Source organism: Reticulibacter mediterranei (assembly GCF_016587455.1).
Map to the genome: position 1 here is coordinate 171,046 of NZ_BNJK01000001.1, position 115,343 is coordinate 286,388.

Annotated in this window: 88 protein-coding genes and 17 pseudogenes (2 of these 105 only partly in view); 54 read left to right on the forward strand and 51 right to left on the reverse strand. The window is 53.0% G+C overall.

The annotated features are described in order from the left end of the window. Nucleotides 1–857: the 3' portion of an outer membrane protein assembly factor BamB family protein gene (locus tag K3T83_RS00900; protein ID WP_220201126.1), read on the forward strand. 529 nt of this gene lie to the left of the window's left edge; 857 of the gene's 1,386 nt are visible here — the last part of the coding sequence; its start codon lies beyond the left edge, outside the window; the stop codon is at nt 855–857. Nucleotides 858–1,337: 480 nt separating this feature from the next. Here K3T83_RS00900 and K3T83_RS00905 read toward each other — a convergent pair whose 3' ends face one another. After that, nucleotides 1,338–1,517, reverse strand: a complete 180-nt coding sequence (locus K3T83_RS00905; RefSeq protein ID WP_220201127.1) for a hypothetical protein — start codon at nt 1,515–1,517, stop codon at nt 1,338–1,340. A gap of 429 nt (nt 1,518–1,946) precedes the next feature. Here K3T83_RS00905 and K3T83_RS00910 point away from each other — a divergent pair, with 429 nt between their 5' ends. From K3T83_RS00910 to K3T83_RS58775, 4 genes and pseudogenes are all read left to right on the forward strand, one after another. Continuing rightward, on the forward strand, nt 1,947–4,544 hold the full coding sequence (locus K3T83_RS00910; RefSeq protein ID WP_220201128.1) for a leucine-rich repeat domain-containing protein: 2,598 nt from the start codon (nt 1,947–1,949) through the stop codon (nt 4,542–4,544). Nucleotides 4,545–4,778: 234 nt separating this feature from the next. Then, entirely contained in the window at nt 4,779–5,144 is a 366-nt protein-coding gene (locus tag K3T83_RS56045) for a transposase family protein (protein ID WP_236064770.1), read from the forward strand. 309 nt (nt 5,145–5,453) lie between these two features. Further along, a pseudogene (locus K3T83_RS00930) lies at nt 5,454–6,622 on the forward strand (IS3 family transposase). Nucleotides 6,623–6,864: 242 nt separating this feature from the next. Beyond that, nucleotides 6,865–7,533 (forward strand): pentapeptide repeat-containing protein, encoded by a 669-nt coding sequence (locus K3T83_RS58775; protein ID WP_220208138.1) that lies wholly within the window; start codon nt 6,865–6,867, stop codon nt 7,531–7,533. 223 nt (nt 7,534–7,756) lie between these two features. On the opposite strand, the pseudogene K3T83_RS00940 reads toward K3T83_RS58775, so the two are convergent. Further along, nucleotides 7,757–8,572, reverse strand: a pseudogene (locus tag K3T83_RS00940) (IS6 family transposase). A 377-nt stretch (nt 8,573–8,949) separates the two neighbouring features. Between K3T83_RS00940 and K3T83_RS00945 the strand changes: the two are divergent. The 6 genes from K3T83_RS00945 to K3T83_RS00970 all read left to right on the forward strand — a co-directional run bounded on the left by K3T83_RS00945 (nt 8,950) and on the right by K3T83_RS00970 (nt 15,873). Continuing rightward, nucleotides 8,950–10,116 carry a TIR domain-containing protein gene (locus tag K3T83_RS00945; RefSeq protein ID WP_220201130.1) on the forward strand — a complete coding sequence of 389 codons (1,167 nt, stop codon included), beginning with the start codon at nt 8,950–8,952 and terminating at the stop codon, nt 10,114–10,116. Between the two features lie 224 nt (nt 10,117–10,340). After that, complete coding sequence (locus K3T83_RS00950) at nt 10,341–11,438, forward strand: P-loop NTPase family protein (protein WP_220201131.1); 1,098 nt, start codon at nt 10,341–10,343, stop codon at nt 11,436–11,438. Continuing rightward, nucleotides 11,435–12,688 carry a M36 family metallopeptidase gene (locus K3T83_RS00955; protein WP_220201132.1) on the forward strand — a complete coding sequence of 418 codons (1,254 nt, stop codon included), beginning with the start codon at nt 11,435–11,437 and terminating at the stop codon, nt 12,686–12,688. The genes K3T83_RS00950 and K3T83_RS00955 overlap by 4 nt, the downstream gene beginning before the upstream one ends. 70 nt (nt 12,689–12,758) lie before the next feature. Then, nucleotides 12,759–13,853 carry a CapA family protein gene (locus tag K3T83_RS00960; protein WP_220201133.1) on the forward strand — a complete coding sequence of 365 codons (1,095 nt, stop codon included), beginning with the start codon at nt 12,759–12,761 and terminating at the stop codon, nt 13,851–13,853. Then, nucleotides 13,853–15,613: an ABC transporter ATP-binding protein gene (locus K3T83_RS00965; RefSeq protein WP_220201134.1), complete on the forward strand. Its 1,761-nt coding sequence runs from the start codon at nt 13,853–13,855 to the stop codon at nt 15,611–15,613. The genes K3T83_RS00960 and K3T83_RS00965 overlap by 1 nt, the downstream gene beginning before the upstream one ends. After that, the gene (locus tag K3T83_RS00970) at nt 15,613–15,873 is read left to right on the forward strand and encodes a hypothetical protein (protein ID WP_220201135.1); all 261 of its coding nucleotides are present in this window, start codon (nt 15,613–15,615) and stop codon (nt 15,871–15,873) included. The genes K3T83_RS00965 and K3T83_RS00970 overlap by 1 nt, the downstream gene beginning before the upstream one ends. Before the next feature lie 325 nt (nt 15,874–16,198). On the opposite strand, the gene K3T83_RS00975 is transcribed toward K3T83_RS00970, so the two are convergent. Further along, entirely contained in the window at nt 16,199–16,339 is a 141-nt protein-coding gene (locus K3T83_RS00975; protein ID WP_220201136.1) for a hypothetical protein, read from the reverse strand. 25 nt (nt 16,340–16,364) lie between these two features. Here K3T83_RS00975 and K3T83_RS00980 point away from each other — a divergent pair, with 25 nt between their 5' ends. The 3 genes from K3T83_RS00980 to K3T83_RS00990 are packed head-to-tail and all read left to right on the forward strand — an operon-like array spanning nt 16,365 to nt 17,491. Further along, nucleotides 16,365–16,613, forward strand: a complete 249-nt coding sequence (locus tag K3T83_RS00980) for a helix-turn-helix domain-containing protein (RefSeq protein ID WP_220201137.1) — start codon at nt 16,365–16,367, stop codon at nt 16,611–16,613. A gap of 19 nt (nt 16,614–16,632) precedes the next feature. Further along, a complete protein-coding gene (locus K3T83_RS00985) occupies nt 16,633–17,304 on the forward strand; it encodes an IS630 family transposase (protein ID WP_236064772.1) in 672 nt (223 codons plus the stop codon). Continuing rightward, nucleotides 17,297–17,491 (forward strand): hypothetical protein, encoded by a 195-nt coding sequence (locus tag K3T83_RS00990; protein WP_220201138.1) that lies wholly within the window; start codon nt 17,297–17,299, stop codon nt 17,489–17,491. Before K3T83_RS00985 ends, K3T83_RS00990 begins: the two co-directional genes overlap by 8 nt. A gap of 382 nt (nt 17,492–17,873) precedes the next feature. Here the strand turns inward: K3T83_RS00990 and K3T83_RS00995 are convergent. Continuing rightward, nucleotides 17,874–18,510: pseudogene (locus tag K3T83_RS00995) on the reverse strand (IS6 family transposase). A 294-nt stretch (nt 18,511–18,804) separates the two neighbouring features. Next, nucleotides 18,805–19,407 carry a fascin domain-containing protein gene (locus K3T83_RS01000; protein ID WP_220201139.1) on the reverse strand — a complete coding sequence of 201 codons (603 nt, stop codon included), beginning with the start codon at nt 19,405–19,407 and terminating at the stop codon, nt 18,805–18,807. Between the two features lie 437 nt (nt 19,408–19,844). Between K3T83_RS01000 and fxsT (K3T83_RS01005) the strand changes: the two genes are divergently transcribed. Beyond that, nucleotides 19,845–22,547 carry an FxSxx-COOH system tetratricopeptide repeat protein gene (fxsT, locus tag K3T83_RS01005; protein WP_220201140.1) on the forward strand — a complete coding sequence of 901 codons (2,703 nt, stop codon included), beginning with the start codon at nt 19,845–19,847 and terminating at the stop codon, nt 22,545–22,547. A 250-nt stretch (nt 22,548–22,797) separates the two neighbouring features. After that, nucleotides 22,798–22,968: pseudogene (locus tag K3T83_RS01010) on the forward strand (transposase); the annotation flags it as partial. A gap of 118 nt (nt 22,969–23,086) precedes the next feature. Here K3T83_RS01010 and K3T83_RS01015 read toward each other — a convergent pair. After that, nucleotides 23,087–23,722, reverse strand: a pseudogene (locus tag K3T83_RS01015) (IS6 family transposase); the annotation flags it as partial. A 206-nt stretch (nt 23,723–23,928) separates the two neighbouring features. After that, entirely contained in the window at nt 23,929–24,399 is a 471-nt protein-coding gene (locus tag K3T83_RS01020; RefSeq protein ID WP_220201141.1) for a hypothetical protein, read from the reverse strand. 526 nt (nt 24,400–24,925) lie between these two features. On the opposite strand from K3T83_RS01020, the gene K3T83_RS01025 reads away from it, so the two are divergent. Then, complete coding sequence (locus tag K3T83_RS01025; protein ID WP_220201142.1) at nt 24,926–25,396, forward strand: transposase family protein; 471 nt, start codon at nt 24,926–24,928, stop codon at nt 25,394–25,396. A gap of 7 nt (nt 25,397–25,403) precedes the next feature. Then, nucleotides 25,404–26,621: an ISL3 family transposase gene (locus tag K3T83_RS01030; RefSeq protein ID WP_220201143.1), complete on the forward strand. Its 1,218-nt coding sequence runs from the start codon at nt 25,404–25,406 to the stop codon at nt 26,619–26,621. On the opposite strand, the gene K3T83_RS57700 is transcribed toward K3T83_RS01030, so the two are convergent. Then, nucleotides 26,610–27,020, reverse strand: a complete 411-nt coding sequence (locus tag K3T83_RS57700) for a transposase family protein (protein WP_220201144.1) — start codon at nt 27,018–27,020, stop codon at nt 26,610–26,612. The two genes, K3T83_RS01030 and K3T83_RS57700, sit on opposite strands and share 12 nt — an antisense overlap. 365 nt (nt 27,021–27,385) lie before the next feature. Between K3T83_RS57700 and K3T83_RS01040 the strand changes: the two genes are divergently transcribed. Both K3T83_RS01040 and K3T83_RS01045 read left to right on the forward strand, forming a co-directional pair. Then, nucleotides 27,386–28,036 (forward strand): GerMN domain-containing protein, encoded by a 651-nt coding sequence (locus K3T83_RS01040; protein WP_220201145.1) that lies wholly within the window; start codon nt 27,386–27,388, stop codon nt 28,034–28,036. A 202-nt stretch (nt 28,037–28,238) separates the two neighbouring features. Then, nucleotides 28,239–28,424, forward strand: a pseudogene (locus K3T83_RS01045) (ABC transporter ATP-binding protein); the annotation flags it as partial. A gap of 322 nt (nt 28,425–28,746) precedes the next feature. Here the strand turns inward: K3T83_RS01045 and K3T83_RS01050 are convergent. Further along, complete coding sequence (locus K3T83_RS01050; RefSeq protein ID WP_220201147.1) at nt 28,747–30,207, reverse strand: right-handed parallel beta-helix repeat-containing protein; 1,461 nt, start codon at nt 30,205–30,207, stop codon at nt 28,747–28,749. 756 nt (nt 30,208–30,963) lie between these two features. On the opposite strand from K3T83_RS01050, the gene K3T83_RS01055 reads away from it, so the two are divergent. Together K3T83_RS01055 and K3T83_RS58570 are read left to right on the forward strand one after the other, a co-directional pair. Beyond that, on the forward strand, nt 30,964–31,383 hold the full coding sequence (locus K3T83_RS01055) for a helix-turn-helix transcriptional regulator (RefSeq protein WP_220201148.1): 420 nt from the start codon (nt 30,964–30,966) through the stop codon (nt 31,381–31,383). A gap of 130 nt (nt 31,384–31,513) precedes the next feature. Continuing rightward, nucleotides 31,514–31,670: pseudogene (locus K3T83_RS58570) on the forward strand (IS6 family transposase); the annotation flags it as partial. A gap of 88 nt (nt 31,671–31,758) precedes the next feature. Here K3T83_RS58570 and K3T83_RS01060 read toward each other — a convergent pair. Then, nucleotides 31,759–35,436: a WD40 domain-containing protein gene (locus K3T83_RS01060; protein ID WP_220201149.1), complete on the reverse strand. Its 3,678-nt coding sequence runs from the start codon at nt 35,434–35,436 to the stop codon at nt 31,759–31,761. 1,150 nt (nt 35,437–36,586) lie between these two features. Between K3T83_RS01060 and K3T83_RS01065 the strand changes: the two genes are divergently transcribed. Next, nucleotides 36,587–40,279: a WD40 domain-containing protein gene (locus tag K3T83_RS01065; RefSeq protein WP_220201150.1), complete on the forward strand. Its 3,693-nt coding sequence runs from the start codon at nt 36,587–36,589 to the stop codon at nt 40,277–40,279. A gap of 72 nt (nt 40,280–40,351) precedes the next feature. On the opposite strand, the gene K3T83_RS01070 is transcribed toward K3T83_RS01065, so the two are convergent. Beyond that, nucleotides 40,352–44,065 carry a WD40 domain-containing protein gene (locus tag K3T83_RS01070; RefSeq protein ID WP_220201151.1) on the reverse strand — a complete coding sequence of 1,238 codons (3,714 nt, stop codon included), beginning with the start codon at nt 44,063–44,065 and terminating at the stop codon, nt 40,352–40,354. Nucleotides 44,066–44,483: 418 nt separating this feature from the next. Between K3T83_RS01070 and K3T83_RS01075 the strand changes: the two genes are divergently transcribed. Continuing rightward, nucleotides 44,484–45,269 carry an IS6 family transposase gene (locus K3T83_RS01075; protein WP_220201152.1) on the forward strand — a complete coding sequence of 262 codons (786 nt, stop codon included), beginning with the start codon at nt 44,484–44,486 and terminating at the stop codon, nt 45,267–45,269. A 128-nt stretch (nt 45,270–45,397) separates the two neighbouring features. Here the strand turns inward: K3T83_RS01075 and K3T83_RS01080 are convergent, their stop codons facing one another. Both K3T83_RS01080 and K3T83_RS01085 read right to left on the reverse strand, forming a co-directional pair. Then, nucleotides 45,398–46,234 carry a carboxymuconolactone decarboxylase family protein gene (locus tag K3T83_RS01080; protein ID WP_220201153.1) on the reverse strand — a complete coding sequence of 279 codons (837 nt, stop codon included), beginning with the start codon at nt 46,232–46,234 and terminating at the stop codon, nt 45,398–45,400. 330 nt (nt 46,235–46,564) lie between these two features. Beyond that, entirely contained in the window at nt 46,565–48,256 is a 1,692-nt protein-coding gene (locus K3T83_RS01085; RefSeq protein WP_220201154.1) for a tetratricopeptide repeat protein, read from the reverse strand. Between K3T83_RS01085 and K3T83_RS01090 the strand changes: the two genes are divergently transcribed. Next, the gene (locus K3T83_RS01090) at nt 48,210–49,742 is read left to right on the forward strand and encodes an FAD-dependent monooxygenase (protein ID WP_220201155.1); all 1,533 of its coding nucleotides are present in this window, start codon (nt 48,210–48,212) and stop codon (nt 49,740–49,742) included. The genes K3T83_RS01085 and K3T83_RS01090 overlap by 47 nt on opposite strands. A 278-nt stretch (nt 49,743–50,020) precedes the next feature. Here the strand turns inward: K3T83_RS01090 and K3T83_RS58575 are convergent, their stop codons facing one another. From K3T83_RS58575 to K3T83_RS58580, 4 genes and pseudogenes are all read right to left on the reverse strand, one after another. Next, nucleotides 50,021–50,323 (reverse strand): hypothetical protein, encoded by a 303-nt coding sequence (locus K3T83_RS58575; RefSeq protein ID WP_220208374.1) that lies wholly within the window; start codon nt 50,321–50,323, stop codon nt 50,021–50,023. Then, nucleotides 50,205–50,800 (reverse strand): annotated as a pseudogene (locus K3T83_RS01100) (IS6 family transposase); the annotation flags it as partial. The pseudogene K3T83_RS01100 and the gene K3T83_RS58575, both read right to left, overlap by 119 nt. A gap of 82 nt (nt 50,801–50,882) precedes the next feature. Further along, nucleotides 50,883–51,011: pseudogene (locus K3T83_RS01105) on the reverse strand (IS6 family transposase); the annotation flags it as partial. Between the two features lie 65 nt (nt 51,012–51,076). Further along, nucleotides 51,077–51,259: pseudogene (locus K3T83_RS58580) on the reverse strand (IS982 family transposase); the annotation flags it as partial. Between the two features lie 156 nt (nt 51,260–51,415). Here K3T83_RS58580 and K3T83_RS01110 point away from each other — a divergent pair. After that, nucleotides 51,416–55,303, forward strand: coding sequence for an nSTAND1 domain-containing NTPase (locus tag K3T83_RS01110; protein ID WP_220201156.1), 3,888 nt, complete (start codon nt 51,416–51,418; stop codon nt 55,301–55,303). A 141-nt stretch (nt 55,304–55,444) separates the two neighbouring features. Here K3T83_RS01110 and K3T83_RS01115 read toward each other — a convergent pair whose 3' ends face one another. From K3T83_RS01115 to K3T83_RS01125, 3 genes are read right to left on the reverse strand one after another with little or no spacing between them, the layout of a single operon-like run. Beyond that, on the reverse strand, nt 55,445–55,981 hold the full coding sequence (locus K3T83_RS01115; protein ID WP_220201157.1) for an ester cyclase: 537 nt from the start codon (nt 55,979–55,981) through the stop codon (nt 55,445–55,447). Between the two features lie 60 nt (nt 55,982–56,041). Beyond that, the gene (locus tag K3T83_RS01120) at nt 56,042–56,566 is read right to left on the reverse strand and encodes a hypothetical protein (protein WP_220201158.1); all 525 of its coding nucleotides are present in this window, start codon (nt 56,564–56,566) and stop codon (nt 56,042–56,044) included. Between the two features lie 23 nt (nt 56,567–56,589). Next, on the reverse strand, nt 56,590–57,582 hold the full coding sequence (locus K3T83_RS01125) for a hypothetical protein (RefSeq protein WP_220201159.1): 993 nt from the start codon (nt 57,580–57,582) through the stop codon (nt 56,590–56,592). A gap of 570 nt (nt 57,583–58,152) precedes the next feature. Here K3T83_RS01125 and K3T83_RS01130 point away from each other — a divergent pair. After that, the gene (locus K3T83_RS01130; protein WP_220201160.1) at nt 58,153–58,428 is read left to right on the forward strand and encodes a hypothetical protein; all 276 of its coding nucleotides are present in this window, start codon (nt 58,153–58,155) and stop codon (nt 58,426–58,428) included. A gap of 780 nt (nt 58,429–59,208) precedes the next feature. On the opposite strand, the gene K3T83_RS01135 is transcribed toward K3T83_RS01130, so the two are convergent. Together K3T83_RS01135 and K3T83_RS01140 are read right to left on the reverse strand one after the other, a co-directional pair. Then, a complete protein-coding gene (locus K3T83_RS01135; RefSeq protein ID WP_220201161.1) occupies nt 59,209–59,883 on the reverse strand; it encodes a WD40 repeat domain-containing protein in 675 nt (224 codons plus the stop codon). Continuing rightward, entirely contained in the window at nt 59,834–60,997 is a 1,164-nt protein-coding gene (locus K3T83_RS01140) for a serine/threonine-protein kinase (protein WP_220201162.1), read from the reverse strand. Before K3T83_RS01140 ends, K3T83_RS01135 begins: the two co-directional genes overlap by 50 nt. Nucleotides 60,998–61,216: 219 nt before the next feature. On the opposite strand from K3T83_RS01140, the pseudogene K3T83_RS01145 reads away from it, so the two are divergent. Then, nucleotides 61,217–61,724: pseudogene (locus tag K3T83_RS01145) on the forward strand (IS6 family transposase); the annotation flags it as partial. 318 nt (nt 61,725–62,042) lie between these two features. On the opposite strand, the gene K3T83_RS01150 reads toward K3T83_RS01145, so the two are convergent. Then, complete coding sequence (locus K3T83_RS01150; RefSeq protein ID WP_220201163.1) at nt 62,043–63,398, reverse strand: MFS transporter; 1,356 nt, start codon at nt 63,396–63,398, stop codon at nt 62,043–62,045. 805 nt (nt 63,399–64,203) lie between these two features. On the opposite strand from K3T83_RS01150, the gene K3T83_RS01155 reads away from it, so the two are divergent. After that, a complete protein-coding gene (locus tag K3T83_RS01155) occupies nt 64,204–65,046 on the forward strand; it encodes a metallophosphoesterase family protein (protein ID WP_220201164.1) in 843 nt (280 codons plus the stop codon). A 405-nt stretch (nt 65,047–65,451) separates the two neighbouring features. Here the strand turns inward: K3T83_RS01155 and K3T83_RS01160 are convergent, their stop codons facing one another. Then, a complete protein-coding gene (locus K3T83_RS01160) occupies nt 65,452–66,057 on the reverse strand; it encodes a TetR/AcrR family transcriptional regulator (RefSeq protein WP_220201165.1) in 606 nt (201 codons plus the stop codon). A 149-nt stretch (nt 66,058–66,206) separates the two neighbouring features. On the opposite strand from K3T83_RS01160, the gene K3T83_RS01165 reads away from it, so the two are divergent. The 6 genes from K3T83_RS01165 to K3T83_RS01190 all read left to right on the forward strand — a co-directional run bounded on the left by K3T83_RS01165 (nt 66,207) and on the right by K3T83_RS01190 (nt 71,166). After that, nucleotides 66,207–66,947, forward strand: a complete 741-nt coding sequence (locus K3T83_RS01165) for an SDR family NAD(P)-dependent oxidoreductase (RefSeq protein WP_220201166.1) — start codon at nt 66,207–66,209, stop codon at nt 66,945–66,947. Between the two features lie 108 nt (nt 66,948–67,055). Next, nucleotides 67,056–67,373, forward strand: coding sequence for a GNAT family N-acetyltransferase (locus tag K3T83_RS57705; RefSeq protein WP_373324385.1), 318 nt, complete (start codon nt 67,056–67,058; stop codon nt 67,371–67,373). Nucleotides 67,374–67,961: 588 nt separating this feature from the next. Then, nucleotides 67,962–68,654 (forward strand): alpha/beta hydrolase, encoded by a 693-nt coding sequence (locus K3T83_RS01175; RefSeq protein WP_220201167.1) that lies wholly within the window; start codon nt 67,962–67,964, stop codon nt 68,652–68,654. A gap of 163 nt (nt 68,655–68,817) precedes the next feature. After that, nucleotides 68,818–69,828, forward strand: a complete 1,011-nt coding sequence (locus K3T83_RS01180; RefSeq protein WP_220201168.1) for an aldo/keto reductase — start codon at nt 68,818–68,820, stop codon at nt 69,826–69,828. Nucleotides 69,829–69,984: 156 nt separating this feature from the next. Then, complete coding sequence (locus K3T83_RS01185; protein WP_220201169.1) at nt 69,985–70,527, forward strand: dihydrofolate reductase family protein; 543 nt, start codon at nt 69,985–69,987, stop codon at nt 70,525–70,527. A gap of 123 nt (nt 70,528–70,650) precedes the next feature. Beyond that, complete coding sequence (locus K3T83_RS01190) at nt 70,651–71,166, forward strand: DinB family protein (RefSeq protein WP_220201170.1); 516 nt, start codon at nt 70,651–70,653, stop codon at nt 71,164–71,166. 156 nt (nt 71,167–71,322) lie between these two features. On the opposite strand, the gene K3T83_RS01195 is transcribed toward K3T83_RS01190, so the two are convergent. The 5 genes and pseudogenes from K3T83_RS01195 to K3T83_RS01215 all read right to left on the reverse strand — a co-directional run bounded on the left by K3T83_RS01195 (nt 71,323) and on the right by K3T83_RS01215 (nt 75,845). Continuing rightward, entirely contained in the window at nt 71,323–72,333 is a 1,011-nt protein-coding gene (locus tag K3T83_RS01195) for an RNA polymerase subunit sigma-70 (protein WP_220201171.1), read from the reverse strand. A gap of 527 nt (nt 72,334–72,860) precedes the next feature. After that, a complete protein-coding gene (locus tag K3T83_RS01200) occupies nt 72,861–73,325 on the reverse strand; it encodes an integrase core domain-containing protein (protein ID WP_373324386.1) in 465 nt (154 codons plus the stop codon). Beyond that, a pseudogene (locus K3T83_RS01205) lies at nt 73,249–73,845 on the reverse strand (IS5 family transposase); the annotation flags it as partial. The pseudogene K3T83_RS01205 and the gene K3T83_RS01200, both read right to left, overlap by 77 nt. A gap of 167 nt (nt 73,846–74,012) precedes the next feature. Beyond that, nucleotides 74,013–74,936, reverse strand: coding sequence for an AEC family transporter (locus K3T83_RS01210; RefSeq protein WP_220201173.1), 924 nt, complete (start codon nt 74,934–74,936; stop codon nt 74,013–74,015). A 102-nt stretch (nt 74,937–75,038) separates the two neighbouring features. Further along, nucleotides 75,039–75,845: a cyclase family protein gene (locus K3T83_RS01215; RefSeq protein ID WP_220201174.1), complete on the reverse strand. Its 807-nt coding sequence runs from the start codon at nt 75,843–75,845 to the stop codon at nt 75,039–75,041. Nucleotides 75,846–75,961: 116 nt separating this feature from the next. Between K3T83_RS01215 and K3T83_RS01220 the strand changes: the two genes are divergently transcribed. Further along, a complete protein-coding gene (locus K3T83_RS01220) occupies nt 75,962–76,882 on the forward strand; it encodes a LysR family transcriptional regulator (protein ID WP_220201175.1) in 921 nt (306 codons plus the stop codon). Between the two features lie 84 nt (nt 76,883–76,966). On the opposite strand, the gene K3T83_RS57080 is transcribed toward K3T83_RS01220, so the two are convergent. The 6 genes and pseudogenes from K3T83_RS57080 to K3T83_RS01240 all read right to left on the reverse strand — a co-directional run bounded on the left by K3T83_RS57080 (nt 76,967) and on the right by K3T83_RS01240 (nt 83,574). Beyond that, on the reverse strand, nt 76,967–77,098 hold the full coding sequence (locus K3T83_RS57080; RefSeq protein ID WP_268963421.1) for a hypothetical protein: 132 nt from the start codon (nt 77,096–77,098) through the stop codon (nt 76,967–76,969). Nucleotides 77,099–77,115: 17 nt separating this feature from the next. Then, a complete protein-coding gene (locus K3T83_RS01225) occupies nt 77,116–77,952 on the reverse strand; it encodes an AAA family ATPase (protein ID WP_236064774.1) in 837 nt (278 codons plus the stop codon). Nucleotides 77,953–78,342: 390 nt separating this feature from the next. Beyond that, nucleotides 78,343–80,592, reverse strand: a complete 2,250-nt coding sequence (locus K3T83_RS01230) for an ATP-binding cassette domain-containing protein (protein WP_236064775.1) — start codon at nt 80,590–80,592, stop codon at nt 78,343–78,345. 245 nt (nt 80,593–80,837) lie between these two features. Then, nucleotides 80,838–80,969, reverse strand: a complete 132-nt coding sequence (locus tag K3T83_RS57085; RefSeq protein WP_268963422.1) for a hypothetical protein — start codon at nt 80,967–80,969, stop codon at nt 80,838–80,840. 715 nt (nt 80,970–81,684) lie between these two features. Then, nucleotides 81,685–82,482: an SDR family NAD(P)-dependent oxidoreductase gene (locus K3T83_RS01235; protein WP_220201177.1), complete on the reverse strand. Its 798-nt coding sequence runs from the start codon at nt 82,480–82,482 to the stop codon at nt 81,685–81,687. 302 nt (nt 82,483–82,784) lie between these two features. Beyond that, a pseudogene (locus K3T83_RS01240) lies at nt 82,785–83,574 on the reverse strand (IS6 family transposase). A 303-nt stretch (nt 83,575–83,877) separates the two neighbouring features. Between K3T83_RS01240 and K3T83_RS01245 the strand changes: the two are divergent. The 3 genes from K3T83_RS01245 (at nt 83,878) to K3T83_RS01255 (ending at nt 86,992) form a co-directional block, all read left to right on the forward strand. Next, a complete protein-coding gene (locus K3T83_RS01245) occupies nt 83,878–84,627 on the forward strand; it encodes a helix-turn-helix transcriptional regulator (RefSeq protein ID WP_220201178.1) in 750 nt (249 codons plus the stop codon). Nucleotides 84,628–84,712: 85 nt separating this feature from the next. Next, entirely contained in the window at nt 84,713–85,492 is a 780-nt protein-coding gene (locus K3T83_RS01250; RefSeq protein WP_220201179.1) for an alpha/beta fold hydrolase, read from the forward strand. An 18-nt stretch (nt 85,493–85,510) separates the two neighbouring features. Then, nucleotides 85,511–86,992, forward strand: a complete 1,482-nt coding sequence (locus tag K3T83_RS01255; RefSeq protein WP_220201180.1) for an MFS transporter — start codon at nt 85,511–85,513, stop codon at nt 86,990–86,992. 286 nt (nt 86,993–87,278) lie between these two features. Here K3T83_RS01255 and K3T83_RS01260 read toward each other — a convergent pair whose 3' ends face one another. Beyond that, entirely contained in the window at nt 87,279–87,560 is a 282-nt protein-coding gene (locus tag K3T83_RS01260) for a hypothetical protein (protein WP_220201181.1), read from the reverse strand. A 65-nt stretch (nt 87,561–87,625) separates the two neighbouring features. Here K3T83_RS01260 and K3T83_RS01265 point away from each other — a divergent pair. Next, a pseudogene (locus K3T83_RS01265) lies at nt 87,626–88,188 on the forward strand (IS6 family transposase); the annotation flags it as partial. On the opposite strand, the gene K3T83_RS56065 reads toward K3T83_RS01265, so the two are convergent. Both K3T83_RS56065 and K3T83_RS56070 read right to left on the reverse strand, forming a co-directional pair. Continuing rightward, complete coding sequence (locus K3T83_RS56065) at nt 88,129–88,428, reverse strand: transposase (RefSeq protein ID WP_236064776.1); 300 nt, start codon at nt 88,426–88,428, stop codon at nt 88,129–88,131. The pseudogene K3T83_RS01265 and the gene K3T83_RS56065 sit on opposite strands and share 60 nt — an antisense overlap. After that, nucleotides 88,425–88,805 (reverse strand): transposase, encoded by a 381-nt coding sequence (locus tag K3T83_RS56070; RefSeq protein WP_236064777.1) that lies wholly within the window; start codon nt 88,803–88,805, stop codon nt 88,425–88,427. The genes K3T83_RS56065 and K3T83_RS56070 overlap by 4 nt, the downstream gene beginning before the upstream one ends. A gap of 279 nt (nt 88,806–89,084) precedes the next feature. On the opposite strand from K3T83_RS56070, the gene K3T83_RS01275 reads away from it, so the two are divergent. Both K3T83_RS01275 and K3T83_RS01280 read left to right on the forward strand, forming a co-directional pair. Then, nucleotides 89,085–90,020, forward strand: a complete 936-nt coding sequence (locus tag K3T83_RS01275; RefSeq protein ID WP_220201182.1) for an NADP-dependent oxidoreductase — start codon at nt 89,085–89,087, stop codon at nt 90,018–90,020. A gap of 309 nt (nt 90,021–90,329) precedes the next feature. Then, nucleotides 90,330–90,738: pseudogene (locus tag K3T83_RS01280) on the forward strand (IS6 family transposase); the annotation flags it as partial. 59 nt (nt 90,739–90,797) lie between these two features. On the opposite strand, the gene K3T83_RS01285 reads toward K3T83_RS01280, so the two are convergent. After that, entirely contained in the window at nt 90,798–91,985 is a 1,188-nt protein-coding gene (locus K3T83_RS01285) for a serine hydrolase domain-containing protein (RefSeq protein ID WP_236064778.1), read from the reverse strand. A gap of 472 nt (nt 91,986–92,457) precedes the next feature. On the opposite strand from K3T83_RS01285, the gene K3T83_RS57710 reads away from it, so the two are divergent. Both K3T83_RS57710 and K3T83_RS01295 read left to right on the forward strand, forming a co-directional pair. After that, nucleotides 92,458–92,745 carry a transposase gene (locus tag K3T83_RS57710; RefSeq protein WP_220201184.1) on the forward strand — a complete coding sequence of 96 codons (288 nt, stop codon included), beginning with the start codon at nt 92,458–92,460 and terminating at the stop codon, nt 92,743–92,745. A gap of 271 nt (nt 92,746–93,016) precedes the next feature. Then, nucleotides 93,017–93,409: a hypothetical protein gene (locus K3T83_RS01295; RefSeq protein WP_220201185.1), complete on the forward strand. Its 393-nt coding sequence runs from the start codon at nt 93,017–93,019 to the stop codon at nt 93,407–93,409. A gap of 230 nt (nt 93,410–93,639) precedes the next feature. On the opposite strand, the gene K3T83_RS01300 is transcribed toward K3T83_RS01295, so the two are convergent. Together K3T83_RS01300 and K3T83_RS01305 are read right to left on the reverse strand one after the other, a co-directional pair. After that, nucleotides 93,640–94,284: a hypothetical protein gene (locus K3T83_RS01300; protein WP_220201186.1), complete on the reverse strand. Its 645-nt coding sequence runs from the start codon at nt 94,282–94,284 to the stop codon at nt 93,640–93,642. A 392-nt stretch (nt 94,285–94,676) separates the two neighbouring features. Then, nucleotides 94,677–95,360, reverse strand: coding sequence for a tetratricopeptide repeat protein (locus tag K3T83_RS01305; protein ID WP_220201187.1), 684 nt, complete (start codon nt 95,358–95,360; stop codon nt 94,677–94,679). Between the two features lie 195 nt (nt 95,361–95,555). Between K3T83_RS01305 and K3T83_RS01310 the strand changes: the two genes are divergently transcribed. Together K3T83_RS01310 and K3T83_RS58585 are read left to right on the forward strand one after the other, a co-directional pair. After that, nucleotides 95,556–96,479, forward strand: a complete 924-nt coding sequence (locus K3T83_RS01310) for a carboxymuconolactone decarboxylase family protein (RefSeq protein ID WP_220201188.1) — start codon at nt 95,556–95,558, stop codon at nt 96,477–96,479. A gap of 877 nt (nt 96,480–97,356) precedes the next feature. Beyond that, entirely contained in the window at nt 97,357–97,737 is a 381-nt protein-coding gene (locus K3T83_RS58585) for a GNAT family N-acetyltransferase (protein WP_444544564.1), read from the forward strand. Here K3T83_RS58585 and K3T83_RS58590 read toward each other — a convergent pair. Continuing rightward, nucleotides 97,735–97,942, reverse strand: a pseudogene (locus tag K3T83_RS58590) (IS3 family transposase); the annotation flags it as partial. The gene K3T83_RS58585 and the pseudogene K3T83_RS58590 sit on opposite strands and share 3 nt — an antisense overlap. Nucleotides 97,943–98,084: 142 nt before the next feature. On the opposite strand from K3T83_RS58590, the gene K3T83_RS01320 reads away from it, so the two are divergent. The 3 genes from K3T83_RS01320 to K3T83_RS01330 all read left to right on the forward strand — a co-directional run bounded on the left by K3T83_RS01320 (nt 98,085) and on the right by K3T83_RS01330 (nt 100,995). After that, nucleotides 98,085–98,780 (forward strand): response regulator transcription factor, encoded by a 696-nt coding sequence (locus tag K3T83_RS01320; protein WP_220201190.1) that lies wholly within the window; start codon nt 98,085–98,087, stop codon nt 98,778–98,780. Between the two features lie 532 nt (nt 98,781–99,312). Continuing rightward, nucleotides 99,313–100,245: a sensor histidine kinase gene (locus K3T83_RS58595; RefSeq protein ID WP_444544565.1), complete on the forward strand. Its 933-nt coding sequence runs from the start codon at nt 99,313–99,315 to the stop codon at nt 100,243–100,245. Between the two features lie 279 nt (nt 100,246–100,524). After that, nucleotides 100,525–100,995 (forward strand): hypothetical protein, encoded by a 471-nt coding sequence (locus tag K3T83_RS01330; protein ID WP_220201192.1) that lies wholly within the window; start codon nt 100,525–100,527, stop codon nt 100,993–100,995. Between the two features lie 185 nt (nt 100,996–101,180). On the opposite strand, the pseudogene K3T83_RS56075 reads toward K3T83_RS01330, so the two are convergent. Further along, nucleotides 101,181–101,390, reverse strand: a pseudogene (locus tag K3T83_RS56075) (transposase); the annotation flags it as partial. Nucleotides 101,391–101,456: 66 nt separating this feature from the next. Here K3T83_RS56075 and K3T83_RS57715 point away from each other — a divergent pair. Together K3T83_RS57715 and K3T83_RS01345 are read left to right on the forward strand one after the other, a co-directional pair. Continuing rightward, nucleotides 101,457–101,717 carry a transposase family protein gene (locus K3T83_RS57715; protein WP_373324569.1) on the forward strand — a complete coding sequence of 87 codons (261 nt, stop codon included), beginning with the start codon at nt 101,457–101,459 and terminating at the stop codon, nt 101,715–101,717. After that, nucleotides 101,602–102,033 carry a hypothetical protein gene (locus tag K3T83_RS01345; protein ID WP_220201193.1) on the forward strand — a complete coding sequence of 144 codons (432 nt, stop codon included), beginning with the start codon at nt 101,602–101,604 and terminating at the stop codon, nt 102,031–102,033. The genes K3T83_RS57715 and K3T83_RS01345 overlap by 116 nt, the downstream gene beginning before the upstream one ends. A gap of 168 nt (nt 102,034–102,201) precedes the next feature. On the opposite strand, the gene K3T83_RS01350 is transcribed toward K3T83_RS01345, so the two are convergent. After that, a complete protein-coding gene (locus tag K3T83_RS01350) occupies nt 102,202–103,818 on the reverse strand; it encodes a S41 family peptidase (protein WP_220201194.1) in 1,617 nt (538 codons plus the stop codon). A 79-nt stretch (nt 103,819–103,897) separates the two neighbouring features. Between K3T83_RS01350 and K3T83_RS01355 the strand changes: the two genes are divergently transcribed. After that, a complete protein-coding gene (locus tag K3T83_RS01355) occupies nt 103,898–104,338 on the forward strand; it encodes a hypothetical protein (protein WP_220201195.1) in 441 nt (146 codons plus the stop codon). Between the two features lie 748 nt (nt 104,339–105,086). Here the strand turns inward: K3T83_RS01355 and K3T83_RS01360 are convergent. From K3T83_RS01360 to K3T83_RS01375, 4 genes are all read right to left on the reverse strand, one after another. Beyond that, nucleotides 105,087–105,920, reverse strand: coding sequence for an inositol monophosphatase family protein (locus tag K3T83_RS01360; protein WP_220201196.1), 834 nt, complete (start codon nt 105,918–105,920; stop codon nt 105,087–105,089). Between the two features lie 178 nt (nt 105,921–106,098). Further along, complete coding sequence (locus K3T83_RS01365) at nt 106,099–107,031, reverse strand: NADP-dependent oxidoreductase (RefSeq protein ID WP_220201197.1); 933 nt, start codon at nt 107,029–107,031, stop codon at nt 106,099–106,101. A gap of 177 nt (nt 107,032–107,208) precedes the next feature. Continuing rightward, nucleotides 107,209–107,874, reverse strand: coding sequence for an RNA polymerase sigma factor (locus K3T83_RS01370; RefSeq protein WP_220201198.1), 666 nt, complete (start codon nt 107,872–107,874; stop codon nt 107,209–107,211). A 99-nt stretch (nt 107,875–107,973) separates the two neighbouring features. Beyond that, nucleotides 107,974–108,333, reverse strand: a complete 360-nt coding sequence (locus K3T83_RS01375) for a helix-turn-helix domain-containing protein (protein ID WP_220201199.1) — start codon at nt 108,331–108,333, stop codon at nt 107,974–107,976. A 231-nt stretch (nt 108,334–108,564) separates the two neighbouring features. On the opposite strand from K3T83_RS01375, the gene fxsT (K3T83_RS01380) reads away from it, so the two are divergent. Next, nucleotides 108,565–111,102: an FxSxx-COOH system tetratricopeptide repeat protein gene (gene fxsT / locus K3T83_RS01380; RefSeq protein ID WP_220201200.1), complete on the forward strand. Its 2,538-nt coding sequence runs from the start codon at nt 108,565–108,567 to the stop codon at nt 111,100–111,102. Here fxsT (K3T83_RS01380) and K3T83_RS01385 read toward each other — a convergent pair. The 3 genes from K3T83_RS01385 to K3T83_RS01395 form a co-directional block, all read right to left on the reverse strand. Continuing rightward, nucleotides 111,035–111,925 (reverse strand): LLM class flavin-dependent oxidoreductase, encoded by an 891-nt coding sequence (locus K3T83_RS01385; RefSeq protein WP_220201201.1) that lies wholly within the window; start codon nt 111,923–111,925, stop codon nt 111,035–111,037. The two genes, fxsT (K3T83_RS01380) and K3T83_RS01385, sit on opposite strands and share 68 nt — an antisense overlap. 262 nt (nt 111,926–112,187) lie before the next feature. Beyond that, on the reverse strand, nt 112,188–113,384 hold the full coding sequence (locus K3T83_RS01390) for a cytochrome P450 (RefSeq protein WP_220201202.1): 1,197 nt from the start codon (nt 113,382–113,384) through the stop codon (nt 112,188–112,190). Between the two features lie 327 nt (nt 113,385–113,711). After that, nucleotides 113,712–115,007, reverse strand: coding sequence for a TolB-like translocation protein (locus K3T83_RS01395; RefSeq protein WP_220201203.1), 1,296 nt, complete (start codon nt 115,005–115,007; stop codon nt 113,712–113,714). 259 nt (nt 115,008–115,266) lie between these two features. Here K3T83_RS01395 and K3T83_RS01400 point away from each other — a divergent pair, with 259 nt between their 5' ends. Then, nucleotides 115,267–115,343, forward strand: the start of a protein-coding gene (locus K3T83_RS01400) for a hypothetical protein (RefSeq protein ID WP_220201204.1). The gene runs 223 nt beyond the window's last position; 77 of the gene's 300 nt are visible here — the first part of the coding sequence; its start codon is at nt 115,267–115,269; its stop codon lies beyond the right edge, outside the window.

A 115,343-nucleotide genomic window follows, 5' to 3' on the forward strand; every position in this document is an offset into this window, starting at 1 on the left:
AGACAAACCCTCGGAACCTGTCCAAATTTCCGCAGGATCGTCTCTACCTGTTTGATGCCCAGACCGGGAAGCTTCTCAAGACCTATCAGATTGTGAGAGGTTTCACTATCAATGATGGTGTGCTCTATACCTCTGATGACGAAGGAGGACCGATCCAGGCGATAAACCTGAAGAACGGTCAGGTGCTCTGGCAGAAAATCATCCCAGGTGAGTTCTTCATGGCTCCCTTTTTACTGAAGAACAGGGTCTATCTTCGCGCGAATAATCAGTACTTTCCCGTCTCCAATCATAAGATCCTCAACCGATATAAGAGTTCCCTTTACGCCTTTGATGCCACAACCGGACAGCAATTCTGGCATTCTCCGGGCACGATCAGTAGTGGTCCAGTCTTCGACTTCCCAATTTCGGAGGAGACCATCGTCTCTGGTGTGATTGGCGAGGGTATCTCTGCCTATGATGCAGCTACTGGTCATCTGCGCTGGAGTCGAAAGATGCCTTTCACTGGGGATCTGCATGCTGAAGGAAACACTCTCTATATGACATTCGATCCAGCCGGAGCGAATGAGACCTGGGGATATCCGCCGAGCGATCCCTTTGTGCCAGGGATCATGAGCCTGAACGCCGCGACAGGCTCTCTCATCTGGCAGAAAATGATTATCACCCAACTTGCAGGAGACCTGCATAGTGACTCGATTCTAGGATTCCTTGTCCACAAGAGTATTCTCTATATCCAGCGGAGCACTCAGGTCAAGGACCATCAGACGTACACGAACTGGACGACGGCGATGGACCCAGGGGGAAAAGTCCTCTGGCAAATCAATCTTGGGGGATTTGCTGATGGAGTGCTTGTCCCCTGAGGGCAATGCTGCAGAAGAAAGGGTGAGGTTTCTCCATCACCCCCTTTTTCCTCTGAAAACTAGATACGAGAGACAAAAATCTCTCCCCCAAGATCTGCAGCCTCTTTATCAATGGTTCAGATGATGAAAGAACACTTAGGCAAGCATCGTCTCTGCTTTCGGCTGCAAGATAACGGTATTGCCTAGATGTTCCAATTGTAGGTTCTCATCAATCCTGTCTTCCCGCGCCCACCATTCTTGTCCTTCCACGTTCAGAAGGATCGTCTTCCTCTGGCAGATGAGACAAAGTGAAAAGGTTTGATATGAAAAAAGATGCACCGTCACCGAAAATACCCAACGGTTCATTCACTCAGACCGTAGGGCAGAGACACTATTTGTGGGAAGATGGTCAGTTCCTCAGAGGATGTGTGAAAGCAAAAGACAAGAATTCTGGGATTTTATAAGAGGTTGAAGAAAGGCAATGACACCAATTTTGAGATCCTACAAATTCCCGCCTGGCAGTTCTACCACTGTAATCTGCCCCTGCAAGTTCATCGCCACAAAGTGGTTCGGCGTTCCGCCCTGTTCATGGCCGACGTAATGATCCTCCTGCGTGGTCCGTGGATACCCGTAGCGCGCATCGTCCGCTGTCTTCATCGCCCAGGGCACCACCACCGTCACTATGCATCACCTGAATCGCCTCCTGCGGCTCAGAGGCTCACGCTCGACGAGGAGACACTGGACCACTTGTGCGAACAGTTCCTCCAGTGCCTCAGACAGCGCTTCTACACCCGCATCCCGACTGTCATCGGTCCACTCTTTGTCGTCTAATCATCCAGATGGCTTCCTTGTAAATTTTGGAATTCCGTCGCGCTTACACACTTTTGGTGATGTCCACTCGTTTGAAATATTCTTTGCTTCCAATCGTGCTACAGAGAAAATACGCTGAGAGAAGGATAGTTTGAAGAGTATGGAAGCAGTACAGCCCATGTGCCATTACTCCTACAGCCAGCACTATTTATTTCCATATCCGCCTGCATCTGCGAGAATAGATATACAAGAGGAAACATGTTTATCATCCCTTACCGCACAACAAAGGTACTAAAGAAAATGAATTTTTCCACATCCCTCCCAAATATCAGCGATCCGCAGACGCAAGAAGCCATCCTAGCAGCCATCCCCCAACTCACAGAGCAAGAGCGCGAACAGCTTATCAACCAGATTCTACAAGAAGGCAATCGCAAGAGCAAGCAAAGTATCAGGCTCGACTTCCTAGCAGCCGCATGCCTCGATCTCATAGACACGCCCACAAGCAGCATCGTACAAGCCGTAAGCGCACAACTCAACAGATGGCTACCACCTACAAATAGCCGTAACGCCGACACACTCGCCGAACAAGCAGGCACATTAGCCATCAAGCCTCTCATCGACTGGCTCAGTGCAAATGGCACCCAACAGGAAAAACAACGTTCGTTCTGCCTACGCACCCTTCTACATATTCCCGGCTTACTCTCTTTACAAGCACTGCATACCTACCTGCAAAACACAAATACACCCTTCACCATCGAAGATGCACTTCGTTACTGGAAAATGGCACGCGACCCCGATGGATATGGCCAATATATCCTGGCCCTCGTCTTTGAGCAGCGAGGCGTAACACACTTGCGGCTACTCAAACCCTCTGACATGCGCGGTTTGCAATACCTGACCATGCTCGAAAGTCTGTACCTTGACCACTATGGTGGCCTGCATGATCTCACTCCACTGGCAGGTTTGAGCAGCCTCAAATACTTGTACATGCCAAAATGTAAAAGGGTCGTTGACCTTTCACCACTCGCGACACTCAGCAATTTAGAGGTACTCGACATCACCAAGTGCAGCGCCATTCAAAGCCTTGCACCATTACGCAATCTCCGCAAGCTACGCGAAATACATATGCAAGAATGCACACAAATCAATGATATAAGTGGACTCGTCAATAAACCCAATCTTGTTGAGCTAACATTACACACACTCAAGAACCTGGAAAGCATTCCTACAGTCGTTGGTCTCACAGGACTCAAACGGCTGACGATCAGATACCTGCACAAACTGAAAGATATTCGTGGCCTCGGCGACCTGGCACAGCTTGACTTGTTGGAGATTGACGAGTGTTCTAAATTGAAAGACCTCCAACCCTTAGCAAACCTCCCACGGCTCCAAGAGATCAGAATACGCCACTGTTCCCGCATCACAAACCTTCGCCCACTCACCTCTATCGCGACACTCACAACATTCCGCATCCAGACCATCAATGTTAAAGGCATGGTACAATGGAGCCAGTTACAGCAGTTGCGCAGCCTCGAAGTGATCGCAGAGGATTACTTCACCGATCTTCAAGAGTTTGGATGCATCCCTCACCTGGAAGAATTACGGTTTCACAACAATCAAACATCCGACTTTAGTACCAATCCTCAACATTACAACAGATGGACAACGAATAATGTAAATATTGAGAGCTTTAGCGGCATTGAGCAGGCCACACATCTCAAGTCATTCATCTATAAAGCTGGCAATGACAATACGACGCCAATGGACTTTAGCCCGCTATGCGCCCTACCCAATCTGACTAAATTGGAATTGAGCAATATACACGTCCAAAACCTTGACGTGCTGGCTGATCTTCAGCAATTAGAAATACTCCGGCTTGAGAATTTTCACCAGCTAGCCAGTCTACAAGGGTTGAGTAATCTTCCAGCCCTGCGTCAATTGAGTTTTTCCCAGTGTTCTGTGCCAGACCTCAATCCCATTCGCACATGTCCCAACCTGAAAACCCTTGAGTTTGAGCTGACGGATAACCCCCTTGACCTAGCACCTTTACACGCGTTACCTGCTCTGCAAGAACTCATGGTTAGCTTCTACGTCCAGGGCAGCTTTTTGAATATTGAGAGCTTGCAAGGCCAGCCAACACTACGTAAACTCGATTTGCGTGGCACTCAATTACCGAATACCTCCGTCCTGGCTACTCTACCAGCCCTCGAACAGCTCGATATGCATATTCATGAGATCGCTTTGCACACTTTCGCATCTCTGCCAACGCTCACGAGTCTGTGCATAGACGGTGATACCGTCACTGATTTAATCTTCTTAAAGAACTTTCCACTCCTTCAATCGCTTACAATACATCAGCAGTCCAATCTTCTGAGCTTGCAGGGTATAGAACATCTCCAACAATTGCAACATTTAGATTGTAATGGAGTCCATAGCTTGCAAGATGTTAGCGCTCTAGCAATGCTAACCAATCTACGCACACTCTCGCTCAGTGGAGCAAGAAATGTAAGGGACATAAGCCCACTCAGCGGCTTGACCCAACTAGAAGCGCTCAACTTGAACCATTGTGAAGTCGAAGACCTGACCCCTTTACGGTCACTCACACACCTACGCCAACTCTACCTTTTTGGATGCCGCGATAAAGACCTGTCCCCATTAGCAGGGCTTATAGAGCTTGAGAAAATCGAGTACTTCACGCCTAGTGAAGACCTTACACCATTGTTACATCTGCCCAAACTCCGCCATGTTAGCCTTGTTAGACTTGCTCTCTTATACGCCGACGTACATACTGGCTTGATGCAGCTCTTTGCCAGGCCAGAGATTCATTTTATTCTTGGTTACGAGCATCATCTTTGCAGATACGATGATTTCAGCAAGGAAATTGCCCGCTGGCTTTAACAGAGTCGTATGAGTGCAATAATACTCTTGAACAAAATAATCCCGATATCAGGACCTTAAAATTATATCACGGTTAATTAGTTCAAGAGCATTATTGCACCCATATGTCACTCGCGGAATAAATTGGATCTGGCTCACCCTTGGTGATTCAGGTTGTTTGCTTGCATATATCAATTAATCGGAATATGCTTCTTCATGGGTAAAGGGCCTTGAAGAAGGAAGGTCCGAAAAAAGATGGAAGTGAAGCAAGTAGCAGCCCTCCCGGAGAGGCTAGAAGTCACGGATGCTGAGATGAGTAAGGACATGTTTACTATCACAGCAGTTTCTCTCCAAGCACATCCAGCTTGTCCGCTCTGTGGAGAGCTTGCCACGCGGGTCCATAGCTACTATACTCGCAAGGTCGCAGATCTGCCGATGGGCGGGCTGGGCGGCTTTTCCTGGATAGACGTACTTCTTACGTTTGCGCCGGGCTGCAATGCCATACTTGTGCATAACACGTTTGACTCGGTTCTTGCCCGTGTGAAGCAAGGCTGCAAGCTTCCGGTGACCCATCGTATCGTCCCGCTCGTGCAGCGCTTCAAAATGAATTTTTTGCGGTAACAACCGAGGCATTTCTTTTTTTAGAGCAGCAGTATGGGTATCAGCGCCAGAAAGGATTTGTCGAATCTCCAGAGGACGGGCGTGACATGGTAGCCCGGATCAGATATGGTGGCCTTCGTGTTGGCATTGAAATCGCGTGGTATTTTAGCGAAGCTTCTATCGGCGTCTCATTGATTGAGTTACTGCAACCTGATGTATTTCCATCTCATAGCTCATATTACCTATTGAAGCGGCCCGATGTGGTCTTGACCCAGGAAAATGTGGAAGGTAAACTGGAAGAAGTGGACCTGCACAGAAAGGGAAAGGGTCATGCCAAAGGATCAAAAAACCTTTACGAGAGAATTCAAGGTAGAAGCAGTACAATTGGCAAAATCCAGCGAGAAGCCATGAGCGCAAATTGCAAGAGATTTAGGGATTGCCGACAGCACGCTTCACCATTGGTGTAAGCTATTTTCCGAGCAGGGAGAGCAGGCATTTCCAGGAAGTGGACATCAGACGCCACAAGAAGAGGAAATGCGCCATCTCAAAGGAGAGAATGAATTGCTGCGACAAGAGCGTGATATACTAAAAAAAGCTATCGGCATCTTTTCGCGCGGTCAACCGTAAAGTTTCAGTTCATTGCCGAGCACAGTCAGCAGTACCTGATCACGCTGCTCTGCAAGGCATTGGACGTCTCAGAGAGTGGCTATTATGCTTGGAAGAACCGGGAGGTCTCCCAGCACGCACGAGAAGATGCCAGGCTTGCAGCCGAGATTCAACAGATTTTTCTGGATCACCGCCAGCTCTACGGCAGTCCGCGCATTCATGCAGCACTCAAAACACAGGGCATCCATTGCTCACGCAAGCGGGTCGTGCGGCTGATGCAACAACTGGGCGTATCGGCACAAACGAAACGTTCGCGCAAGCCGACGACGAAGAGCGATCCGCATGCTCGCTTTGCCCCCAATCACCTGGGTCGCGAGTTGACCGCAAAGCAACCAAACAGCAAATGGGCAACTGATACCAAGGCCGTCGAGACCGCTGAGGGCTGGCTCCACTTGGCCGTGATTGTCGATCTCTTCTCGCGCATGGTGGTGGGTTGGGCGATGGCCGCAACCGAAGACAGCGAGTTGACCGAGCTGGCACTGCGCATGGCGGTAGCCAGACGTCACCCTGGATCAGATCTCTTGCATCACAGCGATCGTGGGACAGCATTCACCAGTGACCGGTATCAAGCAGCTTTACGTGAGCTGGGCATCGAACTTCAAAGCATGAGTCGTACGGGCAATTGTTGGGAGAATGCAGCGATGGAAGCGTTCTTCGCCACGCTTGCGAAAGAATGCACGAGCCGCGTGCGTTTCCAGACGAGGCAAGAAGCGCGATCAACCATTTTTGAGTACTTAGAGTGCTTTTACAATCCTATTCGGTTGCATTCAACATTGCAGTATATGAGTCCAATTGCTTTTGAACAAGCAAATGGGTCAACACTGAACAAGTGAAGGGGTGATGAGTTAAACTCCAAGTTTCCTATCTACATTTTTACGGGTGAATTCCACGTGTATGGAACTGTGTCGCTTGCAGAGCCAGATGAGCACGTTAAAATCTTTCAAAGGGGACAATGAAGGAAAGCGCCTAGTCAAACAAAGTCTGGAAAGGAAAGAGCACTTGGTTGGCATCACTGGCTGTGAACATACTTGGCCGTGTTTTGGTTTTAACCATAGTACAATAAAGTGCAGTAGAGATACATAGCAGCCTCTCCCATGCACAGTTACAACACGCCGACCTCAGAGAGGCACAGCTAGGTGGGGGCCACCTTGAAGGGGCGCTGTTACAACACGCCATCCTCGAAAGGGCGCTGTTAGAAAATGCCAACCTGGAAGAGGCACAATTATCCGATGCCAACCTCTCCAGGAGCCACCTGGAAGGGGTTCAGCTCAGCGGGACCACCCTCATCAATGACCAGCGTGTTGGCCCTCGTCTCCTCGATGTGTCCTTGGTAGGAACCAATCTGTCGGTTGTCTCCTGGTCAGAAATGCTCATGCTCGGTGATGAGGATCGTGCCCGTCACAAGCACGACTCGCATGGAACAACGAAGGATCGAGCCACTCGGCTGCACGAGTTCCAAGAGGCAATGCGGGCAACCCATCAACTTTCCGTGGACCTCCACGATCAGGGCCTTACCACCGATGCATCCCGTTTTGCCTATCGCGCCAAAGTGCTGGAACGCATCGTCCGCTGGTATGAATTGTGTACCGTCACCTGGCACGATCCAAAGAACGAACAGATCACGGTGAGGAGTGTTTGGCAGGGACTCGCCCGCTTGTTCTCCATCCTGTTGTCCTGGCTGTTCTCCTGGTTTCTCTTCCTTATCGCCGGGTATGGCTATCGACTGCGCTACTGCCTGGGGTGATACCTGCTCATTGTGGGTGGCTGTGCTGGTGGCTATCTGCTTTGCGCTTCGCCTCGCAACAACTACAGGTGCCACAGTGACACGTCTTCATGATCTCCCCTTTGTGCTTGGTTGTCTCCTCCACACTCTAGTACATCACGGCCCGCTCTGCCGGTTCTGTCAGAACTGAGAACATAGAAGCGTATCAAAGCTCCATGGGATGCTGACTACCGCTCGTCTCTTGCTATGAGGCAGCTTGTAGCAAGGCTTGCAAAGCGACAAGCCGATCCAGGAAAGCTTGTCGTCGTTCGGAGAGTGAGATCGATTCTCCCATTATACAATGTGGACGGAGATAATTCCGTCATTCGTCAAAAGCACAACAGAAACGTGCTGCCGCTTCAAATGTCCCAAAGCCACGCATCGGATAGTAGCGTTGCTTGATCCCTCGATGATCTTGCTCCAGGCGATTACCCCGATATTTACTCGTTCGATGCTGGACATTGCTGCCCGTCGTCTCTCGTATGGCCCGTGGATAAGAGCTCTGTCCATCGGTCGTGACTTGGTCGGGAACATGGTCAACCACAGCGACTGCCTGCTTGAAAAATCGCTGAGCTGCCTCCATATTCCGCTTCTCACTCAACATGGAATCTCCCAAGTTGCCTTCATGGTCGATAGCCCGATACAAATAACACCATTTCCCATGTACGTTGATGTATGTCTCATCAACATACCAAGATCTCCTGGCTTGGCCGCGTCGCTTGGTGCACAACTGATCAGTGAGCAACGAGGCAAATCGTGCTTCCCAGTCTCGGATGGCTTCATGGGTGAAGGTAAAACCACGCTCGAGAAACACGACGTCTCGCAGACCCAGTTTATAACGGAGCCGCCACACGACTGCGAGCAAAACAATATCCGTAGGGAATTCAAGATAATTGAAGGGAGTTCCAGTTCGTTCGTTGAAGATACTATGGCACTCAGGGCAGAAGAATGTGAGATACCCAAGTTTAGTTTTCTTCGCCCGCTTCTTGGTAACAGTTGCAGTGCAATGGGGGCAGATCATTGGCCTACACTCCTTCTTGAATCCCCTTTTGATACGATCAGCATAGCAGAAGTGTGACTGCCCTGCCAGGATGTTGTTTGAGTTCTGACAGGGCCAAAGTAGAAAGGTTGCAGGACAATGCGCCGCCAGAGGGGTTCTGGTTTACCGACCTCCTGAAGTTGGGAATGCTTGGGTCCAGACCTGCTACTGTTGCAGATCGTCCCCGCTCCCGCAAGCCACAAAGGACTTTCTACGTACACGCATCCGTGGCAACAAGACGCGCAGCAGCAATGAGACAATCAATAAAAGATCATTGCACTCCGAGAAGAAAATAGGTATACTTTCCTTGGAGAGACACATGAGAGAAGGGTTGAGCGCAAGCAGTATGAAGGACGTTAATGGCTACTGAGGAACAGATGCCTGCTACAAAGGCACGCACAGACTTTTTCATCAGCTATGCGAACCAAGACCATGACTGGGCCGCGTGGATCGCCTGGCATCTCGAAGCTCAGGGCTACACCACCATCCTCCAGGCCTGGGACTCCCATGCTGGCAGGAATGTCGTCCTCGAAATGGATCGTGCGACCAAACAGGCCGAGCGCACCATCGCCGTCCTCTCCCCAGAGTATCTCTCCTCGAAGGTGACTCCGGCAGAGTGGACCACTGCATTCACGCGTGATCCAAGTGGCGAACGTGGCACACTCCTCCCGATACACGTCCAGCCCTGTGACGTGGAAGGAGTGCTTGGACAAATGGTGTTCGTCGATCTGGTTGGCCGCACCGAACAGGAAGCGTTGGATGTACTCCTGGCCTCGGTGCACCAGCAACATGGCAAGCCCCTGCGTGCCCCTGCCTTTTCATCTCATTCCTCCCGTCCCAAACCCGATTACTTCCCTGGTGCGCCACCATCTCATTCAAATCGGCGAAGCGTTAAAAGGAACCGCTCTCAACGCACTGCACACCAGAGCAATCCCGATTGGGACCGCATGCTCCGGCGTCTCCGCCGCTCCTATCAAGAACTCCTCGATCAGTCCTTGCGTGGCATCACCTGGATCGAATTGGGCCTCTCTACCCGCCCTGATCTGGTTCGTAATGTCTCCACCAGCAACCTCCTCTTTCGCTTGCCTGCTGGCGGTGAGCGTCTGCTCGCACCCGGAACATCGCTGCTTTCGGTCTATGACGAAGCCGAAGAAGAACTCCTCATCCTGGGCGCTCCGGGCGTAGGCAAATCGACGTTATTGCTCGATTTGGCTGTCCAGTTAGTCGATCGCGCCTCCGTCGATCCTGCCCATCCATTACCCGTGATCCTGCGCCTCTCCTCTTGGGCGGTTTCCCAACCGACCATTGCTGAGTACGCCCAAAGCTGCCCACAAACTAGCTTTTGCTGTGCTTCATCTCTTCATTCTTCGACTTCACAAAAACGGGTGAATTCCAGGGGCGGCGATCCACCTTCTCAGAAGGAGAGAGAAGCAACTTCGGGATTGCTTGCTGGAATCTGTATCACATTTATCTACATATTTTTCCTTGTAACCTATAGAGAAAAGAGAAACGTTATGAAAATATAAGGAGAATTTCTTGTTATCAAGTGCCCTTTATTTGTAGAATTTTTCTTGAAATACGCGACAACGTCTGTCAAGATAGACATACTGCTGTTTTCGCACTATTCGCAATTCACCTGCAACGATGGTGCTGGCTGGATTACGTGGTTGCCGTTTCGTGTGAAGCCATGTCTAGAAAGGCAACAATAGTAGGGCATGCATGTCCCGCTCTCTTGCTAGGAGGAAGTCATATGATCTTGACCGATGAGATACGAATGCGTATGCGGATCGCCTACGCGTTACGCAACGTGCCAGAAGAGAAGTTAGCCTGTTTGCTCCCCTGCTCCGCGTTTCCGCAACCGGGAGATATGGTCCTCACGCGACTGGAGACAATTGGCAAAAACACTCACCTGGAACTGACCGATGGACGCAGAGCTACCTTACATAAGGACGACTTGTTGGCTGTCGTTTTTGGGAATCGTTACGCTCCTCTGCAGTTTGAAGGCTATGCACGCATGCGTGGGGATCGCTGCGATCTGCTTTCGATGGGGGGTCTGTGTGGCCTGTTCGAAAGCAAACATGACAGCGTCGCCGAACCCAGTCGCTTGCGCCTGCTCGGAGCGTTTGGTGACGCCGAGGGACAGCGCTTAACGCTACAGAGTTTTGCGCTCCCGCCTCCTCCACAGGGGCCAACGAGATACCCATTGCTGATAGCCGTCTGTGGCACCTTGATGGATGCCGGCAAGACCCACACGGCTATGAGCCTGATTATCGGCCTGCGGCGACACGGGTATCGCGTCGCCGCCATAAAACTGACCGGCACAGCCACCGGCACAGACCGCTGGACCATGCTGGATGCAGGAGCCAGTGAAGTTCTTGAGTTTCTTGATGGAGGCTGGCCATCCACCTACTTGTGTACCGTTGAGGACCTCCTCGACCTCTCTCATCTCCTTCTTTCCCACATTTCGGCGCATGGGACCGACTGTACCGTAATCGAGATCGCAGATGGGCTGCTTCAACGGGAGACAGCTGCCTTGCTGCAAACAGCTCGCTTCACCAGGATGATAGATGCCTGGGTCTTAGCCGCCAGCGATCCGCTGGGAGTTGTCGGCGCGCTCTCTCTTCTGCGGCGCTGGCAGATCGAACCACTTGCCATCTCTGGACGTGTCTCGATGAGCGCACTCAACCGACAGGAGACTGAGGCGGCGACCGGCCTGCCTTGCCTGACTGCTCAGCAATTGCAGACCGGCGAGATCATCGCACAACGGCTGAAAGCACGTCAGCATCTCAGCTTGCCGCTCCTGTCGCTTCCTGAAGAAAATACAGCGAGAGGCAAGGAGAACCTATGAGTTACGGACGTGTGTATACCTGGACGCTTTCCCCCGACAAGGCATCTGGGGGATATGTGACCGCAACCATCGTTCACTTGCCACATCTCGATCAGGAGGAGCAAGGAAGGGAGCACCTGCGAGGCCGTTATGTTCATGTGCGCAATGCTGGGGCGCTCAACGAACTGGACTCGGCAACCGGTCAGGTGCGAGCAGTGGCTCTTGGCGATGCCCTCCCCGACGAGCAAGGGAATTTCCTCTTTGAGCCTGGGCGGGGAGGGCATCGCATGGATCAGGTGGGGCAAGTGCTACCTGAAGCGCGCTGGCGTTTCATCCAGGCCTCGCACTTCGGAGAGGTCAACACCTACTTCCATCTCGATGCTATCGCGGCTTATGTGGACGGCCTGCTTGACGATTTGGGGAGACCATCACTCCCACGTGTCGTGGCAGTAGTCAATGCCCATCACGCGGCAACGGCAGTACATGGAACCTACGATGGCGTGCAACGTGGCGAACGCTGGGTGCCCTTTCAGGGAGGACACTATCGCCTCCCCGGTCGCTCTATTGAGACTAATGAATATGAGCCGATCTCCCTATCGGGGGAGATCCATCTGGGGCCAGGTCGGCAATTGCTCAAACAAGGGACGCTTGTTGAGGCTGCCGGGGGGAACTACCGGGCTAACGCATCGCACAACGCAGGAATCCTCTATCATGAATACGGCCATCACATCACCCAACACACCGCCGACTTCCAGCGGAATGCAAGGCGGCCACCAGATCAGCAAAACAACCACAAGGTGGCTATTGATGAGGGGACCGGCGATTATTGGGCTGCCACATGGCTCGGCACCCCCCACATCTGGGCCTGGCATCATCCTCATGACGCGCAAGTCGTTCATGCCCGCAGTCTGACATCTGAGAAAACGATGGTCGACTACGATTCACGCCCCGGCGCAGACGCACATGCCAATGGCACCATCTGGGCTGCGGCACTCTGGGATCTCCGGACGCAGATAGCAGCAAGTGAGCCAGATGGCGTACGACGAACGGATCTGCTGGTGCTGAAAGCCTTGCTGCTCTCAAACGCTAGCAACAACAAGCTCCCAGGAATGCCGAGACATAACTATCGAAAGCGAGAAGGCTTTGCAGCGGGGTTGACCGCATTGCTCCAGGCTGATGCGCGCTTGTACGCCGGTTGCCACCGTGATCTGGTTCTGACAATCTTTGCCAGACGGGGCATCCACCCTGCATGCTTATACGAGACGGAGTGAGACATGAGAAACAACAGCAAGAGAGAACTCGACTAAAGAGGCCCTTGCTCATGTTAAAGGGAACCTGCCGATGAGAACGTTGTTACACGATATCGCGCAAGAGGAGATCCCAGAATCGGAAGATCTGCTCTCGCAAGAAGCTCTGGAAACGTATCTCGATGCCCTGGGAGATCCTCCACTTACTCTTATCGCTGTTGGCGATATTATGCTGGGTGGACGTGCCAGCAAAGCAATTGCCAGGTATGGAGACGACTACCCCTTTCAGGCAGTTCTACCTCTGTTACGACGAGCGAATGTCGTGCTGGGAAATCTGGAAGGCCCATTTGCCCACAAAGCAGGTCGGGAGAGCCGTCACTATGCCTATGCCGTCAACCCGAAGCTCGCCTCCTCTCTGGCACGAGCAGGGATCAGTGTGGTCACACTAGCAAACAACCACTTGCTTGATTGTGGACGCGGCGGCGTTGTGGAAACGCTTGACGCACTCGCACGTGCAGGAGTAGCCCCTCTGGGGGCTGCTGCAAACGAGAGTGCTGCTCATGCACCAGTGATCCGACAGGTCGGACAGATACGTATTGGCTTGCTTGGTTACTACTGGAATCGCCGCTGTGCTGCCACTGCGCATCTTCCTGGCTGTGCAGTGGATTCGCCAGAGGCTCTCAAAAATGACATTCTCCATCTACGCCCACAGGTGGACCGTGTCGTCGTTACATTCCACTGGGGAGTTCCCTACGAACGGCAGCCCGTATCGGGAGATCGAGCCAAAGCACAGTATGCCATAGACTGTGGTGCGGACGCAGTGATCGGACATCATCCTCATATTTTGCAACCGATTGAGATCTATGCCCAGCGACCTATCTTGTATAGCATCGGAAACTTTACGTTTGGCTCCGGCAATAGTCGTGGGGAGGGCATGGTCGCTGGATTTCGCTTTGAAGAGGAGCAAATCCTGCTGATGTTGTACCCTTTGTACGTCAAAAATCGTGACCCCCGCGTGAACTACCAACCAAAAATACTCAAAGGGAACGGTGCTGAACGCATAGTGTCCCATTTAAGAGCAATGTCGGAACTCTCTGGTTCATGTGGTTACACGCTTTCCAGAGAGCAGGCACGAGCGGTCCTCCGTCTCCCTTGCCCTGGGACAGCGCACAAGAAGCGAGGAACATAATGTTTCACCCTGCGTCTTCTGCTCATGAGAACCTCTCCTTCAGAGCGGTCGCCCGGCATTTTCTGCCGCTCTTGAGGCCGTTCTGGTTCTCATTGTGTTGGGCAGTGGTGGCGATGGTGTTCGATGCTTTGCTTACCGTCCTTCGTCCCTGGCCTCTCAAAATTGTAATTGATCATGTCCTTTCGCATAGGTCAAGCCACGTCCCGCTCTTCGCTAATTGGCTGGACCATTTCTCTGGTGGCCGCGTGGCCGTCCTCTACGGGGCTTGTGCCGCCAATTTGCTGATCGCAATTGGCACCGGCTTGCTGACCTATTCTTATACCTGCGCTCTAGGTGATGTTGCTCAGCGCCTCGTCTTCCTGCTTCGCGGCCGTCTGTTTGCCCACATGCAACGCTTATCGCTCCAGTTTCACGATCATCAACGCATAGGAGATCTGATTAGTAGGCTCACCTCAGATATGCAAGCCATCCAAGATATCATTGCCAATGGCTCGATCCTCCTTTTTAGCAACGCGTGCTTGCTGATAGGAATGGTGGCGTTGATGTTTTGGCTCAACTGGCAATTTGCTCTGGCAGCTCTCGCAGGGGCACCGCTGTTATTCTGGACCGTCTTTCAGTCGACACGACGTGTTAAGGCGGCCACGCGCACAGCACGGGCCAGCGATGGGTTGCTGGGTTCAGTGGCCCAGGAAACCCTCACGGCGATTCGTATCGTGCAAGGACTGGCACAGGAGGAGCAACAGGATCAGCGTTTCCAGGCATACAGTACGACCAGCCTCCATGCCTATTTAGAGACTGTTCGCTATCAGGCGAGAGTGGCTCCACTGGTGGATCTGCTGGCAGCGGTCGGGCTAGTCATTGTGATGTGGTATGGGACAACCCGTGTGCTGGAGGGGAGCGTCACGACTGGGGATATGCTGATTTTCTTTGCGTATGTGACCAATCTCTACAGCCCGATGAAGGCCCTGGCACGTCTCTCTGACGCATTGAACAAAGCCAGCGTCGGGGCCGAACGGATCACTGAGGTGCTGTGCATCGACCAGGGCATCTCGGAGAGGAACGATGCGCGGGCGGTCTCACGGGTCGGGGGCAGCATCGAGTTCCGCGACGTTTCGTTCTGGTATGAGCAGGGGCGACCGGTCCTCTCACATGTGAATCTCCAGATCGCTCCCGGAGAAAAGATTGCCGTTATGGGCGCAACCGGTGAGGGGAAAAGCACGCTGGTCAGCCTGATCCCGCGCCTCTATGATCCAGGTGAGGGGTCGGTCTTGATAGATGGGGAAGATATACGCACCTATACCGTTCAGTCCTTACGGGATCAGATCAGCCTCGTGCTGCAAGATGCATTGCTCTTTCGGGGAACGATATACGACAATATTGCCTTTGGCCGCACCGATGCGAGCGATGAAGAGATTATTGCCGCCGCCAGAACGGCCAACGCGGATGAGTTCATTCAGCGCTTGCCAGATGGGTATCATACTATGATTGCAGAACGAGGCGTAACGCTCTCTGGAGGACAGAAGCAGCGTATTGCGATTGCAAGAGCTATCTTACGCGATGCGCCTATTTTGATCCTAGATGAGCCAACAACTGGCCTGGATGCGGCTACTGAGCAGAAAGTCGTTGAGGCGCTGGAACGAGCTGCTGCAAGGCGGACAACGATCACTATCACCCATGGCCTTGCCCCTCTGCGTCTGGCCGATCGTGTTCTTCTCTTGAAGGGTGGTCGAATTGTTGAAGAAAGAAGCTTCCAGACCTGATGAATGCCTATCATTGCGTACAAATCGTATCATTATTTTATGATGGAAGTGTTGTTCAGTTCGTTGGTGCACCATTGATGATGCAGGTTGCCCTGGATACTGGCAACAAGAGGTTTAAACTGTCAATGGCAAACTTCCTTAATATGTCCAGCGTGGGGCTTTCAGCTTCATCTCTCCCATATGAGCGTCTTGCTGGCTGCTGCATCCTGAATATGACCAAGATCGTCAGTCCTCCATTCTTACTGATGATGGATTCCTGATGTACACTGCTGCTCTTCGCTCTCCTCGTTGCTGGTCTGCTGGCTCAGCGTCATCAGATCAAGGTTGATCCTCCAGCCTTTTCCACTTCGAGCAAGAAAGTAGAAGGGTGTATTATGCTTCACATGTCTTGAAATCGGGTACGAAAAGCAAGAGGCGTGACAAGAGCGAGAAGAGAAGGGCCACGAACTGTGCGAGGAAATGCCATCCTCTCGTTGCTGCCCCATTCTCCACACTTGTTCGTTCCCATTTGGGAAATGCGGAACTTCTTCGTCTCTGACTATAGACTTCTCCCCCATCAAAACGCCATCTCCATAGTGAGAACTCTCACTTCTCATCAAGATCGACACCTTCTCGCCATTGGCTTGCAGCAGGCGGGAAGTCGCGCAAGAGGGCTAGTGGACTGTAACTGTTGATTTGAAAGGCAAGAAAAGTTGGGATATCCTTGAAAGGAAATGTACGTATCAAGAAGCATTTCCTTAAGGGGCATCCCATGAAGAAGTATATCGTGAAACTGAGTCAGGCACAACGCCAGCAGTTGGAAGAACTGATCAGCCAGGGTCAGGCTGCTGCCCGACAACTGATGCACGCGCGGGTATTGCTGAAAACCGATCAGGGGGAGCAAGGTCCTGTTTGGAAGGATGAACGCATTGCGGAGGCGCTAGAGGTAAGCCTTCCTACAATCGAGCGCATCCGTCGGCGAGGGGTTCGACGATGCACTCAACCGCCGTCCCCAGCCTGAGCGCCCCAAGAAGCGCAAGATGAACGGGCACCTGGAGGCCCATCTGATCGCGTTGTGCTGCGGGAAGCCTCCAGCGGGACAGGAACGATGGAGCGTGCGGTTGTTGGCGCATAGCTTTATCCAATTGTGCTATGTGGATCAGATCAGTCATAAAACGGTATGGATGATAGTAAAAAGCAACCAACTCAAACCCTGGCTTAAAGAACAATGGTGCATTCCTCCTAAAGTCAATGCGGAATTCGTTTACCATATGGAAGATGTGCTTGAGGTGTATACCCGCCCACATAATCCGTGCTTTCCACAGGTCTGTTTGGACGAGGCAAGCAGTTGCTTGCTTGCCGACACTCGCGAGCCTTTGCCCCTGAAGCCTGGGGAACCGAAACGGGAGGATGCTGAATACAAGCGAGAAGGAACCTGTAGCCTGTTTTTGGCTTGTGAACCCTTGACGGGGAAGCGGGTGGTGCAGGTCCGCGCTCGGCGCACCAAAGCTGATTGGGCACTCTTCATGCGAGACCTGATTGACATTCATTACGCGCAAGCGGAAAAGATTGTGCTCGTGCTCGATACCCTCAATACCCACACGCCTTCTTCTTTTTATGAGGTCTTTGATCCAGCGGAAGCTTGGCGGCTTTCCCAGAAGCTGGAAGTTCATTACGCCCGCCATCCATGGAAGTTGGTTGAATATGGCTGAAATCGAGTTGAGTGTCCTGGCTCGCCAATGTCTCCATCGCCGTTTCGCCACGCTTGAGGAGATTTCCCAGGAGGTGCAAGCCTGGCAGCAGGAACGCAACCAAGCTCAGGCCACGATCAATTGGCGGTTTACGGCAGCTGATGCGCGAATCAAGTTGAAACGGCTTTATCCATCAATTGATGCGTAACAGACTACTAGTTACCTCCTGTCAGGAGCGCTGATAAGCTGTATCCCAACTGAGCCGAACTTCTATCTGCTCAACTGCTGACAGTAGCCAGGGCTGACGAATGGCTTCACCTGTTATTCGTTGACTCGTTGCTCGGCCTTGCGTGAGAACGGCCATCATGTTAAGACCGACATCTGGGTCACTATACAAGAGGTGACGCAGTATGATGCGAAAGCAACAAAACGGCACTGGAAGCGCGGTGACCTCATCTACTGCCGCGACCGTAGCAGAGCGAGGCAGGTCATCCAGGAGGGTTGTGTTGCAAGAAATTGGAGGAAGGCAAAATGGAGAGGAAGAGGTTTTGATTGTTGAGTTTAGACTGCTACTCCAAAGAGCGTGGCGATCAGTGAAACCTGATCATATTCATCATCTCAAACCCCGGCACGGGTTCGCCACGCCGTTTCAAATGAAGCAAAGCCCATCCCAGGCTTCGTCAAGCGTTTGATGAACCGATGATCTTGTTCGATTAAATTGTTGAGGTATTTGACTTGCCGCAATTCCACCTGTTCAGAGAGGTGTCCTTCTGCCTTGAGTTCCTTGAAGGCTTTGGGATAGGCCGCGCTTTTGTCGAGCGCCCGACACTCGTGGTTCGCTGCGATGCAAGGCGGTGAGAGCTTTGAGCAAGAATTGCTTTGCTGCTTTTGCATCCCTCGTCGGACTCAAGAAGAAATCAAGCGTATGACCATGTGAATCAACCGCCCAATACAGATACATCCATTGCTTTTTGACTTTGATGTACGTTTCGTCGACCTGCCACGAAGCTCTTGTGGGTTTCAAATGAGGGTGCAACGCCGGTCGAGTTCGGGCGCATGGTGCTGGACCCAGCGGTAAATGGTCGTGTGGTCGACACACAAACCCCGCTCAAGCATGATTTCTTCGAGATCCCGATAGCTGAGAGCATACCGTAAATACCACCGGACACACAGAAGGATGATGTCTGCCTGGAAGTGACGCCATTTGAACAGAGGCTGCTCGCTCATGTCTGATCCTCTTTAGTTCTTTTCTCTCAACCTTATCAGATCAGTTTACTTCTTGCAACACAACCTTTTTGGCAGAGTCAGCATCGCTTTTTCCTTTTTTCAAGTTTTGCGAGAAGCTTACTCTGCCTTTCCTGTTTTGTCTCTTGTTCTGGGAGAAACGTACTTGATTTCTCCCTGTTCGTCTACCAAATGGATAAAGCCTACCTCATGCGCTGCGATCGACCTCTATAAGATCAGCCATGCAATGATTTACCCCCAAGACTAACGGTTTACCCGGGACTGACACAGTACAACTCAATGCCCACAAGAGACCTGAAACTTCTCCCATGCTCTGATCTGTGTTGCATCCGAGTGGATCGTGTCGGTAATTCGGCCGCCGCCGTCCACTGCGGTGAGGTAGTGCCCGTTGATCGTTTCTATGGCGTACACCCCATATCCGAGAGAGATCAGGGAGAATTTCTCCCACGCCTGGAGCTGCGTCGCATCTGAATGAATGACGTCAGTGATGCGCCCTCCGCCGCCCACTGCGGTGAGGTAGAAGCCATGGAATGTCTGGATACCGTAACGGATGACGGAAGTTCCATCTCGCGAGTCGATGAGCGTAAACTTTTCCCATGAAGAAAACCTTGCCGCATCAGTGTGGATCACATCCGTTATGCGTCCACCCCCACCGACCGCTGTCAGGTAGTGTCCATTGTAGGTCTGAAAGACACAACCAGTGACTGGCCCATTGAAGGACGGTACAACAGGTCCGGCGGGGTGTAATCCTATCAAGGCTGCGGTTTTCTGGGCGGCGTGAGCTTCTGCCACACTAACCAGGCTCAACCAGAGGATCGCAATGGCAGCTGCAATGCCCACAACCTGCATGAGTTTGTGCTTGCTATTCTTGATGATCATGTTTCTTCTCCCTTTCTGTCTGTAGGACATTTTAAAATGGTAAAAATGTTTATAAGTATTTAACTGAAAGTAAAATATACACGATCTTTTTATGCTATTTTTAAGAATTGATAAGAAAAGCATTTTCAGGATGGATAGCGATATTTCATGAAAAATTTGCGCTAGCAAAGCGTTATGATAGATCCCAAACCTCCATCTTAGAAAGACCTGCTTAAGACGCTAAGATAGGTCATCATGCTGAGCATCTCTATTCCTTCGCACAAACAATTGCTTCATTCCCTGCATCTCTATACTACTTCATTCCATCTCTTTCTCAAAGATCGTTAGGGATCGTTAGGGATCGTTTGTATGGAAAAATGGACAAGTTTGTCCGTTTACCATACGATACATGCTCGGTGGTAGTCTTCTTCTACAAGAGAAAGGGCTAAGATATCTCTATGGATAGATCCGGGAACACTCGTAGAAACAATCGTTTACGACAGGCACGCATTGCCCGCAGCTGGCGTCAGCGAGATCTAGCTGAGCAACTGGGAACTACAGAGTTGACCGTCAAGCGCTGGGAACGGGGATATCAACAGCCCAGTACCTATTTCCAGGTCAAGCTCTGTACTCTCTTTGGCAAAAGCGCAGAGGAACTAGGGCTGGTTGAAGATACATCCGCACCCATTGTGGAGAAGAACATCCAGGACATGGAGCAAGCCACCTCTCCTGCGCAATCCCAGATGCTCTGGACAGTGCCGTACCTGCGCAATTCCCATTTTACCGGACGCGACGATCTGCTTGAGCAACTTGCCCGGCATCTTTCTCGCGAGAAACCAGGCGATGCTACAACCCCTCGGCGGGCGCTTCTCAGCCAGCCTCAGGCGATTAAAGGCCTCGGAGGCATTGGCAAGACGCAGATAGCTGTGGAATATGCCTATCGCTCTCGAGAACATGGCGACCATACCCATATCCTCTGGATCAATGCTGCCAGCGAAGAAGTCATCATTACCAGTTTTCAAACGCTCGCGCAATTGCTTCCTGACTTTGCCGACAAAGACGAGAAAAATCAGCATGAGCTTATCGCTGCGATCAAACGCTGGCTGGAACGATGTCAAGAGTCCTGGCTGTTGATCTTTGATAATGCTGATGATCTTGCTCTCGTCCAACCCTACATACCTCAACAGGGGCAGGGAAGCATTCTGTTGACCACACGCGCTACGGCTGTTGGCTGGCTTGCCAACTCCGTCGAAGTGGAACAGATGGGGTTGATGGAAGGCACCCAGTTCTTGCTGCATCGTGCTCAACGTTTGCAGGCAAGCGAGGAGGAGTACAATGAGGCGACCAACGTGGTCATTGCCCTCGATGGCTTCCCTCTGGCCCTCGATCAAGCTGGAGCTTACATCGAAGAAACGGGATGTAGCTTTAACGACTACCTCCAACTCTATGAGCACCACCGCATCACTCTGCTGGCGCGCCGTGGAAAGCAGGCGGCTAATTATCCCCATTCTGTGGCAACCACCTGGTCGTTATCGTTTCAAACGATCGAGCAGGCCAATCCGGCGGCCGCGGACCTGTTACGACTGTGTGCGTTTCTGGCTCCTGATCATATCCCGGAAGAACTGTTGAAAGAGGGCGCACCTCATTGGCCACTCATACTTCAGGAAGCGGTTTGCGATCTGTTTGCCTTTCATCAGATGCTGGAGGAACTGCTCAAGTTTTCCCTGATCAAGCGTCTGGTGGAGGAGCATATGTTGAGTATACATCGACTGGTACAAGCGGTGCAGAGGGAGAGAATGGACCCGGAAGAGCAACAACACTGGGCGACACGTGCGATATCGGCGGTGAATACCGTCTTTCCTCCCGATCCGAAAAACGAGGAAGCAACCTGGTCCCGGTGTCAGCGCTATCTGGAGCAGGTGCAGGGATGTGACCTCTTGATCCAGCAGTATGGGCTGAGCTTTTCCGAGGCTGCTGATGTGCTCCATCGCGCAGGGAACTACCTGTGTGAACACGCCTTATATGCTCTTGCCGAACCGCTCTATCAACGAGCATTATGCATCTGGGAACAGCAGTTGGGGCCACAACATCCCCAGATCGGCTCAGGACTTACGAGTCTGGGGCATCTCTACTCCAGGCAAGGAAAGTATACAAAAGCCGAAGCCTTCGATCTGCGAGCACTACACATTTGGGAACAACAGTTGGGGCCACACCATCCCAAAGTCGCCCATGCACTTAATAATCTGGCAAACACCTACAAAGAGCAAGGCAAATATGCGAAGGCCGAGTCCTGTTATCTGCGAGCCTTACACATCTGGGAGCAGGCTTTGGGTTCTGAGCATTTACAGGTGTCCGATGCACTCAATGGTCTGGCAAACGTCTATCTTGAGCTAGGCAAGTATGCAGAGGCCGAACCACTCTACCTACGGGCGATACACATTTGGGAACAGCAGCAAAGGCCAGAAGCCATGGGAGTGACCTATCCTCTCACTGGTCTGGGCGCGCTCTACGGTGAGCAGGGAAAGTATCTGGAGGCCGAACCTCTCTTTCAACGCGTGCGACACATTCTGGAACAGCAATTTGGGCCACAACACCCCCAGGTCGCTTATCCACTGCATAATCTGGCGGAACTCTACATTGAGCTAGGCGACTATGCAGAAGCCGCAGCCTTCAATCTGCGAGCGCTAGACATTTGGGAGCAGCAGTTAGGACCACAGCACCCTATGGTCTCCTATGCACTCAATAATCTGGCAATCCTCTGTGTGAAGCGGGGCCAGTACGCAGAGGCCGAAGCCCATTATCTGCGGGCCTTACACATACGAGAACAGGTTCTGGGTTCTGAGCATCCTCAAGTCGCCAACACACTCAATGGACTGGCGAACCTCTATTGTGAGCAAGGCAAATACGAGCAGGCTGAGTCATGCTATCAGCGCTCACTCTCCATCTTAGAGCAACAGGCTCTGTCCTCTCATCCAGAAGCGGCTAAAGTCATGCATGATTTTGCTCGGTTTCAGGAGGTGCAAAGGAAGACAGAGGAGGCAAGGATCTGGTATGAGCGTGCATTCACCATTCGTGAGGTGCTTCTTGGCTCCCATCATCCTAAGACAAAAGAGACACGCACATGCCTCATCGCCTTGCCCAAGACGACTTCTCCTCAGTGAAGTCTGCATCTCCATGTCAGGGGTGTCACCCAAGCTCAAATGTCGTCACCCCAAACACTTTTTCGAGAGGAATAGCGGGAGCTTGTTTGGTATACATCCGCGCAGTTTCAAATACAGGCGTCATTTTGCCGGGTAAGTTTCACTGCTTCTTTATTCACTTCAAGAACATCCAGATATAGCTTTTCTTTTCCTACAAAACGTTGGAGGTATTCTTATAGATAGAAAGCACCTATCTGATGAGGAGTGATTCATGAACTGCCCGCACTGTGCTTCATCTATCACCAAGGAACAGATGAAGCAAACATTCCTCGGCTATCGGACGTTTCGCTGTTCAGCCTGTCATCGCACCTTCAATGAACGAACAGGAACTCCATTCAACTTTCTAGAATATCCCACCGATGTCGTCCTGCTCGTCGTGCTCTGAAGGCTACGGTACAAGTTGAGTTTGCGTGATGTGGCCGAGTTATTTCTGGAGCGAGAAAGGCAGAGCAGAAGCGAGCTGCTGATACAAAGTTTCCAAAGCCATGCATGGGATACTATCGTTGCTTGACCCCTCGATGATCTTGCTCCAAGCGATTATTGAGGTATTTATTGGTCCGATGAAGCACCTGGTTGCCCAGGGCTTCACGCACTGCACGTGGATAGGAAGCGTGACCGTCCGTCGTCACTTATTCGGGAGCATGGCCGACGACGGCGAGAGCCTGTTTGAAAAACTGTTGGGCTGCCTGCATATCCCGTTTCTCGCTCAGCCGAGAATCCACCAGATAGCCATCGGTATCAATGGCCCTATAGAGGTAACACCATTTTCCTTTGACTTTCACGTATGTTTCATCCACATACCACGACCGTCCCGCTTGCCCACGTCGTTTGGTTCGCAACCGCTCTGTAAGAAGTGGAGCGAACCGCGTTTCCCACTCCCGAACCGCCTCGTGAGTAAACTCCCAGCCGCGATCCAGAAACATTTCTGCGAGATCTCGCAAGCTCAACTTGTAGCGGAGCCTCCACAAGACGACCAGAAGAACCACATCGGTGGGATATTCAAGGAAGTTGAACGGCGTCCCTGTGCGCTTGTTGAAGAGGTGTTTGCAGGCTGAGCAACGAAATATGCGATAGCCAAGTGTGGTCTTCTGGGCTTGTTCTTTGGTAGCGGCTGAGGTGCAATGTGAGCAGTTCATGGAGCACTCCTTCGCAGATGAGTTCTTGTCTTCAGCATACCTTGCAAACACCCCCCGTGACAAGCCTTTTTCCGAGTTCTGACAGAACCTATGCATACATAATGCACTTGTAATTGGCGGTGATCCTCTGAACCTGATTCAGAGGATCACCGTATTTTTTTCCTCAGTTTGCTCCCAGGACTGTTGCAAAGTCGGGAATACGATATTTAGGGATACAGGAAAGGACTATCGCCAAGTACAGTATGATTGGTGTTGCCGGCCTCAGTATACCAGATACCCGGCGCTGCATCAGAAGAGTAGCCGTACAGATGCGTACCTGCGGAGTAACAATTCGAACCAAAGCTCTTGCTGGTAACCACCTTATAAGGGTCTGTGCGCAAGTTAATAAACACATTACACAGAGGCTTGAGGATGTAGGCATCAGGAACAATGACAAATTGGCTGTTCTCAGAGAGACATATCCTGATGGACCTGGTTGAATCTGTTGTACAGCCTCCCCCGGAAGTGGCAGGGAGGGCATGTGGACTCCTGGAACCGATGCTTGCAGCAGAAGCCGTTGGTGTGTCTGCAAACAGAAACAACGCCGTCAAGCTGAGAAACAGTGAGGCCAAAACGAGGAAGCGTTTGGCCGCCCGTTTTGTGTGGAGAAGGGCCTTCGCTTGTTGAAACCAACGCATGGTGTTCTCCTTTTGTTTGGGTACATGAGTATTCGCATTACCGCCAGGGGCCTCTGTATTAGCCCCTTTCGGCAGATGACAGCACAAGCATATCGTTTGACGTAACGTCAAAGTCAAGCCCCCGATTGCCCTCAACAGTGATCTGCCTCGTGCTCAACGAAGGGATGCGTCAGAATTGGGAACACCAGTAGCAATCAAGGCGTGCTTCAACATCTTGCCATGATCTGCCTGGGTATTACGCGCTCAAAATCAGCGTCGTGAAGGCATTGTGAGCTTGCCCCGGTTTCGGGGTTCTCCGTCATCTTTAGTGCAAAAAACTCATCAATAGAGAACCTTGAAACCTTTATCTGCTCTGAAAGCCAATAGAGAAAAGGAGAAAGGTTGCTTATAAGCTCATCCTGCACTAAAGATGGTGGAGAACCGGTTTCGTGGATCTTCCGCAACTTTCGTGCTCTGGTTACAACCCTGATTCGTAAACAAAAGTAGGGAACACGTTTTCTTCAGATTTTACTTCAAGGTGATTCTCTTGTCCCATATTCCCTTCCAACTCTCTGGCTTTGAGATCCAGCGAGTGATGGGTGATGAAAATACGCTCATCATCACGGCTGCTGCTCAAGGCTCAGTCGCCACCTGTCCTTCCTGTGGCCAAAACAGTCAGCGAGTTCATAGTTATTACATCCGTAAACCTTATGATTTAGCCATCAGCGGTCAATCAGTTCAACTCAACCTGCGTGTGCGACGGTTTCGCTGCCAGAATCAAGACTGTGCTCGTCAAACCTTCGCCGAGAGGCTTCCCGAGGTCGTTGCGGCTTCGGCACAACGGACCGTACGATTAACTGAACTCCTCTCAATCTTCGCTGTTGCCCTCAATGCCCAAACCGCTTCTCGTCTGCTTGCCAGGCTGGCAATGGAAGCCTCAGGTGACACCCTTTTACGGCTAGTCAAACGGACTTTATTGCCTCCTGTAACAGCTCCCAAAGCGGGTAGGCGTCGATGATTTTGCCTTGCGCCGTGGAAAAACGTACGCAACGATTATCGTCGATCTTGCAACCCGCCGTCCCATTGATATGATGAAAGAACGGACTGCTGAAACGCTTGCCCATTGGCTTGAGAAACATCCAGGGGTGGAATGTATCAGCCGAGATCGTTCGAGTGAGTATATGCGTGGAGCGTCGGAAGGAGCACCGCAAGCACAGCAGGTGCTTGATCGCTATCATGTTCTCCACAATATGCGCGAGGTCGTCCAACGTATTGTCAGCCGAGCGCATGCCACGCTCAAACAACGCCAGAAAGATGCAGGTATCATTGTTCGTGCTCGATACAAGAAGAAACGCAGCAGCAGCGAGATCGCGGCCTCGCAAGTAGCCCGTCTGCGCCGACAAGCCTGGTATGAGGAGGTAGTTGAGCACTACAGACAAGGCAAGAGCATTGCTGCCATCGCCAGAGACCTCCACATGAGTCCAATCACCGTACACAAATTTGTGTATGCTGGAGCATTCCCGGAGCGTTCTGCTCATAAAAGAAGACAGACCTATCTTCTCACGCCATACTTGCCTTACTTGCAACAACGAGTAACACAAGGATGTGAAAACGCGAGTATGCTCTGGAAGGAAATTACGCATCAGGGCTTCGCTCACGGCTACAAGGTCGTGAATATCTGGCTGCGAGAATATCTGGGCAGGCCTGGACGTCCCTCTACAGAAGAGGAGAAGGCCAAACACCAGGCCTTCATGGATACCGTTGTGGCAGAGCCAGGTTTGGCTTCGGTTGGTGGAGAAGCTGCAGAGGCTACCTCTACTCCTGAACTCGTAGAGAATGGCGTTGAACCGCTTGGCTCACCTCGACATCTGACCTGGTTACTGCTGCGTAAGTCTGAAAGCCTCAATCAGCAAGCACAATGGACTCTCAACTTTCTTCGGGAGGTACAAGACATCAATACGACATATGAATTGGCCCAACAGTTTTTCCAGATGCTGCGCAAGCGGCAGGCCGATCAGCTCGATGGCTGCCTTCAAGCCTGCGAGAAGAGTAACATTCCCGATCTGCAAACATTTGCCGAAGGATTGAGAAGAGAATATTCTGCCATGAAAGGGGCTCTCACCTTCTCTTACAGTAACGGACCTGTGAAGGGTCAAATTAATAAACTAAAATATATTAAACGGAGTATGTATGGGCGTGGCAGTTTCGAGTTATTACGGCAAAAAGTCTTACTAGCTGCCTAACCGGAGCACGGAAGATGAACAAGAGCCATCAAATGGGGTCAATCTCAAGATCGTACGTACCGATTTTTCATCCAGGCCGACTTCCTGAGCCAGCGCGACAAAAGGGCGAAAGAGGGATTGTTGTTGCACATAGCGCACCAGGCGTGAGGTTGCAGATCGGTGCTCATCTCCTTCAGGTAAGATCTCAAACCATGTTTTTCGGCATGTCTTACAGCGGTATCGTATCCGATTGACGGTAATTCGGACCTGCTTTCCGTGGCACGGTAAATCACGGATGGTTTGTTCATCCGTTGCGTGCTTCAGCGCAAGAAGACTTCCACAGAGAGGACAGGCGGGACGAGGAAGGCATGGCCGAGCTAAAATCTGGTAGAGCCTCTCTTGTCCCTCGCAGTCGATCATCTGCTAGTTCTGTAAATTTCAATAAATCAATGTAACTCAAAAAACATCATAAATACAGGTAGTAATTTTGATAATCGTCTCTCCTTCATTACCTGTTCTGCACAGAGTGTATACAAACGGAAATGCTGAAGCAGCAAATTCAGTCCCTTCGTGTTTTTGTAGGAAATGTGTAGGAAAGCCTTTCCTCATGATCAAATTCCCGCCCATGAAATAAATAGATTTACACTTTTCTCTTTTTAGAGGGAACTTTTTGGGGGAAATGAGCATTCTACTCAATGAAAAGAGTTGCTGTTCTCAATAAATAAAGGAGAGGCAGTTCTTTCTCTGTCCGGCTTCCTGCAGAGAATGAAGAAGGAATGATGCATATGACGAATGTTCTGAAAAACGGATCGCGGCTCTCAAAGGTGTCTGGTCATCTCTCCCTGTTTCCGATTGGTAGCCTGTCTTTTCTCATAATGCTTCTCGTGATGCTCAGCGGTTGTGGGACCAATACAGGAAATACAGTCAATGCAGTTCAGGTATCCCCGCCTCCTACATCTGGTGCGAAAGGGTATCCTGTCAACGTGTACTTTCCCAAGCAGAACCCTCAAGGATTTGTAAGTAAAACGAAGATCTTCCCGCTTCAACGCCTGTCTCCAACCAAAGCGGTAGCGACCACCGCTCTCCAACTGCTCATTGCTGGACCAACAGCGGTAGAGCAGAAAGCAGGCTATTACTCTAATCTGGGGCATATGTTGCGAGGGCCATCAACATGTGGGAGTAGCCATGGGAGGCCAGATTTTCGATTGACGCTGGATAGGAGAGGGAAATATGTTGAGGTGGGAACGGCAACCGTGCAATTTTGCCGCCAGATTATCGGCATTGCAGCTATACCAGATGCAATCGTGCGAGATCAGATTGGCAGGACATTAGAGCAGTTTCCTACTATCAAAAAGGTGTTGATCTTGAGGATGGACGGAAGCTGTTTTCAAGCCGAGAGCTTTGTGGGAACATATTGTGAGTCTTACCAACCTTGACGAAAAGCTGATTCTCTCTTTCACCAGTGATCGTGGAACGAATATACAGCAGCACCCAGCATCGGAAATTGTTGTGGATGCCATATTTCAGACCACAACAATTTCCGATGCTGCTTCCTCGTGTACACTGCCTGCTTTAACTCTTCATCCATCATTATTTCCGAAGATCCATGCAAACAGGTACTTTACATTTTGATGGTGTGCATCAAAGCCAGACAACGTGCGGCAATCAATCAGTCTGACCGGGCCATTTGCCACAGTAGATGAGATTTTGACTGGACAAGCAGACATGAGCACAAACTCCAGGCTTCAACAGCTCGAACATCCGCGCCAGGGTGCCGACGATTTGCTGACACGCTTCGGTTTAACAGATGCCGCAAGCCGCCGGTGGGAGCTTTCTTGGCAGTTCACGCAGGCGTCGAATTTCTGAAGCCAGATCGGCATGTCGAGGATGATACAAAAAGGTCTTGGAGACACGAGCAGCCTCACACACGATTGAGAAATTAATCGGTTTGTCCGCGGCTTGGATTTCAGATTTTTTTATCCTACCACAGATCGGAATCTCTCTTTTTTAGCCCTGGGTTTTGGGTACAACCGATAAAAGACATGGACCGCTCCTGGACTCTGGTCTTCTTCACTCGCGAACCCGCTGCATTACCACTAGCAGCGGGTTCGTATGTTTTCTTTACCCTGATCGCTTGCTTTCCGCGCTATGCAATCTCAAAGGGACCAATATCATATGCTTTGCCTTTTGGCCGCTTCTGTCCGTAATAATCACGGTGTGGTGCCCCGACATCTGTCCCGTGATTGATCACAATGCGTATCACGATTTGTGCCCAGGAGCTTACCGCCGTGGTGTCTGTCTCCTGCTGTGATGTTTCTTGATCGACCACAGTGTTTGTCAGGGCTTTTTGCCAGGAATTTGTTGTGACATCTGTCTCCTGCTGTAATGTTCCTTGATCGTCCGCCATGCCTGTCACGGCCTGTTGCCAGGCGCTTATCGTCGTCTCATTTATCTCCTGTAGTGGCGTCTCTTGAGCGACCAGAGAACTTGTCGGGGTTGGTAACCAGGGGGTCGACGGTGTCGGCTGATACCTGCAATGCGGCGCAAACGTGTTTTTATCCGTAGTGCCGGCAGCTGAAGGCCAATCATAGCCTTCATCGCCAAAGGAGGCCGACCCGCTACAGGTGACATAATTGTTGAGAAGCTGATTATGTCCCAACACTCCCTCGCGTTCGCGAATCCCTAAGCGGCCACTATTGACGACGATATTATTGGTGACGATGAAGTTATCTCCCATCTTATCATCTGTATTATCGGTATCTGTGCCGTAGCTGATACCATGCTCTCTATTATTGAAAACGAGGTTATTCGCAACTACTGCGTCTGTAGCTGCATGCCAGAGATTGATGCCGTTGCCTGCGTTATTATAGGCGATATTGTTATAAATGTGGCCTCGTGCGTTGGAGTGGTAAATCGCGTGGACATACTGGCACATGAGAGGATAGGTTGAACCAATATTATTTACAACGTTGCCAATAATGTCGTTATCGTGTTCCTCGTAATCTCCATCGGTCATGCCAGAGCCGCCATGGTTATCGCATACGCCGGGGATATCATGAATATGGTTGCCAATCGTACGGATATATGATCCCATATTCACGAGTCCGTCGCGGCTCCCCGAGCTACTGATATCGAAGCCAACAATATCAACATAGTCGGCTCGCGTCGTCCAGGGAACATCGCTATTGCTCGTGTGGATTTTGGCTCCCCATCGCTTCGTGGAGTAAAAAGAAATGCGCTGATCTGCCGTGCCATCCACATTAAGCGTGATCGATTCGTTGTAGATACCGGGCAGCACAAAGACGATTGTGCCTGGAGTCACTACCTGAGCAGCATGTCCAATCGTGGCGAACGGATGACGTTTTGAGCCATCATTATTATCATTTCCAGAAGGAGAGACATAGAGCACTTTCTTTGGGGTTGGCTGTTTCGTCCTGTGAGGACCGCGAACCCAGTTTCCGTGTAAATCATTTTCTGTTCGGCGGCTATGAGATGCTCCGTGTGCCGGGTTAATCTTGTCTGAGAGAGTGGCCAATGGTATGACCGCAACGACAATGAAAAGCAAGAAGCCACCTATCAAAAGCTGTATCTTCTTTGAGCGATGCATATTTCATCTTCTCTTTTTTTTCTCGTTTGTTGGGTATCTCAAGCTTGTTGTTTATCACAATTCCATTCGCATTTTGCGCTTAAATCTTCGCTGATCTTAGCTATTTGAGAAGCAATACTTGCTAATCTACCCAACAGAGCTATCTAGATGTGATTTTTGGGAAATCGTAACCAGCATAGAAATGCTACATTTTTTCTCAACATAGACCTATTCGGGTGATATGTGACGTGAGAACAACTCAAATGAGCTGCGCTGGCAAAATGGCCGTCAAAAGTGGAATTTTCGAGCGTTTGGTGTGGTAGAATAGTGTCGATAAATAGACATTTACGGATATTATTAAAGAGTTTGCGTTCCTTTCAATTTCATTTAGTCTGGGAGACCATGCCAGTTTCTTGCAAGAAGTATAGTAACGTTCATCAATAAATGCAATAGAGTGATACTTTGGTAACACAGAATATATACGATAGTATAACTATATCTTATATTTTATCTGTAAATTTTACAAATTGAAATATTTACAATTTTTACAATATATTGAAAGAAAAGATGTCACAGGCCGTAAAGACCGAGTACGCCCCTTGGGCGTACCCGGCTCAATTTACGTTGTTCGTCCAACTCCTGGCCGGGTATTGTCAACCTGGTAACAGATGGGATGTTCCCCCTACTGGCTTTTCCGGCCAGTGAACTGCACAATGACCTGCTTTCTCTCGATGTGGTCTGGGAAGCAGAAGCCTTTTCCCTGCGCGAGCAATTGCAATGTGCCGACACCTTAGCAAGTCGTTTTCAGATCATGGAACAATTTTTATCGGTGCACCTTGCTTGCTCTCGCTCCATCCTGCGATCAACTTCGTACTCAATGCGTTCGAGATCTCCTCATTCCCGACGCTTTCATCAGTCACTGATCAGGTCGGCCTGGGCCGTACTCGCTTTATTCACCTCTTTCGAGAAGCCGTGGGACTTACTCCGAAACAGTTCTGTCGTATAAGAGGATATGGGTTACCAACCGCTGAAAAGAGTGCTCGAGCTATACTCCCCCCTCAGTCGCTCTCTCAAGCGGGTGCTTCTGGTGCATCGGCGGCAAGAACCACGGAGGCCTCTCCGGGAACTGTCCTCTCGCCAGAAGACCGGCTCACTCTGCGCAACGCCATCGCGAAAGCAGTAGCGCTTAGACTATAAGAAATACCTGAGATGGTTTCCTCCCCCCAACCGTTCAGCGGCCAGCCTATTTTCAAGCAGGACCGGCAGGTTAGTCACCCTACCGGAGTGGTTGTCGTCATTTCCTTCTCTTCTACCAACACAATCATCAGGAATAGGCTTCTTTTCTTTCAAGACGGCAGCGAAGACATTACAAGGATATGAGGCGATGGACATGCTCAGGAAAGGACAGGTGCAGGGAGGTGAACAGAGGAGACAGGTTGAGCCAGGCAGCGTTCATCGCAGAACTGTTCGGAGTGGTCATCTAAATTCAGCAGAAGAACGGAGCTTTGCCGTTCATGACATTCCGCTTTGTGTTTTCATAGCCATCAGTTTATCAGAGGCTCAACCCCTCAGCTAGTTATCACTCTTCTCATCAATCGCTCCCAACGCTCGCAATGTTCCAATTTGCGCCTCAGGCAACCCTTTAACCCCTGTAATATCGAGTCGCTCATATGGACGCTCATACCGTAACGTCTGCACACACTCCCCGTTGTGCAGATCCCAGAACTTGATAGTCCCGTCAATCCCGCAACTGGCGAGCCTGCGGCCATCAGGGCTGATCTTGAGTGACCGAATGGTTCCCTGATGGGCGACCCGGGTCTGCACACACTGCCCACTTTGGGCATGCCACCAGCGTAAGAGCCCGTCGCTATCTCCACTGATCAGTTGATCGCTGCTCGGATCCCAGGTCACGGCCCCGACCATGTCCAGGTGCCCTACCTGGCCTTGCACGCGTTCCGCGCTCTGCATGTTCCACACAAAGACTTCCCCACTGCCTCGACGTCCACCTACACTGACCAGCCATCTCCCATCGGGGCTCCAGGCCACGCTGACGACCGAGCCCTGGTGACCCGAGAGCCGTAACTGCAAGGTGCCATCCTCGCTATCCCACAGATAGACGTAGCCATCCTCGCCCCCACCTGCTATTCGTGTCCCCTCTGGGTTCCAGGCGACACTACGGATCGAGGTCTGATGGGTCTTCTCGGCCCAACACAGGGTGCGCGTGTTCATATCCCACATCTGCATGCCATGCAGATAAGTTCCGCTGGCCAACCGACGCCCATCGGGACTCCAAGCGATGCCATGAAACATAGTATCACGATGATCGGGGTCGTGCAGCACCTGCAAACACTTCCCTGTGGCTGGCTCCCATAATCGAATGGTATTGTCCCACCCACTGCTGGCCAGCATGTGCCCATCAGGACTCCACGCCACTCCGTACACCATCCAGTGATGCCCTCGCAGTTCCTTATGGCCCATCTCATCTCTGACCTGCCAGAGGGTGACCTGCGCATCCGAGCCTGCACTAACGAGCATGTACCCATCAGGACTCCACGCCAGGTCGTAGAAGGAGACTGCATACCCCTCGATGGTGCGCAGGCACTGTCCACTAGGCACATCCCAGACCCGTAACGTGCTATCTTCACTGCCGCTGAGCAAGCGGCGGCTATCGGGGGTGAAGGCCAGATCGTAGACGGCGGCTCTATGTCCACGCAAGGCCGCGCGGTAGCGCTGCTGGGCCATATCCCACATTCGGATGATGGCGTCAAAGCCGCAACTGGCGACGGTGCGTCCATCGGGGCTCCAGGCCACCGCGTCTACCCGTTGGGTGTGCCCAGTCAAGCTCTGGTCCACCTCTCCACGACTCAGATCCCATAATTTGACCGTGTGATCCCAACTGGCACTGGCCAGTCGGGTGCCGTCAGGGGCAAAAGCCAGGCGGTGGATCCAGTTGGTATGACCTAGCAGGGTCTTGGCAAGGGTTGCGGGTCGGCTTTCTTGCAACTGCCACAACTGAATGCGACCATCAAAACCGCCACTGGCGAGCAGGTGCTCATCGGGACTCCAGGCCACAGCGTACACTGCCCCACCCGGGCTGACCAGTGTTTGCAGAGGCTTGCCGCTCGCCACGTCCCATAGCCAGATCATGGCATCCATGCCTCCACTGGCAAGCGTGCGCCCATCAGGAGCAAAGGTCACACTGTAAATGCGACCGGTATGCCAAGTGGTCCAGAGCAAGGCCCCACTGTACAGATCCCACAGCTTGACCGCCCCATCGAAGCTCCCAGTGGCCAGCAGACATTCGTCCGGGCTCATGGCCAGCGTAAACACATTATCGGTGTGCGCCTGCCAGGCCAGGTGTAAGCGCTGGCCTTCCTCGCTCCAGACACACACTTCTCCCCGCCAGGTGCCCGCAGCCCAAAACGTGCCGTTGCGGCTGATCGCGACCGACCAGATGGCATCGAGGGTTTCGGTAAAGATGGTATCGCGAATGTATGCTCCAACCAGGGAGGCATCTTGCATCTGGGTCCCTTGCAAATAGGCTCCACGAATGGAAAGATTAGAGAGATCAACACTGCGCAGATGCCCGCGCTGCAGACGCAGTAGCGCGATCAGGTTTGCTGGTCCATAACCCTGCGCGTACTCAGCCCGTTCGCGCAACTGGTCGAGCAGCGAGAGCAGGTGCTCCTCCAGTTCGACTTGCCCCTGATACACACTTCGTAGGGCTACCAGTAGAGGGACCACTAGCAGCCGTTCCTGGGTCTGTCGTATGTATTCCTTGGCATGGGCCTGTTCCAGTCCGTGCTGGATGAGTCGATCCAGCTGGCGCTGCTGGATCTCGCTGGTTATCTCCGCGATCAGTGCTGCGGTCACATACTCCAGCACTACCGATTGCAGCGTAAAGCTGCCCTGGCGCTGCCCACGCTCGATCAGGGAGCGGCGTCGCAGGCCATCGATGGCTTCCAGCACCCGAACACGCGGTAGGGGTGCGACCAGCATGGCCAGTAACTCATTGATAGTCACCGGCTCACGGACGATCGCCAGCCAGCGCAAGACGGTCTGCTCCAGAGGGGAGAGCCGGGCGAATTGCTCAGTGAGCAATTCAGCAATATTCCCAAAGATCAGCGTACCCTCGACAAGGAACTGGCCGATCTCGCCCCCAAAGAGATCGGTGATGGTCTCCGCCACAATCTTCAAAGCCAGCGGGTTGCCGGTATAGACTGCGACGAGACGAGCCAGGTCCTGTGGGGTGCCAAGCACATCTCTCTCTGCGAGTAGCTGCTCGCAGGCAATGGCATCCAGACCCGAGAGGCGTAATGACCGCACAGGGGTCCCGCTACCCTCCAGCGGTCTCAACTCAGCCGGTTTCTCGCGGGAGGTCAGCAACAGGCAACTCCGGTGCATCGTTTCGCCCATCCGGCGCAGTAACCGCCCGTATCCCTCAAAGCCGGGGCGGAGATGGCCTGTAACTTTCCCTTCCTCCAGAATAGTTTCCAGGTTGTCCAGAATCACAAGTGCGCGAAATGTACGTAAGAGCTCAATTAGAAGGCTAATGCGTCGTTCAAGACTGGCAGACACTTCGCCAAGTTGCTGGGGGGAGAGTACCTGCAGGCAGTCATCGAGTAGAGCGTCGCAAGAGGGAGCATCGCGCAGCGAACGAAAGATCACGACCTCAAAGTGTTCGGCAAGTCGGTGCATCACGCTGACCGCCAGCGCCGACTTGCCGACGCCTCCTATACCCAGCACACTCACGACCTGACAGCGCTCCTGTACCACCCATTGGGTCAGTAGGGTCAGTTCTTGCTCGCGTCCATAGAAGATTGGGACTGCGAGCGCGTCACCCCAATCCACACGTGGCCCAGGAGCGGAGTGAGCCATAATCTGCTCACTGGCTCCGGTTTCTTCGGCCAACGATGGCACAACAAAAGGGAGTGGAGAACGCTGTTGACCCAGTAACACTGAGAGCCACTGTTCATCGAGCAGCACCTTCTGATGAGCCGCTCCCCAGAGCGTGCGGATCTCCGCTGCTTCGCGCCCAGCGGGAAATGCCTGCTGTTTCGCCCCGAGAGCAATGAAGTTTTTGAGGTGTTCGGCTTTGGGATAACTGTTGCCAGCCTCCCACTCCCCTACCGCCCGCCGTGAAACACCGAGGAGTTCAGCCAGTCCCATTTGCGTCAAGCCGATCGCGGTTCGCAGTGTCAGCATCGCTTGCCCGAAAGCATAGTCTCGCTTACTATATGAGGTCTTCATCGACCTCTCCTTTCTATGTAACCTACAAAAGCGAAGCGATGGGAAGTGACACGCTAACTGATGGATGGTGACTTCCCTCTGAAACACTATTATACTAATGTCTGTTGGGTGTGCCCTCCAAGCGGATCAACGCCTGTTCGAGGTTGTATGGGGGATTGGCAAGTGAACCCATACAGCCTCCTCTAACTCTCTCCACCTATAATAACAAATTTTCTGAGAGATGACGAGGACTTTCTTATTAAATAAAGCGCTTCTGAGTCTGTGAGACCTCTTCTCACATGACCTAGAGAAGCGAAGCATATGGAAGTGATATGCCATCTGATGTCCGGTGACTTCTCCAGGGTATACATCTATACTGCTACATAGGAAGAAGGAAAACCCGTTTGCCAAATGGGTTGTGCCGCTTCTGACATAGGATGTAAAGCCGCCGCGATGTTTCACATCCATCATCGCTAGAAGTGATATATTCACAGGTCTCCACCTCTATTGCGTAGGAGGACTTGTTTTTATTTGTCACCCAGATAGGAGTCCCCAATGTTCATTGGCCTGAATACGATAGAGCGAAAGCAAAACGGAGGCTTGAGAGACGGTCAACTCAATAGCGGCATAGCTATATGGGATAGACCCTTATGCGCGTGGTGTCTCTCTGAGCAGGGTATTAAAGCAGGTCAAGGTTCACATGGCATATGCACACAGCATGCTGAACAGGTTTTAAAGCAATGGAGAGAATGCCGTCATCGCCGTCAACAACAGAGCATAGCATAGTGCATGATGCATCAAGTGTAGAGATCTATTTAGTAAAAAAATTAGAAAACCAGGCGTCACAAACGAAGCTGGCATTGTTATAGTGTAGTTTCGGGCCCAGCCTGAGTACAAGCCAGCTGACCCATAAAACAGTGTCGAACTTCATTGAACACTCGTCATCTTCCAAATCATCTGCTATTATAGACGTAGAGAATCGGATAGGTTGTATGGGTTCACTTGCCATTTCCTCATACAACCTCAGCTAGGCGTTGACCCGCTTGGGGGTATACCCAACATACTCTACTAGCATAGAGACATTTCTCGAGGAAGCCACCATCCATCGGATGACGTGTTACTTCACCTTGCTGTGCTTTCACTCCCAGGGTCACGCAAGAAGAGCATGCCGATGGGTATCCGTAACTATGGCGAGCGAGACTATGCCTTTGGTCAGCTGATGGTAACACTGCGGACAACACTTGGTCTGACACAAGCGGAACTGGCCGAATTCCTCCATGTCTCACGGCGTGCGGTGGGAGATTGGGAGGCTGGCAACAGTTATCCCAAAACCGAGCATCTCAAAGTGTTCATTGGTCTCTGTGTGAAACACCGGGCCCTTCCTGCGGGACGAGAGGTCGAGGAGATCCGTGGCCTCTGGAAAGCGGCTCACCAGAAAGTGTTGCTCGATGAGCGGTGGCTCTCTACCCTATTTGACCAATCCGATCCACCACTTGCCTCCCTCGCGCCTCAGTCAGTCAAAGGCACGAGGCCGCTTGAATCACCTGTAACTCAGCCTGCTGCCAGGCCACACATCGATTGGGGTGACGCACTCGCTGTTCCAACCTTCTACGGATGTGAGCAAGAACTGACCCTACTGACGCAGTGGATAGTGCAGGAGCGCTGTCGAGTGATAAGCTTGCTAGGCATGGGAGGTATTGGCAAGTCAACGCTCTCGGTCAACCTAATGCATCAGGTAGCCGAACACTTCGAGATTGTACTCTTTCGCTCGCTACGCGATGCTCCCTCTTGCGATGTGCTACTCGATGACTGTTTGCAGGTGCTCTCTCCAGAGCTTCTCAACACCGTCCCTGCCAGCCTTGAACGACGTATCAGTCTCCTGATTGAGCGCTTCCGCAAGGGTCGTGTGCTCCTGGTTCTAGATAATTTAGAATCTCTTCTAGAAGAGGGGAACATCAAAGGACGTTTCCGTCCAGGCTTTGAGGGATACGGAATGCTACTGCGCCGGGTGGCCGAAACAATGCACCAGAGTTGCTTGCTGCTCACTTCAAGAGAGAAACCAGGTGAACTAAGGGCATTGGAAGGGAAATATGCTCCCATGCGCTCGTTGCGCCTCTCCGGACTGGATGTTGCCGCCTGCGAACAGTTATTCGCAGAGAAAGACGTGATCGGCTCGCCACAAGATTGGGCATATCTCACCGAGGTATATGCGGGCAACCCACTGGCTTTGAAGATCGTGGCCGAAACCATCGCTGATCTCTTCGGGGGCGAGATTGATCAGTTTCTCTCAGGGGATACGGTGATCTTTGGCGGTATCTCCGACCTGCTCTCCGAGCAATTCGCTCGGCTTTCCGCCATGGAGCAGACCATCTTGCGCTGGCTGGCGATCGTCCGTGAGCCGATGACCATCGATGAATTGCAGGCAATGCTGCTCGCCCCTCCTCCACGCGTTCAGATACTCGAAGCCATTGATAGTCTGCGTCGGCGGTCCCTGATCGAGCGAGGGCAACGCCTTGCTAGCTTCACATTGCAAGCCGTGGTGCTGGAGTCTATAACTACAGTGCTGATCACGGAGGTGACGAACGAGATTCGGCAGCGGAAGTTGCATCGCTTCATTGAACATGGATTGGAACAGGCCCATGCCCAGGAATACGTGCGACAGGCCCAGCAGCGGCTGATTGTAGCACCAATTCTCGCACAACTGTACAGCTTATATCATGGACGAGGTGAAATAGAGGAGCAGTTACTCTTCCTGCTGCATCAGTTGCGCGAGCAGGCAGAGCATGCACAGGGCTATGGACCAGCGAACCTGATTGCACTACTACGTCAGCACCGTGGGCATCTGGAAGGCATCGATCTGTCGCGGCTTGTCATCCGAGGAGCCTATTTGCAGGGCGTCGAGATGCGGGGTGCCTCGCTAGCAGGAGCCACCCTCCGTGACACTGTCTTCACTGAGGCTTTCGATGTCGCCTGGGCTGTAGCCATCAGCAGCAACGGCAAGTACTGGGCGGCGGGCAGTGGGCAGGGGGAAGTGCGCGTGTGGCGCGAGGGCGGTCAAATTTTGCATCTTGTTTGGCAGGCTCATACCGACAATACCTATGCCCTCGCCTTCAGCCCGAGTGGACGCACCCTGGCAACTGGGAGTTGGGATGGCACCGTCAAACTGTGGGACCTGGAGGATGGTGCTCTGCTCTGGACGGGTTGGCATACTGACATGATTCGCAGCGTGGCCTTTTCCCCCGATGGACAGACACTCGCTAGTGCGGGAGATGATGCGGTCATCCAACTCTGGAAGGTGACATCCGGCACAAACGTGCAAACACTGCCGCATCCTGACCCTATATTCTCTATGGTCTGGAGTCCTGATGGCAGTATGCTCGCCAGTAGTAGCTTCGATGGCAGCATCCGACTGTGGCAATTGCAGGAAACTCAGCTTGCCACCTGCGCCAAGATCCTCATCGGACATACCAACTGGGTGTTCGCCCTGGCCTTTGCCCCTGATGGCACCCAATTGGCTAGCGGGAGTTGGGATGGCACCGTCAAGCTGTGGGAGGTTGCCAGTGGGCGCGAGCGCCAGACGCTTACAGGGCACACGGAGCGACTGTATGCTGTGGCATGGAGTCCCGATGGACGCACGCTGGCCAGTGCGGGCTTTGGCAACACTATCTGGCTCTGGGATGTCGAACGGAGCAGCTATCGAGTGGCGCTGCATGGGCATGCCGCTGTGGTGTACAGTCTTGCCTTCACTCCTGACAGCAGCAGCCTACTTAGTGGCAGTGAAGATGGCACGTTACGGGTGTGGGATGTTGAAAGTGGACAATGCGTACATATCATACAAGGCTACATGGTCTCCTTCTATGACGTGGCATGGAGTCTCGATAACACGCGGCTGGCTAGTGGAGGTTCTGATATGCTGGTGACCATCTGGGACGTGGCTGGCGGGATGCAGCCTCAGGTATTGCGCGGACATAGCTGGACCGTGTTTGGGGTCGTCTGGAGTCCAGATGGTCGACTCCTGGCGAGTAGTGGGCGAGACAATGCCATCCGATTGTGGGACCCGACCACAGGTGTCTGTCTTCACACCCTCCGCGACCCTGATTATGTCGATACTATCTTCTATGGTATGGCCTGGAGTCCAGATGGGCAGATGGTGGCCAGTGGGAGCTATATGCGTGGAGTGCAAGTCTGGAATGTAGAGACCCACACACGCTGTTGGGTTGGACGCACCCACCCAACTAGAATCCGTTGCGTAGCCTGGAGTCCAGACGGCACGCGGCTGGCTAGTTGTGGTGATGATGGCAGCGTTTGTCTGTGGGACAGCTTTGATGGGGCACTGCTCGCAAGGTTGCCGGGGCATAGTGGCAGGGTTAGGAACATAGCCTGGAACCCGGATAGTAGTCGTTTGGCAAGTGGAGGGGGCGGCAGAGGCGAAGGAGAGATATTCGTGTGGAACGCGCAGAGCGGGGAACGCACACAAACCTTGAAAGGGCATCCTGACAGTGTGTTTGCCGTCGCCTGGAATAAGCGGGGAGATCTGCTGATTAGTGGAGGCAGCGACGGGCGCATTCGTTGGTGGGAGGTCCAGAGTGGGGAGTGTCTAAGGGTATGCGAGGGGCATCAAGGTGCTGTTCAGTCGCTCAAGATCAGTCCTGATGGGCGTTTACTGGCGAGTAGCGGTGATGATAGCGCCATTCGGTTGTGGGATCTTGAGAGCGCCGAGCCTCAGGGGACGCTGCGCCGCGACCGGCCCTATGAGCGGCTCAATATCACAGGGACCAGAGGACTGACGGAGGCACAGAAGATCACGCTGCGCACATTGGGGGCGATTGAGGAGAAGGCCGCCGAATTCCTCCACGATAGCTGAGAGAAGGAAGTCTTCAGTTCCCTAAGCACAACAGTGAGATTGCATTTTCTTCAATTGCTAAGTTGACAATACCTACCAAAGGCCGCCATGATCTGGGGAGCCCGCTCCGTGCGTGGCAGCTGATTCAATCGCACCCAGGGAGCGCAGCGTGATCTTCTGTGCCTCCGTCAGTCCTCTGGTCCCTGTGATATTGAGCCGCTCATAGGGCCGGTCGCGGCGCAGCGTCCCCTGAGGCTCGGCGCTCTCAAGATCCCACAACCGAATGGTGCTATCATCACCGCTACTCGCCAGTAAACGCCCATCGGGACTGATCTTGAGCGACTGAACCCAACCGTCATGCGCTTCGCGCTTTGCCAGACACTTTCCGCTCTGCTGGTCCCACCAGCGGAGCATCCCGTCGCTGCCTCCACTAACTAGCAGATCTCCTTGCTTACTCCAGATCACGGCAGACACGATACCTTCATGTCCGGGAAATGTTTGTAGGCGTTCTCCGCTCTGCACATCCCATACAAACAGTTCCCCACTGTCTCTACCCCCTCCTCCACTAGCCAGTCGGGTCCCATTCTGATTCCAGGCCACACTCGCGACCATACCGCTGTGTCCCTTGAGCGTCTGAAGCAGAGTGCCGTCTGAAGCATCCCACAGGCACACATTGCCATCATCCCCACAGCAGGCCAATTGGATGCTACTCGGACTCCAGGATACGCGGCGGATCTTGGTCAGGTGCGTGAGGCCAACCCAACGGCGGGTATATGTTATCATATCCCACACCTGCACCCCATGCATATAGCTTCCACAAGCCAGCAGCCGCCCATCGGGGCTCCAGGCCACACCCTGAAAAATATTGTCGACATAGTCAGGGTCCCGCAGCAAACGCAGACAGGCACCTGTGGACACATCCCACAGTCGGATGGCATTGTCCCACCCACCGCTAGCCAGAAGCTGACCATTTGGGCTCCAGGCGATTCCATGTACGGTCCAATGATGCCCCAACAACACTATGGGCTGCATTCTGCCAGTTACATCCCAGATGGTGACAAAGGTATCGGTATCTGCGCTGGCTAGCCGCGTGCCATCAGGACTCCAGTCGATGTCGTAGAAGGAGACTGCGTAACCCTGCATGATGCGCACACATTGTCCACTTTCGACATCCCACACCCGTAACGTGCCATCTTCACTGCCACTAAGTAGGCTGCGACTGTCGGGGGAGAAAGCAAGACTGTACACATCGGCGGTGTGCCCATGTAGTATCGCTCGATTGCTACTCCGTTCGACATCCCACAATCGAATCGCTTTGTCATACCCCGCACTGGCCACTGTCCGCCCATCGGGACTCCAGGCCACGCGATGCACACGATCCATGTGCTCCACCAGTGTCTGGCGCTCGTGCCCGCTGGCTACATCCCACAGCTTGATCGTCTGGTCCCAACTCGTACTGACCAGGGTTCTTCCGTCGGGGGCAAAGGACAGTCCCGTCACCCAATTGATATGTCCGGTGAGGATCCTGAGGCAGGTGGCAAGCTGTGTTCCCTGCAGTTGCCACAGTCGAATGCTGCCATCGAAGCTACTACTGGCGAGCATACTGCCATCAGGACTCCAGGCCACTGCATACACAGCGCCACCATAACCGACCAATGTCTGCACGTTCGTGCCAGAAACCACATCCCAGATATGGACAATCGCATCATCTCCACCACTGGCGAGGATGCGCCCATCAGGGGCAAAGGCCACACAGTTGATGCTGTTAGTATGCCAACCTCTCCAGAGCAGAGTGCCACGTTCCAACTCCCACAGTTTGACGGTACCATCCCAACTGCCGCTAGCCAGGGTGCGTCCATCCGGGCTAAAGGCAAGGGCATAGGTATTGTCGGTGTGAGCCTGCCAAACAAGATGCAAGGTCTGTCCTCCCTCTCTCCACACTCTTATTTCTCCTCGCCTGCTACCCGCTGCCCAAAACGTCCCGTCGCCACTGATGGCGACGGACCAGGCGGCGTCAAGAGCCTCGGTAAAAATAGTATCACAGAGGGTGGCTTCCGCGAGCGAGGTATCCTGCATTTCGACCCCCTGCATATATGCACCGCGGATGACGAGATGCGAGAGATCGAGATTTCGTAGATGCCCACGGAGCCCTCGTACCAGGGTGATGAGGTTGGCTGGCCCATAGCCCTGAGCTTCCTGTTCCCATGTACGCAGTTGGATGAGCAATGCAAGTAAATGCTCTGCAACTACCTCTGCATCTCGGTACACAGTGCGCAGGTCCCGGATAACCGGGGCTACGATCAGCCGCTCTTGCGTCTGCCGTACATGTTCCTTAGCTCCTGCCTGCGCAAGCGCATATCTGATCAAGTGATCTAACGCCTCGCTTTGGATCTGCTCACTCACCCGCTCCACCAGCACCTCCGTCACGTATTCCATCACCACCGATTGCAAGGTGAACGTCGCCTGTTGCTTTCCCTGCTCAATCAACGAGCGCCGTTGTAACGCGTCTAATGCCTCTCTTACTATCTCACGAGGGATTGGAGGCATAAGCATCGTGAGCAGTTCGTCGACACCCAGTGGTTCGCGTACGACCGCCAGCCAGGTCAGCAACGCCTGTTCCAGAGCAGAGAGCCGTGCATATTGTTCGGTGAGCAGGTCACGGATATTACTAAAGACCATCCCACCCTGCTCAAGAAAGGCACTGATCTCACCTCCGAAGAGTTCGGCAATAATCTCGGAAACTATCTTCAAGGCCAGCGGATTGCCCGCATACATCTGGATCAGACGCTCCCTGTCCTGCGTAGTGCCAACTGCTTCTCGCTCCTTCAACAACTGCTCACAAGCGGCTGACTCCAGCCCAGAAAGGCGCAGTATGTGCACGGATGTCAGACGACCCTCCAGTTGTCCAAGGTTGGTCGGAATCTCCCGGCTGGTGATGAGCACACAACTCTGGTGCGGCGTTTCGGCCACGCGGCGCAACAGTATAGCATAGTCTTCGTAGCCTGGACGATAGCGACCTTTTTGATCGTGCTCTTGCAGCAGCGCTTCCATGTTATCCAGCACAAGCAGACAGCGCTGCGTTTGAAAGCACTCCAGCAGCAGATCTATACACTGGTCAATGTCGCCTGGAATGGCCGACAGAGGCTGAGGCGAGAGGACCTGCAGGCAGTCGACGAGTAGATCCTGACATGAGGGGGCATCACGCACGGAACGAAAGACCACACTCTGGAAAGCAGGTACAACCTGGTACATGAACGTGACCGAAAGAGCTGACTTGCCAATGCCTCCCATGCCAAACACACTCATCACTTGGGAGTGCTCCTGGATCACCCACTGTTCAAGCTGGATACGCTCGGCCTGGCGTCCGTAAAAATTGCGCACATCGAGGGCATCTCCCCAATCGAAGCGCGACGGGGCGGATAGGGGTTCCTGACGAGCCGGCGGCTCTACGGTCTGGGCTACCCCCTGTTTCAACACTGCGGGAGCAGATGGCGCTGCGAGCTGCACCCGCATCCAGGAGGCATCAAAATCTGCCTGCCGCCCTGCCGCCAGCCACAGCCGTTCCGCTTCCTCATGCTCGCGACCTGAAGCAAAGACATGTTGCTGAATACAGAGTATAAGCAATCGCTCGAGATGCTCTGGTGTGGGCGAGTACACGCCGTGCTCCCAGTACTGAATGGTCTGCTCGCTCATCCCAAGGAGTCGGCCCAGTTCACGTTGGGTCAGCTTCATGGTCTTGCGCAGCCTCACACAGGAACGGCCAAAGGCGTTCTCTCGTTCATGCCCATCGGAAGCTAAACGTTTCATCCCCTCTCCTGACTTTATGGGTGAACCGTCGGCTTGACTATGCCAGCGGATTATTGCTGCTGGGAGCTAACGCCTGCCGTGGCCCCTCAGAACTCCTCACCCTCATCTGAGAACAGAGATCAATCATCTATATCATAGCAAGAAACATAGCATAACGCTAACAGTGGCTATGTTGAGCCTGCCCCGCTTTTGCTGCTTGACTCTCCCGTTACGTGAGACTGTAATAAATATTTGTTTTATAATACGCAATTATCACAGAACTACAACATAGAGTGATCCAATTTACAACTCGCCGTTCTCCGAAATCTGGATGTGATCTCAAGATTCTGATAAGCTAAAGGCACGAAAGATGGTTGTGTTGCGAAAATGGCACTAGTGAGGTAAACTTGGGCTTATTTTCTGAAAAGAGGTCCCTCTTATGGACCATTCGCATCTGTTCAAATGGCGTCATTTCCAAGCAGAGATCATTTTGTTGTGCGTACGCTGGTACTTGCGGTACGCGCTCAGCTATCGCGATCTCGAGGAACTCATGTTGGAACGGGGACTAGACATTGACCATACGACGATCTTCCGCTGGGTTCAGGCATATGCCCCAGAGTTGGAAAAACGCTGTCAACCTCACCTGAAAGCCTGCAATGATTCCTGGAAAGTGGATGAAACGTACATCAAAGTCAAGAAAGCCTGGACGTATCTCTATCGAGCTGTCGATTCTGAAGGAAACACGCTCGAATTTCTCTTGAGCGCAACACGCGATGCCCAGGCTGCCAAACGCTTCTTTCTCAAAGCCCTCAGTGCTTCTGCACGTTCGATTCCCCAGGCCAATACCATCGAGAAGAAAACAGCTCAATCGCCTGCGCCGGTAGCGTTCAATGCAAAGAATGTGGCTCCGCGCGTGATCAATGTGGATAAGAACGCTGCCTATCCCAAAGCCATTGTCGAACTCAAAGCCGACGGAATCCTTCCCGCATCGTTTGACCTGCGGCAAGTCAAATACTTGAATAACCTGGTTGAACAAGATCACCGTTTCATCAAACGTTTGGTGAAACCAGGAATGGGCTTCTTTTCCTTCACCACTGCATGGAAAACATTACAGGGATATGAAGCAATGCATATGATCAGAAAAGGACAAGTGCAAAGAGTGAAGAAAGGAAACATCAGCGGGCAGATCACCTTCATCGCCCACCTATTTGGAGTGGCTACCTAAATTGAACAGGGAGTGAGGCATCCCTCATACGTCCCCAGAGTTTTTGCAACAGTGCCTTATTGCGTGCCGAGGCGCTTATCGTCATCGGGCCGGGCCAGGAAGAGAAGAGGGATCTTCCTGACGAGCACCTAGGGGCGCTCGGTACGATCCGCAAAGACCTTTCTGGCGATGCTGATCCCATTGAGCGCAGCGGGGAAGCCTGCATACACCGCCATCTGCTGAATCGTTTCCACGACTTCCTCAACCGTCGCGCCGACATTGAGGGCAGCATGGATATGCACCGCAAGTTGGGGTTGGGCCGTACCCAGGGCAGTACACATGGCGATGGTGGCGAGTTCTTTGGTCTTATCATCGAGTCCGGGGCGATTGATTACGTCTCCGTAGGAGAACTCGACAATGAAGCGACCCAGATCGGGGGCGATGTCCTTGAGGCTTTCGACGACGGTTGCCCCTGAGCCACTGCTCACCCGCTGGAGAGTCTGCATACCCCGTTCGTATCGATCAGACGTTGTTTCGCTGCCCAGAGATGCCTGGTTGCCTGATGGCCTGTCTCCACGCTGCTCAAAGACCTCGCGTGCTGCTGAGATGCCATTGAGGGCAGCAGGAAAGCCAGCATAGACGGTCACCAGGATCAGCACCTCGATGATCTCTGTGGGACTCCAACCAACGTTGCGCGCCCCATGAATGTGATACCGGAGTTGGGGCGCAGCATTTCCTAAAGCTGCCAGAGCGGCGACGGTACAGAGTTGCCGAGGTTTTAAACCAAGAGCAGGGCGGGAGATGACATCCCCATACCCAAATTCGATGGTGAAGCGGCCTAGCGCAGGCGCGATGTCTTGGAGGGCGCGGATGGGGGCGTCGTAATTCTCCCCCCCAACCTGCCGCAGAATGGCCATCCCACGCTCATAGCGATTAGAATCATTATCAATCGTGTCACACTTATCTTCTTTTTGCTCGCTCATCATTATCACCTTTCCAGTGGATACTCCCTCTCTAGATTATCACATTTCGATCAGCGAGGTTACGTATGAGGCATGTTGGGATTTGCACGAGGGGTACCTGCTTCTCTCCGACAAACTGCTAGACCCTTCTTTTGATGACAAAAAGATCTTTTCAGCGTAAGCATCTTTCATTCTTGGCTCAGACGTTCCTCCCGGCCTCTGTTCACCTTTCTTCAACGCTTTGCAGTACAACTGGAAAACGACTGGCTTTCTGCTTCAACATCCTTGCGAACGAACAAGGTAGGTAGGTGACGCATTTTGCGCATCTCAACGAGAATATGGAGCTTTGAGCGGTTAGGCCACGAGGAGGGTATTGCCAGCGCACGACCTGTATTCTCTCAGCCTGGCAGCAACGCGAAGCGCCCCTCTTGCAGGGTTATGTCTGACCCGTGGATGACATAGCGATAACGTATGGTGAACGAGAAAAGAACAATAAGCGGAGAAAAGTGATGAAAGGATACCATGTGCGAGAGGAGGAGGGATAGCGCTACGTGCTGAAGCGGAAAACGGCTTCAACAGGTGCTGGAGATAGTTCTGGAGGTGCTTCTCGCGGATACGAGAGACGAAGGGGCGCAGCAGTGAAAGCAGAGCTTCGCCTTCGTCGAGGAAGAGCCGTGCATATCCCTCTGGAACTGCTAGGCTGATGACGTGACGCAAGAGCGATCTTGTGCTCGACACGTCTTTGAGCCGGTGATAGGCCAGGCTCCTCAGCAAATCTATCTCCAGCAAGCACCGGAGCTGTCCAGAGTCCCTGGTTTCCTTTTCCCAGGGGGCAAGCAGCGTCAGCGTCTCCAGGGCGTTCCCCTGCGCGAGCAGCCAGCGCGCCTTCAGTAACGCTTCCTGAAGGCGATACAGCTGGGGAAGATGCTCTTCTGGCTCCGGGGAGGGCGGAAGCCAGCGCGAAAGTTCGGTCAGGGGATCGAGAGCCTGGCGCAGGCGTGCCTGCACCATCTGGATCGTTCGAGAAAGATGAGGCGAACGCGCTGGATACGCACGGGCAAGCAGCGTCGAAAGCCTCTCCTGCGCCTGGCGGACCTCTCCACGGGCGTGGGAGATCCGCACCAGCAGAAGCGTCGTCCGCACCTCAAGCGGCTCATCCGCCAGTTGTCTTGCCAGGTCAAGCGCTTTTCGTGCCTCCTCTTCGGCGCGCTCCAGATCATTCCACTCATAGGAGAGTTCCGCCAGACCTGTGAGCGCTTTGCCTAGATCAGAGAGGTCCTCGTCTGCCAGCTCTACTACCTGCCTGAAAAACGTGGCTGCTTGCCGCAATTCGCCTGCCGCGCCACATACCTCGCCCAGAGAGAGGAGCGCGACCCGTTTCCCGGGCTGATTATTGGTCGTCTCGCAAAGGGAGAGGATCTCCTGGTAGTATGCTCTCGCCGTGGCAACCTGCCCCGCCTGCCGTGCAGCTTCTCCCATTACACCCAGACAGACGGTGCGCCATACGGACTGCTCGTCGGAAAGCCAGGTCAACGCCTGCCTGGCGAGATTCGCGGCTTCGCTGACACATTCCTGCCGTGCAGCCAGGAGCGCGCGAAAAGCGGCAACCTCACCCTGCTTGAAGATCAGTCCGGCCCGTCTCCATTCCCGCCCCGCTCCATCCAGAAAGGTCTGGACACGATCCCTGGTCGTCGGCGCGAGGTGGTCAGAGGCAGAGAGGAAAGTGAGCGCACACGCATTAATGAAGCTCAAGACCGGGTGTGCCAGCACCAGCGTTTCAGGGAGTTGCTGCAACCAGGTCTGCATCCTAGACAGATCATGACGCTCGGTGTAGTGCTGCTCTTGTCCCACATAGCGTTCAAGAAGCGCGACTGCCTGCGAATAGGCACGTGCCTGCAAGGTGACTTCGATCGCTTCCGACAGGAGGCCGTGCTGCTCGTACCAGGCCGCTGCTCGCATCAAGCACAAGATCTGGGCATCTTGCGTCAGGCGTCTCAGCTTGCATCGCTTCAGCGAACAGCGCGTGATAGCGATACCATTGCCCATCGTCCCCAATCGTCTGGAGAAAAAGGTCTGCGTGTTCGAGCGCTGTCAGGATGGCCTGGCTATCGTTTCGCCCTGTAACAGCATCGCAGAGGGAGTTTCCGCCCTACTTCGTAAGCGAACGAGCGGCGATACGTGGCAGGTACGGGCAAGCTATCTGGTGGGTGCGGATGGCAATCATAGCACAGTTCGCCAGACCCTCGGCATCTCAAGGCAAGGACCCGGTGTGATTGCCTACATCCCCAACGTCATCTTCGATGCCGATCTAAGTGCGGTTCTGCGTGGGCGACGAATCACACTCTGCTACATCGATAATCCTCAGTTGCCCGATGGGCAGGGCTTTCTGATGCCCATCGACAATCAGCGGCGCTGGATGTTTACCTCCGCTCTGCATCCCGAGCGCGGAGAACGCCGTGAGGATCTGACCGATGAATACTGTACCCAGCTGATTCGCATCGCTGTTGGCGTGTCCGATCTTGAGGTCAAGATTCTGCCTGCCTACCCCTGGGACACGGTCAAAGTGGGGCTGTGGGAACTGACCGCCCTCTGGGCCGAGCAGTACCAGCGGGATCACGTCTTCCTGGCCGGTGACTCGGCACACACGATCCTGCCTACCGGCGCGATGGGGGCCAGCACTGGTATCCAGGATGCGTTCAATCTCGCCTGGAAGATGGCCCTGGTCCTGGGCGGACAAGCTGCTCCTTCTCTGCTCGCCTCCTACCAAGAGGAGCGACTCCCGGTTGGCAAGTTGATGGTGGAGCAAACCAGGGCTTTCCAATTCTCCCATCTAGCGGGAGTGCAGAGGGCGGCAGCCCTTTGCCGGGGTGCGGGGTGTCCCCGCAAAAACCTTTTTTCTTCTCTTTTGCGCGCCGCCGCAGGCGGCGCGCGAAGGAGGGAAGGAAACTGGGGACGCCCCAGGCCCCGGCAGGGAGACCCCTGCACCCCTTTGAGCGGAGAACTGGAAAGCCCTGTGGAGCAAACGATGCAGCGCTTCCTCTATCGCACCCACAGCGCTTCCAGTTCTCTGATCGATGATGCCTCGCTGATCTTCGGCTACCGCTACCAGCGTGGAGCAATGGTGGCAGAATTGGACTCGGCTGGAGCTTCCCTGACACAGCATCCGAGGACACTCGCAGGCTCGCCAGGAACGCGTGCTCCCCATATGGTGCTTGAGCGCGCCGGAGAGTGTCTCTCGACGATAGACCTGTTCGGACGAAACTTTGTGGTGCTGGTAGGCTCGGAGGGATTTCCCTGGATCACTGCCGCACGCACCGTGGCTGAGCGCCTGGGCATGCCATTGGATGCTTGGCAGATCAGCCCCGCTGGGCTACGTGATGTCGAAGAACGCTGGTATGCAGCCTATGGTGTGAGCACCACCGGAATGGCTCTGGTGCGCCCCGATGGATTCGTCGCATGGCGTTCCCCAGCACACAAGACACAACCCGAGCAGGCCCTGGAGGATGTCCTGACCCGCATACTTGGAAAATAAATCGAGGTCAAGGTGAGATGGGTCCAGGTTCTTATAGAGAACGTCTCTCTTCTCCCCATCTCACTCTACCATTTGGGCAAAAGGACGATATTTGTCATGCCTCCTGTTTCCAGAGATGAAGACGGGTGGAGTTCTCATTAAACCAAGGTTTTTGGCACGCTGCTGTGCCCCTCGTAACGGACAAATGAAGGGCATCTTTCCAGATGCCATGTCTTTCACGGGTTTTTCTGTTGGAATCCCAAAACGTGCGTTACTCGTTGACGGCTGCCCAGATCATTTCACGCTTTGCCCATCGCGATTCCGTCGAGGTTGACCGTGTTTTGCGCCGTTTGTGGGATGGAAATCGGAGGACTCCCTTGTGTGGAGAGAGGGAACTGGTTATTGTCTGTCGAAAATTCGTCGCGCATCACAACAAAAACGGGCCGCCGAGTCAACGTTTCCAAAGCCATGCATAGGATACTATCGTTGCTTGATTCCCCTATGGTCTTGCTCCAGGTGATTGTTGAGGTATGTATTGGTTCGATGATGTACCTGATCGCCCACTGTTTCGCGCACGGCTCGTGGTGAGGTGCCGTGTCCATCTGTTGTCACCCGTTCTGGAGCGTGGCCGCCTCCATATCCCGCGTTTTGCTCAAAAGCGAATCCACCAAATTGCCATCGTGATCAATCGCTCGATAGAGATAGCACCACTTTCCATGCACCTTGATGTACGTTTCATCGACATACCAGGATTTCCCCGCTTGTCCATGCTGCTTTCCTTGCAATTGGTTCGCAAGTAGCGGGGCAAAGCGAGCTTCCCAATCGTCTTCCTGTCTCATGAAGGTCCACCCGCGCTCCAAAAACATTTCAGCCACATCACGAAGACTCAGGATGTCTCGTAGCCGCCAAAGTACGACGAGGAGGACGATATCCGTCGGGTATTCGAGATAATTGAAGGGGGTGCTGGTGCGTTCGTTAAAAACACGTTTGCAAGCTGAGCAGCGGAATATCCGGTATCCGAGGATGTTTTTTTTGCGTTGTTCTTTCGTAGAAAGGGATGTACAGTGTGGGCAATTCATGGGTCACTCCTCATAAGATGTATGCTTCTCACAAGCATACTCCATGAGTGGCCGCTACGCCAAATCATCATCTGAGTTCTGACAGAACCCTCTCCAACATGATCTCTTCTGGATCCCGATAGCTGAGTGCAGAGCGCAAATACCAGCGTACACGCAAGAGCATGAGGTCGGGCTGGAAATGACGCCATTTGAAGGGGTGCTGTTCGCTCATGGTGGCTCCTCCCACGTTCTTTTCCTCTCACCATAACAGATGAGCTTCTTTCTTGCAACACAACCCAAGTTGGCCGCTTGTCGCACAAAGGTCGTTCGATGTATCTGGCGCAGAGTCGGAAAGAAATACGAACAGTGGCGACGGAAGTAGTCAAAGAGGGCGCTATCCTGATTCAACCCCAGATACGATCCCACCACTTCCATCGTGAGCACCTCGCTGTCGCAGAGCTTGGGGGCTGGACCAAGCTGGCACAACTGCTGTCCGTATTTAAAAAGAGGTGCCTGTCACGTCTATATAGTGAGATGCATCTATCTATCCTCTTAGTGCATATGTTTCAGCGCCGCCATTTATGGCTTTTAACAATCTATTAAGCCATCCTTCTCTTATCCAAAGGGAACAAACATATGTCTGACAGTGAGTCTGACCATACAGGTCAACAAATTGGCAACTACCGTATCGTGCGCATGATCGGTCGCGGAGGCTTTGCCGATGTGTATCTGGGCAAACATCGCTATCTCAACAGTCCGGCGGCCCTCAAAATGCTGCGCTTCTCGCTCTCTGATAAAGATGCACAGAGCTTTCTGCAAGAAGCTCGAACCCTCGTACGTCTTCACCATCCGCATATCGTGCGCGTGCTTGATTTTGCCATCGATAATGGCTCTCCTGTGCTCATCACGGAGTATGTCTCCGGCGGCACTCTGCGCCAGCGGCATCCTCGTGGCTCGCGCTTACCACTGTATATGGTAGTGGATTATGTTGAGCAGATCGCCTCGGCTCTGCAATATGCTCATAACCTGCATACCGTCCATCGCGATGTCAAGCCGGAAAACATCTTACTGGATGAACGTCAATCATTGATCCTTAGCGATTTTGGGCTGGCCCTCTTTGATATGCCAGACAAACGCAGTACTCAGGAGTTTGGCGGCACGCTCCCCTATATGGCACCGGAGCAGGCACACGGTAAATCTTCTTTTGCCAGCGATCAGTATTCGCTTGCCATTATCGCTTATGAATGGATCACAGGCACCCGGCCCTTCGAGGGGACTGGCATGCAGATCCTCCAGCAGCACCAGATGAGGCCACCACGCCCCCTGCTCGAACACTGCCCTGATCTTCCCGTCGCCGTCGAACAGGTGGTGCTCAAAGCATTAGAAAAAGATCCACAAAAGCGCTACGCGAGCATCTCTACCTTCGCTCATGCGTTAAAGAGCGCCTGCTTCCAGCGTGATCAACACGACGAGAATTCTCCATCAACCACCCCTTTACAAACCGTTTCGCAATTCCGCAGCGTATCCATTCCTGCCTCTGATCCCCATGCGCCCGGAAACACGTCAGCAATGACCGTCTTTCTCTCAGCAGCTCCTGGCTGCGAGGCAACGGTGGCCTATCTGGCGGCAGACCTGAAGCAGAGGGGCATCAGAATCTCTAATGATCTTCTCCAGCCAGGATCAGATCAGGAAGCACTACGACAGGCCGTACGTACCACCCATCGAGTTGTCATAGTGATTACGCCGCAGACGCGCTCATCTCGCCTGATCAGAGAGCATCTGCATCTGGCTCTGATGTATCAGAAAAAGCTTGTGCTGGTCTGGATGCAGGGAAAAGGAATGGCCGCGCTACTGCTGGACCAGATATGGAAACCATTTCTCCCGGTGGACGTGATCGATGCTCGTGGCGAGCGCTACCGAACCGCGATCGAAGAACTGCTTGCCTGTCTGAGGGAGGCGCATATCTCTCCTTTTGAATCAAGCACAAAGATCCAGGAGACGCTGCCAGAACCACGCAACCCCTACAAGGGGCTAGACGCCTTTCGCCAGAGTGACGCCGTTGATTTTTTCGGACGTGAGGCTCTCGTCAGCGAGATCATTCAGCACCTCGGAGCGATGCTGAAAGCTGAACAGCAGGGTGGCCCTGGCTCCCGGCTCTTTGCGCTGGTCGGAGCGAGCGGATCGGGCAAATCGAGCGCCATACAGGCCGGTCTGCTGCCACAATTGCGCAATGGAGCGCTTCCCGGCAGCGAGACATGGATCTATGCGCCGCCCATTGTGCCGGGGACGCACCCTCTCGAAACACTGGCCCGGATGCTGGCACCGCAGTTCCCCGACCGACCGGTGAGCACGGTTCTCGCAGATCTGCTAGACGACTCGTCTCACGGGTTGCACTGGTATGCCGCACGCATGGTCAAACAGTCGGGCAGGCGCGTCGTGTTTGTTATCGACCAGTTTGAGGAATTATTCACTCAGACCATTTCGCCAGATGAACAGCGTATCTTCGTCGATTTACTGGCGGCAGCCGCAACAGAAGAGCATGGTCCGGCCCTGATTCTGCTCACCCTGCGCGCCGATTTCTATGACCGCCCGATGCTCTATCCTCACCTCTATCAACTGATGGAAGCGCATCATCAATCTCTGCTGCCGATGGAGGTTTACGAACTGCGCCAGGTGATCGAGGAACCGGCAGAACTGGCGGATGTTCGCGTGACGTTCGAGGGCAATCTGGTGGGCGACCTGCTCTTCGAGGCCCAGGGCCAGGTGGGTGCGCTGCCACTGCTGGAATTCACCCTCTACCAACTCTTCCAGCGACGTAATCAGCGGACGTTGACGCTCACAGCATATCAAGAGATAGGCGGCGTCAAAGGTGCACTGATCAAGCATGCCGAAGCGGTCTATGCCTCGTTGCCCTCCGAAGAACATCGCAACCTTGTACGCGTGCTTTTTCTGCGCCTGATCAATCCCGGCGTGACTGAGCAGGATACGACCCGCCGCCGCGCAACGCTCGAAGAACTCACGCTACCCGATGCCAGACAGACTGCTCTGTTACAGGATGTCGCAAGTACCTTCATCACGGCACGTTTGCTGACAGCTAGCGAGCAGGCGGGCACCACAACCGTAGAAGTGAGCCACGAGGCTCTGATCAGGGAATGGGCGCGCCTCTACAACTGGCTACGCGATACGCGAGAGGATGTCCGGCTCCAGCAGGCAATCAGCAAAGACGTTGAGGCGTGGGAGCAACGACGCAGGCCAAAAGACCGCCTCTATCGCGGCACCCAACTGAAAGAGGCGAAGGCATGGGCCGGACGTAGCCAGCCAAGCAAGCAGGAAGCCGCATTTATCCGGGCCAGCGTCGGGCGTCAGAGACGCTTCGTTGCCAACATGGGTGTGATTTTTCTTCTGCTTGTTGCCGCTGCAGGTACCACTTACTGGCTTGCAATCCCCACCTTAGTCATGAACAATAATGACGGCGGGCCAGGATCGCTCCGTTGGGCCATTGACAGAGCACCAGCAGGGAGCACTATCCAGTTTATGCCCAATGTCAGGGGAACCATCCAGTTGAAGAGCAACGACCTGCTTGTGAGTAAAAATCTGACCATTCAGGGACCAGGAGCAACGGCTCTCGCTATCAGTAGCGGCAATAGTGGATATGTCGTGCACATAAGCGATGGGTATGTTGTGACTATATCCGGTTTGAGCTTTAAAGAGAGCAATACGGCTGCAAAAGCAAAAGCAGGCATTGTGGCTAACGATGGAACCCTCAAGCTTATGAACGTGACGATTTCCGGCAACTCGTCATCTGGTTCTGGAGGGGGGATCTTCAATAACAAAGGCGCGAGACTCACGTTGATCGACAGTACTGTTTCCAACAATAGCGCTCAATATGGTGGAGGGATTTATAATGCCGGTGGTACACTCACCATCAATAGAAGCGCCATCTTTGGGAATAATGCTACTGGAGTCAAAGGTTCTACGGCTGGCGGCATCCTCGCCTTTGGCAATCTCTCCATTATCAACAGTACCATCTCAGACAATATGGCCTCTGATACTGCCGGGGGGATCTACATTACCGGAGGGAAGGCCACCATCGCATTTTGTACCATCTATCAAAATAAGGCGCAACGGAGTGGAGGGGGCCTCTCTATCGATGATCAGGGAGGAGTAGCTCATGCGGAGATGGAGGATAGCATCGTAGCTGCCAATAATGCGCCAATTGGAGCAGATATTCTGGGAACACTTACCTCACGCGGCTACAATCTGATTCAGAATGTTTCACATGCATCTCTGCTCCCTGGAAATGTTGTTCCGACTGATCTGAAGGGGATGTCACCAGACATTGGTCCCTTGAAAGATAATGGTGGACTGACCGAAACGTACGCATTGCTTCCAGGGAGTCCTGCGATTGACAAAATTCCGAGTAAAGTTTGCCTCACTATCGTCTCTACTGATCAACGTGCAATGAAACGGCCACAAGGCACCGCCTGTGATATCGGGGCATTTGAGGCCGCTCCTTCTCCCTGAGAATATGCCGAGAGAGTGAGATGGGTGTCTCTGGTGTGGGGCCGCTAGCCCCACACCAGAGACACCCATCTCACTCTCTCCAACGAGCATCGCAGACGCGAACAGCCAAGCAAATAGTCAGGACAGGGCGTTAACTTTCAATCAGGCGGATATTCTCTGACACCTGCCTAACCAGCACCTGAATCTCTTGTCACCACCACAGTCCGCGTCACGGTTACAGGTACCATCCGGGAAAGGTGTATCGGGATCAATAAATGGGTCCTGTAGTTTCAACAGATTTATCAACCTGTAGAGTGCATCAAGTGTGTTCCAGTTTTCGACAATCCTACCGTTTTCAATGTGGTCGATACCAATACTCTGAAGCGTGAAGATCAGAGGGTTGGCTGGATCATCCTTATTGTTGAGCGTGCACTCCCAGGTCATACATGTCACCACCTGATCATCCTCAGCAATCTGATCCTTAATATAGACATGGATGTCGAGGAACTCTTTCTGAATCCGTGTAACAACCTCCTTGAGCCTATCCGGGCCTTTCAATTCGTCCTCAAAAAATTCAGGCGGTGCCGTGCGGTCAGCGTAATCGTCAGCTATCAACTCGTCGATGATATCCAGGTCTTTCTTATTCCACAACTTTTTATTGAAGCGACGTACAATACGTTTGTTGTATTCTTTTGTCATCAAACGACCTCCTTTTTGTGTTGTTCCAGCGCATTCTTTGAGAGTGCTATAAAACGTACATTACTGTAGTACTGGCCCAGGTGTAGGTGTAATGTTTAAACCACCTCCCATTAATAGATTTCCCGTTTTTGCGTCAAAAACCTCATATGCATAGCGATAGGTGACAGTTACCGGTTTTCCGTTATCGGTCGAGGGGCCGGGAAAGGGAAAATTGCCCAAAAGTTGGGCAAAGCAGAGCGGGTAATTATCGGGAATACCCAGGCCTTGCCTGTTAATAATCGCGTTCACCTGTTTACTGGTCATAAAAGTGACATCAGCCTCAGTAATAGTGATTGAAGATCCGGGAGCATCGGTGAACAGCATGGGACGTGATTTGATATACAGTACGACATCATGTTTGGTAAAGGCCGGTACTCCGTTCAATGTTGGCTTGATGGCTGGCTCTCCTACAACTTGCACAACAGTGCCTTTAGGCAGAGGAAGCTCGTGCTCTGGCGACTGTCCATAGTTGTTATATCCTAGCAGGAGGATGATCAGAATGAGAGCCAGGATGAGAGCGAGAGAGAGAAGTGCTGCTCTACGCATAGGGGCTATTCTCCTTCATCTATCTAAGGAACCGGCGTTGGAGTTGTTAAAGAACAGCATCGGGTGGAGAACGTGCCTCCATTTGAGGTAATGGAGGGATTTGTATCCCAGTGTGGGTATGGTGGGTTATTATCCAGGACGCTCATCCCTGCTTGCGTTTGTATTTTATACGTGAAAGACACATTATTAGAGGTGATAGGATGAACAGCGAAGAAGTTATGTGTGAATATCGCCTGCTCAGCGGAAGCGCCGCTTGAACCATGTAGCTCCTGTCCAATGCGAATCTTATGAGCCGTCATCGGGTTAGGGCTTGATGGTACTACAAACTGAGTGGTCATGCTATCACTGTAGATAAATACCAGGAACGACGAAGGTGATGAACGCATATCCTTAATGATCATAAAGTGAACGTTGTTCCCATAGGAGGGTACAGTGGGTGCGGTAGGTAACGATGTAGGTACAGGTGTCGCTGTGGCGCGAAATGGAGATGTAGGTACAGGTGCTGGTGTGACAGGGACAGGTGTGAGAGGAGGAGGAGATGCTCCTGCCGTTCCCAACAGCAGATAGCCTGGGGTGTTGGCGCCAGGGCTGTTGTTAGTGGCGGCAGGACGCATATCGTATGCGAAAAAGATCTGATTTGAGGAATCATGATGCATCATATATCCTACCTCTACCCAACACCATTTAATGCCCTGCGCATGACATCCCCCGCTATCGTCAAAAAGCCACATTTCATCATCAATCAGCCCATCGGTGTCACAGGTAGAAGCACATTGGAGGTGAGCTACTGAGATCTCAGTATAAGCACCATAATACTCCGATGCACCATTGTCCCACTGATTTCTACCATAACATTTATTATCACACATATATTGAGAGGTATGCTCTAATACGACGTTCGCGAAGGCCTGCCCTGATTCCATGAGGAGAAGCACGGCTGTCAGGACAAAGGCAATGCAAATACGAATACTGCCAGGAGCGAGCTTACTCATAGCTGTTGATGGCTCTGTGTTCATACGGTTGTCCTTTTCTCTTCCTCACCGCATAAAGAGGAAGCGGACGAAGAGGCTACAGCTTTGTTTATAAAAAAGACGCGAGAAGAATCAGTTTTTTGCACAGAAGGTGCTACAAGTGAGTGGTGAGCGATGGGTTTGTCAGGATTCTGGGGATGTGGATAACAACTGATAACTAACGCGATGTGCAAGGTGACTTGCCAAAGAAAAGCGTCAACACCATCCCGAAAATTGTGGAGCGAAGAGGCTTTTCGCCAGGGGTAAAAAAGTGGATAATTGTAGAGTTGATAGGTGATCATTCCTACCTTTGTGGCCCTATTGGACTTTGTTGCATGGTCAGGTTAAAGTGTACCCTGAGATTAAAACAGTCTATGCCTGTAGTATCACCTCCCCCCTCTTTGAAAAGCCTCTTCCCTACACACAATTCGAGATGGTATCGGAAGAAAGCTGAGTCCTAGTCTCGGACATCGGACAGCCACAAAAGAGAGACTTCGGACATGGGGCTGGTCCAGTTGCAGCTTGTCAGAATGGAGGCTTCCCTCTCCTGCCAATGCCTGGTCATGGCCCATGTTCATGCAATGGTCTGCCTTCGACGCAGGATGCACGAAGCAGGGTGGCTCGTGGTGGACGCCGACGCAGACCGCCACTCCAGAAAAAACAGCAAGAAGAGCACAGAGAGTGACAAACGATCATCGCGAATTGAAGAGAGATGCTCAGGATGGCTCCATCCTCGCTGACCACGTGCTCTCGACCCGTCAGCAGCCCTCTTGCGCGACTTCCCGACTGCTGCAAGCACGTGGCGAGATGTGGTCTGTCTTGATGATGAGAACTATTGAGATGGCGTTTTGAGGAGGAACATGCGTATCATCTGACTCAGCCGGAAGTCGCTCATTACCTAGTTACTGTGACGAAAGAGTTGGCCGAGCTGCTTGGCATTTCCCTCGTTGAAGGGAGAGGTGAAAGCGAAAACTGAGCTAAGAGCGAGGAGAGCGTGTCAGGCGCTCCCTCGCTTGATCTACTTTGCTTCCTTCTGTCTGAACTGGAGTATCATCTTCAGAATGCTCAAACCAATCCAGACCAGACGTTCAATCGCTCGGTCGCGAAGCCACTCATTGCCACATGTAAAGCATTCTTCATGAAGTAATCTGAAGAGTAAGTCAGTCGCTCAGTCACGGGAATCATCTCTGGTTACAATTGCTCAGTCGTGAAAGTCGTCCTTGCTACGTCCTTGTTGGTAGAAGTGGGTTTATCTTGCTTCCCCCACAAGCGGGTGAAACCGCTGGGGAAGCGCTCCCGTTCGGGGTCTGCTGAAAAGGTCAAGTAGGTGATGTTGGCAAAAAGCAACCAGAGAGCGATGTTGTACTCCCTGGCCTGATGGGTGCCCTCACGTCTTCAATCGCTTTCAACGTGCACTCCCCGCACGCATGCGCGGTGTTCCATCGTTGTGGCATTGATCGCGGTACTCTTTAGCTAACCATATGAGATGCACCTGGTGAAGAACAAGAAATGAAAAGGCGGTAGTTCTCATGCTTCTCCAATAGATGCTTCAGCATTGAATATCGTCAAGATAGAGACATCCTCTGTGCCTCATTCAACCCAGATGACGTTCGATTTTTGTGCGAGATACTATTATGCGCTCCACACCTGCACTGTGTTATCTCCGCTTCCGGAGGCGATGCGCTTGCCATCTGGGGACCACGCTACTGCATTCACGGTGTCAGCGTGACCTGTGTAGCTGTAGGGTGACGAGTCATCAGTCACATTCCACACCTGCACTGTATTATCTCCGCTTCCGGAGGCGATGTGCTTGCCATCTGGGGACCACGCTACTGCATTCACGATGTTCTTATGACCTTTGTAGGTAGAAAGCAACGTACCATCCACTGCATCCCATACCTGCACTGTTTTCTCGCTACTGGAGGCGATGCGCTTGCTATCAGGCGACCACGCTACTTCGCCCACGAAGTCAGCAGGACCAGTAGAAGCAGTAGAACCAGTATAGGTCAAAGAGGGCGACTTCCCATCCGCTACATTCCATACACACACCGATTTCATGCCCCCGCAGGCAATGTGCTTGCCATCGGGCGACCACGCTACTCCACCAGGGGAACTGTCACCATTGTAGCTAGAGGACGACGAACCATCCCCTGCATTCCATACCTGCACTGTGGGATCTCCGCCCCCGGTGCCAAGGGACGCGCTACTGGAGGCAATGTGTTTGCCATCGGGCGACCACGCTACTGTATACACGGTGTCAGTATGGCCTCTGTACGTGTAGAGAAGGCGTGTTTGAGCATGGCTCATAACACTCCCTATCCACACAATGCCACTGCCTACCAGCATGGTTACACCTCCCCCTACGAGAACGCTTCGACGTGAGAGATGCGATGGGACAGGTGCAGATCTCTTTCCCATCGCGTTCTCTCTCTTGGAGAGTACGAGAGGTGGACTGGATGGAGATGCGACAGTCGATGTGGAGGAGATGGTGCTTAAAGGGTCCAATGGCCCTTGGGGGGATCTCGTGTGCTGGCTTGATACTCTCCTGGACGCTTGATAGTGGGGGTCTGTCGGGGGCCATAAGCATCGTCGTGGTCAGCCCTCGATCTCCGGAACTGGCCTGCTCCAAGGCAGTTGCAAAGGCCACAACAGAACGAAAACGCTCTTTGGGGTCCTTGGCCAGCGCCGTAAAAATGACCTGTTCAAGCTCTGGCGAAATCCCAGGCACCTTTTCACGCAGTGGGGGTGGTGGGATCAGACAATGCTTGGCTGCGATCTCGGGAAAGGAACCGGTAAATGGTGGCTCTCCCGTGAGCCATTCATAGATAACCACGCCAAGGGCGTACTGATCGGAAGCCGGACGTGGATGCGCCTGGATCTGTTCGGGGGCCATGTAGGAGATCGTCCCCACAGTATCCCGGGTATGATCGTTGCGCGAACTTTGCGCGACGATAGCGACGCCAAAGTCACTGAGCAAGAGTTCACCCTGTTCTCCCACCAACATATTTTCTGGCTTCACGTCACGGTGGATCAGCTTGTGTTCATGTGCATAGAAGAGGGCAGAGGCCACCTGCTTGACGTAGGGGATGATGGTGACAAGCTCTAAACGGCTGCCTTTGGGGTGTCGTTGCCGCAGGGTGCCAGCGGAAGCATACTCCATGACGAGGTAGGGGAGACCCTCCTCCAAGCCAAAATCGAAGACGCGAATGATATGGGGATGCTTGAGTCGGGCAATGGTGCGTGCCTCGCTGCGGAAGGCTTCGATCTCCTGAGGTGAGACCAGATGGGTATGCAAGACTTTGATGGCGGCATCGGTTCCCAGGTGCAGATGCTCGGCCAGATAGACTTCGGCGAAGCCCCCCTGTCCCAGCAGGCGCGTCAAACGGTAGTGTCCCAACTGTTGTCCTACGCGATGGCCCATCAGGCTCCCTCCTGCATCCTTGACGAGAGATGACATCATGCCTCAATTGAGGAAAAAGATGTACTGGCTCTATTGTAGGGGAGGAGAAAGATGCCTGTCAAGGAGTGATCTTGCACTCCCTGTAACGGTTCTGTCAGAACTGAAACACCATCTTGGCACGGAGGGCGACGTCTGTTATCCTCCTCCAGGTAATAAAGGTGAAAAGAGAAGCCAAAACCTATGAATTGTCCCTATTGCACAGCATCCACAACCAGAAAGCGAACCAAGAAAACAGAACTGAGCTATACAACCTTCTTTTGCTCAGCATGCCGACGTACCTTTAATGAACGAACTGGCACTCTTTTCAACTATCTTGAGGCTCCCACCGATGTCGTTTTCCTCGTCGTTCTGTGGCGGCTGCGCTATAAATTGAGTCTGCGCGATGTGGCTGAGATGTTTTTAGAACGTGGTTGTGTGTTTACACATGAAACCGTCCGGGACTGGGAAGCCCGATTTGCTCCCCTGGTAGCGGACAAAACGGCGTGGTGAAGCCGGGAGATCCTGGTATGTGGATGAGACGTACATGAAAGTTCACGGAAAGTGGCGCTACCTGTATCGGGCCATTGATGCTGAGGGTAATCTGGTCGATTCTCGGTTGAGCGAAAAGCGAGATATGGAGGCAGCCCAACAGTTTTTTAAACAAGCTCTTGCCGTTGTTGGCTCTACGCCGGAACGGGTGACGACGGACGTGATCTTCCCCCACAAAACCGGGGCAGGCTCAGGTCTGTAACTACTTTGGCTGCGAACAGGTAGAACTGCTTACACAAAAGATCTCGTGAGTCTGCTCATTTTGTTGAGGAATTTCTGTTTCCTCACATGAGAAAAAGCCGTTGCCAGGAGGATTTTTCTCATGTGAGGAAGGTACGGTTACTGTCACGTTCCGCAAAGGAGCGGAACGTGAGCTGACCCTTTTTGTAGGAATGTCTCATGACCAGAGATGCATTCACTCACATCTGTATAACATCCTCTCCGCTTGAGAGGATTACTTGCCGTGTCCGTGAGAAAGTCACATCTCTGCGCTCTTCATCTTTCTGAAGTGTTTAGATGCATACAACCCACCCCCAACCAGCGCGATGCCTGCACAGCTATTGAGGATGCTTGTCGCATTGAGAGTGATGAAAGAAGAATGGAAAGCAACAGGATGCAACAGCGTACTACTGAGATACCCACTCAGAAATGTTGCGAGCAAAGAACTGATGGTCGTCGCGGTTCCAAAGGTGGAAAAGACACGGCCCTCCATCTTTTCGGGTGTGGCACCCAGTATCAACGGACCAACGAGAGCTTCCGTACAACTATGGGCAATATTGATGATCACCATGCCGACCAAAGCGATGAGCGGCTGACTTTGTAATGCCGTCACAATCATGGCGATCCCAGCGAGCACCCTTGCTGTGTAGTAAACTCTGGGATGCCCTCTTGTTGTTGCAGACCTACTGACGAGCCAGGTTCCAAGTATCCCTCCAAGTGATGGCACGCCATTGAAAAGACCGTAGAGACTCACAGGGACATGCAAATTTTGCGTGATAAAGAAGAATGCCATCGTGTTAATAATGCCGAATCCAAACGCGAGCAGGCTTTCTGCGCACAAGAGTGTCCGTAAGAGCAGATTCCCTTCAATGCATTGGAACCCTTCCCACAGCTCTTTGAAGACATGATGGAGTCCCTGTTTTTCGACAACGAGAGATGATGCTGGCTCTGACACATGCATGCTGCGTATGAGCATCCAGGAACAGATGAACGATACCGCATTCAAAAGAATGGCCAGATTTACTCCCAGATTGGCATAGCATATTCCCGCAAGCGCTGACCCAACAGGCCAACAAACAGCCATAGCGGTGCCTGTGGTGAGCGCAGAGGCTTGAGTGAGCCTCTCTTCTGGCACAATCTCCCTGAGAAGGGCCTTCGTCGATGGATTGAAGAACTGACTCAAGCTACTCTGAGCCCCGACCACAAGATAGATGATCCCAAGCTTCATGGGAATTGGCAACACCGCAGTGTATGCTGAAAGAAACGGAAGCGGACCTGGCCCGCTTACCAACAGCAGGGAGAGAACGAGGATTGCTCGTATCACGTCCATGAAGCGCATGGTCTTTTGTTTCTGCCAGCGATCCACAAACACTCCTGCAAATGGACCTATCATAAGGGCGGGGAGAGCGGCTGATAGCGCTATACCACTTATGGCGAGTGGTGCATAGCTTTGGTTCTGAAGGAGTGTTCCAATCCATAACGTCAGGCTGATCAGGAAAAGCACGTCACCCGTATACGAGATCGCGCTTCCTATCCACAAGAAGGTGTAGTTGCGATTAATGAGCAGAAAGCGCTGGCGAGAACGTGCCAGGTACTTTTGAGAAGAATGACGCATATCAATCCTTTCGCGCGCGCAAATGGGAGAGGTGATCCATGTCGGAATAATTGTGTAGGGGAGGGAGGATGCGCAGTGCGGAAAAGATATGCTCTGTTACCGGAGAAGGGAAAAAACGGGTAGGAGTGTCGGGACAGAAAGACAAGTTATACCATCATGACCTCGGATGGTCATGCCTCTCTCGCATGGTAGTCTCTTCTCTCACTCTTCTCTCGCTATTGCGCCGCATGCGGCGCGTTTGCAACCGGAGAATGAGTGATGGCGCTGACAACAGATGTCTGTTGTAGGAGTACCATTTGCTTCATTATCTTTCCTTGCTATTCGCTTTCTTGATATTGTGCCTGGATACTACCATGCGAAGTTGCTCTGTGTCAAGCGCTGATCATCACGTTCCAAGGTGGGCACAGACTTCATTGCCAAGAATTTCTCGGTTGTGTGAACAGTCAGAGCCACTTAAACAAGAGCTTTCTTGAGTCTGCACTAGATATGACGTAGCAGATACGTAAATGTTAAATTTCTTTCAATCGCTCAATCGCGAAGCCACTCATTGCTACCTACCCTGTTACTGTTTGTCTCAGTAACAGGGACACTTTCAATCGCTCAATCGCGAAACCACTCATTGCTACAACCCCTCTCGCTGCGAACCGGCCAAGAAAGCCGGTGAGAAGGCGTGTTGCGAGAGGCTCGTGTTCAGGAGTAAGTACCTACGAGATGTGCAACGAGGAAACGATGAAGCACAACTGTTTGCTATGATACAATACAAAAGAAGCTTCTCTCCTAGCACAAGAGAACCAAGGAGGTGCAGATGCGTCTGGCTCTTCTCTCAGATATTCACGGGAACCCTCTCGCCCTAGATGCTGTTCTCGCTGATATTCAGAATCAGGGCGAGGTTGATGGCTATTGGGTCTTGGGGGATTTCGCCGCTCTTGGCTACGATCCGGTGACCCCGCTTGAAAAATTAGTGGCTCTGCCGCAGGCCAGTTTCACCCGTGGGAACACGGATCGCTACGTGATGACGGGAGATCTTCCCATCCAGCCGGAGCGCGTCCTGCAAGATCGGACGCTGCTCCCACAGGTTATCGAGGCGGCAAGAAGCTTCTCGTGGACAAGGGGCTATCTAAGTGCCACTGGCTGGTTGGACTGGCTTATGAACCTGCCGCTCGAAGTGCGTTTGACTTTGCCAGATGGGACACGTGTACTTGGTGTTCATGCTTCTCCAGGCAGAGATGACGGATCTGGCATCCAGTCCACACATAGTGACAACCAACTGGAAAGACGGCTGGCAAGCTGTGAGGCCGATCTCGTTCTTGTCGGGCATACCCATATTCCGCTTGATCGCCAAGTTGGCAAGAGACGAGTCATCAACCTGGGGAGTATCAGCAATCCGATCACGCCTGGTCTCCAAGCAACCTATGCGCTTCTTGATGCCAATGAGCAGGGCTATCGTATCCAGTTGCGAGAGGTGGATTACGATCACGAGGCTGTGATCAAAGCCATTAAGTCCTCTCGCCATCCCACCCCTTCGTTCCTGATCGGATTTATGCGCGGGGAACGCATTTCCTCATCAGATCCAGGCTTCTTCCAGGCAGGCCGGGGTGCGGAGAAGCCGAAGGAAAAGGAGGCGACGAACATATCAAAGCAGGGATGACATGAGGAGAAGCTTCGATACTAGAGTAAATCTCTCTCCCTGGTGCATCCTCATCAGGCAGTGTCCTGGAATGGACATCAGAAGACTTCCAGGCTCTTTTTGTGAGATGGGATCTCCCTCGTTGAAGGGAGAGGTGAGAGCGAAAACTGAACCGAGAGCGAGGTGAGCGTCACATGCTCCTTCGCCGGTATTGTCAACTTCATTTTTACTCTTGATGAGTTTTCCCCACCGCTGCCTTTTTCATTGGATCAAAAGGTTCTTTCTGAGAAAGAAAAGAGGGACGGTATTCCACTTTCACGCATTGCTTTTCCCATTCCCTCTCCCATTTTGATGAAGTTGACAATACCCCCTGGTGCGCTCATGTTCACCTGTTTGTACGGCACTGGCAAGCAGGGATGACTCAGATCAGGATGCGAAGGAGCGAACATAGGTGAATGCTGCGTGAAGAGCTATCCGTAAGGGCTGCGTCGTCTTACGGGTCTGCGTTAAGAGGAGTCCTCCCTGCAAACTGGTCATCACAGCGACAGCCAGTTCGGCGGGGTCGGCATCGGGACGCAGATCACCTTGCTCGCGCATCCTTGTGAAGCCCTCAACCAGATAGTGTTCCCATTGATCGAAGGAGTGAACTAGAGCAACACGAGCCGCCTCGTCCTGATCAGCAAGCTCGCTAGCGAGCGACCCAATCGGACATCCCCCGACACATTGGCGCTCTTCTTGCAAAGCAATCAGGGCTTCGCACCAGCGTTCCAGGTTCTCCCAACTGTCCAGGTTGGTGAGCAGGGGCTGCTGTGCGTCAAGGACATTGGTAGTCTGCCGCTCAATAATAGCCTGGACTAGATTCTCTTTGTTGGCAAAGTAATGATAGAGCTGGCTTTTACTGACGGAAGTCGTCGCCCGAATGTCGTTGAGACTGGTGCCTCGCACACCCTTCTCTCCAACGAGTTGAGCAGCCTGCGCCAGGATACGCTCGCGAGTGCTTCGACCCCGTGGGGTAGATGGTTCGTCCGGCACAGTCCTCCTCCTTTCTCTCAGCTGTTTTCTCATAAAGTATAGCACACACTGGACTTTCTGGTCCACTTATGTTACAATGGACCATGTGGTCCAATAAGTGAGGCTGCAGAGTCCATTGTGAATACTTCCAGAGGAACAAGGAGACATTCATGCGTTTAGAAGGAAAAACAGCCCTGGTCACTGGATCGACCTCGGGGATTGGTCAAGCCATCGCAGAAGCCTTTGCTCGTGAAGGAGCGCGTGTGGTGGTGTCAGGGCGAAACGCGCAACGTGGCAAGGCCGTTGTCGAGACGATCCAGGCTGCTGGTGGAACGGCTGCATACGTCCGGGCAGATCTCATCACAAAGGCAGAGGCCGACCGTCTTGCCAGGGAGGCAAGTGAAATGTTCGGTCCTGTCGATATCCTGGTGAACAATGCGGGGATTTATGCCTTTGGCCCAACAGCACAAACAGACGAGGCCACCTTCGATGCACATATTGCAACCAATGTGAAGAGTCCGTTTTACCTCACGGCAGCCCTGGTTCCACATATGGCTGAGCGGGGGTCAGGCAAAGTCATCAACATTACAACGATGGTTGCCCATATCGGAGAACCTGGAATGGCTCTCTACGGGGCAACGAAAGCGGCTCTCGCGCTGCTCACCAAGTCCTGGGCGACGGAGTTTGGTCCCAGCGGCGTCAATGTCAATGCCATTGCCCCTGGCCCAACCCGTACTCCTGGGACCGAAGTTCTGGGAGAGGCTCTGGATAAGCTCGCCAGCACGCTTCCAGCAAGGAGAGCGGCAAGTCCCTCTGAGATTGCGGAAGCAGCTGTCTATCTAGCCAGCAATGAAGCAAACTTCGTGCATGGGGTGACGCTCCCCGTTGATGGAGGGCGCATAGCCATCTAAAGACACCGTTGGTAAGCCTTCTGGTCAGGAGAGCTTACCAACTGTTCTCTTTGGTCAAATCCGAGAGAGGCACACCATGAGTTTGTTGAAGAACACATCGCTGGTTTTGTGAGCTTTCAAATCCGCACGAACCCCTTTACTCAGAAAGCGTATGGCTTCATTGAAGACCTCTATATTGCCCCATCGTTTCGACGGCGTGGATATGCACAGGAGTTGGCTCAAGCCGCTTTTCGAGAGCTGCGCCAGCGTGGTGCCCAACACATTGAACTCGATGTCCTTGCTCACAATGAACATGCTCTTGCATTTTGGCAGAAGCAAGGACTCACCTTGCATCATTATGTTTTGACCGGACCTTTCCCTTCGGAAGAGAGGTATGAGACCCATTTTTTATCACCAAACGAGTCGAAGAATCATAAATTGGTATGACATTTTAACTCATGTATTCATTGCTGGCGAGGCTCGATAAAACGACCACTATTTCTCTCGTAATATGGCGCTCCTCTCCTGGTAACGGCTGGCTCTCGCAGTACAGTCTATACAAGCCTACATTGGCACAAAGCTGAAAAGAGAGACGCGTGATCGGTCCCCCTTGCCATCAATACCAATCAGCGGGAGATCCTCTTCTCCACTCTCGCCTTTTTGCACTCATTGACGCGGCTACCGCCCTCTTCCCCAAAATTGCTGATCATTTGCGATGAGTTTAGGATCAACTGTGTGTCCTAGAGGTGAAAGGGGATTGACCTCTCTCGCACATTTCGTTTGAATTAGGAAAGGACACCATCTTATGCAAAACCTTATCGAGTGTACTCTCGTCTCCTTAGACGGCATAGACGCTGGAGCAACTCTCTCCCGATTTGCTCCCTCCCGCGACCTATGGACTGACAGGATCAATGCTCTACCCAGGTACGTCTTCTCCTCGACGTTGGCATTTGCCAACCAGTTCGTTGAGGAAGCCAAATTGGACGGCGCTTTCAAGCAGGGAATGCGGCCAATGCGCCAAGAGAGGAGCGCAAAATGAACGTGACAGTTCTCCTTGTTCACGGAGCCATGAATACCCCGTGGATCTGGAAACCGGTGCAGGAGCGCCTCACGGCTCAGGGCATCGCCTCGATGGCGGTGCAGTTGCCGAGTAGTCACCCCGATAGTCGTGCTGTGCAGGATATCGAGGCCGATGTCGCCGTCTTGCGGGCGGCAATCGAGGCCGCACCTGGTCCGGTGGTGCTCGCGGCCAACTCCTACGGCGGCGTACCAGCCACCTGGGTGGCAGGGGAGACAGCGAAGGTCATAGAGATCGTCTACATGGCCGCCTTCCTTCTGGAACCGGGGCGCTCCATCCTGGACTGGCTAGGCGGTGCCTTCCCAGACACCTGGGAGTTTTCATCTGACGGTCGAGCGATGAAGTTCGGCGATGTGGAGAATAATCTCCTCAATGGTGTGGACCCTGCCCTGGCTACCGAGGTCATAAAGCAGCTCTCCTGGGTGAGTGTGCAGGCCTTCCACCAGCCACTGCCCACGACCCCAACCGAGACAAAAGCGACCTATATCATCACCACCCAGGATCGCGCCCTGCCACCCCCTGCCCAGGAAGCGATGGCGGCACGTACGACGCGGACAGTCAGGGTCGCCTCTGGACACTACCCACATCTGGCCTGCCCGGACGAGGTCGTTGCCGTCCTGGCTGGTGCCGTTGCCCGGGCGGGTACCTGAACGGCCTTTCCATCCCAGGCAACAATCCACGGAGTTCTTCCTTGATTCCGCTCAACTGAGCCACAGGCGAAGCTGCCGCACAGCCTAGCAGCGGCGGTTGGGTGAGTGGAACGAGAGATATTCCTACTGATGCACAGAGAAACACGAGAAAAGAGGACCATTGATGGACATGACATTGTTAGGACGCACTGGCCTGAAAGTCAGCCGCATTTGTCTGGGGACCGCGACCTTTGGCAACCAGGCAGACGAAGCAACATCCTTCTCGCTGATGGATGCCGCTGATCAAGCTGGCGTCAATTTTTTTGATACCGCCAACGTCTATCCGTTCGAGGCTGGTATAGAGAACGTTGGCATGACTGAGGAGATCATTGGGAACTGGCTACGCGAGCGCAAAGCTCGCGACCGCATCGTGCTGGCAACCAAGTGTTACAGCAAAATCGGTCCAGGCCCCAACGACGAAGGATTGAGCCGCCGTCACATTCTTGCCGCCTGTGAGCAAAGCCTGCGCCGCCTTAAAACGGATTACATCGATCTCTATCAGGTGCATGCCTTTGATCCAACCACGCCCATTGAGGAAACGCTGCGTGCCCTTGACGACCTGGTGCACGCGGGCAAAGTTCGTTATATCGGCTGCTCAAATTTCCCGGCCTGGCGACTCGCCGATGCACTCTGGACCAGCAAACTGCTCAAGTTGGCCCGTTTCGAGAGTGTCCAGCCACGCTACAATATGCTCTTTCGCATGATCGAAGATGAACTGATCCCGCTGTCTCAAGCTCATAACGTTGGCGTTATCATCTACAATCCCCTCGCTGCTGGTATGCTGACCGGACGGTATCGAAAGAGCCGTACTCTTGAGCAAGATACTCGTTTTACCCTAAAAAACAGCGGAGGCATGTATCAGAGACGCTATTGGCAAGATCCCATGTTTGAGGCCGTTGACCGCCTCGCCAGCGTCGTAGAGCCGCGTGGCAAGAAGCTTGTCGAGGTGGCGCTGGCCTGGGTTCTGGCTCAGCCTGGCATTACCTGCGCCATTCTAGGAGCCAGCAAGCTGGAACAATTCACGGAAAGTTTACGTGGTGCCACTGTTTCATTGGATGAAGAAGAGCGCAAAATCTGTGATGACCTCTGGTACACCCTTCCACGTGAGCGTGATCCCTTGCTTGCACGCCGATAAGCCTGACCATAAGCATGCTCATCGATGCGGCTACAGCCCCGCTCCCCAATTTTGCTGATCATTTGCGATGAGTTTGGGATCAATGGTGTGTCCTATACGTGAAAGGGGATTGTCCCCTCTCGCACATCAAGTTTGAAGAGAAAAGGATACCATATTATGCGTAACATTATCGAACATACTCTCGTCTCCTTAGACGGCGTTTCTACTGGAGCAGCCATCCCAAGATTTGGTGAGTACCGCGACGACGAGGAGTATAATAGGGACCGATTGGACCAGGCGCTCTCATGCGAAGCGCTGTTGATAGGCCGCACGACGTACGAGCTGTTTGCCAAGAACTTCCCCATACGCACCGACCCGTGGGGTGAGAGGATCAATGCCATGCCCAAGTATGTCTTCTCGTCGACGTTGGAAAAAGCCGACTGGAACAATACAACCATCATTCGAGGGAATGTGGTCGCTGAAGTGACCAAACTCAAGCAGCAAGAAGGACGCGATCTGCTCATCTATGGGTCTGCTCTTCTCACAGAGACGTTGCTCAAACACCACTTGATCGACGCCCTCGGTCTCTCGATCTTTCCGTTTGTTCTCGGACAGGGGAAGCAGCTCTTCCGGCAGAGTGACCATCCTGCATTGACGCTCGTCGAGACAAAAAGCTTCTCCAGAGGTATTGTCATGCTCACCTATGAACCACAATACTGATGTTGCAATTCCGACCACGGCGAGAGCATCTGGCAAGATTTTTCTTGGGTATGGTTCTTGCTTGTTTCTTATGATGACGGCCGAACAGATTATAAAAGGTTTGAACAAGAAAGGTAACGAAACATGAATGCAACCGCACTTTTACGCGAACAGGTCCAACAAGCTCATGGGTTCCTGAATGCAACACTAGAGGGTGTGACATCTGAGCAAGCCCATTGGACACCTCCTGGTACCGCGAATCCCTTAGCAGCTACCTATGTTCATGCAATTGTCAGTCAAGACGTGGCCATCAACGTGGTGCTCCAAGGTGGTGCCCCCCTCTTTGCCACAGAATGGGCAGAAAAGACGGGCATCAGCGAGATCCAAACGAAACCGACAGCAGAATGGGCACACCGCGTCCGCATTGACCTGCCGACGGCGCGCAGCTATGCCCAGGCGGTCCACGCGGCCACCGATGCCTATCTGGCAACGTTGACCGACGAGGATTTGGCCCGTGTGCTTGATCTGACCAGCGTTGGATTCGGGCAGATGACCGTCGGCACCCTTCTCAATCGCATGGTGCTGGGGCATGTCGACAATATGACCGGCGAGATCTCTGTCCTCAAAGGCTTGCAGGGGGCCAAAGGCTACCCTATCTAGCGCTTGAGGAGCAGACGAAAAGCAGCTGAATAAGCCATATTCGTTATGCTACTCTTGCTGACACAGGAAGAGCTGGACGATATACCGCCCGGCTCTTCTCCGGCCTCCGCCGGGAACAATGTGTCTCCAGATGAAGCCTGACGAACCACTAACAGGTCAAACGGAGGTGGGCGGGAGGCCAAAGGATGTGAAACTGGCCACATCCAGGAACGCGACAAGACTACCAATCTGCTCGCCCTCCACACCCAGAACCAGCAGACCAACAAGCTGAGAGTCGTCTGCAAGAGCCTCCCGCCGATAGAGTCCAAACGCCGGACTGCCATTGGCGCGTGTTGGAAGCAGGCGCCATTGCAAGCTGGGAGTAAAGAAATGTGTCTGAAGCAGTATGGTGATAGCCGCTCGTCCCTGATACCAGACGGGAAACGGCGGCATGGTGAACCAGGCATCCTCTCGCAGCAACGCCACAAGACCAGGAATGTCCGTTTGTTCCCAGAGGGTTACGTAGCGGTCAAGCAGCTCTTGTAGCTGGGGGCGAGGCAGAACCATCTGCGCCTCGCTTCCGACATGGCGCTGGCGCAAAGCCCGTCGAGCACGTTGCAAGGCGGAATTGACAGCGGGAACTGAGAGATGAAGCCATTCGGCGACTTCGGAGGCTTCCCACTCCAGCACCTCACGCAAGAGCAAAATAGCCCGTTGCACTGGCGTTAAGTGCTGTAGCGCCATCAGAAAGGCCAGGCTGATTCGTTCACTCCTCTCCGCGCGGTCTTCGGGATCGGCCTCAGGATCTGCGAGCAGATCATCGGGAAACGGTTCCAGCCAGATCGGCTCCCGCAGTCGTGGAGGCGCAGGACTGCTGGGATCGCTCAGTGGGTGGGTTTCTGATGGCAAGAACCGCCGAGGAGCGCGTGTGAGCCGATTGAGGCAGAGATTGGTGGCAATGCGGTATAACCAGGCCCGGTAAGCTTCCGGGCTGGTGAGCGTCGCACGTTTCTCCCATGCTCGCAGCAGGGTCTCTTGCACCAGATCTTCGGCGTCGGAGAGCGAGCCCAGCATCCGATAACAATGCACGAGCAGTTCACGTCGATATGTGCCCACCAGGGTCTCGAACGCCTTCTGATCGCCCGCTTGAGCAGCGAGCACCAGGGCGGTTTGGGTTGGTGTTTCCATGACAATACCTCTTCCTCTCGGGAGATCTGCGTTATCTCGTTCAGAACACACAATAATGATTTTTGCATTGATGCTATTGAATTTGATGAACTAGCATCAACACAGAACATCACCAGTTTTTTTGATACAACTCATCTCCAGTAAAATGAGCAAAAACGCCACCTTCTTCCAACTTCTCTCGCATTTACCGATTGGAAAGTTTCCACGTGATTTCTCGCTTCATCCAACGCAATCCCTGATTTGGGGTAGCAGTTGTGCGTTTAGGGTGTGAAGGAAACTTCACGTAATTTGCCTTTGACTTGATGTCTCTCACTGCCAGGCACGTTGGACACTCAAAGAGAGAAACTCCAGCTTCTTCTCTTTGAGAGAGTGAGGTTGACCCGTTTGAGTCCAGTCAGAAAAGGTGGAAGGACGATTGGAATACACAGTAATATGGCAGGCGCTAGATATTGATAGCGTTGAAATACTATGTTAAACATAAAAGCGTGATTTTATCATATCATAAATGCTACGTTACATCAAGCGTATCAGATGTTTCCTTTTTCTTTCCTCCACAATTCTCGTTCTTCAAAAGCGAGTGGACTTACATAGCCAAGAGAAGAATGACGGCGTTTTCGGTTATAGAACGTCTCAATATAGGAGAAGATAGCCGTCCTGGCTTCCCGTCGGTTCTCGAAGCGGTGACGTTCGGCCCATTCTTCTTTTAACGTTCCGAAAAACGACTCCATCATCGCGTTGTCATAACAATTTCCTTTCCTGTTCATACTCACCGCTATCCCATGTTGTGCAGAAGAGCGCCTGATAGCCCAAGCTCGTATACTGGCTCCCCTATCAGAGTAGTGCAATAGTTCTGCCTTCGGATGCCTTTGGGCAACAGCCATCTGAAATGCAGCAGTCACCAACTGCTCATCTCGCTGCTCGCTCATCGACCAGCTGACGATGGGCGGTAAAGCCGAAGTCGTGGAGGATGTCGCGCACCTCCTGGTAATCATATCCCTTGTCCAGGCACATTCCTTGCTGTTTTTCCTCTGTCGGTTCGGGCCGGTCTACCACAATCCCCATAATAGTCGAGCGGGTCAGTTTCATATCATGCCGATTGGCTCCCTCGACCTCCACTGCAATGGGCACCCCATGACCCTCGGTAAGGACGCTGCGTTTCACCCCGCTTTTGCCACGATCGGTTGGATTAGGACCGGTTTTTTCTCCGCCCAGCGGAGCCTTGGTCATAGCTCCATCCATGCTCAACCAATCCCAATCCAGCTCATGTACCTCATCAAACTGTTCGACTCCCGTTTGCCATAATGCAAGGAAGACTCCTGCTTTTACCCATGTCTGGAACCGATCGTGGGCCGTTGAATGCGCACACAACTCGGTCTGATCGAGGGCTTGCCATTGACACCCAGTTCGTAGGACGTAGAAAATCGCGTCGGCACAGCATCGATCGGACACACGCGGTCGCCCGCCACCAAAGCGATGCGTATTGACATACACAGGGAGCAGTGGCTGTAGCACTGCTCACAGTTCATCGCTCACCCGATATCCTGTCGTTGTACGGTTATTCGGCGTCCTCTGCCGTTTTCGTTTTCGGGTTTCTTCTTCTCTCATACCCCTTGTCGCATCTGGTGATGGGCCTCCGTTATTTCTGATTCTTTTTATTTTGATTGCCTGAACAGACTGGATTACATCCTGATAGCGATGGTCATCAATGGAATGAAAAAGAGCGCAAAGAGGGTACTGATGAGTACAGCAACAGCGGCTTTTTCTGGCTGTGTGCGCAACTCTGTCGCATAGGAAACGGTATTGGCAGCAAGAGGAACCATCGATAGAAGAATCATCATCTGATAAGCATCACGGCTATAAAAGTTGAAAAAGTTCTTATCGAGAAAGACAATAAGCGTCATCAGGAAAGGCCAGACAACAAATTTCGCGAGAAAAGCCATCCCAAGAAACTTGATGTCAACATTGCTCCAGTGGACGTCCGCCATCCCAAAACCAATGAGCATCATCCCCAGAACGATATATGCTCCGCTAAAGTTGTTGACCGAGTTGACATACACTTCTCCGAAATGTATCCGGGCAAGATTCACGAGCACCCCAGCAAGGAACGCGTAGAGCGTTGGCAGTTTCACGGCTTTTGAAACGCTCTTCTGGACCGAATTGCGTCCCCTCGCCACGATGAAAAAGCCGACAGTATTTTCATAGAGCGTGATACCAAGAATGGCAAACACGACGAGCCCTATGAGAGGTTTTCCGAAGAGGGCTGCGACAACGGGTAAACCGAAGTAGCCCGTGTTTCCCGTTCCAGCAGTAAAGGCGAGAATATTTTTTGTGGCATCCTGCCATATCAGGCTTGAGAGCCATAGAAAGAGGAAACAGAGGAAACAGCAGAGCAGAAAAAAGACGAGTGGCAGGGAGATATGCTGGAGCGTCAGAGGAGTTGTCGCTACGCCGTTAAAAACGATGATGGGGACAATGATATAGATAAGGAGCGGAGAGATCCTTTCTTTCTTCACATGAAGGTATTTACCTGAAATATAGCCCAAACCGATCGTGAGATACAGTGGGAGCACCTTGACGAAAAGGGTCCAAAAAACAGCCATCATTTCTGTTCTTCCTTGCTTTGTCCTCCCCATTCAAGTCACCTCTCGCCGACGATGAGAATGGAGCAACAGGTGACCTGGGGAGAGGTTCATGCAGTTTGGTGTTTATGGGACGAGCGCTACGGGGCGTATCGGTGAGCCGGTCACTCCTCGCATTTTGAGTGGCAGACAGACAAAAAGAAATTCGTACACGCGATCTTTGGCCAGATCTTCAAGCAAGAGATTTTCCATGATGTAGATGCCATGGCGAACCAGGAGAATGAGGTGCCCTGGAAAGGAGACGTGCAGGTCAGGATCAACCGCACCAACGGTATCCCAGGCGGTATGATCGGCACCAACTGCCTTGACCTGTTGGTCGGCGAGCCATTGGGAAGCATCAGCACTGACGCCTCCGCTGGCCAAATAGGCGGCTGGATCGTTCCAACGCGCTCCATTTCCCGTTCGTACCAGGACGACATCTCCCGCGTTCAGAAGCACTTTCTGCTCCAGGCTGACAGCTTCGAGATCCTCGCGGGTGATAGGTTGGTCAGCTTCGATCCAATCGGTGCCACGGTATCGGGCGATATCGAGTAACACGCCCCGACTGATCATCGGCGCGATGGTCTCCACGCCTAACTCCGTAAACCCAGCAGAGGTCTGCACCTGGGAGGTTACTTTTTGCCCACCATATAAAGAGAGCTCCTCAGCTTGATGGCAGAGCGCATCAATGTGGGTGCCAGAGTGTTCTGCCGTATAGATGAAGCCGGACGCACCGGTGCGGGCCTCTCCTAAACCTGGTTCATGGCGACGATGTAAGGTATAGACAAATCCGGGAGCATGGGCAGGCAAGATAGGTGCCCCAAAATAGCGCGGCTGTTCGAGATCATAGACACGCAGCGTCGAGGCGACATCAAAGAGCTGTTGTTTTTCCATTCAAGAGATCCTTTCAAGTAGCGTATATGGTTGCATGTATTGTAAGGGGAACGTATAATCGTGTCCAACGAACAGAACCGATGCTCATCATCGCCTATTTCGATGGAAGGATCTCTATGGAATTGCGTCACCTCGCGACCTTTCGTACATTGGCTACCACACTCAACTTTACCCAAACGGCAGCCTTGCTGGGCTATGTTCAATCCAGCGTCTCCGCACAAATTCAAGAGCTTGAAGCCGAGCTCGGAGTTTTGTTATTTGATCGGCTCAATAAACGTGTCATCCTCACGGATGAGGGGCAACGATTGCTCGTCTATGCCGAGAAATTGCTGAGTCTCGCAGAAGAAGCACACACCGCACTTTCCGCGCGTTCCGAGCCAACAGGCGCTGTGACGCTCAGCGCGCCAGAAACCCTCTGCACCTACCGGCTTCCACCGGTCTTGCATCAATTCCGCGCAACCTTTCCCCATATTCAGGTGCATTTTCGTCCCCTTCCCGTTCCTGAATTACGACGGAGTGTTTTGGAGGGAAGGGTGGATGTGGCCTTTTTGCTGGAAGAACCACTGAGGGCAACAGGGCTGGTCGTAGAACCATTACTGCGAGAAGCATTACTGGTTATCGCGCCTCCTGAACACCCGTTAACACAACGTACACTGGTCACTCCTGCCGATTTAGAAGGTGAGCCAGTGCTGTTGACAGAGGTCGGGTGTAGTTACCGCAATCTCTTTAAGCGAGCGCTGGCAGCAGCGGGAGTCTATCCGACGACCAACTTGGAGTTGAACAGTGTTGAAGCGATTAAGCAATGTGTCATGCTCGGTATGGGGATTACTGTCTTGCCAGAGGTGGCGGTGCAGGTGGAAGTGGCTCAAGGTCGGCTTGTTGCACTTCCATGGAGTGAAACTGGATTTGAAGTGGTGACACAACTGATCTGGCATAGGGAGAAGTGGCAATCTCCAGCACTGAAAGCTTTTCTTTCTCTCATAAGAGAAAGACTCAGAAACCCCTCTTTCCAGGAAAATGAAGGAGAGGTTCAATGAAATTCGAAGCTCAAAGCGCTTAGAAAGGGAACGTGCCAAACCCGTGTGTGATATAGATGTAGACATAGGTTATTCGGATAGGCACTAAGCCGTCTGGCCGGATGTGGCATGGTTTGCGTCAGGGCCGCTTCGGTCAGGCTGGTCCCGTTCTGGATGAGCGTTACTGCCACTGCGTCCACCAGCCAGTCCTTCAAGATCCCAATACAACCAACGCAACCAGTGGCCCACCACCGTTAGCGAGACAGCGATGCATTTAGATCGACCTCAAGTGGAACCCGTTCCAGCAAATACTTCAAGGCGGCCACAAAGGCGATGCGTTCCTCTTTGTTGTCCACGTGATAACGGGCAAAATGAATATCTCGCCCCCGACGAGCAAGTTGCCCACTCATATTACGAAAGCCGAACAAGGCATAGGGACCTGCCAGCACGTGCAAGACCTTTGTGCGATTGCTTAACGATTTCAGCCATTCCAGTTGCTCATCAACGCTGTGGCTCCCGTTTCCTTGCATCAGGCGGTGCCCTTCGTCAGCGAACACGGCTCTCACGCGTGCACGAATCAGCGCTTGTTCCGCTACCTGGCGTATCTTGAACCAATCAATTGTACCTAACTTGGCGCGAGCTGGTTTGGGAGCAGCCATGATATGGGCAACACTGCCTACCAGTTCTTTGACCAACACATGCTCCTTGAGTGCATCGATGATTTGCCAGTAGTAATCGAGTCGAAGGTAGGCTTCCTGATCCGGCGGGATTGGCTCTAACAGGAGAATCGGAACGACGAAACGATCTGTTTCCTCGTCTTTAAACCGCTCTTCGATGACACTCAGCGCTTTCGACTTCCCAACGCCACCAGGTCCACAAAGCAGCACATGGGTCGCATCACTACCAGGCAGTTCAATAATTTCAATCTGCCCCTGCATATTGAGCGCGATGAAGTGACTGGGAGTCCGCCCCATTTCATGGCCAACAAACGCATCTGTTTGGAAGGTACGCGGCTGCCCATACTGGAAATCATCCCACGTCGTCTGAACCCATCCAAACACTTGCAATCCAGCGACGACCGGACAAAGCATTAGAAGCATCCCTAATCCCCAAAAACGCCTCGCCAGAATATCCCGGTCAGGCGCTTGTTATGCAGCAAGATGTGTCAGAACTGAGCACACAAGCGCCGAGTGGAAGGTCAAGCCGCATTCGTTGCCACGTTGTTTGGAGTGGCTGCCTAAACTGAGTATGGAGAGCCTCTCCCTCGCTCATATTGTTTTTTCTATTTCTTGCAACACAACCAGATATTGGTGCATATTTTTCCTGGCTACATTTGTTGCTCACTGCAAGATCTGGGAATAGCTTTCCTCTCAACGGACGCAGCAGCATGTATTGCGTCCACACATCGGGAATTTCACCAGACGCAACTTGTTTCGTCCTTACGAAATACGTGATCAGGGTATGCTCAGCAGTCTATCCCATCAATTGCGCAGATAGGCACCGGTGAGCGACTGCGGCATGTCCAGCAGTTGCTGCGGTGTACCCTCGAACATCACCCGGCCGCCTTTGTTGCCGCCTTCCGGTCCCATATCGATGATCCAGTCGGCGTTCTTGATAATATCCAGGTTGTGCTCGATCACGATCACGGTGTTGCCCGTGTCGACAAGGCGGTTCATGATAGCGAGTAGATGGCTGATATCCGACATGTGCAGTCCGGTGGTCGGCTCGTCCATCACGTAGATGCTGCCTTTTTTATGCAATTCGCTGGCCAGTTTGATGCGCTGGCATTCCCCGCCCGATAATGTACTCAGCGGCTGGCCCAGCGTCAGATAATCCAGCCCGACATCACTGAGCGCCTGTAAGCGGCGCACGATCTCTTTGGCAGTGAAAAATTCCAGTGCCTCGCGTACCGACATCGCCAGCACATCGGAGATCGATTTGCCATCGAGCGTGTAGGCCAACACCTCATCCTTGAAGCGTTTGCCGCCGCACGTTTCGCAGAGCATTTTTACCTCGTCCATGAAAGCCAGATTCGTGTAGATCACGCCCAATCCCTGGCAGGTTTCGCACGCGCCTTTCGAATTGAAACTGAACAACGACGGGCTGACCTTGTTTGCTGTCGCGAAGGCTTTGCGGATGTCGTCCATGATCCCGGTATACGTCGCGGGGTTGGATCGGCTAGAAGCGCCAACCGCCGCTTGGTCGATCACGATGGCATCGGAGCATCGAGGCAAAAACGAGTAGTGAATCAGGGAGCTTTTGCCAGAACCCGCCACGCCAGTCACGACGGTTAGAACGCCTATAGGAATATCGACGCTGACGTTCTGCAAGTTGTTGACGCGGGCGTTGATGATCGGCAGTTTGCCCTTTCGCTTGCGGAATGTACTTTTTATCGGCATCGATTGGTTCACGTGCTTGCCAGTCAGCGTATCAGCCTGGAGTAAGCCCGCCACGTCGCCCTGATAGACAATTGCTCCGCCGCGACTCCCGGCGTGTGGGCCAACATCGACAATGTGATCGGCCATCTGGATCACCGCCGGGTCGTGTTCGACCACGAGTACTGTATTGCCTTTATCTCGCAGTTTGCGCAGCAGATCGTTCAGGCGGTGAACGTCGCGGGGATGCAGACCGATACTCGGCTCATCGAAGATATACAACACGTCCTCCAGACTGCTGTTTAGGTGTTTCACCATCTTGATGCGCTGCGATTCGCCGCCCGAGAGCGTATCCGTTTCGCGGTTCAGGCTGATGTATTCCAGACCGATGTCGATCATGTGTTGCAGGCGCTCAATCAGGTTCTCAACCATCGGCGCGGCGACAGGATCTTTGATCTCGCGGATAACTTCTATCAATTCATCAGCTTCCATCGCTGCCAGTTCAGCAATAGTGCGACCATTGATCTTGCAACTGAGCGCCGCCTGACTCAGCCGTGTTCCCTTGCAAAGCAAACACGGCTCGACAGTCATGAACGGTTCTACCGATTTCTGCGTGCGCTCGGACATGGTTTTCACATCGCGCGTGATGTATTTACTGCTGAACTTATCCACGATCCCTTCGAAGGTCATATTGATGGGCTTGTTGGCGACCTGCATCTTGACCTTGTAGGGTTTGCTATGCAGCAGCAGGTCCATTTCTTTGGGTGTGTAATCGAAGAGCTTCTTCTCATTATCGAAGAGGCCCGATTGCGTCATGATATTCCAGCCCCAGCTCTCCACCGCGTACTCCGGGAACAGGATTGCACCCTCGTTCAGCGACTTCGAGGTATCCAAGAAGGTATCCAGATCGACGCCGATTTTGCGGCCAATGCCATTGCAATTAGGACACATGCCCTGTGGATCGTTGAACGAGAAGGCGTTCGAATACCCAACAAAAGGCTGACCGACGCGCGAGTAGAGCAGGCGCAGCACAGAATAACTATCGGTGATCGTGCCAACCGTCGAGTGCGATCCACCACCGAGGCGCTTCTGATCCACGATGATGGCCATGCTCAAATGATCGATGGCGTCAGCTTCGGGTTGGGCGTAGCGCGGCAAGAAGTTTTGGACGAACATGCTAAAGGTTTCGTTGAGCTGGCGTCGGGCCTCGGCAGCAATGGTGTCGAAGACAATGGATGATTTGCCGGAACCGGATACACCAGTGAAGATAGTGATCTTGCGCTTAGGAATGCGCAACGAGACATTTTTCAGGTTGTTTTCACGAGCGCCGCGAATCTCAATATATTCCTGGGACACTGATTGCTCCTTTTGCTGCTTGGCTGGGATGCAAACGCAAACCCCAACTCCGACCCTTCGGTGTGTTGGGGTTGGGGTTTTCTTCAAGGTCAAACCCATAAGGAATTGCTGAGGATTGGTGAGCCGATTTTTAACAGAACAAGTGTACTACATCAATAAGTTAACGTCAAGGCTGAAAATTCATCGAGGGCTGGTTATACATCAAGCAGCCCACAAAAAGGCTTTCATGCCAATATCAACCGAAATCAGAACGACAGCAGCAGGTCTTCGCCATCTATGTCCAGCGCAAGAAACGGCTGCTCTCCTGCTCGCCCTAGCGGGTCGTCTCCCAGCTCTCCAGCCTTGGCTCGACAGATGCGCGAACGCAACCAGACCATTTTCTACCTGGAACACCTACAACCCTGATTGATTGGCAAGAACACAACAGCGCAGCTATGAGTGGTTGGCTCTTCGTTTGCCTGCCCTACTCATTAGTGTTCTTGCCAGTCTCATCATTGCTCCTTTCTTCGGCACAACTGATTCTGCGACCTCACTCCGTTGTGCAGCCTTGGGTAGATTACTTAGATGTTTCTTTTGCATCTCCACATCAAACATACACCTTATCCCTCATCAAAAAGAAGACGGTCGTTATCAAGGACGCCTCCATCTTTTTAGAAAATACTTTCCTTTTTGCAGTATCATTGGACTCATTGTTGGGCTGAGTTTTGGCTTGAACGTGGGCGGTTCATATGTAAATCTCTTTTGCACGAAGCCAAAAGCTCCTTGTTTCTTCAGGTGTTAGAAAGTTTTGAGCGGCATCAGAAAGGCAGCCAGCACTGGTTTACCAGTGGTATGCTGCCTGGCTAGGTATAGGAGCTAATGGGCTATTAGCTCCTATACTGGATGTATCTAGCGCCCTCTTTAGAGAGATGTTTTTTCGCAATACTATCATGGAAGGTGGCACAGGTGGTTTGCAGACAAACAGAAGCGGATGTTTTTGCGCCTCCGAGCCTCTCTTCCGTAGAAAGAGCAGAGACTAAGCTAGCCGTTAACGATAGAGACCTCTGTTGTTCGAGGTCTCTCACATCTTTTTGAGGGGATGCTTTTGCGTTATTAAAAGATATGGGTGGTTTTTGGTTTAATGGGTAAAATCGATGCACCTGCATCAATATGAAAGGTACTGCCTGTAATCTGTGAAGACTCGTCAGAAGCGAGATATATGACTGCATAGGCCGTATCTTCAGGCGTTTGGTGGCGTCCGAAAGGCAAGTTTTTTCCAGCCTGCACAAGATCCTCTTCGCTGGTCCCCTGGCTTTTACGCAAGGCTAATTCTCCCTCACTGAGCACCCATCCAGGAATAATGTAGTTGACACGAATCTTCTCTGTTGCGTACGCCCCCGCCAATGTTCGTGTCAGAGTAAGGAGTCCCCCTTTAGCTGAGGCATAGGCGACGAGATTCGCGTGTCCTTGAATACCGTGAAGCGACCCAATATTGATAATACTGCCACCTCCCACTTCACGCATGCGAGGTACTGCATACTTACAGCAGAAGAAAGCACTCCGCAAATTGATAGCCAGGATACGATCCCACAGATCAGATGAGGTTTCTTCTAGCGTAGCACGTGGATACCAACCAGCATTATTGACCAGCACATCAAGCCGCCCATAGCTACGCACAGCTCCCTCTATTAATGCGGTACAATCCTTCTCCTCCATCACATCTACTTTCTGAAAGATTGCTTCGCCTCCAGCTTCACGAATAGCGGCTGCTACGGCCTGTCCTGCAGTCTCCTGGATATCTCCAATTACTACTCGCGCACCCTCACGTGCCAGCATCTGAGCACATGTTCGTCCAATACCCTGAGCTGCGCCGGTAACGATAGCTACTTTGTCCTGGACTCTTTGAACCATTTTTTCCTCCTGTCTTTTCCCAGAGGATTTTCCCTTTTCCATTCCAGGCTGCCAACGTCATCTTGACGAAAAAGGGATGGCCTGCTGAGAGAGACCTAGTGTTTGTCGAATACTTTTTCCGAGGTTGTTACCCTGGTGAGAGATTCTCTCCGGCACACTACCATGCCATCCTTAAAATATTCCTAACAAGGAAGCGTCTGTCAAGTATTTGACACGTTCCCAACTCGCTTACTATGCTGTACAAACGGTTATGTTGCAAAAATTTATGAAGAAGAACGGACAGAAAGAGGGATATTAATCTGTTAGGCAGCCAGTCCAAAAAGGTGAGCAATGAAGGCTTGCAGAGAGAAGATGTCTCCTTTGGCTACACCTTGTATCTGTCCTTTGCGCAACATGTTCATAACCTCATAGCCCTGCAGTGTTCGTGATGCTGTCTCAAACGAAAAGAATCCCAATCCGGGTTTGATGAGGTGTTTGATGAACCGATGTTCCTGTTCAATCAGATTATTCAGGTACTTGACTTGCCTTAATTCCACCTGTTCAGACAGGACGCCAGCGGCTTTGAGTTCAGCAATCGCTTTGGGATACGCAGCGTTTTTGTCCAGCGCCCGACACGCGAGGTTCCAGTATAGTGGAGATTGTAGGTTCAGCTGGAGCTGTCGGCAGAGCCACCAGTTTGTGGAGCGAACTCACTTGAGGTGCTGAGCCAGTTGTGGTGTGCAGTGCTTTGCAGAAAAAGCCTTTGGCGGCTTCGGCATCGCGTGTTGGACTCAACAGAAACTCCAGGGTACTCCCCTGCGAATCAATCGCCCGGTAGAGATAAAACCACTCCGTTTTGATTTTGATATATGTCTCATCGACCCGCCAAGAGTTCGTTGTGGTCCTGAGATACGGTCTGCAGCGCTTCTCCAACTCCGGAGCGTAACGTTGGACCCAGCGGAAGATCGTGGTGTAATCCACATGCAGTCCTCGCTCAGCCATCATTTCCTCCAGATCTCGATAGCTGAGAGCATATCGCAGATACCAACGGACACACAGGAGAATGATCTCAGCTTGGAAATGACGCCATTTAAACGGATTCTGCTTGCTCATGATGAGTCTTTTTTTGCACTTTTCGCCCAACTGTAGCAGATCAGTTTACTTCTTGCAACGCTACCCTTTTGCTTCCTGTCTCTGATGGGGAGGTAGCAGAAAACCGATGGTTTCGAGACGCATCAACCGGCTGGTTTCGCAACTCAAGAAACAGCCGCTCAGGAGACACGCTTGCCCTTTGTGAGAGCGCTATTCGGACCGTTCTGCTCCTGGCATAACCGATCTGACAGATCAAAAAAAGAAGAGTTGAATACCCTGCTCACGAACGGGAAGACCTTTCATCACACAAAGGAGAAGCATGGAATGAAAAACATTCCCTTACACAACAGCGCAAGAGAAATGCCTGACTATTTGCTTCACAGCCAGGAACAAACGCTCGCCAGGCCAGAACGTGAGATGCGATCTTCTGACTCCCCATACATTGAACAGATCGGGCGTCTGTGTATAGAGAGTGAGTCTGTTTCTCTTTGCCCAGCTTCTGGTCACTGGAACATGCTCGTGGTGCGATATCAAGATGAGATAAGCCTCTCGGTGTGGGGCCCGATGACGAAAGGGGCGATTATGCTGTATCGCGAAGGCGCTGAGATTCTTTCCATCACGTTCCCCCTTGGGATCTTTCTGCCGCAGATGCCGGTAGGCCATCTGGTGGATACAGGGGAGTTCCTGCCTCGGACATCTGCAACATCCTTCTGGTTAGGCGACTTCTCCTGGCAATTTCCTGGCTATGAAAACGTCGAGATGTTTGTCAACAAACTGGTGCGTAAGGGCCTGCTTGTGCATGATCCAGTGGTTGATGCTGCACTCCAGGACCAGGCGCAAGCAATGTCAAAACGCTCTATCCAGCGTCGTTTCAGGCACGCTACCGGGTTATCGCTGCGTACTCTTCAAGCCATTGAACGTGCTCAACATGCGGCAACCTTGCTACAGCAAGGCACCTCTGTTCTCGATACGGTGGAGGAGGCTGGCTATTTCGATCAACCCCATCTGACCAGAGCGCTCAAGCGCTTCATCGGACAGACTCCTACTCAAATTGCCCGGATGGGAAAGCCTTGAGACGCTGTCGTCTCAGTACAAGACATGGCCCCTTGAGTGCAGTACGATAGCGATGTTCAAATCACTTCTGAAAGCGAGACATGTTATGAAAAACGTACGCTCACAAGACGGAACAGCTATCGCATTTGACCAATCTGGCGAAGGGCCAGCCATCATCCTGGTGCTGGGCGCATTTAACGACCACTTCACCGGCTCAGCGCTGGCGGAGAGACTTTCCGAGCATTTCACCGTATTCAATGTTGACCGCCGGGCACGCGGCGAAAGTTCCGATACCGCTCCCTACGCCATCGAGCGCGAAATCGAGGATATCGCCGCCCTCATCGACGAGGCAGGGGGATCTGCCTCGGTCTTTGGCTATTCCTCTGGCGCTGTCCTCTCACTGATGGCGGCCGAGCAGGGCTTGCCCATCACGAAGTTGGCGCTCTACGAACCCCCGTTTCTGATTGAGCAGGGTCTGGCTGAGCAGTCGCGGACGGTTGCAACCCAGCTCAGCGAACTGCTCTCGCAAGGGTTGCGAGGGGAGGCGGTCGAACTCTACCAGACGGACGTGGTGGGGATTCCAGCTGAAGTCGTGGCCCGGCTCCGCAACGCGCCCTTCAGACCCGCCCTCGAAGCCATCGCGCAGTCGCTGGTCTATGACGCCACCATCCTGGGCAAAATGGATCTCCTGGCCTCTCGCCTTAGCTCCATCGCGGTCCCAACCCTGCTGATCAGTGGGGAGGCAAGCCCGGTCATGCTCGGCGACGCGGCCCAGGCTGTTGCTGACGCTCTCCCCCACGCGCAGCACCGCCGCCTGCCGGGGCAAACCCACGACCTCGTGGCTGAGATTCTTGCTCCTGTGCTGGAAACCTTCTTGATGAACTAACCTGGAAGAGAGGACCTGATGAAGACATCACAAATTCCAGAGCAGCAGAGCCTGGAGCGAAGACAGGTATCATCCCCCTTTCTGACCCTGTCCGTTGTCAGCCTGGCGATCTTCCTGGACGCCCTGGACGTGTCTATCGTTACCATTGCCTTGCCCAGTATCCAACGGGATCTTGCGTTGAACATGGCGGAGCTGCAATGGGTTCCTGGAATCTATGTCCTGGCCTATGCAGGCTTTCAGTTACTGGGGGGACGTGCTGCTGACCTGCTTGGTCGTCGTAGCATCTTTCTCTTGGGGGCCACGCTCTTTGGCGTGGCCTCCCTCACCGCTGGACTGGCACACAACGGCTGGCTGTTGATTCTGGGGCGCTGTGGGCAGGGGATAGGAGCGGCGTTGACCTTTCCTGCCGCCGTCTCCATTCTCACGACAACTTTTGCGGAAGGGACAGAGCGCCACAAGGCTCTGGGGATATTCAGTGCTATGGGGGCTTCAGGTTTCACTGGTGGAGTCATCCTTGGCGGTGTCGTGACCACCTTCCTCGATTGGCACTGGGTCTTCTTTTTGAATATCCCCTTCGTGCTGCTGATCCTCTTGCTTGCTCGCCTCGTTGTGCCGGAGGGTCGGTCACCTGTCCGAGAGCGATCATACGATCTTGCGGGAGCTGTTACGGTGACTGCCGGGTTGCTCCTGCTCGTCTATGCGCTGACAGAGGCACAAGAACGTGGGGCGAACACGGTGAAGACGACTGGACTCTTCGTCCTGGCGGGCGTTCTCCTGTGTTGCTTCCTACTTATCGAACGATGGTCAAAGGCTCCCCTGATGCCGCTCACTATCTTGCGCTCACGTCTTCTGTGTGTGGCAAGTGTGACCTCCCTTGCCTTGCAGGGGTCAGTGTTCGGCTTCCTCTTCATTTACACCCTCTCTTTGCAAGAGATAGTCCACTTCTCCCCGGTGAATGCGAGCCTGGCCCTGGTGCCAGCCAGTGTCGCTTCCGCCCTGACCGGCTTGTTTGTCGCGCCCTGGTTCATGAATCGACTGGGTCTCAGGCTCACCAGCATTCTGGGTCTGCTGTGTCTGTCGGGTGGCATTGCGCTCTTTTTGAGGGTTGGTGAAGCAGGTGACTATGTGGGAACGATCTTGCCATCGGTAGTGCTTGCCCTCTCCGGCGCAGGTCTGGCTGGCCCAACCCTCTCTGTTGCAGCTGTCAGCAGGATCGCACCAACTGAGCAGGGCCTGGCTGCGGGGCTTCAGGGGACATTTATGCAAGCCGGTGGGGGGCTGGGTCTCGCCACCACTGCAGCTGTAGTAACAGCCTTTCTCGCCTTCGGACACTCCATTGCCCATCCCTCAGCCTTATCAGTAGAGGCCCAGCTCAACGGGTATCACGCAGGGCTTCTGGTCGCAGCAGGAGGAGCGGCACTTGGAGCACTCATGGCTCTGGTTGGTATACACAAGCCGCCTGAAGATCTTGAGGCCGAGAAGGAAGTCCTACCGTTGTGAGATGGTTGTGTTAGCGGTGCGATGAACACTATATCAGTATGTCCTGTAAGGAAGAAAGGCTTTCTATGTCAACCCTTTGAGACAACGAATTTCTAGGATAGGAGAAAAGATGAGACGAATGGAGGCCCAGATGGCTTCAAATGAGCATGAAGGAGCATATCATGCCACGTCCCGGCGTCAAGCCACTTCGTTTCCCTTGACACCTAGCCGCTTGCATAAGTGAAAGCAGATATGCTCAATTGAAGGCAAAAACACGGGCGGTTTTGTCTCGAAAGTCTCCAACTCCCTAAGCAACTTTGAGTGTATGGAGTTGTCTGGACGTTTCAAAGATCGCCGACACATAGGTATCGTGCGACCGGAGCAGAGCGAAGAGGATACGCGCCAAAATATTGGAGAGGGCACGCACGGTGATACTGTGGCTTTTGCCTTCTGCGCGTTTTCGTTGATAATAGGTGCTGGCCCACTCCTCCTGCTGTGTACTTTGCCAGGCAAATTGATGCAAGGCATTGCGCAGCGGTTTGATACATCCCAATCGCCGATGGGGATCATCGCCAATTTCTGCCAACAACCGAGGAGCCAGGCGTTTTCCTGCCGCGGGCCTACTGCTGAAGACCTCATTGTCTTCATGATCAAAAAGATGTGGCCGAGCTATTTCTGGAGCGAGGTTGGTCTTCACGCATGAGGCGGTTCGGGATTGGGAAGCGCGCATTACCCCGCTCATCTCCGAGCAGTTGCGGACCAAGCGACGAGGGCAAGCTGGGCGGTCTTGGTACGTCGATGAAACGTATGTGAAAGTCCATGAAAACTGGTGCTATCTTTACCATGCCATCGACCGGGATGGGAATCTCATCGACTCGAGGCTGAGTGAGACGCGAGACATGGAGGCGGCCAAGCTCTTTTTCACACAGGCCGCTCGGACGGTGGGTCATGCCTCAGAGCGAGTGACGGCCGATGGGCACAACTCCTACCCCCGCGCCATTCGAGAAACCCTTGGTAACGCGGTCATCCACCGCTGTAATCCCTACCTCAATAATCGACTGGAGCAAGACCACCGTGGCCTCAAACAGCGGTATTATCCGATGCGAAGCTTCGGCAACGTCTCTTCAGCGGCACGTTTTTGTCGTGCCTTTGATGAGCTACGTCAGTTCTTCCGCTTTCGCACCACTATGATCCAATTTGTTCCTCTTGCCCAACAAGGAATCCCTGCTTCCCACAAGCGTTCCAATCATTTGCCTAGCCAGCTCACATTTGGTGCGAAAGGCAATCACCTCTGGAATAACAGCCTCGCGACAGCACTCCGCATCGTCGATCCATTCTTTGGGGAGGTAGAGTTCACGGTCGAGAAGTGTGTGCCCCTTCGCGCTGACGTAGCTCAGGAACACGCCGACCTGACAGTTCTCAACGGTTCCGGTCGTCCCGCAATATTGCTTTTTCACCCGGCTGATTTTTTGCCCCGCTTGCAGAAGCTCGTCTCATCAATGACCAGGACGGCGTGCGGATCACCCAGGCGCTCCAGGATGTAGGCGCGCAGATCGTTGCGCACCAGGCCTGCATCCCAGACTGCACTGCCCAGCAAGCGTTGCATCCCATCGGGCCGGGCTTCTCCGGCGTGTTTAGCCAAGTGCCAGCCATTTTTGCGCTCGACGGCACTCACGATCCCTTTCAAGTACGTCAATGCCCGACGCCGAGGTTCTGGTCGAGCGAAACGAGGGGCGATGCAGGCATGCAGGCGTTCAAGTTCCTGCCCCCACTTCCAGACTTCGATAAAAGTGGTTTTGGCTCCTACTGGGGTGATGTGTCGGAGTTGCTTCACATCTTTCTCCTTTCCCATAAAGCGGGCTTTCGGTTAGCTTCCTCCATAGAGTATGTCCTATGGGAAGAGGCAGATGAGGCGTGTATTGAGCAACTGCTGCTCGATCAATGACGGCGCAGAAGGGAGTGCCCTACCCCTGGGTTGGGAGCAAGGTCACGATTTTGAGTGGGGCCACTTTTCTCTTGAGCAGAGCTTGTCTTTATCTTTCCGGCGAGTATATGCTGATGTCGAACTAGCTTTCTTACAGACGGGCCGAAACGAAAGGAGCGAGACAACAAAATGAAAGCGATCCGTATACATGACCGTGGCGGTCCAGAACACCTTGTGTATGAAGAGGCACCACAACCCCATCCAGGTCCAGGAGAAGTGTTGGTTCGCGTTTATGCGACGGGTGTCATTGCAAGCGAGTTGAGATGGGACGAAACCTATGAGACCAAAGCGGGAAGTAAGCTTGTTCTCCCAATCCCAGGACGTGACCTCTCAGGTGTTGTGGAGGAGGTAGGTCCTGGTACTCCCATTCTCACCAAAGGCTCGCAGGTGTATGCTATGATGGACTATGGCCGCGACGGTGCTGAGGCAGAATTTACCATTGCTCTCCCCAGCGAACTGGCTCCCAAGCCACGCACGCTCGACTATGTGCAGGCAGCAGCCGTTCCCCTGACAGCTTTGACGGCCTGGCAGGCCCTCTTTGATCACGCGAGCCTGGTTGCAGGACAAACCGTCTTAATCCACGGAGCCGCAGGGGGCGTTGGAGTCTTTGCTGTCCAACTGGCTCATTGGGCGGGGGCGCATGTCATCGCAACCGCCTCCGCACACAATCGCGACTTCCTCCACGAACTGGGTGCCAACGAGGTTATTGACTATACCACCACGCGCTTCGAGGATGGGGTTCATGATGTCGATCTCGTCTTCGATACCGTTGGTGGCGATACCTTGCAACGATCCTGGCAGGTGATCAAACCAGGAGGGGTACTTGTCACCATTGTCAGTCCCCAACCCTCTTTTGAGAAGGCGAAGGCGCATGGCATCCACCCTTTCTGGTTTATTGTTGAACCCAACCGTGATGAACTGATCCAGGTTGGCACCTTGATTGATTCGGGACATCTTCGGCCCATCATCGACACAGTGTTCCCCCTTTCTCAAGCACGCCAGGCATACGAGCAAGGAGCTAGAGGGCATACGCGAGGCAAGATTGTCCTGCGTGTGGTGGACTAAACGAAAGAGGGTAGTATTTGCGTTGGTCACAGAAGAAGGACGTGAAAGGAACTATCAAGTTCGGTGCCCAGACCACGCCCGATTTCGGCACACTATAGGGAATATCTGGTTGGGACCCATGGGGACTTTGCCGATCAAGAGATGTGACATCTCAACAATGAGCTCGAAGCAAGTTGAAGACAGGTAGAACAGTTTACTTTAAATAGCTGTGATTAGGAAGTGCGGCTGTAGTGTGGACTGATAAGCGAGCTGAGCGCAGGGCTGCCCTACTGGCTGCTATGGCGTCACTTTCGGTCTGATATCATTCGGATGTCGCGTGAGGTGGTATTTGCGCTATTCGCTCAGCTATCAGGATCTCGAAGCAATGATGCGGGAACGTGGATTACGTGTCGATCACACCACAATTTACCGCTGGGTCCAGCATTACGCCCCAGAGCTTGAACGGCGTTGGCGTCCCCATTTGAAGCCCACAACCGATTCATGGCGGGTTGACGAGACATATATCAAAGTCAAAAAAGAGTGGATGTATCTGTATCGAGCGGTTGCTTCACATGGTCAGACGCTCGATTTCTTCTTCAGCCCGACGAGAGACGCAAAAGCAGCAAAGCACTTCTTGCTTAAAACCCTTGCCGCTTCCCATATCAGCGAACCACGGGTCATCACTGTGGACAAAAACGCAGCGTACCCAAAAGCATTCGCGGAATTGAAAACAGAACAAGCAGAGGAGCATTCTCGCTCATCTTGTTTTCTTTCTATTTCTTGCAACACAACTGTCTGTTATTCCATCGCTGCGTATGCCAGCGTCCAAAAGTCGCTGAACAGCTTCGGTGATGCCGGTGAATCCACCATACACTGTGTAAAGAGGATGCCGATCATCCCTTCTGCCGGATCGGTATAGGCGATGGTGCCGAAACCGCCGGCCCAACCGAAGCGACCTGGAGTGTGGTAGATTTCGTTGCGCCGAATGTCCAATCCCATTCCTAAGCCCCAACTGGCATGCGTGCCAAAAAAGATTTCCGAACCGACGCGTTGCTCAGGCGTGAGTTGATCTGAGGTCATCAACTCTACGGTGGCACGCGAAAGAATCTGCTTGCGGCTGTGCCGACCTTTATTCAGCATCATGCGACAAAAGGTGAAGTAATCATCGATAGTTGAGACGAGGCCGCCTCCGCCAGATTCAAAAGGCGTCTCAGACAGCCAGGCGCTATTTTCTACGCCGTCAAAGACATCCAGTTGATTCGTCTGATGATTGAAGGAGTAGAAGGTAGGCAGGCGTTCGATTTTCTCGGCAGGCAGGCGGAAGGAGGTATCTTTCATTCCAAGCGGATCGAAGATCCGTTCGCGCATAAATATGCCGAGCGATTGCCCCGATACGCGTGCGATCAAGGCACCAAGCGCATCGCCGCTCACCTGATACATCCAGCGCTCGCCCGGTTGCGCCAGCAAGGGTAGTGAACCGAGCTTCTGGAGCCATTCATCCATACCGGGATATTGCGATGGCAGCATCGGGCCGTCACCGCCAATGCGATAGTCACGGATCAACTTTTGGATTGGGTACGTGTTCGGCGGAGCCATCACGCTGCCGAAGCCCATACTGTACGTCAGCAGGTCACGCAGGGTGATGGCACGTGCCGCAGGCACCGTGGCATCAAGATCAGAGGAGATGGATTTGAGCACGCGACGATTTGCCAGTTCTGGCAGCCACTTCTCAATCGAATCGTCGAGCTGTATCTTGCACTCCTCTACCAAAATCATCGCCGCGACGGCGGTGATGAGCTTTGTGATCGAAGCGATGCGAAAGATGGTATCGCGTTCCATTGGTGCCGATTGGCCGAGCGACATGCTGCCCAGCGTCTCCACATGAACGTCGTCATGGTGGCTGACGAGTGCGACGATTCCAGGTATTTCCTGACGTTCAATGTATCCTGACAACACGCGATGCAGGCGCTCAAGCCGCGATTTCAAAAGACCTGCGGTCATGGTCAGATTCTCCTCTTTGATTTCAGTGCTTTAAACCCCTGTTAGGCTGTTTTTGCACCCTGTATTTTCTTTCTCCCTGACAGGTTGCTATAGAATAGCACGAGCTATGAGAAAAAACTTCTCGCATCTTGCGCATTACAGATCCTGGCCGTTTGAATGGTCCCATTGCATTCTGTCAAAGTTCGCACTGGATCGCTGCGCGAGTTCCACGATGAACAGCCAGGGGATGCTGCGCAGATCGGCATCCTGGAAGTCCGCACCGCTCACCGTGACCTGTTCCAGAACGGAAAGTCTTTGCAGAGCGGCTGCCAGCCTTTGTGGAGCCGTGGGCGAGAACCACCATCCGCTTCTGTAAACAAATCACCTCCATTGGCCTGTTCACCTGTGGTAATGGGGAGCCAGGCTCGCTGCCCATTTAGGGGTGCAGACCTCGCGCCAGACGATCCTGCGCCGGATTATGGATCCTCCTGATGTCTCAACCGGATCAATCCTCTTTCTTGGGATAGACGATTTTGCGTTTCGGCGTGGCTACCGATTTGGAACGATCCTGGTGAATCTGGAGAGTCATACCGTCGCCGATCTCTTCCCTGATCGAGAGGCAGACACCTCGGCGGCCTGGATGAAGCACCACCCAGATCTACTGTCGTCAGCCGAGATCGTGGCAGCAACTATGCCAAAGCTGCCTCTGATGGGGCTCCTCAGGCGATGCAGCGCGCGGATCGATTTCATGTGGTCCAAAATTTGATGGAAGCTGCACAGCTCCTGATGACACGCTGTCTTGCAGACATCATAATAGCATACCAAATAGAAGTCTCTGATCAAGGAGAGCACGCCTTGCAGGTTATCTCTCTGGAAACATGGCACCCCAAGGAGCCAGCCCAAGTAGAGAAAGTACGGCTGGCTCGACGAGCTGAGCGTCACTCCCGCTATCAGCAAGTAATTGCATATCATGAGCAAGGAATGACAGTGAAAAAGATTGCCTGCCAGCTCGATCTTTCGGATCGAACCATTCAGAGATGGCTGCTGGAACCTTCCCAGAGGCCAAAAAGCGCCGCTGGAAACGCAGTAGCTTTGACCAATTTGAGCCCTACGTGTTTAAGGGAGAGCGCAATGGGATCGTGCTCTGGTGTGAACTATTGGCGCAGGGAGCGCCGTTCTCTGAGCGTATGTTGTACCGTTATTTGGAAGTGCTCGAGCAGATAGAAGTGAACATTGCCAGTCTGCATCGTCTCCAGAAATTTACCGCGAACACGGCTGTCTGGCTGTTTGTGCAAGATCCCTGCAAGTTGGATGAGATCGAGCAAGAGGCACTGGCGGCCTTTCGCCAAGTCAGCCCGACGCTTTCATGTGCCTATGATCTGATCCAATATTTTCTCCTGATGGTCCATCGACAGGAAGGAGCGCGATGAGAGGTGGTTAGCTCAAATGGCGGAAAGTGGCATCGCAGAACTCCTAGAAAGTTGGGGGCTATCCTTCTAGGATTTACATATCACTATATACTACCTATTCAACATCACAGAATAAAGTGATGCAGTTGGACAACGCAACAAAAAAAGAGCCTGGCTAGAGTGAATCACTCTGACCAGGCACAACATTCTTTTATTACTCAATTTCATCATGGAGAGAGAGGAAAGCACTCTTATGCGGCAGTTTTAAAAGCAAAGGACTGCTGCATCACCTGGAAGGAGTGTGTATCCTCCTGGCTAAAGTCGCTTGTCAGTGAGGAGTAACTCATCCTATACTGGTGTCCGTTATAGTTGATAACCGCCTCACGTCCTTTGAAGTCAAGGCCACTCGATTTGTTTTTCCCTGTCCAGGTTACCTGCCTCCAACTCTGTCCACCAATGGTCATCGCTGGCTGGACATCTATCGTCTGAAAGTGTGTGTTTTCATCATTCAGGACAAGGAGGATAGCGGCGAGTTCTTGCTCGGCTGTTTTCGAGGTGTCCGACTGAGCGATGATATCGAAATTCTTCTTGTTTCCTCCTCCAAGCTGAACCTGATTGCTTCTCCCAATCGACACCTCCCACGGGTCAGAATAACTGACCTGGAACAGGTCACAGGTATACGTTTGTATATTGGTTGTGGGTGTTGTACCTGCAGGAGCAGTTGTGGGTGTAGCAGTCATCGCTGATGCGGTCGTTGGCGTGGCGTTCGTCGCCGAAGGGGTCTCTTGACTTGGAGCAGGCAGAGTTGTCGTTCCGCTACAACCAGTCATCAGCACTGCCAGGAACACTCCTAATGCCAGAGTGGAGAAGTACAGATAAATGTGCTTGATTTTCATATCTTTCACCTCTATACAGAACATCCTTGAAAAGATTCATAGAGTCCAGCACGAACTCTTTACATGAGAATGTTACACTGTTTAAGTATTGATCAGCAATGAAATAGCTCTTAGCGGGAGTGTGATAGAGGCCACTGTCGTTTGACTCATAAACTCGCCAAAGGGGGGAGATATCCGTCAGAGGAAGAAATTGGCGAAGATATGATATCAAATTTTGATCATATGTTCAAGGTCATTTTCTCATCTCAGCCCGTGGTATTATCTACCCCTAGGTATCATGAATCAGCCTGAGTCGCCTCAAGTTTAGCTGCCTCCTCATGCCGTCCCATTGTGTGGAGCAGGGCAATGAGGCGCATGTACATCTTTGTTGTTTCAGGGTGCTCCGGCCCTAATTACTGCTCAAAGATGTACAAGGCTCGTTGGTAGAGCGGTTCGACCTCTGCATACTTGCTCTGCTCATAATAGAGGTTCGCCAGACCATTGAGCGGAGAGATGACCAGCGGATGCTCCGGTCCCAGTTGCTGCTCAACGCTGTGCAGGACTCGCTGATAGAGTGGTTCGGCCTCCGCATACTTGCCTTGCTCATAATAAAGGTTCGCCAGGCTGATGAGCGTGAAAGCCGTCTCAAGAGATTCCGGTCCCCATACCTGCTCGCGGATGTGCAGAGCCCGCTGATAGAGGGGCTCCGCCGTTGTTGCATAATCATCTAAGACCTCAAGAAAGGATGCAGTCTCAAAGAGCAAACGCCCCGCTTCTGTACCCATGAACTGATACTGCTTGATAGCCTGCGTTGCCGTCAATGCTTGTGCCAGCAGACGACCACGTTGCTCCAAGTTGTCACCTTCATCAGATGGAAATGCGGCACCGACCCCCAGCATTGCTCGCTCTGCCCATGTGCGTCGTTCTGCTTCCAAAAGCTGGTCCTGGAGCACAGCCTGCACCAGCCGATGGATTGAGAGCATTTTCTCTCCAGGATCGCGCCTCACCAGCGAATAGGCTCGCAACATTTCAATGGCTTGATTGAGTAAAAAGACATCTGCTGCTACAGGCGCACGGAGAGCGACTTCCTTCAGCACCCATGCTAGGCTTTCGTCAAGAGAGGATCAGGCGCGTCGGCTGATCTTTCCCAGGCGAGAGTCGGGCGGAGGATTTGAGCAAGATGGGAGAAGTTCTTCTGCTTGACTGTGCTATCCTGTTCCTACTCGCGGGCAGTGTGGCTTCAACTTGCTGTCCTGCGAACGGAATGCTCGTAAAGAACGAAAGGAAAACCTATGAGACTTCACGAGGTCGAACGCGGCGATGGTCTTATCTCACAACTCCTTATCCGCTTTCTCTCCTGGATGTCGGGGATGCGCCTGCCCGATGCAGCGCGGGTCGCCTTTTACCATAAACAGTTCAGTGGCGACTCCATGAGTGCGTGGACGCATGCGGCTATGCGCGGAGAAAGCGCATGGAGCGTCGGAGAGCGGGAACTGATGGCGGCCATGACCGCCAAGTGGAATGCCTGCCCCTTCTGTATTGGGGCTCATGGCGCTATCGCGGCGCGAGCGCTGGGAAGACCACAGGTGCTCTCCACCCTTGAGGATTTCCGGCAGGCGGAGCTGTCCCCCAACCTCCAGGCAATCCTCGTCTTCCTGGAGATCTTAACTCGCAGACCTGGCGAACTGACACCGGAGGATGCCTGGACCGTCCTTTGCAAAGGGGTCACCTCCCAAGCCCTGGAGGATGCCATCGCGGTCTGTGCCCTCTTTCACATCACGACCCGTTGCGCGGATACCCTCGATTACCAGATGCTCTCAGAGAAAGACTTCGATCGAGCCGCCAAGCAACTCTTGGTCCAGGGCTATGCGTTTGGGAAGGGGAAGACTCCCCCCCATCCCGATCATCGTGTCCTAGCCGACGCCGTGCGCCAGCGCATCCTTTTTGGACCGGGGAAGACCGATGCCCCCCTTCGCCAAGCGATGGCAGAGCGAGCAACCGGAGGCCCGCCGCTTTCGGCACCCTACGACGAGCTCGCACGACAGATCGGAGAGGCCGCCTACAAGGTCACCGATGAGCAGGTGGCAAAGGTCGTCGAACAGACAGGCAGTGAGAAGGCGGCTTTTGAACTGATGATGGCAGCGGCTCTGGGTGCTGGTCTGCATCGTTTTTGGCGAGGGCTGGGCGTGTTGGAGGCGGCTCAGAAGACGGCATAAATCCGCAGCACAGAGAAGGCGTTGCCCAACGAGATGACACCCAGCAAACGATGGGATGTCAATGGCATTCACTGGCCATTTGCGCACTATCCCATGGGTTGGGCAACCCGTGAGAAGAACCACCTTTCAGGTCAATGACCAGCAGGCGAGATCGAAGGCTCTGTATTGACACCATTGCACGCTGATCCCCCAGATGGGGAGCCGGTTCTCCAGTATTTTCCGGGTCGATTCCCATGTTTCGCGCCGATTTCCTCACATTCGCCCCAATAATCGATTTTTTGGTTCAATCTTCGATCAATCCAGAACCTCGGTGGTTCATCCCGCTGTCCTTTGCAATGATTTGCCGAATCGTGCCAGAACGTTTGCCGCCACGAAGAAAGCGGTGATATGCTTGAGAATGAAATCTGAACCCCTTTCGTTTGAGGAATGATGCGATTGATTGAAAGGAATGCTTGTGGTGTCGTCACTCTTGGATTTTTCAGGCACAGAGAAACCTCGCCAGATTCAGGAAAACCTCATAGCGTACATGCGCCTGTTTGCGGGACTGGTTGGCACGGTGCTCTCTGATGCGGAGTCGTTCTGGTTCGTGAGCAATACATCTGCACCTGGCAACATGATCCTGCGAACACGTTTCGACGCTTTTCGCACAGAGGAACAGATAGACACCTTGCTTGAACAGATCGCCCAATTTAGTGATCACATCGATTGGTTTGTCTTCCCAGACGACCAACCTGCCGACCTTGGGAAACAGCTGGAAACACGGGGGATGCCAAGCGGGCCGGGTGGAAACTGGTTGTGGGCTGATCTCACCACCCTGAGTACAGACTCTCCCTCGCCGGAGCATTTTCGTGTCGAACAAGTCCTAAACGATCAGATGATGGTGCAGTGGGTCCACGTCTCGGAGGCAGGCTTTGGCTCAGAACTGGCGCTGTTCTACGATGCGTATGCACGGCATGGGTATGGGCCAGATGCCTTTTCATTGCACTATATCGGATACCTGGATGACACGCCAGTGACTTCTGGCACGCTGTTGGATGCGGGAGGATGTGCGACGATCTACGATGTCTCGACGCCACCAGCGTTCCGCCATCAGGGATTTGGCAGGGCGATCACGCATGCTTTGATGCAGGAGATTCGTCATCGAGGCTATGCCGATACCTGGATGTGGTCCTCGAACATGGCAAAAAGGGTCTATCAAACGCTTGGATATATCGAGGTGGATTTTGGCTTGCGGGAACATTCGTGGCAGAAGCAATAGTGCATCACACATCACGGTCACAGAATACTCCTGGTGATGATCCGCAATGAATTGAAATTTCAAAGCTGCGTGCGCGAGAAGATGCCGATTGCTTTCTTAGTATGTCACGCTCCTGTTGCGCACGCTCTAGCTCACGTTTGAGCTGATGGTTTTCCTCTTCCAATGATGTTTGATGTCCTTTTCCTGGAAATACCTCATTGCCGTGCGAAATTACCTTACATTTTTCTGGGCGTTTCCTCGCAAAAACCTTACAACTTTGTAGTAGAGTAGAGAGAAAAAGGGTCTCTCGTGCGGTTCGGCTGCCGGGCCTTCACGAAAAACAGGCCCGAACATCAGGAGCAGAACCCATGAACGACAAAATTCTTGTCGTAGATGATGATCACAAAACCGTGGAGTTGATCCAACTCTCCCTGAAAAACGAGCACTTTGAGACCTTGGAGGCGTATGATGGGGTCGAGGCCCTGGCATTGACCCGGAGTGAGGCTCCTGATCTGATCATTCTCGATTGGATGTTACCACATATCAGTGGCCTCGACCTCTGCCGTCTCATTCGCGCCGAGTCAATGGTTCCGGTGATTTTGTTGACCGCTAAAGCGACGGAAGAGGACAAGCTTCTGGGACTCTCCCTTGGGGTGGATGATTACCTGACCAAACCTTTCAGCTTGCGAGAACTGGTGGCGCGGGTCCGAATCGTGCTGCGCCGAACATACCACCATGCAGTGCTCCACGCACAGCTGCATATTGGCAACCTGCTTATTGACATGGCCGCACACGAGGTCTGGCTCGATGGGAAACCAGTCCATCTGACCCCCAAGGAGTTCAAACTTCTGGAAACCCTTGCCACCTCCCCTGGCCGAACATTTAGCCGAAGGGATCTGGTGGATCGGGTCTACGGCCTGGACTACGATGGTTTTGATCGCACGATTGACTTTCACCTGGGGAACCTGCGCAAGAAGATCGAGACCAATTCTGAGCGCCCTCCCTTTATTCAGACCGTGCATGGTCTCGGCTATAAATTCAGGAGAGCAGATAATGCCCAGTAACTTCTCCCTACGCCTCATCTCGATGATGTGTAGCCTGCGCCTGCGGCTCATCCTGCTCTTTATGCTGGTGGTCCTGGTGGCTATCGGCACGGTTGCCTTGCTTGCCAGCGAGGCGACCGCCACGAACCTGCAAGTCTATACTCAGACAAAGATAGATCAGCAGAAGAAGGATCAACAGATCATCTCGACGCTGCTCACGGCCTTTCGCCAGCATCAGAGCCAGCAAACCTTGCAAGCACTGACCGAACAGTTAGCGAACAGTTCGCACCAGCGCATCATCCTGTACGATGACCAAAACCGCGTCATCGCCGCTTCAGACCGTACCTTGATTGGACAGGTCATTCCAGAGAAAGCGATTACTGGCACCTCGTTCTCGACCTCCTCCATTGCTGGCCTCTCCTCCTATTCATCCTCATCGACGCTTTCTATTTCCACAGATTGGCTTACTCAGCCTCCCAGTGAGGTCTATTCGACATCCATCGGATCCTCACCTGAAACAACCTTTCTCACTTCCGTGAATCGTTCTCTCTGGATGGCGATCCTCATCGCCGGTCTTACGGCACTACTACTGGCCCTCCTGTTTGCCAACACGCTCCTCAAACCACTTCACACGCTCAAAGCGGTCGCCGGTCGGATGGAACAGGGCGACCTGAGCCAACGCGTTTCCATCAAAGATAAAGGCGAAATTGGTGCGCTGGCTCACGCTTTCAATGCAATGGCCGAGAGCCTTAGCCGCTCAGAACAGGTACGCCGCAACCTGGTCAACGATGTCGCTCACGAGTTGCGTAATCCCTTGATGAATATTCGCGGCTCTCTGGAATTACTTTGTGATGGGGTGCTTAAGCCAACACCGGAAACCCTTGCCTCGCTCTACGAGGAGACCTCACTTTTGAGCCGGTTGGTCTCCGATCTCCAGGACGTCTCGCTGGCAGAGGCCGGTCGACTGCGGCTGGCCTGCCGACCTGTTGAGCTTGTGGAAGTGGTGAAGCAGACGGTCCAGATCGTCCAACCTCAGTTGGAACAGAAACACCTCGCGTTGCATGTACACTACTCCCCTTATCTGCCCCCGATCTACGCCGACCATGAGCGGGTGGCCCAGATTCTGCGCAACCTCTTACGCAATGCTATCACACATACTCCTGGCGGGGGAGAGATCAGCATTACAGCCACTGCTAGCGCATCCCTGGTCTCCATCAGCGTGCGCGATACAGGAACCGGCATTGCGCCCGAACATCTCCCCTATATCTTCGAGCGCTTTTATCGCGCAGACCCCTCCCGCTCTCGCACGACCGGAGGCACCGGACTGGGCCTGGCTATTGTGAAGCAGGTGGTTCAGGCGCACGGCGGCCAGATCACCGTCGCCAGCAAAAAAGGGGAAGGGACCAGCTTTACCTTTACCCTGCCAACTGCCTCCAACACCAGCATATACAGCGAAAAGGGAGCATCAGGCCATTCCATTGAATAAAAGCAGGGCGGGTCAGACCAGTCCTGACCCGCTCTACTCCTGCCAGGCATCGGTCGCGAGATCCTGATACATTCCTGGTAAGTTCCTCGATAATTCCTCACATCTCTCAGCTATCCTTGGATATGTAAACAGCATCAACCTCTCATCAAAGCATCTGATGGGGCAGAGAACTTGTGGTTCTGTATCTGGCAAAGCCTCGATAACAAAAGGCTCTATCAGAAGGCGCGAGTGAGGCGGTGCGTATTAATGAATCTTCATAGAAAGAAAGGATATTGCTTTATGGACAACATTCGACGCATCCATGTACCGCGGCTCTGGCTCATCTCTGGCTTTCTTACTCTGCTGCTCGTTCTAGCGGCCTTCTTACTGCTGCCGACTTCCTCGACTCAGGCCGCTTCCGTGCAAGGATGCAAGGACAAGGGAGCTACGGAGAGTGTAAAAGGGTCGAAAACTACTCAAGACTGTACTACACAGGGGGCAAAAGGGCCGAAAACCACCGTCATCTGTACTACAGGGGGAGCAAAGGGGAAGGATATCAATGGACCAGTAACCATCGGGACGAATGCACAGACGCAGAGCGCAAGCAGCAAGGATAAAGGATGCACCTGTGCAGTGCAAGCAGCCACCGGGAAAGACACAAAGGGGAAGATCACCACCGGGCAGGGGTGTAACTGCACAACGACGGCCGAGAAGGATAATAAAAAGGGAAAAACTACTGCCACCTGTACAGTAGGCAAAAAGCATCCATAGCTCATCACGGGATTATGGCGAGGGTAGCATGGTGCAGCACCATGCTACCCTCGCCATGCAACGAGACTCTCGGCTATCCTGCCGGGATTGAAGGTGCTGTTCGGCACAGTGGAATAAGAGGCAGAGGGAGTGTTGCCAGGGGCGTTGCCTCAGAGATTGCTCTTTCTCTCAGAGCCTGTAAAAAATTACGCTGTTAGTGGAGATGTAGCCTTTTTAGCATGTTCTAATTGCTGTTGCTGCCCAATCTGATATTTACGTGCGAGTCGTGCAAGCATCAAACGAATCATTGCCACTTGAATCATCGCTTCGCTACTCTCAGGTAACCTCTCATAGTCTTTGGCGAGGCGGCGATAGCGATTGAGCCATCCGAAAGTCCTTTCCACCACCGTCTCACGGTTGATCAGCAGACCAAAGAGATCACCGCCTACGCTGCTTCCACATCGAAGGAGGCGGCCTGTCCTCTGCGCCAGCAGAAGGCGACTCGTGTTCATTCTCGTCACAACAGGACATGGGCCGATCTGCCGACGTGCGGGCAAGCCCTGCATTGGGTTCTCGAAGTACAGCGCTTTCGCTGTGAGAATCCTGCCTGCCATCGGAAGATTTTCTGTGAACGTTTGCCTACCTGCGCTCCTGCCTATGCTCGCCGGACGGACGCGTGGCGCAAGTCCTCACCGCCATTGCTTTCGCGGATTGCGAGGCCGAGCAGGTGCCCGCTTGGTTGAAGACCTGTCCATGCAGATCAGTCACGATACGCTCTTACGCCTGATCAAACGACAGCCTGAAGCTGTGACTCAACCCGTGCGGATTCTCGGTGTGGACGATTGGAGTTATCGCCGGGGCAACCGGTATGGAACGCTTTTGTTGGATCTCGAAACGCACCGGCCCCCCGATGTTCTCCCCGATCGCACGTTTCCGTCGTACGTGTCCCACAGTAGTAGTGGATCGTTAACGCGAGACGCGCAAATGAATCATATGTCAGGCGACGAACGCCCTCCTGAAACACCCAATCCAAGATCTCCTCGTGGGGAATCTTCCTGAGTTGCCAGGGTTCACCTTTCTCCAAAAGTGGAAAGAAGATGGTAACCCGCTGGGACAGGCAGTTCAAGCTTTGCCAGGGTAGAGAAAAAGTGAGTCAGCCCTTGGGATCTCAGCACGGTAGGGGATTGCTCCGCGGAAGAGACCGAACCTCCCACGCAATGAGCGAATTTACAGCAGAACCCCATCCCGATGCCCAACCTTCTGGGTCAGGACATTCATGGCTGCATCGAGTTCTGGGTCATAACCTGCCCGGAGATTCGTCCGCTTGAAGACCAGCCCAGTACAAATGTCTGGTGTGAATCCCACCACGTCATAGGATCTCCCGTCCGTTGTGTACACCTCGTTGGGGAGGCCGAAGGTGATACCGTCGGGCAATACCCGGAGCATGATGTCCGAGAAGACTCCTTGCGTGTTTTCGCCGATGCGGGTGATGTTCGGGCGGCCCAGCAGTGCTTGTGTGAATGTCTCGGCTGCGCTCACGCTGTAGCGGCTCGTTAGGAGTGCGATCGGACCGTGGAAGCTTGACCTGGCGCTGGGTTGGACGGTCACCGATTGCGGAGCGGTGAACGTGCTTGGGTTATTGGGATCGTCGCGGGCGGTTTTCGCGTAGGCGACGTAGCCCTGACGAGTAAGCCGGGAGGCGACTGCCACACCGTAGGCGTCGGATCCGCCGCCATTATTGCGTACGTCAATGACCAGGCCATTCAACGGCTTGGCGAAGGCGACGTCAAGCGCATGGTTGAGTGCGTCCAGTGCATCAGAGCTTCGGCCACTGTCGGTGTAGTCGTCGAAGCTAGAGATATCCAGGTAGCCGATGTCCTTTGGCAGGAGGCCGAATGAGATGTGGTCGTTGGCAAAGGACTGCCGCTTCCCGACGAGCCGACTGTCGACGATCCTGTTGGCTTGCCTGAATTCTGCGTCGGTGACCGGTTGCGGGTCGGGTCGCTCACCTGTAAAGGTCAGATGTTGGGATGGAAGATTGACAGCGGTGTGGGCATCCTGGAGCGGTTTGATCATCTCGACGAAGGTGGCTTCCAATTGCGCTGGAGTGGTGGCTGGCGTGACCTGCGGCCGGAACTTCTCGCGCACAGCGTCCCAGTTCAACCCATGTTGCTTGAAGAACGGGTAGTTCTCGCGGAATGTGTTCCAGAAGATGTCGAAGTTGTTCACGGGCGTGTTGACCATCGGCTGGACACACGTTTTCGGCTGTGCAGGCACTCGCTCGAGCACGATGTCCGAGATGGCTCCATCCACGTGCAACCGCTTTTCGTCCTTTGTCTTCCCTGCGGAGACGGTCAGCAGGCCCGAAGTGACGTCGAGGAGAGACTTAGGCTTCGAGCGTTTCTCATCGACGATGAACTGCCTGGTCCCGGTCGGAGTGTCCGCCGCCCTGACCGCCACAGCGACTGGGAAGCAACTGATCGCGGTGGTCTGCGACAGGAGCAGTTTGTCGTGATCGATCTGGACGAAGAACCCGTAGCCATCGCTCCGGTAGATCCCAACCGGGTTGGCGGCAGCATCGGCTGCTGTCCCCACCCTCCCCTGTGCCGGGTTCTGCCTGACACAGGTGCTCATCATTGCGGGAAGTCCAAAGATTCCGATGAAGACGACCATCATGCCGGCGAGATAGTGGAGTCGGCAAAGTCCAGATCGAAAATGGCGCTTCCTCAAAGCAAAGACTCGGGTGGTAAGTATCACGAAGTCATTCGTCGACGGAAGCTCCAGGTGGTCTTTCTCCATGAGTAGTTGCCTGGCAATATCTTCCAGCATATGTTCTGCTTGCATGGCTTCTCCTTGTTAGAAAATAGTTCTCTGACTCACATAGGGGGTTGTATACCAACCGAGACCCTTCTGGGAGCAACCTGTGACTGCTTGGTTTAGGGCACGGGTTGCCCCCAGAAGGGGTCTCCACGCACAACACAGCCGCCGGACCGATGCTCAGCATGATACAAGTGGCTCCTTGCTTCTGGGTGCAGGCCAGACGAACGCCTTGATTTCTCGTGACCAGAAGCAGCATCAAGGTGGCGAATACCATCGTGCCTACTTCAACGAGCCAGATCGGATCGCTCACACTTTCCAGGATGATGTTCATAGACACATTCTCTTAACAGACACTCTCTCCATTACAAGAACACCGCTACGCGCAGGCCCGGTCGGCTTCCCGCTTCCTCTCCCATTCCAGCCATTGCCCACTCTTCTTCTTCCCTCTCCTCCCTCAGATACTCCTTTGAAGAACAAGAACGTCGAGAGAGCCTACCCTGGTCACGCGGTAGGTTCTCTCGACGTTCTTGTTCTGACTATGTGAATTTTCCGACCTTGTGCGCTTGCTCCATCCTGCACACCTCCTCGGACCTGGAATTTCTTTGAGGGTCCGTTCTTTGGTGCAACTATATCCGGCGCTGGATCCAACTCAGCAAAAGCGCTTATCACCTCAACCATAAGTGGGCCACAAATCTGGACTGGAGGAACCCTTCGGGCCAGAGGCAGGACTGGTTGCACTCCTGGTCTGTCTGGTAACAAGTCCCATTTTCTTGATCCTGGTCGTGCAGCGTAAGCAGGTGCTCCCACCATCATGGTTACGGCATGCTGCACGCAGTTCCGATCTCTAGACCCAACCTGCTCCATAACTATTGAGGATGAATAATGAGTTGTCATCAGGGGCAGAGTAGCGAGCATTTCAGGCGTCTAGGAAAAACGGCTTGCTAGTAAGATACATTGGCCCTTGTCCAATGGTTGCGCCTACTCAATCCTAAGTTTTCCATCGATCTGCTACCATCACGCAAATATTGTCAACTTGCTTGTAGGAATGGGGTTAATTGCTGAGAGAGAGGAAGAAGATGGAGCGTGGCGAGGGCCTGGGCTTGTTCAGTTGTTAGCTGACCGATTTCACTCCGGTGATCTCATTACAGGTTTTGAGGGAAGGTCGAATAACCGAAATTGTGCTAATGATACCATCACACGGTAGCCAGCACAGCGCTAAAAATGGCTTAGTTGATCTGAGTGCAACCAACGCTGGACGGGCTGCACTCAGGCACTCTCCTGTTGAGCGGGTGCTAAACGACCGTTGAAAGAACCTCTACGGCGGCGGCGTGGAGCTTGGGCGAGGCGGCGAGGAAGTCGGGACTGCCGGGTCGCCAGGGGTGGCCGTGAATATCACTGACGATGCCACCTGCTTCCGTGATGAACAAGGCACCGGCGGCAATGCCGGGCAGGACTGGCTCGTATTGCCAGAAGACATCGTAATGGCCACTGGCGATCAGGAACAGTGGGAAGGTCGAGGGAACGGTCGCACGGACGAGCAAGGCATGGCCCAGCATAACAGTAATAGCATCTCCGAAACGTCGATAGGTCTCTGCTTGTCCAGCTTCGGCCTGACCTGTGGTGACAATCGCTACTGCGAGGTCGGACTTGGTCGAGGTGCGCAGTGGCCGCCCATTGAGATAGGCACCGCCTCCCCGGATCGCGGTATAGGTCAGATCTCCAATCGGCTGGTACACTGCCGCGAGGACGGGGGTGTTGTCTCGGAGAAGCGTGGCGCTCACGCACCACTCCGACAGTCCGTGGACGTGATTGACGCTACCCTCCGCGGCATCAACTGCCCACCATTCGCCGGACGGCAGCAAGACCGTCTCCTGGTCGTCATCCACCCACTGCGCCTGAGGGCGGGCTGCCTCCAGGGCAGCTCGAAGGCCATCAAGAGATGCCTCCTCGTTGCGGCGGCCTGCTTCGAGGATCTCGTTCCAGTTGGCAGGGCGTGCATCAGGTGAATAGATCGCAAGCAATCGCTTGCCAGCGTCATGCACGGCGTCAATGACTTTCTCTAACAGCAGAGCATCATTGGCATCTGTTGTCGTAGCAGCATCCGATGGTATTCCATGTGTATCCATTATGAGTATCTCCTTCGTCTTTTCTCAACGAGTGACTATTACGGCAAAAAGAACTTGCCCGCTGAAATGAGAGCAGAGAGGTCCTGGAGAAGTATAAACAAACCTGCTCATTCTTCCCTCTAACCAACAGACTCACCAGGACTTCTCTGTGTTTTACGCAACACTTAGACCACAGTGGTTATGCAATATGCAACACAATACGTCCGCGCCCATGTCCTTGTTGACCCAATACATGAGCTTGGCTGGCCTGGCTTAGAGGGAAAGTGTCCTTGATCGCCGTCTTGAGATGCCCCTCGTCGATCAAGCGAGCGATGTTCTTTAACATTTCGCTCTCGATTTGTGTATGAGATGCTACCACCTGGATTCCACGCTCTTTGGCCCGCTCTATCAATGGTTGACCTGACAGCGCGACCAGGATTCCACCGCGCTTGAGAACCTGTGCCGAGGTTTCAAGGGTAGACCCAACGGTATCAAAGACACAATCAACATCATGTACCACATTGGCAAGGCTCGTCGTGGTATAGTCAATTATGGTCTCGGCTCCCAGTGAACACACAAAATCGACATTGGCCCCGGAGGCCGTCGCGATGACGTGTATGCCCCTCTGGCTAGCAAGCTGCACTGCAAACAGGCCAACCCCTCCTGCCGCTCCGACAATCACCACCCGCTGACCCTTTTCCAGCTTCCCAGACTCAAATAGCCCTTGCCAAGCTGTGGTTGCCCCCACAGGGATCGATGCTGCCTCATCAAAGCTCAAAGATTGTGGTTTGAGGGCAAGCATCCTCTCTGCTGCGACCGCGTACTCCGCATAGGCCCCTGTTGTGCTGCGGCCATAGACTGCCTGCTCGATCTGGAGCGTCGTCACATCCGGGCCAACCCCCTCCACGACCCCTGCAATCTCCATCCCAGGGATATAGGGAAACTGCATAGGAACCAGATGTTTTCTCAGCCCCTGACGAACTTTCCAATCGATCGGGTTGACTCCGGCAGCATGCACTCGGACCAGCACCTCGCCCGCTTGTGGTTCTGGACGCGCTACGACCGCCAACTTGAGTTGATCGACATCTCCATACTCATGGACTTGTATCGCTTGCATCGTTTGTTTGAACATAGTTCTTCTCCTTGGTATTTGAATAGTAAGACAGCACATACATGATATTCATATGTACTATTCCCATGGATAGATGGATAAAAAGATCAGAAACGGAAACAGGAGAGCTAACCATTGAGCAGTTAAGAGATCGTCTCCTGAGCCGTTGAGGTGAATCGTTTTTGGTCATTCCAGGTACTATGGATGTGAGCAAGAATGAGCCTCTATGGGATCACTAAACCCTTTGCTTTCCAGGATATGTTTCAGGTGCAACAGCCCCGAACGAATACGCCCTTTTACCGTACCTAGAGATATCTGATAACTCTCGGCGATTTCTGCCTGTGTCCTGCCTTGAAAATAAGCCAGTTCGATCACTAGCCGCTGCTCTTTGGGCAGACTTATCAGTGCCTCGCGGATCTGTGAACACTGTACTGCCAACCAGGTTTCGTCCCAGACATCGGGCAAAGCGACCTGCTCGTCGTGTTCCACATCTTCCAGCGGAACCTTACGCAGCGCAGCGCGACGTCGCAAACCACGCAAGTAGTCTATCGCGCGATGGCGCACAATAGAGAAGAGCCAGTTCCGTACTTCGCCATTCTGAGGTAGATAGGAAACTGCACGACGCCAGACCGCCAGAAAGGATTCTTGCAATACATCTTCCGCCACTTGCTGATCTGCGACTATGCGATAGGCAACCGAATAGAGGGGACGATGATAGCGCGTATACAGCATTTCCATCGCCCAGACATCTCCGCTGGCGATGGCTTGCATCAGTGCCTCGTCGCTTATCGCTTCTAACTCGGAAATTCCATCAGTACCTATCTGTAACACCTCCTGAGTTTTATTCTTTCTAACTATATACATATCACTCCATATTGCTATTTTGCACTACAGTTGCACGTCCTCCATCAGGACGCTTCCTGCTCTGTATTGCTCCATGGTAGTCGACTCAAGGGAGACCAACTAAGAACAGCTCGCGGTTTTGCGGTAGCTTCCTGGGGTCAGCAAAAAATGCCGCCGAAACTGCTGCGTGAAGTGCGATTGATCAAAAAATCCGGTTTCATGGGCCACATAGCCCACGCTGTACCCTTGCGCGAGCAATGTTTTGGCACTCGCCAGGCGCAACTGCGTCTGATAGGCATGGGGAGGCAGGCCAACCATCTGGCGGAAGAGACGAGCAAGATGAAAGGGGCTCATGTTGACCGCATCAGCCAGTTCTTGCAGGGGCACCTCCTCGGCGTAGTGCTCCCGCAGATACTCCTTCGCGCGCTTGATGGTAGGGTGTTCCCACCCCGCTCTCGCTTCGAGAGGTCTTCTCAACACTTCCATAATCTTCTTTATTACTGTTCTTACTCACTCTCATCATCTGTATGACAAGAAAGAGCTTACATGAAGATAGTGCGGAGGAAGAAGGCCACGTGGGGGCATTTTCAGGGGGCATTTTTGCTGGAGGGATCATCTTGCCTTTCTTGCCTTTCTTGTCCCTCTCCGCTATACTGGGTACTACCTTGCTTCTCAAGCAAAGGACTGATACGTTCAGGAGGTAGGTGTCTGATGCAAGAACCGAACAAGAGCAGCAACACATCCCCTTTGCGAGCTGCACGACTCCAACACCATTGGTCACAACGCGAACTGGCAGAGCGTGTCGAAGCGACCGTTTCCACTGTGAAACGATGGGAACGGCAGGCGACCATTCCTGGTCCCTATTTCCGTCTGAAGCTGACGGCTCTTTTTGGCAAAAGCGAAGAAGAGTTAGGACTGAGAGAAGCGCCTGCACTGCCAGCACCTCCTTCGGCACGAGAAGCCACCGGCGAGGAGCAAACCCTGCCGCCTGTGCCCACTGCTCCTCTCTGGACCATCCCCTATCTGCGCAACCCCTATTTTACCGGGCGCGACGACCTGCTTGATCTCCTGGACGAGCACCTTGCCGCTGCAAACGGGGACGAGACCCTCACAACGCGTCGCGTGGCCTTGACCCAAAGGCAGGCCCTGACTGGGCTGGGAGGCATCGGCAAAACGCAGATCGCCGTCGAATATGCCTATCGCATGCGGGAGCAGGGTGCTTCTCCCCATACTCTTTGGATCAATGCAGCCAGTCCAGAAGCTCTGATGACCAGTTTCACGGCGCTAGCCGACCTGCTCCCAGAGTTTGCAGCCAGAAAAGAGACGGACCAGCAAAGGCTGGTGGAGGCGCTCAAAGGCTGGCTGGAGGAATGCCCCCAGCGTTGGCTCTTGATCTTTGATAACGCAGATGATATTTCCTTGCTGCCACCTTACCTGCCCCGCTATGGCAACGGCAGCATCCTGCTGACCACCCGTGCCCAAGCCGTTGGCTCACTGGGGCTCGCCATCGACGTGGAAAAGATGAGCTTCCTGGAGGGAACACGCTTGTTGTTGCGGCGAGCACAATGTTTGCAACCACTGGCCGATGACGAGATGAGCGCGGTGGAGCAGCTCGTGGTGGCCCTCGATCATTTTCCGCTTGCTCTCGAACAGGCTGGGGCGTATATTGAAGAGACTAGATGCACCTTTGCCCATTACCTGCACCTCTATCACAGGCATCGGAGCATCTTGCTTGCCCGGCGTGGCGTGCAATCGACGAACTATCCCGACTCGGTCGCCACCACGTGGTTGCTCTCCTTTCAGAACGTCCAACGAGCCAACCCCACCGCTGCCCAATTGTTGCAAGTGTGCGCGTTTTTGGCTCCAGACCATATTCCTGAAGAACTGCTCAGGGATGGGGCTGCGTATTGGCCCACGCTGCTTCAGGAGGCGGTCACAGATCCGTTGACCTTCGATCAGGCGCTGGAAGCCCTCTTGCGCTTTTCCCTGGTCAAGCGGCTGGCAACAGAGCAGCAGCTGAGTATTCATCGCCTCGTGCAGGTCGTGCAAGTAGAGATGCTTAGCCCGGAGGAGCAACGGCAGTGGGCTGAGCGTGTCGTGTGTGCCGTCAATCATCTCTTTCCGCGTCAGTTTAGAGAAAATGTCAGTTCCTGGCCGCAGTGTCTGCGCTATCTGGAGCAGGCGCAAGCCTGCGCCCAGCTGATCCAGCAGCATCAGCTACAGTTCGTGCAGGCAGCAGATTTGTTGGATCGAGCAGGGACCTATCTGTATATTCGTGCATCCTTTCCTCAGGCCGAAGCTCTCTGTCAGCAAGCGCTCCATCTTCGTGAGGAACTGTTGGGAGCTCAGCATCCTGAAACAGCGAGCAGCTTCCACCACCTGGGCTGCATTTATTATGAACATGGGAAGTACGAACAGGCCGAAGTCTACTATCGCCGGGCCCTGGCGATCAGAGAGGAACTGTTGGGGGAACAGCATTCTGACACAGCCAGGACGTTGAATAATCTGGGCGTCCTTTACAGACAGCAAGGGAAGTACGAACAGGCCGAAGCTTTCTATCAACAAGCGTTGGCAATCAGAGAGGAACTGTTGGGGACTCAACACCCTGACACAGCCATAACGCTGAATAATCTGGGCCGTCATTACAATGAGCAAGGGGAGCACGAACAGGCCGAAACCTACTTTCGTCGGGCCCTGGCGATCTATGAGGAGCAGTATGGTATCTGGCATCCTGAGATAGCAGAGACCCTAAATAATCTAGGCCTTCTTTCCTATGAACAAGGGAAGTATGGACAGGCTGAAGTCTACTTCCGTCGGGCCCTAGCGATCAATGAGGAGCAATTAGGAACCCAGCATTTTAAGACAGCTGAAGTTATGACGAATCTGGCAGAGCTGTACCGGGGCCAGCACCACTATGAGCAGGCCGAGCAACTCTTTACACGTACGTTAGTAATCCAAGAACACACCTTAACAGCGAACCACCCCAATCTTGCCAGGACATTGCATGGCTTCGCCCGTTTTCATGAAGAAGTGGGCGCACTTCAAGCAGCGGGAGCCCTCTATCAACGGACACTGACCATCCGAGAGCATGTATATGGTCCACACCATCCTAAAACCAGCGAAACGCGCGAGCGTTTACAGACAGTGCAACATCTCCTGGAAAATGAGGAGGAGTTGTTGCTCAACTGCGAGGAAGAGAGCGATACATCTTCACCGCTGCAAGAAAACGGGAGAGCGAGACAGCGTTAGAGGGAGTACACTGAACCATGATATGCTCTATACTACGTTGTTCGTACTGCAACAGAGCCTTCGCGATCTCTTCCGTTGATCCTCTCAAAATATTGAGAATGTTTGATGGGATGGGCGTATCTCTCAGATCAGGAAAGTCAAGCAAAATTTCGTGCGTCATCTTTAATGTAGAGGGATCTCGTCCCTCCTCAGCACAGGCCGCTAGAAGCCGCTCATAAGGTTCTTCGAAGGAGGGCTGTGTGTAAGCGGTATTCCAGGAATCGGCATAGCGTGCTACCAGGCGAAGCATGCGTGGTCCCCAGCCTGCAATAAGTAAAGGTGGACCACCCAGACGTCTGCCACGTGGCTTGATCTCACACTCGCGTGCCTGGTAATAGGTGCCCTGAAAGTCAACGGAGCCTTCCTGCAATAACGGTTTGATAATGCGCAACGCTTCCTCAAAACGACCTACCAGATGATCAGAGGGTAGGCCAAAGGCCTGAAATTCGGGTTCATTCCATCCAGCTCCTACTCCCAGAGTGAGCCGCCCCTGGCTGACTTCGTCAAGGGTGATTGCCATTTTTGCCAGGATCGCTGGATTACGGAACTGAGTACACGCGACCAGGGGACCCAACTCCACGCGAGTTGTCGCTTCTGCCAGGGAACTCAGAAAAGTCCAGGCTTCCCAAATCCCACGTGTCTCACCTGGAGAACTGCGATACAAAAGGTGATCAGGTATCCATATGGAGTCCAGGCCGTCAGCTTCAACTCGCAACGCCATCTCACGCACTTCAGCGTACCCACGCACGGCTTCTGACAAATTTAAAACCCAGCCGATTTTCATCGTATCTTTCTCTTCCTATCAATAGTAATAGACATTGGTCTTACCGCTGCCTCCCAACCCGGCTTACTTCCTGCGGCGGCATGGATAAAACGGTATCTCCTGTTCCGCATCCTATATCTAAGACCGGTCCCTTGATGTTTCCCTGCTGGACGAGTTGCTGGAAAGCTGGCTGCGGGTATCCTACTTCCCACGCGGGCAGACCCTGATGGAGCGTCCCCAGTTGTGGTGCGGGCTGGCCCTGGTAGAGCCGCTCAAAACTTTCTTACTGAGCTTCGTCCAAATTAGTAGACGCGAAAAGCGGCAGCACGAGATTGCCTGCTTTGATCGGCTGCCCACACAAGACGGTATCTTTGGTCACAACCCGCACCATTGTATGGACCACCCCACGGTAGCGCCGCACTTCTTCGATCGCTCCCGGCTGCAACTCCGGCTGCTCAACCAGCTGACTTTGGACCTCAGGATGCTCGTCCAAACAAACAAGAGCATTACTCAACAGGCTGGTCGTCGTTTCGTGTCCTGCGATCAACAGCAGCTGGCAGGTTCCCAGAACATCCTGTTCGTGCAAATGTTCTCTATCTCCTTGCGCCTGGAGCAATTTCGTCATCACATCTTCGCGTGGTTCTCGACGACGCTGCTTGATGATCTCCTGAAAGTAGTCGGCTATGTTCTTTGCCGTCTCCTTGCGGAGTTCATAATCGGGTCCGACAAAGTCAGTAGTCCAACGGCGAAACTGCTCTCGATCTCCACCAGGAACTCCTAACAGTTTGGCGATGAAGAGGACAGGCGACGGAAATGCCAAATCATCGACGAAATCCATTGTGCCTTTGTGCTGCACCTGGTCAAGCAGTTCCTGGACAATCGCCCTGATCTGTGGCTCAAACTGCGCCACCACTCGTGGCGTAAACGCCTGAGCAATGAATGCCCGCATGTGCCGATGGTGTGGCGGGTCCATACCTATGAGACCACCATCGACAAGCGGATCGATACTTCCATCTGGATTGAATGTGCGCTGTGAGGAGAAGGTCTGTGGATCTAACAGGACCTGTTGGACATCCTCATAATGAAAGACCAACCAGGAAGCACGCTCCTCATCGTAATACACCTGGTGAAACTCCTGCTCATAGTCATCATCCACCTTCGCTTGAGTCTTGGCGCGAACCGTGTTGTCAGGGACAAAGATGTGAGCCTGAATACCACGAATGCGCGCTGCTATTGAAAGTCCCAATCCGTGACTTCCTGCGGATGCTGCTGTTACCACCTTGGATGTCGGGAGCGCACACAAGAGTCGATAGCAATTCCCTCGAAACTTGAAGGCTTTGGTGATCTGCCTGATTTCATCTTTGAGGGAATGTTCTTTCCAGTGAGCCTGAGCACCAGTATATGAACGCAGGGGAGTCTGGAGAACATGTTGGTAAAACGACGAGGGGCGTTCCGTTCCCCAGAGGTGAACAAGTTGCATATATTGCTCCTAAATCATATAAAATTCATATTGTGCAAAAGCTGTATGGTATCTCATGCCCAACGCCTTGCTCTATTATAATAGTTAGGGTAATAGACCCAGACTAGGAAAATATTGCGGTTTTTCCACTGCCGTGACGAGTAAGCCTGGCGTCGATTTACCAACGCACATGATTCGCAAAAAGCAACAGGAGAAGTATCCGCATACTCACGTATCCTCCTTTTCTGTAACTGCTCAGATACCCCTCTGGCCCGCCAGGTGTTTTGGTGTGTGGGTGGTGAGCTATCAGGCAACGAGCATTTGAAAGGTTCGGGATGACGTATATATTTACAGAACAGTCCAGCCAACAATAGTGGCGCTATCGCTCTTGTTACTGGTGGCAAACGCTGTGGTCGGGCCACCGCTCAAAGAACCATATTTCAAGGTGTTTTGGGTCGTCGCCCAATTCCAGATGCTGTAAACGTAGAGCATGCCGTCGCGCGAGACATAGTGCCAAGCAGGCTCTTCATTGCCGTTGCCGTTCGCGCTCCCTTCGTGCATCAATTGGAGCAGGCCGCTGCCATCGGTATTGACTTTCCATAGACCATCGCGACTATCAGTTTCTCCACGCCTGGTGATGGGGCTTGCCACGTTGAAGAGCAGCATATCGGGCGAGACGGCGTGCACGTCTACGATAGTGAGCTGCTTTGTCGTCGTAATGGTATGCAGCGAGCCACCCGTTGCGGCCTGCTGGCTAACGCTGCTCGGCGCACTCGGTTGATAAGGCGCACCTGACCAGTTAGTTGGAGCAGGTGTGCACTGGCTGATAAACAACGTTGATCTATCAAAGCTGGCAGCCGCATTCCAGCAAGGTTTGCTTGTTTGCTGCTGAAAGACGAGCGTAAGATCTTTCACGTGTTGATTGGGGCCGCGAGTGGTATCCAGCATATACAGCGTACTCGTGGGGATCATTTGAGCGAAGCGGATATATAACTGTTGATCATTCTTCCAGAAGAGTGTAGCCAGCCCGGACGGGTCATCCAGGACCAGCTGCACTTTGCCTGTGTGCAGATCAAAAGTTGAGACCCCGGCAAACGAATCACCCTCTTTTTTACCACCAAAGAAGGCCACGTGCTGCTGATCGGGCGACCAGGTGAGCATCAACGACGCCGTGCCTTGCGGAGCGCAATAGAGCGTCTGCAGAGCTTTGCCGTCGATACGTATCAGTTGCAGCATTTGCACCCCATAGGAGTGTATGGCGGGATTATAGATCTGGTCCGTAAAGAGTATCCATTGCCCATCCGTTGAAAGCTGAGCCTCTGCAATATTGGCATTTTTGAGCGTGAGGATCGTCGTTTTGCTGCCAGTGGTCACGTCATAGTGTACCAGAGAGCCAGAGGTTGGCTGATCATCGACATCGCTGATATAGACAAGGTTCTGGTGGTGACCGAGCGGTTGCGAGAGCGGAGGCATAGTGGCAGCACGGCCTGTTCCGGCTGGCGGGCAATTTGTTGAAGCGGGTGTTGTGCGCGTGGCCCTGGGCGTGACGGTTATGTGGCTCTGAGCTGGCGTTGAGCCACAGGCCGTCAGGAGCAGGCAGAGACAGGCGATGGTGAGCAATAAGAGAGAACGAGTATGTTTCATCACAAGATCCTCTTTTTTGATGCATTGTATTCAGACATATACTGGTTGTTATCGTCACTGCTACAGTATGCCCGATCATAGGGGTAATGACCACACAGAGTCCTCACCGAACGCTCATGATCTCCTCATCGTCGTATCACGCCGCCTCCAGATAGTACAGTGCAAACAAAAAAACAAGTCGATATCTTCTGTAAAGCTGAGAGAAGACAGAACAAAAAGGCTGCTACCCAGGACTCCATGCGACCGGGAGGGGCGCTCTGTGAAAAACGGCAGCCAGAGCAGCCAGCATGGATCGCCCCTGCTTTCGCATGGTAGACAAATAGCTGCGAATGACAC

Excerpts from the sequence above, each read along its gene's own strand:
- K3T83_RS01040 (WP_220201145.1), top strand. The coding sequence starts at position 27,386 with ATGACGAATGTTCTGAAAAACGGATCGCGGCTCTCAAAGGTGTCTGGT.
- K3T83_RS01020 (WP_220201141.1), bottom strand. The coding sequence starts at position 24,399 with ATGCGTTGGTTTCAACAAGCGAAGGCCCTTCTCCACACAAAACGGGCG.
- K3T83_RS01150 (WP_220201163.1), bottom strand. The coding sequence starts at position 63,398 with ATGCGTCATTCTTCTCAAAAGTACCTGGCACGTTCTCGCCAGCGCTTT.
- K3T83_RS01165 (WP_220201166.1), top strand. The coding sequence starts at position 66,207 with ATGCGTTTAGAAGGAAAAACAGCCCTGGTCACTGGATCGACCTCGGGG.
- K3T83_RS01235 (WP_220201177.1), bottom strand. The coding sequence starts at position 82,482 with ATGGTTCAAAGAGTCCAGGACAAAGTAGCTATCGTTACCGGCGCAGCT.
- K3T83_RS01225 (WP_236064774.1), bottom strand. The coding sequence starts at position 77,952 with ATGCTTTGTCCGGTCGTCGCTGGATTGCAAGTGTTTGGATGGGTTCAG.
- K3T83_RS01195 (WP_220201171.1), bottom strand. The coding sequence starts at position 72,333 with ATGGAAACACCAACCCAAACCGCCCTGGTGCTCGCTGCTCAAGCGGGC.
- K3T83_RS01060 (WP_220201149.1), bottom strand. The coding sequence starts at position 35,436 with ATGAAGACCTCATATAGTAAGCGAGACTATGCTTTCGGGCAAGCGATG.
- K3T83_RS01190 (WP_220201170.1), top strand. The coding sequence starts at position 70,651 with ATGAATGCAACCGCACTTTTACGCGAACAGGTCCAACAAGCTCATGGG.
- K3T83_RS01300 (WP_220201186.1), bottom strand. The coding sequence starts at position 94,284 with ATGAAAATCAAGCACATTTATCTGTACTTCTCCACTCTGGCATTAGGA.
- K3T83_RS57085 (WP_268963422.1), bottom strand. The coding sequence starts at position 80,969 with ATGGTCTGGTTGCGTTCGCGCATCTGTCGAGCCAAGGCTGGAGAGCTG.
- K3T83_RS00970 (WP_220201135.1), top strand. The coding sequence starts at position 15,613 with ATGAATGCCTATCATTGCGTACAAATCGTATCATTATTTTATGATGGA.
- K3T83_RS00965 (WP_220201134.1), top strand. The coding sequence starts at position 13,853 with ATGTTTCACCCTGCGTCTTCTGCTCATGAGAACCTCTCCTTCAGAGCG.
- K3T83_RS01295 (WP_220201185.1), top strand. The coding sequence starts at position 93,017 with ATGGCTGCTGGAACCTTCCCAGAGGCCAAAAAGCGCCGCTGGAAACGC.
- K3T83_RS01210 (WP_220201173.1), bottom strand. The coding sequence starts at position 74,936 with ATGATGGCTGTTTTTTGGACCCTTTTCGTCAAGGTGCTCCCACTGTAT.
- K3T83_RS01220 (WP_220201175.1), top strand. The coding sequence starts at position 75,962 with ATGGAATTGCGTCACCTCGCGACCTTTCGTACATTGGCTACCACACTC.
- K3T83_RS01370 (WP_220201198.1), bottom strand. The coding sequence starts at position 107,874 with ATGTATATAGTTAGAAAGAATAAAACTCAGGAGGTGTTACAGATAGGT.
- K3T83_RS01085 (WP_220201154.1), bottom strand. The coding sequence starts at position 48,256 with ATGGGCAATGGTATCGCTATCACGCGCTGTTCGCTGAAGCGATGCAAG.
- K3T83_RS01065 (WP_220201150.1), top strand. The coding sequence starts at position 36,587 with ATGGGTATCCGTAACTATGGCGAGCGAGACTATGCCTTTGGTCAGCTG.
- K3T83_RS01175 (WP_220201167.1), top strand. The coding sequence starts at position 67,962 with ATGAACGTGACAGTTCTCCTTGTTCACGGAGCCATGAATACCCCGTGG.
- K3T83_RS58575 (WP_220208374.1), bottom strand. The coding sequence starts at position 50,323 with ATGGACACGGCACCTCACCACGAGCCGTGCGCGAAACAGTGGGCGATC.
- K3T83_RS01360 (WP_220201196.1), bottom strand. The coding sequence starts at position 105,920 with ATGGATACACATGGAATACCATCGGATGCTGCTACGACAACAGATGCC.
- K3T83_RS01180 (WP_220201168.1), top strand. The coding sequence starts at position 68,818 with ATGGACATGACATTGTTAGGACGCACTGGCCTGAAAGTCAGCCGCATT.
- K3T83_RS01000 (WP_220201139.1), bottom strand. The coding sequence starts at position 19,407 with ATGATCATCAAGAATAGCAAGCACAAACTCATGCAGGTTGTGGGCATT.
- K3T83_RS00955 (WP_220201132.1), top strand. The coding sequence starts at position 11,435 with ATGAGTTACGGACGTGTGTATACCTGGACGCTTTCCCCCGACAAGGCA.
- K3T83_RS58595 (WP_444544565.1), top strand. The coding sequence starts at position 99,313 with ATGGCGATCCTCATCGCCGGTCTTACGGCACTACTACTGGCCCTCCTG.
- K3T83_RS01130 (WP_220201160.1), top strand. The coding sequence starts at position 58,153 with ATGCAATGGTCTGCCTTCGACGCAGGATGCACGAAGCAGGGTGGCTCG.
- K3T83_RS01250 (WP_220201179.1), top strand. The coding sequence starts at position 84,713 with ATGAAAAACGTACGCTCACAAGACGGAACAGCTATCGCATTTGACCAA.
- K3T83_RS01350 (WP_220201194.1), bottom strand. The coding sequence starts at position 103,818 with ATGCAAGCAGAACATATGCTGGAAGATATTGCCAGGCAACTACTCATG.
- K3T83_RS01140 (WP_220201162.1), bottom strand. The coding sequence starts at position 60,997 with ATGGGCCATCGCGTAGGACAACAGTTGGGACACTACCGTTTGACGCGC.
- K3T83_RS00910 (WP_220201128.1), top strand. The coding sequence starts at position 1,947 with ATGAATTTTTCCACATCCCTCCCAAATATCAGCGATCCGCAGACGCAA.
- K3T83_RS57700 (WP_220201144.1), bottom strand. The coding sequence starts at position 27,020 with ATGATCGACTGCGAGGGACAAGAGAGGCTCTACCAGATTTTAGCTCGG.
- K3T83_RS01110 (WP_220201156.1), top strand. The coding sequence starts at position 51,416 with ATGTCTGACAGTGAGTCTGACCATACAGGTCAACAAATTGGCAACTAC.
- K3T83_RS00985 (WP_236064772.1), top strand. The coding sequence starts at position 16,633 with ATGAACGGGCACCTGGAGGCCCATCTGATCGCGTTGTGCTGCGGGAAG.
- K3T83_RS00990 (WP_220201138.1), top strand. The coding sequence starts at position 17,297 with ATGGCTGAAATCGAGTTGAGTGTCCTGGCTCGCCAATGTCTCCATCGC.
- K3T83_RS01200 (WP_373324386.1), bottom strand. The coding sequence starts at position 73,325 with ATGATTACCAGGAGGTGCGCGACATCCTCCACGACTTCGGCTTTACCG.
- K3T83_RS01310 (WP_220201188.1), top strand. The coding sequence starts at position 95,556 with ATGAGACTTCACGAGGTCGAACGCGGCGATGGTCTTATCTCACAACTC.
- K3T83_RS01320 (WP_220201190.1), top strand. The coding sequence starts at position 98,085 with ATGAACGACAAAATTCTTGTCGTAGATGATGATCACAAAACCGTGGAG.
- K3T83_RS01080 (WP_220201153.1), bottom strand. The coding sequence starts at position 46,234 with ATGATGAGCGAGCAAAAAGAAGATAAGTGTGACACGATTGATAATGAT.
- K3T83_RS01050 (WP_220201147.1), bottom strand. The coding sequence starts at position 30,207 with ATGCATCGCTCAAAGAAGATACAGCTTTTGATAGGTGGCTTCTTGCTT.
- K3T83_RS01155 (WP_220201164.1), top strand. The coding sequence starts at position 64,204 with ATGCGTCTGGCTCTTCTCTCAGATATTCACGGGAACCCTCTCGCCCTA.
- K3T83_RS00945 (WP_220201130.1), top strand. The coding sequence starts at position 8,950 with ATGGCTACTGAGGAACAGATGCCTGCTACAAAGGCACGCACAGACTTT.
- K3T83_RS01395 (WP_220201203.1), bottom strand. The coding sequence starts at position 115,007 with ATGAAACATACTCGTTCTCTCTTATTGCTCACCATCGCCTGTCTCTGC.
- K3T83_RS01115 (WP_220201157.1), bottom strand. The coding sequence starts at position 55,981 with ATGACAAAAGAATACAACAAACGTATTGTACGTCGCTTCAATAAAAAG.
- K3T83_RS00950 (WP_220201131.1), top strand. The coding sequence starts at position 10,341 with ATGATCTTGACCGATGAGATACGAATGCGTATGCGGATCGCCTACGCG.
- fxsT (WP_220201140.1), top strand. The coding sequence starts at position 19,845 with ATGGATAGATCCGGGAACACTCGTAGAAACAATCGTTTACGACAGGCA.
- K3T83_RS01255 (WP_220201180.1), top strand. The coding sequence starts at position 85,511 with ATGAAGACATCACAAATTCCAGAGCAGCAGAGCCTGGAGCGAAGACAG.
- K3T83_RS57710 (WP_220201184.1), top strand. The coding sequence starts at position 92,458 with ATGGATCCTCCTGATGTCTCAACCGGATCAATCCTCTTTCTTGGGATA.
- K3T83_RS58585 (WP_444544564.1), top strand. The coding sequence starts at position 97,357 with ATGGTGCAGTGGGTCCACGTCTCGGAGGCAGGCTTTGGCTCAGAACTG.
- K3T83_RS56045 (WP_236064770.1), top strand. The coding sequence starts at position 4,779 with ATGGAAGTGAAGCAAGTAGCAGCCCTCCCGGAGAGGCTAGAAGTCACG.
- K3T83_RS01390 (WP_220201202.1), bottom strand. The coding sequence starts at position 113,384 with ATGCAACTTGTTCACCTCTGGGGAACGGAACGCCCCTCGTCGTTTTAC.
- K3T83_RS01185 (WP_220201169.1), top strand. The coding sequence starts at position 69,985 with ATGCGTAACATTATCGAACATACTCTCGTCTCCTTAGACGGCGTTTCT.
- K3T83_RS01330 (WP_220201192.1), top strand. The coding sequence starts at position 100,525 with ATGGACAACATTCGACGCATCCATGTACCGCGGCTCTGGCTCATCTCT.
- K3T83_RS01385 (WP_220201201.1), bottom strand. The coding sequence starts at position 111,925 with ATGAAAATCGGCTGGGTTTTAAATTTGTCAGAAGCCGTGCGTGGGTAC.
- K3T83_RS01215 (WP_220201174.1), bottom strand. The coding sequence starts at position 75,845 with ATGGAAAAACAACAGCTCTTTGATGTCGCCTCGACGCTGCGTGTCTAT.
- fxsT (WP_220201200.1), top strand. The coding sequence starts at position 108,565 with ATGCAAGAACCGAACAAGAGCAGCAACACATCCCCTTTGCGAGCTGCA.
- K3T83_RS00980 (WP_220201137.1), top strand. The coding sequence starts at position 16,365 with ATGAAGAAGTATATCGTGAAACTGAGTCAGGCACAACGCCAGCAGTTG.
- K3T83_RS01075 (WP_220201152.1), top strand. The coding sequence starts at position 44,484 with ATGGACCATTCGCATCTGTTCAAATGGCGTCATTTCCAAGCAGAGATC.
- K3T83_RS01055 (WP_220201148.1), top strand. The coding sequence starts at position 30,964 with ATGTGCCGACACCTTAGCAAGTCGTTTTCAGATCATGGAACAATTTTT.
- K3T83_RS00960 (WP_220201133.1), top strand. The coding sequence starts at position 12,759 with ATGAGAACGTTGTTACACGATATCGCGCAAGAGGAGATCCCAGAATCG.
- K3T83_RS01245 (WP_220201178.1), top strand. The coding sequence starts at position 83,878 with ATGAAAAACATTCCCTTACACAACAGCGCAAGAGAAATGCCTGACTAT.
- K3T83_RS01135 (WP_220201161.1), bottom strand. The coding sequence starts at position 59,883 with ATGAGCCATGCTCAAACACGCCTTCTCTACACGTACAGAGGCCATACT.
- K3T83_RS01125 (WP_220201159.1), bottom strand. The coding sequence starts at position 57,582 with ATGAACACAGAGCCATCAACAGCTATGAGTAAGCTCGCTCCTGGCAGT.
- K3T83_RS01365 (WP_220201197.1), bottom strand. The coding sequence starts at position 107,031 with ATGTTCAAACAAACGATGCAAGCGATACAAGTCCATGAGTATGGAGAT.
- K3T83_RS01275 (WP_220201182.1), top strand. The coding sequence starts at position 89,085 with ATGAAAGCGATCCGTATACATGACCGTGGCGGTCCAGAACACCTTGTG.
- K3T83_RS01120 (WP_220201158.1), bottom strand. The coding sequence starts at position 56,566 with ATGCGTAGAGCAGCACTTCTCTCTCTCGCTCTCATCCTGGCTCTCATT.
- K3T83_RS01070 (WP_220201151.1), bottom strand. The coding sequence starts at position 44,065 with ATGAAACGTTTAGCTTCCGATGGGCATGAACGAGAGAACGCCTTTGGC.